Source organism: Streptomyces sp. NPDC004111, from assembly GCF_042874215.1.
Lineage (GTDB): Bacteria > Actinomycetota > Actinomycetes > Streptomycetales > Streptomycetaceae > Streptomyces.
Window position 1 is genome coordinate 1 of record NZ_JBIAMU010000012.1, and the last position, 113,159, is coordinate 113,159.

A 113,159-nucleotide genomic window follows, 5' to 3' on the forward strand; every position below is an offset into this window, starting at 1 on the left:
CCGCCCGCCCGGGGCCGGGGCCGAGCGGGGGGCCCCCGCGCCGCCCGGGGCCCACGCTCGGGGCGCGGGGGGGGGGGGGGGCCCCCCCCGGGGCCCGGGGGGGCGCCCCCGGCCGGGCGGGCCTAGGCGGCGGCCTGGCGCAGTTCCTCGGCCGCGTAGCCGGGGCGGATCCCGAAGTCGTGCAGGATCTCCCGGGCTGCCCGGCGACCCGAGTGCAGGGCGCCCTGCACGGTGCTGGTCTCGCGGTGGTCGCCGCACACGTACAGCCCCGACAGCAGCCGCACCGGGCGGCGCACGTCGTGCGGGGCGGGCATCGCGGGGACGGCCTCCGGGTCGTGGTGCACGGCCAGCAGCCGCCAGTCGTCGGTCGGGGTGCCGTAGAGCCTGGCCAGGTGGGAGCGGACCCCGTCGTCCAGGCCGGGCGGGGGAGTACCCAGGACCGTGGAGGAGATCAGCACCCTGCCGTCGGGTGCGCGCGTGGGGTCGACCGCGCTGACGACGGCAGTGTGCGAGACGGGGCCGCTCCGGTCGGCGTCCAGGACCAGGGCGGAACCGGTCGGGGGCGCCGAGTCTGCGGTGTGGTGCAGCACGGTGACGGGATGGAAGTCCGGCACCCGCAGGCCGGGCAGCAGTTCGGCGGCGGTCCGCGCCCCGGTCGCCACCAGCAGCGAACGGCAGCCCAGCGGGCCGTCCTCCTCGGTGGTCACCGAGGAGATGGACGCGCCGGTGACGTGGACCCCGGTGCGTACCGTGCCGGGCGGCAGCGTCGCCGCCAGCAGTTCCGGCAGGGTCCCCGCCCCGCCCTCGGGCAGGCAGAGCCGGCCGCGTGCGAAGCCGCGCAGGGCGAGGTCGGCGCACCGGCTGGAGGTGGTGAGGCCGGGGTCGGACAGGAGCGCGGAGAGCAGGGGCCGCAGGAAGGCGTTGACGGTACGGGGCGGCAGGCCGCGGCGGAACAGGGCGTCCAGCGCGGGCAGTTCGGGCCGGGCCAGCAGACGCTCGACCGGGGTGGCGGCGATCCGGGCCAGGGCGGCCGTCAGCCGCGCCTGGTCGAGGGTGCCGCCCAGCGGCCGGGCCGCGGCAGCGGGTGCGGCCGGGGCGCCGGGGTGGGGCGACGCACGGACGAGGGAGGGGGCGGCGGCGCGTCCCGCCGCACCGCGGGGGGCGCTCGCGAGGGCGCGTGCCGCGGTCAGTGCGCCCCGTGCGCTCCGTACCCCGCCGTTCTCGCCCGCCCGGTAGCGGCGGCCCTCGCTGTGGACCAGTACTCCCGGGGCGAACGGACGCAGGACGAGGCCCTCCAGACCGGGCGTGCGGGACAGCTCCGGATACGCGGTGCTGAGCACCTGGCCGATCCGGTCGAGCCGGAATCCGTCGATCCGCTCGGTGGACATCCGCCCCCCGACGTAAGGGGCGGCCTCCAGGACCCTGACCGTTACACCGGCGTCGATGAGCTGGTGGGCCGCGCAGAGTCCGGCGACCCCGGCCCCCACGATGATGACGTCCGCATGGTGTGCTGTGGTGAGCACGTGCCCCTCCCCGAGGTCTGCCCGGCTGTGGTGCGGGGCTTGTGCCCCGACAGCCCTGCGGGATACCCGCGCCGGAGGTGCAGCGTAGAAGTCCGCACACTCTCTCCGGCAGGCGCGCACCTCCCGTGCACCGATGCACGGCGGTCGCACAGGAGTTCCCGTGCCCGGCCGCGCGCCGGTCGCACGCCGTCACCGGGGAGCCCGTGCCCCGTCCCCCGCGTCACCCGGCCACCGCCCGCGCGCCGGTCACTCGCCGCCGAGGGCCGCCCCGATCGCGTCGTCGATCGTCGGGAACGCGAACGAGAAGCCCGAGTCGAGCAGCTTCCGCGGCACCACCCGCTGGCTGCCCAGGACGTCCCCCGCCAGTTCGCCCAGGGCGATCCGCAGTGCGGCCTCCGGTACCGGGAAGAGGGTGGGCCGGTGGAGCACCCGGCCCATGGCGGCGGTCACCTCCCGGTTGGTGACCGGCTCCGGGGCGGTCAGGTTCACCGGGCCGGACAGCGACTCGGTGTCGACGAGGTGCCGCAGGGCCGCCACCTCGTCGTGCAGGGCGATGAAGCTCCAGTACTGCCTGCCGTCCCCGAGCCGCCCGCCCAGGCCCGCCCGGAAGATCGGGAAGAGCCGGCCCCAGGCGCCGCCGCCGCGCGCCACGACCAGGCCCGTGCGGGGGAACACCGTGCGGATGCCCGCCTCCTCGGCCGGGGCCGCGGCCTCCTCCCAGTCCACGCACAGCGACGGCAGGAACCCGTCGCCGGGCGGCGCCCCCTCGTCCACCTTCCGCTCGCCGGTGTCCCCGTAGAAGCCGAGCGCCGAACCGCTGACGAACACCCGCGGCGGCACGTCGAGCGAGGCGACGGCCTCCGCGAGGGCGGACGTGCCCAGCAGCCTGCTCTCCCGCAGCTCCCGCTTGTAGGCGTCCGTCCAGCGGTGGTCGCCGATGCCCGCCCCGGCCAGGTGCACCACCGCCTCGCACCCCGCCAGCCCGCCGGTGTCGACGTAACTGCGCCGTGGGTCCCACGTCACCTCGTCCGCGGCCCTGGCCGGGCGCCGCACGAGGCGGACCACCTCGTGCCCGTCCGCGCGCAGGGAGTGTGTCAGTGCCGTACCGATGAGGCCCGTGGAGCCGGAGACCGCGATGCGCATGGGGTCATCCTGCCCCGGATCCGGGCATCCGTGCGCGCCGTGGCACAGTGGCGCCATGTCCGATCCCGCGCGCCCCGCCGCCCCCTCGATACGCCCCGCCGTCCTCGCCGACGACGAGGCGCTCGGCCGGCTCGACCGGGACACCTGGTCGCCCCTGCACGCGGTGACGCCGATGCCGGAGCCGCCGTACGAGGCGTACTTCGACGTCAACCACCGGCCCGAGGACGTACTGGTCGCCCAGGACGCGGCGGGCGGCGCCCTGTGCGGATACGTGCGGCTGGTGCACCCCACCCCGCTCGCCAGCAACGCGCACGTCCTGCAGATCAACGGACTCGCGGTCGCCGAGCACGCCCGGGGCCGGGGCGTGGCCCGGCTGCTGCTGCGGGCCGCCCGCGCGGAGGCGGACCGGCGCGGCGCCCGGCGGATCACGCTCCGGGTGCTCGGCCACAACGCGCCCGCGCGCGCGTTGTACGCCTCGGAGGGGTTCGCCGTGGAGGGCGTACTGCCCGGCGAGTTCTTCCTGGACGGGCGGTACGTGGACGACGTGCTCATGGGGCGCCCGGTCGACGGCTGACGGCGCACCCGGACCGTAATACCGGCATAGTGGATCAAACCGGCGCGAGGCAGGTGCGCCGGAGAAGTCCCGAACGCCCGGAACAGCGGTCGCAGAGGAGCCCGTGTCCCATGAGCTCGGTCCGAGCCCGCCGCGGCGAGGCGGTCCCCGGGTGGCTGCGCGGCGAGCCCGCGCCGCGCTGGGCGCGAGCCCTGCCGCTGGGACTGCTGGTGGTCCTCGCGGTGGCCGACGTGTTCAGCGACGCCGTCGAGCTGGACCATCTGCTGGCCGTGCTGCCACCGCTGGCCGCCGTCGTCTACGGGCCGCTGAACACGGCCCTGCTGAGCCTGGCCGTGCTCCTGCTGGTGCACCCCTTCACCCCCGGCTCGCGGGCCGACGCGGGCTCCCTGCTCTCCTTCACCGTCGCCTCGCTGCTGAGCGTGGCCTTCGCCCGGATCCGCAGCCGCCGCGACGCCCAGCTCGTCGGCATCAACGCGGTGGCCGAGGCGGCCCAGCTCGCCGTACTGCCCCCACTGGCCGAACGCGTCGGCACGGTGCGCTGCGCCGGGCTGTACCGGGCGGCCCTGCGCGGTGCGCTGGTGAGCGGCGACCTGTACGACGTGCGCGCCGGGCCCTGGGGCGTACGCGCGGTGGTGGCCGACGTGAAGGGGCACGACCTGTCCGCGCTGTCGACCGTCTCGGCGCTGCTCGGCGCCTTCCGCGAGGCGGCGCTCGACGACGCGGACCTCGCGGCGGTCGCCCTGCGGATGGACCGCCGCCTGACCGTCGACTCGGCGGCCGTCGAGCACGCGGAACTGTTCGCGACGGCCGTGCTCCTGGAGTTCCCGCCCGGCGAGCGGGTCGTACGGGTGGTGTGCTGCGGGCACCCGCCGCCCCTGCTGCTGCGCGGCGGGCAGGCCGCCGAGATCCGCCTCGACCACGCCCCGCCGCTCGGGCTCGGCCTCGCGGAGCTGGGGGCGCCCGCGGTCGCCTCGGTGCCGCTGCGCCCCGGCGACCGCCTGCTCGCCCACACCGACGGCGTCACCGAGGCCCGCGACGCGGCGGGCGACTTCTACCCGCTGGCCCGCAGGCTGCCGGGCCTGGCCGCGGAGGCGGCGGAACCGGGGGAGCTGACCGAGGCGGTGCTGGCCGACCTGGTCTCCTTCACCGGCGGGGGCGGCCGGTGGCGCGGCGAGCGCACCGGGGACGACGTGGCGCTCCTGCTGCTCCAGCCGGAAGCCCCCTGAACCCTCCCCGGTGTGCCGGGAGCCCCTCGGCGGGGCGTGCCCCGCCCCCGCGTGGCTCAGTAGTGCGTGCCCCCGTCGATCCGGATCTCCGTGCCCGTGATGAACGCCCCGTCCTCGGAGCCGAGCATGGCCACCACGCCGGCCACCGTCTCCGGCCCGGCGAAGCCCTGGCCGAGCGCCGGGGCCAGCTTCGCGAAGAGCGTCATGTCGGCGTCCGCGGGCAGGCCGGGGCCCTTGCCGCTGGTCATGTCGGAGGCTATCGAGCCCGGCGCCACGGACACCGCGCGCAGCCCCTGCTTGCCGTACTCGGCGGCGATGGCGTGCGTCATCGACTGGATGCCGCCCTTGCTGGCCGCGTACGCCGACATGTACGGGTGGGCGAACGACGCCGACGTCGACGAGAAGTTGACGACGACCGGCCGCTCGCCCGCCAGGAGCGACGGCAGGGACTCGCGGATCATCAGGAAGGTGCCGGTCAGGTTGACCGCGAGCACCTTGTTGAAGAAGTCCAGCGTGGTCTCGTGGGTGTGCGACGAGCGCAGGATCCCGGCCGCGTTCACCAGGACGTCCAGACCGCCGAGGGTCTCCACGGCGGCGGCCACGCCGGCCCGCACCGCGGCCTCGTCGGAGATGTCGAGCACCGCGGTGGTCAGCCGCCCGGCCACCTCGGCGGAAGCGGCGGCGGCCTGCTCGGCGGTCTCCTTGAGACCGGCCTCGTTGACGTCGACGGCGACGACCAGGCCGCCCTCGGCGAGCACCCGGTGCACGGTGGCCCGGCCGATGCCGGAACCCGCACCGCTGATCAGGACGCGGCGGCCTTCGTAACGCTTCATTTCTTCCACTCCAGGTTCCGGTTGCTGCGAGGGCCTCGGAAAGGGGCCCACATGCAACACGTTACGCCCAAGTGGCACGATTTGCCACTACGTCATCCCGTGCAGATCTGCCGGTCCCCGGCGTACCCTGCTCTGGTGAGCACCCAGCCATCCCCCGCCGCCCAGCCGTCCCTCACCGAGCGACGCAAGGCCGCCACCCAGCTCGACATCGCGCGGGCCGCCGCGGAACTCTTCGCGGAGCACGGCCCGGACGGCACCACCGCCGAGGCCATCGCCAACCGCGCCGGGGTCGCCCTGCGCACCTTCTACCGCTACTTCCGCAGCAAGCAGGACGCGGTCGCCCCGCTGCTGGCCGCGGGCGGCGACCAGTGGCGCGGACTGCTCGCCGCGGCCGAGCCGGGGTCCGGGGTGCTCACCGCGCTGGAGCGGGCGGTGGCCCAGGCGCTGGCCGCCCCCGACGCGCACGCCGTCGAGCAGCTGGGCTGGACCCGCGGACTGCTGCGGGCGGCCGAGCAGGACCCGGCGCTGCGGGCCGTCTGGTACCGGGTGAACCAGGAGTCGGAGGAGCGCCTGACGCCCGTCCTGGGCACGCTCGCCGGGCCGGACGCCGACCCGCTGGAGGTGCGGCTCGCCTCGGCCGCCGCCACCGCGGCCATCCGTACGGCGCTGGAGGCGTGGGCGCGTACCGAAGCGGGAACCGACGGCCCCGGCTCGCCCGCCGAACTTGCCGCCCGCTGCCTCAGGGAACTGACGGGCGGCATGAGCCTGGCCTGAGTGCACCCGGGCCCGGGTGTCCGCGTGCCCGAGCGGCCGCGGAACCGGGATCGCCGCGTGCGCGGTCAGTCGCCGAAGCGCTCCCACAGCTGCGGGTAGCGATCCGCCAGCACCGCCTCGTCGTCCAGGTCGACCGGGGTGCCGACCGGCTCCGCGGGCTGGGCCGGGACGCCCAGGTCCGGTGCCACCGCCCCGGTCAGCTGTTCGTACGCCTCGTCCGCCGCGTACCCCAGCTCCTCGCCGTCGCCGTCCAGTTCGTCGTCGAAGTCGTCGAGCAGTCCGGCCAGGTCGTCCGGCTCGTGCAGCGCCCCCTCGAAGACCTCCCGGCCCTGTCCGATCAGCCAGCAGCGGAAGTAGTCGAAGGCGTCGTCGCTCGCCGCGCCCAGCAGGACCGCCGCGGCCCCCCACAAGTCCCAGCGGTAGGCGCGGTTGTAGCGCACCTCGAAGTGTCTGGCGAAGTCGAGCACGGCCTCGGGGTCCGACTGGAGCAACCGCTCGACCAGCAGGTCGGCGTGGTCCTCGGGGTCGCCGTCGGCGGCCACGCGGGTGCTGTCGACCATCTCCCAGAATTCCGTCTCGTCCATCACGAGGTACAGCATCGGGCTTGAGCGGGTGCCGCGCACGCGGAGCGCACGGATGTCGGCCGTCTCGTTACTCACGCCCGTCCGTGCGGCCGGGTGTTCGGGAGGCCCCACTTCCGGGGTGGGTCCCGTGTGACCGTCCCATGATTCACTCGTTTGAAGGGCAAGCGAAGCACGCACTCTCACCCTCAAAGGGGTTGCCCTCGCCATGGACATCGAAGACCGTACGACGCCTCCCGGCGGGATCGGCACCCCACCGTCCCCGCTCAGCGTGGAACAGGCCGAGGCGGCGCTCGTCGAGCACTATCCGCGCCTGGTCAGGCTCGCCTTTATCACCCTGGCACCCGCCCTCGGCAGGCACCGCCGGGTCCTGGCGGCCCACGGAATCGTCCAGCGCGCCCTCCCGGCCCGCCGGACCCGCAAGAGCACGGACATCCCCGGCCGGCGCACCGCCCCCGCGTCGCCCCCCGGCGGACCCGCCGGTGCCGCCTACGTCACCCTGCGCGCCCGGGTCCTGCGGGACGCCATGGCCTACGGCAGGCGCCCCGGCTGGTGGCCGAAGCGGGGGCCGGGGCCCGAGCGGCTGCGCCACCCGCTGCCCGCCGTGTGGGGGCTGAGGGTCTTCCCCGCCGCGGGCGGCGCCGACGAACTCGCCCTGGAACAGGCCCTGTCCGGGGCCGACGCCGCCACCCGCGCCGCCCTCGCGCTGCGCCGGGCCGAGGGCCTGGACGAGCGGGCGACCGCCGTCCTGCTCGCCGAGGCGGGCGCCACCGAACCCGCCCTCGCCGTCCGCACCGCCGAACGGCTCGGCAGGCAGGCCCTGGGCGAGCCGCCGGTGGACGAGGACGGCCGGGAGACCCCGCACCCGCTGCTCTCCGGCGAGTTCGACCCCTGCTTCGTGCACACCCGCCCCACCGACCTGCTGCGCCGCAGGCACCGCACCAGGGCCGCGGGAGCGGTCGTCGTGGTGGCCGCGGTGGCCGCCGCGGCCCTGCCGCTGGTCCTGCGCGGCGCCGACCCCTCCCCGGAGCGGGTCGCGGCCACCGGCACCGTCAACGCCTCCATAAGCCAACGGATCCTGGACCCGGGGCATCTCGTGCGGGCCGGCAGGGACGAATGGGCCGACACCTCGCGCGTCGACTTCACCGTCTGGCCCGCCCGCGGCGACCGGCTCGACGACACCGCCCTGCTGGGCCGCGCCCTCCAGGTGTGGGCCTCGCCGGCCCGCGAGGTACGGATCACCAGCACGCCCGGCACCGGCACGGAGCCGCCCACCCGGCCGCCCCGGCTGCTGTACGCGGGCGACGTGGACGGCACCGCGGTCGTCCTGCTGAACGACGGCGACCGCACCGTCCGCTACGCCGAGAGCGCCGACGCGAAGGCGGCCCCGGCGCTGGACTTCGTGCGCACCGACGACGCCGACGTGGTCACCGGCGCCGCCCTCGTCGTCACCCGCGAGGGGCCCGGCTCGCGATTCCTGCTGGCGCCCTGGATCGACGAGACCACCACCCGCGACCTGCTCAGGCCCAACCTGCCGGGCAAGGACCTCGACGTGCGCGCCGACGGGGTCACGGCGCCGGTGCCCCGCCCTGGAGCGAGCGGAACCTGCGACTCCTGGCCGGCGCTCCAGCTCCGTTCCTCCGAACTGATCGTCGAGAAGCACGCCTTCCTGCTCACCGACCTCGGCGACCTGGCGCCCGTGCACCTCACCTACACCCCGCCCCCGGGCAGCGGGGCGCCCGCCCGGCAGCCGCGCGAGGCGACCAGCGCCACCGCCCTGCAGAGCTGGGCGCACACCGCCTGCCACCTGCCGTCGATGCGCGGCGCCGGGGTGCGGGCCGTCAACAACTGGGTGTACGCCCAGCAGACCCTCCCCGAGGCGGCCGGCCGGGCCGACTGGGTGTGCACCCGCGCCGACACCTGGCGGGGCCCCGGCCGGGTACTGGTCCAGCTCCAGCTGCCCGGCGCCGCGCCCACCGCGCTCGGCGTGCCGGTCGCGACGGCGACCGACACCGCGTCGTGCAGCCGCTTCGGCCAGCACGTGGTCGCCGGGGCTGCCTGGCGGGCACCGAAGTCGGGCGACTGGTACCTGCTCGCGGCCGGCAGCAGGAAGGTCACCCGGATCCAGGCGAGCGGCGGCGTGAAGGCCGCCGGTTCCGGGCCGTTCCTGGCGGTCCGGGCCCCGAAGGGGGTGAAGGCGGAACTTCGGGCGCGGATGGCGGACGGATCGGAGCTGGCGGGACTCCACTGAAATCCGGACAGCAGCTGTCTGGATTGGCGGGCATGCTCGGTCGTGCCGGACGAGGACGCGTCCGGCGGGACGAGACGAAGGAGTACGCCATGGGTGATCTGACCGGCCGCATCGTGCTGGTGGCGGGCGCGACCCGGGGCGCCGGGCGCGCCATCGCGGTCCAGTTCGGCGCGCGGGGCGCGACGGTGTACGTGACCGGCCGCACCACCCGCGAGCGGGCGAGCGAGGTCGGCCGTACGACGGAGACCATCGAGGAGAGCGCAGAGCTGGTCACGGCGGCGGGCGGCGAGGGCATCGCCGTCCCCACCGACCACCTGGAGCCCGGCCAGGTCCGCGCGCTGGTCGCGCGCATCGACCGCGAGCAGGGCAGGCTCGACGTCCTGGTGAACGACATCTGGGGCGGCGAGCACCTGGTCGAGTTCGGCAAGAAGATGTGGGAGACCGGACTCGACCAGGGCCTCAGGATGCTGGAACTCGGCGTCAGGAGCCACATCGTCACCAGCAGTTGCGCCCTTCCGCTGCTGGTGCGCCACGAGGGCGGCCTCGTGGTCGAGATCACCGACGGCACGGCCGAGACGAACAGGGCGTTCCGCGAGAACTTCTACTACGACCTCGCGAAGAACGCACCGATCCGGATGGCCTCCAACCTCGCGCACGACCTGGAGTCGGTGGGCGGCACCGCGGTCTCCGTCACCCCCGGATTCCTCCGCTCCGAGCAGATGCTCGACCACTTCGGGGTGAGCGAGGAGAACTGGCGCGACGCCGTCGCCAAGGACCCGGCCTTCGCCATCGCGGAGTCCCCGGTGTTCGTGGGCCGGGGCATCGCGGCCCTGGCCGCCGACCCGGAGCGGGCCCGGTGGAACGGGCAGTCGCTGTCCAGCGCCCAGCTCGGCAAGGAGTACGGGGTGCGCGACGCGGACGGCTCGCAGCCGGACGCGTGGGGCTTCCTGCGCAGGTTCACCGCGGGGGAGAAGGTGTCGGCGGAGGACTACCGCTGAGACGCGGGTCCGTCGGGCGCCCCGTACAGCTCCGACATCCGGTGTGCCGTCCCCGCCAGCATTTCGCGCAGCTCGGGCGGGGACAGCACCTCCACCTCCGCACCCATGCCCAGCAGCTGGGTGTACGCGACCTCCACCGACTCCATCGGCAGCGTCAGCGTCACCCGCTCCCGCGCGTCCGGTCCGGCCGCCCGGGCCAGCGCCTCCCGGGCGGCGGCCGGGTCGGTGACCCGGGGGAGTTGGCGGACGCCCGCCGGGGTCAGCCGCAGCACCGCCTCCATGCGCAGCAGCGACCGGGCGAACCCTGCGGCCCGGTCCGCCCAGAAGCCCGGGAGGTCGAACTCCTCGTCCCGTACGAAGGGTTCGCCGGTGACCGTCACCTCCTGGAAGCGGTCCAGCCGGTAGACCCGTACGTCACCGGACTGTGCCCGTGCGCACACGTACCAGATGCCGCCCTTGAGGACGAGGCCGTAGGGCTCCAGCCGGCGTTCCACCTCGCGGTCGGGCCGGCCGTAGCGGGTCTCGGCCACCCGGTCGCCCCACACCGCCTCCGCCATCGCGGGCAGCAGCCGGGGCGTCCGCGGTTCCTGGTACCAGCCGGGGGCGTCCAGGTGGAAGCGCTGGGCGGCGTTCGCGGAGGCGTCCCGCAGTGAGGGCAGCAGCGCGGCCGACACCTTCAGCCGGGCCGCCGACGCCGCGTCCTGAAGCCCCATCTCCCGCAGCGCGCCCGGCAGTCCGGACAGGAACAGGGCCTCCGCCTCGCTGCGGGCCAGGCCCGTCAGCCGGGTCCGGTACCCGCCGATCAGCCGGTAGCCGCCCGCCCTGCCCCGGTCCGCGTACACCGGCACGCCCGCCTCGGAGAGCGCCTGGGCGTCCCGGGTGACGGTCCGCTCGGAGACCTCCAGCTCCCGGGCCAGCTCGGCGGCGGTCATCATCGGCCGGGACTGGAGGAGGAGCACCATCTTGATGAGGCGGGCAGCACGCATGGGCAACATTGTGGGGGCGGGGTGCGGGCGCGTCCCCACGAGGGACCCGTCCGCACCCCGCCCCCGTCCGGGCGCCGGGCCCTACAGCCCGTACTTCTCCCGCGCGTCCTTCACCAGCGAGGCCGCAACGCCGCCCCGCTTCGCCAGCTGCGCCAGGGTCGCCACGACCACCGACTGGGCGTCCACGCCGAAGTGGCGGCGGGCCGCCTCACGGGTGTCGGAGAGACCGAAGCCGTCCGTGCCCAGTGAGGTGTAGTCCTGCTCGACCCACTGGCTGATCTGGTCGGGGACCTGACGCATCCAGTCGCTGACCGCGACGACCGGGCCGGGCGCGTCCGCGAGGGCCTGCGTCACGTACGGGATGCGCTGCTCGCCGCGCAGGAGCGCCTCGTCGGCCTCCAGCGCGTCGCGGCGCAGCTCGCCCCACGAGGTGGCGGACCACACGTCGGCGTGCACGTTCCAGTCGGCGGCCAGCAGCTCCTGGGCCTCCAGGGCCCAGTGGATCGCCGTGCCGGAGGCGAGCAGCTGGGCGCGCGCCGCGTTCGCGGGCACGTCGGCCGCCTCCTTGAAGCGGTAGAGACCGCGGACGATGCCCTCCTCGACGCCCTCGGGCATCGCGGGCTGCGGCATCGGCTCGTTGTAGACGGTGAGGTAGTAGAAGACGTCCTCCGGCTTCTCGCCGTACATCCGCTTCAGACCGTCCTGGACGATCACCGCGACCTCGTAGGCGAACGCCGGGTCGTAGTTGAGCGACGCCGGGTTGGTGGAGGCGATCAGGTGCGAGTGGCCGTCCGCGTGCTGCAGGCCCTCACCGGTGAGCGTGGTGCGGCCGGCGGTGGCGCCGACGATGAAGCCCTTGCCGAGCTGGTCGGCGAGCTGCCACATCTGGTCGCCGGTCCGCTGCCAGCCGAACATCGAGTAGAAGATGTAGAACGGGATCATCGTCTCGCCGTGCGTGGAGTACGCGGTCGACGCGGCGATGAAGTCCGCCATGGCCCCGGCTTCGGTGATGCCCTCGTTGAGGACCTGACCGTCCTTGGCCTCCTTGTAGTACATCAGCTGGTCGCGGTCGACCGGGTCGTAGGTCTGGCCGAGCGGGGAGTAGATGCCGGCGGAGGGGAACAGCGCCTCCATGCCGAAGGTGCGCGCCTCGTCGGGGACGATCGGCACCCAGCGCCTGCCGGTCTCCTTGTCCCGCATCAGGTCCTTCACCAGGCGGACGAACGCCATGGTGGTGGCCATGCCCTGCTTGGAGCCCTTCTTCAGCGCGGCGAAGGACTTCTCCTGCGGCTGGGGCAGCGGCGCGACGGGGTGCACCCGGCGGGCCGGGGCGGGACCGCCCAGGGCCGCGCGGCGCTCCTGGAGGTAGCGGACCTCGGGGGAGTCGGCGCCCGGGTGGCCGTACGGGACGAGGGAGTCGTCCAGCTTCGCGTCCGGGATCGGAAGCTCCAGCAGGTCGCGCATCGCGCGGAACTCCTTGCCGGTGAGCTTCTTCATCTGGTGGTTGGCGTTGCGCGACTCGAAGGTCGGGCCGAGCGTGTAGCCCTTGACCGTCTGGGCCAGGATCACGGTCGGCTGGCCCTTGTGCTCGACGGCCGCCTTGTACGCCGCGTACACCTTGCGGGCCTCGTGGCCGCCGCGCGAGGTGTGGAAGCACTCGGCGATCTTCGCGTCGGTGAGGACGTCGGCGAGCTGCTTGAGCGCGGGCTCCGCGCCGAAGAAGTGCTCGCGGATGTAGGCGACGTCACGGGTGGCGTACGTCTGGAACTGGGCGTCCGGGACGGCCCGCAGTCGGCGCACCAGCGCGCCCGTGGTGTCCAGCTGGAACAGCTCGTCCCAGGCGGAGCCCCACAGCGACTTGACGACGTTCCAGCCGGCGCCGCGGAAGGCGCCCTCCAGCTCCTGCACGACGCGGAAGTTGGCGCGGACCGGGCCGTCGAGGCGCTGCAGGTTGCAGTTGATGACGAAGGTCAGGTTGTCGAGACCCTCGCGGGCGGCCAGCGTGAGCGCCGCGGTCGCCTCGGGCTCGTCCATCTCGCCGTCACCGAGGAACGCCCACACGTGGGAGTTCGAGGTGTCCTTGATGTTGCGGTTCTCCAGGTAGCGGTTGAACCGCGCCTGGTAGATCGCCGACAGCGGGCCCAGGCCCATGGAGACGGTGGGGAACTCCCACAGCCAGGGCAGCCGGCGCGGGTGCGGGTAGGAGGGCAGGCCGTTGCCGCCCGCCTCCTGGCGGAAGTTGTCGAGCTGCTGCTCGTCGAGGCGGCCGTCGAGGAAGGCGCGCGCGTAGATGCCGGGGGAGGCGTGGCCCTGGATGTAGAGCTGGTCGCCGGAGCCGTCCCCCTCCTTGCCGCGGAAGAAGTGGTTGAAGCCCGTCTCGTACAGCCAGGCGGCCGACGCGAAGGTCGCTATGTGGCCGCCCACGCCGAAGCGGGAGCCGCGGGTCACCATGGCCGCCGCGTTCCAGCGGTTCCAGGCGGTGATCCGGCTCTCCATCTCCAGGTCGCCGTCGAAGGCGGGCTCGGAGGAGGTCGGGATGGTGTTGACGTAGTCCGTCTCCAGCAGCTTGGGCAGCGCCAGTCCGGCGGCCTCGGCGTGGTGGAGGGTGCGGCGCATCAGGTATTCGGCACGGTGCGAACCGGCGGCCTTGGCGACGGCGTCGAGCGAGGCCGCCCATTCGGCGGTCTCTTCGGTGTCGCGGTCCGGGAGCTGGTCGAGCTCGCTCGGACGGTTGCGTACGGAGTCGTTCATGACGCCGCCTTCCGGTAAAGGAGGGGGTGGGGGTGGAGAGAGTGGTGCGGGGGTCTGTGTCTGGCAGGACGGGACCCGGAAATGCGGACCGGATGAGGTCCGCCGTCGACTGTAAGCAACTGATCGATGATCGATCAAAGTTTGGGAGCAAAAAATTCTCCCGCGGACCGAAATAGGCATTCCGTGCCATGAAAAGGGGCACGAAGTGTCACCAGCAATGGGTGCAATTCGGTCATACGGGATCGGTGTTGCTCAGGTCTCCCTCCGCGACGGATCCCCCGGAGAGCGGCCGTTCAGGCCCGCGGCGCGCACCCCAGCACATGCGCCTTCACCCGTTCGCCGATCCGCGGATCGCGCCGCCTGAAGGCGTCCACCAGTTCCTCGTGCTCCTCCGCGTACGACTTCTGCACCGTCCCCAGCCACCGGATCGACAGCGCCGTGAACACCTCGATGCCCAGCCCCTCCCAGGTGTGCAGCAGCACCCCGTTGCCCGCCGCCCGCACCAGCTCCCGGTGGAAGCCCACCGTGTGCCGCACCTGCGCGGTCCCGTCCACCGCCCGGTCCGCCGCGTACAGCGCCACCACGTGCGGCTCCAGCGCCGACACGTCCTCGGCCAGCGCGTCCGCGGCCAGTTCGGCGGCGATCTGCTCCAGGCCCGCCCGCACCGGGTAGCTCTCCTCCAGATCGGCGGCGGTCAGATTCCGCACCCGTACGCCCTTGTTGGGCGCCGACTCGATCAGCCGCAGCGTCTCCAGCTCGCGCAGCGCCTCACGGACCGGCGTCTGGCTCACCTGGAGCTCGGTGGCGATCCGCCGCTCCACGATCCGCTCGCCCGGCTTCCAGCGCCCGCTGACGATCCCCTCCACGATGTGCTCGCGGATCTGCTCGCGCAGCGAGTGGACGACGGGCGGGTTCATGCGGTGCTCCTTCACGCGGGCACGCACCTTCGCGACGGGAGGGCGGCGGCGACTGTGGCTGTGTGGGGATGACGATACGGGTCGCGCACCGGCCGCAGAGCCCCGCGACTAGGAGTCCTTGGACACCTTTGACGCATTGCGGGCCACCGCGTCGTAATGGGCCTTGACCGAGGTGAGGGTGGCCCCGTGGTCCCGCACCGCCCGCTTCTCGTAGGCGAGATGGACGGCTTCGGAGACCCCCAGGTAGTTCACCCGGGTGCGGCAGCGGAGGTCGGTGGTGGCCGCGGCCCGCTCCCTGGCCCCGGCCTTCGCGGTACGGGTCCAGGCCGGGTCCTCGGCGGCGGCGTCGAAGGAGGCGTAGGAGAAGCCCGCCTCGCGCATGCAGGCCGACCAGGCGCCGGTCATCGCGACGTACGCCGGGTCCTTCGCCCCCTCGGCCCAGGCCGCGGAGCGCAGCCTCAGCAGGGTGTTGAGCGCGCTGTTGCCGGGGTGCTCGGCCCGCTCGGCCGGGCTGCCCTTCGCCAGCGTGCGCTCGGTGCGCCCCGCGCAGCCGCCGCGCGGCACGGCCCTGCCGTTGACCTCGCGGTCGGGGCCCGCGGCGGGGGCGCCGCTGGGTGCCGGGCGCGGGTCGGGGCCGTTGAGCACCAGCAGACGGTCGCGCTGTTCGGGCCCGTCGGCCGCTCTCCCGGCGGGGGCGGCGCCGTCGGCAGGCCGCGGCACGTTGTGGAAGCCGTGGGCGGCGGCCTCCGCCAGGGTGCGGGGGAGCGTCGTGCCCCGCCGGAGGTCGGCGAGCAGCGCGGCGTCGGAGTGGGCGGTGATCCGGGCGGTGAGACCGTACTCGGCCAGGCAGGCGTTGAGCAGCGCGGACTCGGCGCGCTGCACGGCCGCCAGCTCCCGGTCGCCCGGCACGAAGGCGGCGAAGGGCATCTCGGTGGCGGTGGGGCCGGACGGCGTCGCCACGGGGCCCACGGCGACCGCCCCGGCCGCCGGATCGGGGCCGCCGCTGCCGGTGCAGCCCGCCAGCAGGCCCAGGGCGGCGGCGACGAGGGACGCCCTGCGGTACCGCAAGCCGCTCAGGCCTTCCCGTACACCCAGGGCCCGCAGGCGCTGAACGCGCCGGTCCCGGCCTCGCCGACACAGGTCTGGTAGGAGAGGACGGAGTCCTCGGCGAGGTTGAAGTTGAAGTCGGCGCGGTGGTTCAGGCCGCCGGTCACCCAGTTGTTGTAGACCTTGTTCCGGTAGGGCACGTACAGCCTGCCCACCGCCGAGTGGCCGTCCTTCGCGAGGTCCTGCACCACGTGGTGGTCGCCCTCGGCCACCCACCAGGAGGCGCCGCCGGCCCCGTTGCTCCAGGCGACGGGGCCGTCCTCGGCGGTCGCGGAATCCGCCATGACCCCCGACAGCGCACCGGCCACGACCAGGGCGCCCGTCAGGGCCAGGGCGACGCGCCGCCCCCCGCTCTTGCCGCCGGGCTGCATCGCCGGCTCCCTCCCACGACTGGATCCACGCTCGACTCACGGCCGGACCCGGGCCCGGACACGCGCCCGATTCACGACCGGGAACGACCCTAACCCGCGGCGGCCCCTCCGGAAAATGTCCGGAGGGGCCGCTGAGGTGGAGAGGTTGGGTACGTACGGAACGCACCCGGGCACTGCTCGCGGGCCGAGTTCGACCTCGTCCCGACGCGCGGCCCCGCGAGGGGCCGACGGATCAGAGGCCGAGCTCGACCTCGAACTCGCCGGCCTCCAGGATCGCCTTGACCGCGGTCAGGTAACGGGCCGCGTCGGCGCCGTCCACCAGACGGTGGTCGTAGGAGAGGGCCAGGTACGTCATGTCGCGGACCGCGATGGTCTCGCCGAGGTCCGGGTGGTTGATGACCACGGGACGCTTGACGGTGGCACCGATGCCCAGGATGCCGACCTGGTTCGGGGGCACGATGACCGTGTCGAACAGCGCACCGCGCGAGCCGGTGTTGCTGATCGTGAAGGTCGCGCCGGACAGCTCGTCCGGGGTGATCTTGTTCCCGCGGACCTTGCCCGCGAGCTCCGCGGTCTTCTTGGAGATGCCGGCGAGGTTGAGGTCGCCCGCCCCCTTGATGACCGGGGTCATCAGACCCTTCTCGGAGTCCACCGCGATACCGATGTTCTCGGTGTCGAAGTAGGTGATCGTGCCCTCGTCCTCGTTGATCCGGGCGTTGACGACCGGGAAGGCCTTCAGCGCCTGGGCCGCGGCCTTGACGAAGAACGGCATCGGGGACAGCTTGACGCCCTCACGGGCGGCGAAGGAGTCCTTGGCGGCCGCACGAAGCCTCATCAGCTTGGTGACGTCCACCTCGACGACCGTGGTGAGCTGCGCCTGGCCGTGCAGCGCCTTCATCATGTTGTCGCCGATGACCTTGCGCATGCGGGTCATCTTGACCGTCTGGCCGCGCAGCGGGGAGACCTCCAGGCGGGGGGCCTTCGACGCGGCGGGCGCGGCGGCGGCGGCCGGAGCCGGGGCGGCGGCCTTGGCGGCCTCCGCGGCGGCGACGACATCCTGCTTGCGGATGCGGCCACCGACGCCCGTGCCCTTGACCTGGCCCAGGTCGACGCCGTTCTCGGCGGCGAGCTTGCGGACCAGCGGGGTCACGTACGCGCCGTCGTCCGACGAGGTCGCGGCCGGAGCCGGTGCCGGGGCGGCGGGGGCGGCCGGAGCCGGAGCGGGGGCGGCCGGAGCTGCCTGCACCGGAGCCGGAGCGGCCGGGGCGGGCTGGGCCGGTGCGGCCGGAGCCGGTGCCGGAGCGGCCGGAGCCGGGGCCGGAGCGGCGGCGGGGGCCGGAGCGGCAGCGGCCGGAGCGGCGGCCGGAGCGGCGCCCTTCGCACCGATGACGGCGAGCTTGGCGCCGACCTCGGCGGTCTCGTCCTCGCCGACGACGATCTCCAGGAGAACGCCGGAGACGGGCGCCGGGATCTCGGTGTCGACCTTGTCGGTGGAGACCTCCAGGAGCGGCTCGTCCTCGGAGACCTCCTCGCCGACCTCCTTCAGCCAGCGGGTGACGGTGCCCTCGGTGACGCTCTCGCCGAGCGCCGGGAGGGTGACGTCGGTGCCCTCGGCGGAGCCGGCGGCGGGAGCGGCCTGGGGGGCCTCCTCCTGCTTCGGCGCCTCCTGGGCGGGGGCCTCGGCCGGAGCCGGGGCGGCCTCGGCGGCCGGAGCGGCCGGGGCCTCGGCGGCGGCCGGAGCGGCGGCGGCCTCGCCACCGCCCGTGCCGTCGTCGATGATCGCGAGCTCGGCGCCGATCTCGACGGTCTCGTCCTCGGCGACCTTGATGGAGGCCAGAATGCCCGCGGCCGGGGCCGGGATCTCGGTGTCGACCTTGTCGGTCGAGACCTCGAGCAACGGCTCGTCGGCCTCGACGCGCTCGCCCTCGGCCTTGAGCCAGCGGGTGACGGTGCCCTCGGTGACGCTCTCGCCGAGCGCCGGCAGGGTTACGGAAACCGACATGGTTTCAGTTGCTCCTAACGGAAGATGTGGTGGTCGTCGCGCCCAGCGGACTGACCGGTCAAGTCGTGAACCGACCGTATTAGTCGTGGGAGTGAAGCGGCTTGCCGGCGAGGGCCAGGTGGGCCTCTCCGAGCGCCTCGTTCTGCGTCGGGTGCGCGTGGATGAGCTGCGCGACCTCGGCCGGGAGCGCTTCCCAGTTGTAGATGAGCTGCGCTTCGCCGACCTGCTCGCCCATCCGGTCACCGACCATGTGGACGCCGACCACGGCACCGTCCTTGACCTGGACGAGCTTGATCTCGCCCGCGGTCTTCAGGATCTTGCTCTTGCCGTTGCCGGCCAGGTTGTACTTCAGAGCGACGACCTTGTCCGCACCGTAGATCTCCTTGGCCTTGGCCTCGGTGATGCCCACGGAGGCGACCTCGGGGTGGCAGTACGTCACCTTCGGGACGCCGTCGTAGTCGATCGGCACGGTCTTGAGACCGGCGAGACGCTCCGCCACCAGGATGCCCTCGGCGAAGCCGACGTGCGCGAGCTGGAGGGTCGGGACGAGGTCGCCGACCGCGGAGATGGTCTCGACGTTGGTGCGCATGTACTCGTCGACCAGGACGTAGCCGCGGTCCATGGCGACGCCCTGCTCCTCGTAACCGAGGCCCTGCGAGACCGGGCCGCGGCCGATTGCGACCAGCAGCACCTCCGCCTCGAAGGTCTTGCCGTCGGCCAGCGTGACCTTGACACCGTTCTCGGTGTACTCGGCGCTCTGGAAGAAGGTGCCCAGGTTGAACTTGATGCCGCGCTTGCGGAACGCGCGCTCCAGGAGCTTGGAGCTGTTCTCGTCCTCGACCGGCACGAGGTGCTTGAGGCCCTCGACGACGGTGATGTCGGAGCCGAAGGACTTCCACGCCGAGGCGAACTCGACGCCGATGACGCCGCCGCCCAGGATGATCGCCGACTCCGGGACGCGGTCGAGCACGAGCGCGTGGTCCGAGGAGAGGATGCGGTTGCCGTCGATCTCCAGGCCCGGCAGCGACTTCGGCACGGAGCCGGTCGCCAGGAGCACGTGGCGGCCCTGGACGCGCTGGCCGTTCACGTCGACGGAGGTCGGGGAGGACAGCCGGCCCTCACCCTCGATGTACGTCACCTTGCGGGAGGCGACCAGGCCCTGAAGGCCCTTGTACAGGCCCGAGATGACCTCGTCCTTGTACTTGTGCACGCCCGCGATGTCGATGCCCTCGAAGGTCGCCTTCACGCCGAACTGCGCGGACTCGCGCGCCTGGTCGGCGATCTCGCCCGCGTGCAGCAGGGCCTTCGTCGGGATGCAGCCGTTGTGCAGGCAGGTGCCGCCCAGCTTGTTCTTCTCGATCAGTGCGACGTCGAGGCCCAGCTGGGCTCCGCGCAGCGCCGCGGCGTAACCGCCACTGCCACCGCCGAGGATCACTAGGTCGAAAACGGTGCTGGCGTCGTTCGCCACGTCACGTCCTCCATGCATGTGCGCCGGTCGCCGGTCATCGCCTGACCGGTCGGCGGGGGTGTACGGCCGCTTGTTGTTCGGCCCTGTGGTGGGGGCCCTGTCCTGCCGGTAAACCATCTTCGCACTTGTTGACGGGTGGCGGGACGCCGGGCCGGGTTCCGGGACGGGGGGTGGCCCGTCGAGCCGGAGGTGCCTCGGGGGTTACCAACGCGTACGTACGTGCAAATATTTCGTTTAGGGCGAAACGGTACGAACGCGTACGTACGGCCCCGGGCGGGCAGCCCGGGGCCGTGACGGGTACGGCTAGCCGAGGTCGCCGGCGGCGGTGCGCTCCGCCAGCTTGACCAGGGTGCGGATCGAGGAGCCGGTGCCGCCCTTGGGGGTGTAGCCGAACGGGGCGGCCTCGTGGAAGGCCGGGCCCGCGATGTCCAGGTGCGCCCAGGCGATGTCCTCGCCGACGAACTCCTGGAGGAACAGACCGGCGACCAGGCCGCCGCCCATCCGCTCGCCCATGTTGGCGATGTCGGCCGTCTCGGAGTTCATGCCCTTGCGCAGCTCGGCCGGCATCGGCATCGGCCAGGACTGCTCGCCGACCTCCTCCGCGATCTCGTGGATGGCGGTGCGGAACGACTCGTCGTTGCCCATGATGCCGAAGGTGCGGCTGCCGAGCGCCACCATCATGGCGCCGGTCAGGGTCGCCACGTCGACGATCGCGTCCGGGTTCTCCTCCGAGGCGCGGGCCAGCGCGTCGGCCAGGACCAGGCGGCCCTCGGCGTCCGTGTTGAGGACCTCGACGGTCTTGCCGCTGTACATGCGCAGCACGTCGCCGGGGCGGGTGGCGGTGCCCGACGGCATGTTCTCGGCGAGCGCCAGCCAGCCGGTGACGTTGACCTTCAGGCCCAGGCGGGCCACCGCGACGACGGCGGCGAACACGGCGGCGGCGCCGGCCATGTCGCACTTCATCGTCTCGTTGTGGCCGGCCGGCTTGAGCGAGATGCCGCCCGAGTCGTAGGTGATGCCCTTGCCGACGAAGGCGAGCGACTTGGCGCCCTTGCCCGCGGTGTAGGAGATCTTCACCAGGCGGGGGCCGTGCGCGGAGCCCGCGCCGACGCCCAGGATGCCGCCGTAGTTGCCCTTGACCAGGGCCTTCTCGTCGAGGACCTGGATCTTGAGGCCGTGCTCCTTGGCGGCGGCCTGGGCCACGGCGGCGAACGACTCGGGGTAGAGGTCGTTCGGCGGGGTGTTCACCAGGTCGCGCGCCCGGTTGATCTCCTCGGCGACGGCGACCGCGCGCTCGGCGGCGGCCTTGAACGCCTTGTCGCGCGGCTTCGCACCGAGCACGGCGACCTCGGCGAGCGGCAGCTTGGCGTCGCCCTTGTCGTCCTGGTAGGCGGTGAAGGCGTACGCGCCGAGCAGCGCGCCCTCGGCGATGGCCTCCGCGTCCTCGACCGACTCGATCGGCAGGGCGAAGCCGGCCTTCTTGGTGCCCGACAGCGCGCGGGCGGCGGCACCGGCGGCGCGGCGCAGCGACTCGGCGGCGTGCACCTCGTCCTTCTCGGGCAGCGCGCCGAGGCCGACGGCGAGCACGAGCGGGGTCTTGACGCCGGCGGGCGCGGGCAGCTTGGTCACTTCACCCTCGGCACCCGAGGCACCCAGGGTCTCCAGGACGGAGGCCAGCTTTCCGTCGAACGCCTTGTCCACGGCCTCCGCGCCGGCGGCGACGACGGGACCCTTGGGGCCCTTGGCGATACCGACGACGAGCGCGTCGGCGCGCAGCGTCGCGGCACCGGAGGTGCTGAGAGTGAGAGCAGTCACGGTGGTGAAATCTCGCTTCCTGGTTTCCTGGTGATGGCGGGAATGTGCGCCTATCGGTCGAGACTACGCGCGTGGGGGCGCTTCGATCACGCCAGCAACCAGTTCACTCATCCGTGGTGTCTCTCCGAGGTTTCGGGAGCGCGGAGCGTGAGCGATGCGTCACACTCGCCGGAGTTCGTGCAAGGGATCAGGGGATTGCTTTGCATGATTTCCACAGTTCTTCCCGGAAGCGTCCGCAAGGATGACGTACGGGAGGCCTTCGAGGGGGAGGGGAGTACGGGATGCCGTACGGAAAAGCAGCGGAGCAGGGGAGCGCGTCGGGGGCGATGCGCGCGGGCAGAGCGGGGGCGGCTCTGCTGACCGCCGGAGTGCTCGGTGTGGTGCTGGCACTGCCGCCGACCGGCGCGAGCGCCGCGGAAGTGGCCCCGCGCATCGATCTGAAGGTGCTCGTGGTCGACGACGGCGGGGAGGCCGTCTCGGCCATCGCCGACGAACTCCGCGGCAGCGGAGTGCCGTTCACCACGCTGAAGCTCGACGCCCCGGGGCGCCCGGTGATCGACGCGGCGTTCCTCAGCGACACCGTGGACGGCCGCCCGCGCGCCAAGTTCCAGGGCGTGGTGCTGCCCAACGAGGCGCCGTTCGGCGCGGACTCGGCGGAGTCGGCCGCCCTCGTCGCGTACGAGAAGACCTTCGGCATCCGTCAGGTCGACGCCTACACCTGGGCCCACCCGGGCGTCGGCCTCGACTACACCGACCAGCAGGGCTACGCCGGCCCGATGGACGGCGTCGACGCCACCGTCACCGCCGCGGGCCGGTCCGGCCCGTTCGGCTACCTCGACGGCCCGCTGAAGTTCGAGGACAACTCGCCCTCCGTGATGGAGAGCTACGGCTACGCCGCCCGCCCGCGCGAGGGCTTCACCTCGTACGTCGACATGCCCACCTCCGCCGCCACCCGCGGCAGCCTGGTCGGCGAGTACGCCCACGACGGGCGGCGCGAACTGGTGGTGACCTTCGCCTACAACAAGTACCAGCGGCAGTTCCGGGTGCTGGCGCGCGGCGTCGTCGAGTGGCTGACCCAGGGCGTACACCTCGGACAGAACCGGAACTACTTCTCCGTTCACGTCGACGACGTCTTCGCCCCGGACGCTCGCTGGAACAGCGAGCTCAACTGCACCCCGGGCGACTTCGACTGCAAGGGCGGTGAAGGGGAAGGTGCCAACCCGGTCCGGATGACGGCGGCCGACGCGAGTTACGCGGCGCAGTGGCAGCGGGAGAAGAAGTTCACCCTCGACATGGTCTTCAACGCCGGCGCGGGCGAGGAGTGGAAGGCGGAGCACGGCAACACCGACGCGCTCACCGCACAGCTGGTGGCCGACCGGGCCCAGTACCGCTGGATCAACCACACCTACACCCACCCCTTCCTGGGCTGCACCCAGGACAACACCGTCGTGCCGTGGAAGTGCGCCACCGACGCCACGGGCAAGACCCTGTGGATGAGCCGCGCCGAGATCTCCCGGCAGATCTCCGACAACCACAAGTGGGCCACCGGCAAGGGCATCGCCGTCGACCGGACCGAGCTGGTCACCGGTGAGCACTCCGGGCTCAAGACCCTGCCGCAGCAGCCCGTCGACAACCCGAACCTCGCCGGGGCGCTCGCCGACAACGGGGTCAAGTGGATCGCCGGCGACGCCTCGCGCGAACCCCAGCAGCGGGCCGCCGGCGCCGCACTCACCGTGCCCCGCCACCCGATGAACGTGTACTACAACGTGGGCACCGCCGCCGAGATGACCGACGAGTACAACTGGCTCTACACCTCCCGCGCGGACGGCGGCAGCGGCGCCTGCGAGGACAACCCGGCCTCCACCTGCATGGCGGGCCCGCTCGACGTCCGCACCGGCTACCAGGACCACATCGTCCCCCAGGAGGCCCGCACCGCGCTGAGCCACGTGATCGGCAACGACCCGCGCCCGCACTACGTCCACCAGTCCAACCTCGCGGAGGAACGGCTGCTGTACCCGGTCCTCGACAGGACCCTCGGCGACTACCGCGCCCTGTTCGCGGACAACACGCCCGTGGTCAACCCGTCGCAGCGCGAGACCGGCGTCGAGTTCACCCGGCGCGCCGCCTGGGACAAGGCGCTCGCCGCGGGCACGGTCACCGCGTACCGCATCGGCGACACCGTGACCGTCAAGGCGCCCTCCGGCGTCCTCGCACCGGTCACCGCCCCGGAGGGCACCACGAAGCAACAGCTCCTGGGCACCGCCGCGTTCGGGACGCCGTACGCGGGGGCACGTTCCGCGTGGACCGGGCCCGAGGCACTGCGCACCACCGTCACACTGAAGCTGCCGGCCGCTCCGTAACCGCACACCCGAACCACCGGCAGCGGCGCGCGGCACGACCACCGCACCAGCACAGCAGCACCGCAACAGCCGTCGGCAACTCGTCCTGGGGGGACACGAACATGAGCCGTGGGCGTCATGTCAGCATGCTCACCGAAGGCACCTATCCGCACGTCCAGGGGGGTGTCAGCACCTGGTGCGACCAACTGGTGCGGGGCATGCCCGACGTCGACTTCCATGTCGTGTCCCTCACGGGCAGCGGGCGCGAACCCGTCACCTGGGAACTGCCCGCCAACGTCTACCGGCACAGCGTGGTCCCGCTGTGGGGCGCGGCCGACACCTCCCGCTCCGCCCGCCCCAGGGGACGGGCGAAGCGGGACTTCCTCGCCACCTACGAACGCTTCCTGCTCTCGATCCTGGACCCCTCCGCGGGCTGCGACTTCGGCCGCGAGCTGTACGCACTGGCCGAACTCGCCCGGCAGGGCAGACTCACCGCGGCCCTGGCCGGCGAGGAGGTGCTGCGCGCCCTGACCTGGATCTGGACCATGCCGCACCTGGACACCGCCCGCGCCAGGCCCACCCTGCACGACGCACTCATAGCCACCGACCTCCTCGACCACCTGCTGCGCCCGCTGGGCGCCAGGATCCCGGACGGCAGCATCGCCCACGCGGTCAGCAGCGGGCTGGCCACCCTGCCCGCCCTCACCGCCAAGCACTTCGACGGGGCGCCCTTCCTCCTCACCGAACACGGCATCTACCTGCGCGAGCGCTACCTCGGCTACCGCTCGGCCGCCCAGCGCTGGCCGGTCAAGGCACTGCTCCTCGGCTTCTACCGGGAGCTCAACTCCCTCGGCTACCGCGAGGCCGACCTGATCACCCCCTGCAACCAGTACAACCGCAGGTGGGAGGAGCGCGGCGGCGCCGACCCCGGCCGCATCCGCACCGTCTACAACGGCGTCGACCCCCAGCTCTTCCCGCACGCGGGCCCCGAGCCCGAGGTCCCCACCCTCAGCTGGGCGGGCCGGATCGACCCGATCAAGGACCTGGAGACCCTGGTACGGGCGTACGCGATCTGCCGCACCGCACTCCCGGCCCTGCGGCTGCGGCTCTTCGGCGGTGTGCCCGAGGGCGGCGAACCGTACCGCACCAAGCTGGAGAAGCTCGCCGCCGAACTCGGCGTGAGCGACGGCATCAGCTACGAGGGACGGGTCTCGGACGTCGCGCGGGCCTACGCCGCGGGCAGCGTCGTGATGCTCTCCAGCATCAGCGAGGGCTTCCCGTTCAGCATCATCGAGGCCATGTCCTGCGGGCGCACCACCGTCTCCACCGACGTCGGCGGCGTCCGCGAGGCGGTCGGCGACACCGGACTCGTCGTCCCGCCGCGCGAACCGGAGGCGATGGCCCGCGCCACCCTGGAACTCCTGCGGGACGACGAACGGCGCGCCCGGCTCGGCGCGGCCTCCCGCCAGCGCGTCATCGACCAGTTCACCCTGCGCCGCTCCATCGAGGGCTTCCGCGGCATCTACCAGGAACTGGACGGCGTGCCCGAGCCGGTCGCCCACGAACTGCCCGGCGAGTGGACCACCCGGCTGCGGCTGCCCGACCCGTGGCGGGCGATGACGGCGGACGGCTCCACCTGGTGACCGTCCGCCAGGGGGCCGCCCGCCCGGCCCCCGCCCGCCCGGGGCCGGCCCCCGGCAGCGACCGCGACACGGCAGGCGGCGCCGACGCGCCCACCGCGAAAGGGACTTCATGAGCGGCCCGATGTGGCTGACGCCCGACGACCGGCAGGACACCCTGCCGGCCATACCGCGACCGCGGCCCGCCTGGGCCACCGCCGCGGACCCCATGGACGAGCTCGCCCGACGGCTGCACGACCTGATAGAGGCCGCCGTCCACCCCGACGAGATCGCCGCCATCCTGGAGTCCGACGGGATGAACGACGAGCACATCCGGCTCACCTACGGCCGGGCCAACTCCTTCGAACTCGCCGAGGACCTCTACGCGCGCGTGCCCCGCGCCTACCCCGAACCGGAGATGTCGCCCGGCGACCCCTGGCACATCAGCCTGCTCCCGTGCCTGCTGCGCGGCCTGGTCTTCGCCCTGCCCGGACTCGCGTACGTACTGGGCGCGCCCTTCGCCACCGGCGCCACCCCGATCACCGTCCTCGTCGCCGGCGCGCTGACCGGCTGGGCCTGGAACCAGGCGCTGGCCCACCGCGCGTACACCTGGCTCGGCCTGGGCGACCGGCGCGCCGCCACCCGCGCCCTGCTCACCGGGGCACCGCTCGGCGCCCTGCTCGGCACGGCCGTGGCACTCGCCTTCGCCGGCAGCGGGCAGGGCGCGGCCGTCGCCTTCGCCTCCGTACAGGCCCTCTACCAGGCGGCGGCCACCGTCCTGCTGGTCCTCGGCCGGGAGCGGCTGCTGCTCGTCGCGCTCGCCCCGATGTCCGCGGGCGCCGTCCTCGCCCTGGTGTACGACGTCCCCGACCCGGTCCGCATCGCCCTGCTCGCCCTCTCGCCGCTGGCCGTGCTCGCGCTGGCGGCGGCGGAACTGCTGCGCGGGAGCGGCGGCCGGGGCCGCGAGGCGGCCGTCACCGTGCGCGGGCCCGCCGGGCCCAAGGTGCTGGGGTCCGTGCCGTACGGGGTGTTCGGCCTGGCCACCGGCGTGCTGGTGCTGCACGCGGCGCTCGGGGACGTCCTCGCGGGCGGCGCCGCCGGAGCCGCCGCCGCGCCCGGCGCGGTCGCCCTGACGCTCAGCATGGGCCCGGCGGAGTGGCTGCTGCACAAGTTCCGCAGCGGCACCCTGGCCGGGCTGCGGGCCGCCACCACGCCGAAGGAGTTCCGGTGGGCGACCGCCCTGACCCTGCTGCGCTGCCTGGGGGTCTACCTGCTGGTCCTGGCGGGCCTGGCCGCGGCCGGGACGCTGGTGTGGCCGCAGGCGGAGGGCTTCGACGGGCCGCGCGCGGCGGGGCTGCTGCTCATCGGCACCCTGATGTGGACCGGACTGCTGCTCCAGGCGTTCGGCGCGGTGCTCGTGGCGGCCTCGGTGTGCGGGGCGGCGGCCCTCGTGCAGACCCTGGCCGTGCTCGGCGGGGCGCCGCAGGGCACCTCGCTGGCGGCGCCGGGGCTGGCCGCCGTGCTGCTGACCGCACTGGTGTGCCTCACGCTGGGAAGGGCCGCGGCACACCGGCCGTGACCCGGCGCACCACGACCGGCCGCGCCGCGGCCCCGCACTCGCGGTGAGGACGCCCCGCGGCCCCGCTCCCGCGGTGGGGCCGCGCCGCACTCCGCTCCCGCCGCGGGGCCGGGGCACCACCCACGACGACCGAGGACCCCGAGGAACCGCTCCGTGACCCAACTGCTCGTCCCGCTCTACGAACACCCCGCCGACCGCCCCGAGGCCTGGGCGGCGGTCCTGCGTGCGCCGGAGCGGCTCTACGGGGTGATCCTCAACCCGGCCAGCGGCCCCGGCACCGCGAGCGACCCGGCGTTCGCCGAGGTCGCGGGCCTGCTGCGGGCGGCCGGGGTGCGCGTCCTCGGGTACGTCGACACCGACTACGCACGCCGTCCGCACGCCGCCGTGGTGGCGGACCTGCTCCGGCACCGCGACTGGTACGGCACCGACGGCGTCTTCCTCGACCAGGTCTCCTCCGGCCCCGACGCCCTCGCCCACTACCGCAGGCTGGCGGTGGCCGCCCGGGAGACCGGTGCGAGGTCGCTGGTGCTCAACCACGGGGTGCACCCCGACCCCGCCTACCTCCCGCTCGCCGACGTCCTGGTGACGTTCGAGGGGAACTGGCGGAGCTACCAGGCGCAGGACCCGGTCCCCGGGTGGACCAGGGCCCACCCGGCGGACCGTTTCTGCCATCTGGTGTACGAGGCCCCCACCGACATCTCCGCGCTGGCCGCCATAAGGGGCGCCGCGGTCCACTGCGCGGTGCCGGGCGGCGGCGCCCACCCGTGGGGCACCCTGCCGCACGGGCTCGGCGACCAGGGGCCGGGGGCACGGGGATGAGGCGCGCCGTACGCCGCCGCCCGGCCCGGACCGCGGGACTGCTGGTGCTCCTGCTGCTCCTGGTGGCGGGGTGCTCCGCAGAGCCCGATCCCGGCCCGTCGCCCGTACCGGGCCCGAGCACCTCCACCGGCCCCCGCTGGCAGCCGCGCCCCGGCGTGGCCTGGCAGTGGCAGCTCAGCGGCAGGGTCGACCTGTCGGTCGACGTACCGGTGTACGACGTCGACGGGCACACCACGTCCGCCGCGACGGTCGCCGCGCTGCACGCCAGGGGCCGCAAGGTCATCTGCTACCTGTCGACCGGGGCGTGGGAGGACTTCCGCCCGGACTCCGCCCGGTTCCCCGCCGAGGTCCTGGGCAGGGGCAACGGCTGGAAGGGCGAGCGCTGGCTCGACATCCGCCGCACCGACGTCCTGGAACCGCTGATGGCCGCGCGCCTGGACATGTGCCGCGACAAGGGCTTCGACGCGGTCGAGCCGGACAACATGGACGGCCACCTCAACCGGACCGGCTTCCCGCTCACCGCCGCCGACCAGCTCCGCTACAACCGGCTGATCGCCCGCCTCGCCCACCGGCGCGGCATGGCGGTCGGTCTGAAGAACGACCTGGAGCAGATCCCCCAGCTGGTGAAGGACTTCGACTTCGCGGTCAACGAGCAGTGCGCCGAGTTCGACGAGTGCGCGCGGCTGACCCCGTTCGTCAGGGCGGGCAAGGCGGTCTTCCACGTGGAGTACGAACTCGCGAACGGGGAGTTCTGCGCGCAGGCGAGGCAGCTGGGGCTCAGCTCCATGCGCAAGCGCTACGAACTGGGCGTCTGGCGGAGCGCCTGCTGAGCGCTCAGCCCAGGGCCAGTACGACGAGCGCCGTCGTCGCCGCGGTCTCCGCGAGCGCGCCGAAGACGTCACCCGTCACCCCGCCGAAGCGGCGCACGCAGTGGGCCAGCAGCAACTGGGCCGAGCCCAGTGCGGCCAGCACCGCCAACCCGTGGTGCAGGGCCCCGGACGGGCCGAGGGCCAGCCCCGCCGCCGCGCACAGCAGCGTGCCGGTCAGGGCCGCGAGGAGGGCGCCGCGCACCGGGAGCACGCCCGCCACCGCCGCCCCCAGGCCGCCGGGGCGGGCGGCGGGGACACCGGCGCGCGAGGCCAGGGTGAGCGCGAGCCTGGCCGCGACGGCCGAGACCAGCGCGGCCAGCGCACCGTGCGCCCATCCGGCCGCGTACAGCTGCGCGTACACCGCCACCTGCGCCAGCAGGACGAACAGCAGCGTGATGACGCCGAACGGGCCGATGTCCGACTGCTTCATGATGTCCAGGGCCGTCGCTGCGGGCTTCGCGCTGCCGAGCCCGTCGGCGGTGTCCGCGAGCCCGTCCAGGTGCAGCCCCCGGGTGAGGGCGGCGGGTACGGCGGCGGAGCCGACGGCGGCGAGCAGCGGGCCCGAGCCGAGCAGGAGGAGCAGTGCGCCCAGCGCCGCCGCGCACAGTCCCACCACGGCGCCCGCCACCGGCGCGCTCCGCATGCCCGCACGCGCCGCCTGCCGGTCCCAGCGGGTGACGTGCACGGGCAGAACGGTGAGGGTGCCGAAGGCGAACCGCAGGCCGTCCTGGAGGGTGGGGCGTGCCGAGGACGGCGGGGGAGGAGTGCTCACCGGCCGCAGGCTATCGGGCGGCTCCACCCGATAGGTTTCGCATTGCGTACAAAACAGACAGAGTGAAGTGAGTGGCATGGGTCACTGGATGGACCGCAACATCGTCGAGCCGGGAAAGCTCCCGCTCTTCCTCGCGCTGCTCTCCTTCGTGCTGTCCTTCCTGGTCACCCGCACCATCACCCGTCTGATCCGGGCGGGCAAGGGGCCGTTCCGCAACGTCACGCCGGGCGGCATGCACATCCACCACGTGGTGCCCGGGGTCGTCCTCACCACCATCGGCGGCTTCGGAGCGGTGGCCAGCGGGCGGCACGGGGTGGGCTCCGCGGTGTGCGCGGTCATCTTCGGGGTGGGCGCGGGACTGGTGCTGGACGAGTTCGCGCTGATCCTTCACCTCGACGACGTCTACTGGACCGAGCAGGGCCGCACCAGCGTCGAGATCGTCGTGCTCACCGCGGCACTGGTGCTGCTGGTGCTGACCGGGTCGCTCCCCTTCGGGGTGAACGACCTGACGGAGGAGGAGACGCAGAGCAGAGGGCTGTTCATCCTCAACATCGCCATCAACGCGATGTGGTCGGTGGTCGCCCTCTTCAAGGGCAAGGTGCGCACCGCCCTGTTCGGCATCGTCGTGCCGATGGTCGGGCTCGTCGGCGCCGTCCGGCTGGCCCGCCCCAACTCGCCGTGGGCGCGGCGCTTCTACCGCAACCGCCCCCGGGCGCGGGCCAGGGCGATGCGCCGCGTCTACCGCCACGACCGCCGCTGGACCCGCCGGGTGCGGGCCTTCCAGGACTGGCTGGGCGGGGCACCGGACAAGGGAACGCCCGGCAGCTGACCGACGGGGTCGGCGGACTGCCGGGCTCGTGCAGCCGGAACGCCGGAACGCCGGAACGCCGGAACGCCGGAACGCAGGGCTCCGGGCGCGGCCGGGCGTCAGCCGCCGGCCGCCGGCCGTTCCGGTGCGCCCCGCCGCCTGCGCAGCGCCGCCTCCACCAGCATCAGTACGAAGATCCCCAGCAGCGCCGCGATGTGCTCCTTGCCCGCCAGGTTCGACTTGACGATCACCTCGACGACCATGGCCAGGACCACCGCCCCCGCCGTCCAGCGCGCGCCGTACCGCCAGCAGACGTACAGCGCCAGGCCCACCACCGCGGCCGAGGGGCCGGTGTCGACCACGGCCTTGTCGACCTCCGGCAGCCCCGCCGGGTTGTCCGGTCCCAGGGCCACGCCCACACGCGCGTAGAGCGTCCCCGAGAGGGTGGCCACGTACGCCAGGAACAGGGTCTTCCAGCGCCCCAGGCAGATCTCCGCGATGCCGAACACCAGCAGCACCTGGGCCAGCGCCCCCCACACCGGCAGGTCGAGCGCGGGCACGAACAGCGACAGCGGGGTGCGCAGGAGGGACACCAGCAGCGGGTCCTCGGCGCGCACCGCGCCGATGTTCTGGACGGCCTGGTAGCCCCAGTCCTGGTTCTGCACGACCTGGAACAGCGAGGTCAGGCAGACCGCCGCCAGGGTCATCGGGATCGCCCGCCAGGTGCGGGTGACCAGCGCCGCGCGCACCCGCGCGTACAGCGGCCCCCACTCGCGCCGGGCGAACCGGCGCAGCGAGGAGTCGGGGACGACTGTGGCGGTCACGTTCTCTTCCCCGTCTCCAGGTGCTTGCGGTGCAGCCACTTGGGCAGTCCCGGGGCCTCCAGGAACCCCTCGGCGCGCCCGGCGGCGATGCCGATGCGCAGCAGGTCGGCACTCTTCTCGAAGAGCATGAAGCGAGGCTCCCAGATCGGTCGGTACTTGGCATTGGCCCGGTACAACGATTCGATCTGCCACCAGCGCGAGAAGAAGCTCAGCAGCGAGCGCCACAGCCTCAGCACCGGTCCCGCACCGAGGCGTGCACCACGCTCGAAGACCGACCGGAACATCGCGAAGTTCAGTGACACCTGAGTGATCCTGATCTCGGCGGCCCGCTGGAGCAGCTCGATGACCATGAACTCCATCAGCCCGTTCTCGGAGTCCCGGTCGCGGCGCATCAGGTCCAGCGAGAGCCCCTTGGGCCCCCACGGAACGAAGCTGAGGACCGCCCGCAGCTCGCCCTCGCCGTCCGTGCACTCCAGCATCACGCAGCGCCCGTCGCCCGGGTCGCCGAGCCGCCCCAGCGCCATCGAGAAGCCGCGCTCGGTGGCCCCGTCCCGCCAGTCGTCGGCCTTGCGCAGCAGCTCGGCCATCTCGTCCTCGGGGATCTCCTCGTGCCGGCGGATGCGCACCTGGTACCCGGCCCGCTTCACCCGGTTGTACGCCTGGCGCACGGTCCGCATCGCGCGGCCCTCCAGGGTGAACTCGGCGGTCTCCACGATCGCCTCGTCACCCAGCTCCAGCGCGTCGAGACCGTGCCGGGCGTAGATCGTGCCCGCCTCCTCGCTCGCGCCCATCACGGCGGGCACCCAGCCGTGCTCGCGGGCCTCCGCCAGCCACGGCTCGATCGCACCGGGCCAGGCCTCCGGGTCGCCGATCGGGTCGCCCGAGGCGAGCGAGACCCCGCCGACCACCCGGTAGGTGACCGCGGCCTTGCCGGTCGGCGACCAGATGGCGCTCTTCTCGCGGCGCAGCGCGAAGTAGCCGAGGGAGTCGCGCTCGCCCTGCTTGGCCAGCAGCGCCCGCAGCTTCTCCTCGTCCTCGTCCGACAGCGGGTCGACGGCCCGCCGGGCGCGGAAGGCGGCCAGCATGACACCGATCAGCAGGGCGGTGCTCATGATGTTGATCGTGACGTTGACCCAGCCCGGGGTCATGATCCCGGCGAACTGGTCGTCCGGCGCCGCCAGCGAGATCAGCCGGGCCACCCCGTAGCGCCAGCGCTCCAGGAACGTCGAGGAGCCGGCCCCGTGCGAGGCGGTGTTGGTGACGGTCACCAGCAGCGCCGCCAGCAGCGAGGTGACCATGAGCCCGCCCACCGCGACGGCGGCGGCCAGCTTCGGATTGGACCGGTCGCCCTTCGCGTAGAACTCGCGGCGGCCCAGCAGCAGCGACACGAAGAACAGCCCGGTCAGCACCAGCGAGACCCAGTTGTGCGGGTACTGCCGGACCTCGGGGAAGGCCATCACCAGCGCGAACAGCAGGAAGAACAGCCCGCTGAGCACCGTGTTGGCGATCCACGCGGCCCGCTTGCGGCGCCGCATGGTGACCGCCATGACCAGCGCGAACAGCCCCGCGGAGAAGCCCGCCGTCAGCAGGTACGGGGTGAAGTAGTCGCCCTCGTTGTGCCGCCGCAGGTCCTGGCCGAGGGAGACCCACACGGCGCTCAGGAAGCAGATGAACGTCACGACCCGCAGGTACCAGACCGCGAACGCCGCGCTGCGCCGGGAAAGCGGCGTACTGCGGCGCGCCGCGGACGCGGGCGGTGCTGTTTTGGGTGTTCCTTCGGTGGCCAAGCGGACATCTCCCATAAAACGCGATGATATGGGTCATTGCGTTCTGTGAGACACCACGCCGGTGCCGGTCGGCGCCCCGGCGACGGACGACGCACCACCGGCCGGCGACCGCGCCCGCCAGGGGCCCGGCGCCCCTGGGAACTCAGCCCTCCGCTGCCGCTTCGGCGTCCTTCGCGTCGTCGGCAGCCCCGTCCCGTACGGGCAGCTCCGCGGCGAGCGCGGAAGCGGCCTGTACCAGCGGAAGTGCCAGCAATGCCCCCGTTCCTTCGCCCACAGTGACGCCTTGATCGAGCAGAGGGTTGAGCGCCATCCGGTCAAGGGCCTTGTCCTGGGCCGGCTCGCCGCTGACCTGCCCGGCCAGCCACCAGTCCGGCGCCCGGAACGCGGCCCGCTGGGCCACCAGCGCGCACGCCGCCGAGACCACCCCGTCCAGGATCACGGGCGTGCGGCGCACCGCGCACTGGAGCAGGAACCCGGTCATCGCGGCGACGTCCGCCCCGCCCACGGCGGCCAGCAGCTCCAGCTGGTCGCCCAGCACCGGCCGGGCCCGCCGCAGCGAGTCGCGCACCGCCGCGCACTTGCGCATCCACGCCAGGTCGTCGATGTGCGCGCCGCCGCGCCCGGTGACCACCGAGGCGTCGGTGCCGCAGAGCGCGGCGACCAGAGTGGCGGCGACGGTGGTGCCGCCCACGCTCAGGTCCCCGAGCACCACCAGGTCGGTCCCGGCGTCCGCCTCCTCGTCGGCGATCGCCATGCCCATCCGTACGGCCGTCTCGGCCTCCAGGGGGGTCAGCGCGTCCTCGATGTCGATACGGCCCGAGCCGCGCCGCACCCGGTGCCGCACGACCTCCTCGGGCAACAGGGCGGGGTCGCAGTCGAGCGAGGCGTCGACGACCCGCACCGGCACGTCCACGCTCCGCGCCAGCACCGCCACCGGGCTCGTCCCGTCCAGCACCGCCCGCACCAGCCGGTGGGCCGAACCGGCCTCGCGCGCCGACACGTCGAGCCCGGCGATCCCGTGGTCCCCGGCGAACAGCACCACCTTGGCCCGCTCCAGGGGCCGCACCGGTACGGACCCCTGGGCCGCCGCCAGCCACTCGCCCAGCTCGTCCAGCCGGCCCAGCGTTCCGGGCGCCACGGCGAAACGTTCCCGCCGCTCCTCGGCGTCCCGGCGCACACCGCTGTCCGGACGCTCGATCAGATCGGAGAAATCATCAAGATTCAACACGCTCATTCGCCGAACAGTACCGGCCCCCCGGGCCTTTACCGCAGTCTCAGCACCTGCCCGGCCACCACCAGCAGGACCTCCTCGCACTCCGCCGCGAACCGTGCGTTCAACCGGCCGAGTTCGTCCCGGAAACGCCGTCCGGCGGCCGTCGCGGGCACCACCCCCGACCCCACCTCGTTGCTCACCGCGACGACGGTCCTGCCGGTCTCCCGCACCGCCCGCACCAGCTCGTCCACCCGCTCGGCCAGCGCGGCCCGGCCGCCCGCCGCCCACTTCTCCTCGTCCCACGCCCCGACCCGGTCCATCGCGTCGGTGAGCCACAGCGCCAGACAGTCGACCAGCAGCGGCGGCCCGTCCTGCGCCAGCAGCTCCGCCACGTCGCAGGTCTCCGCGGTGTGCCAGCCGGCCGGGCGCCGCTGCCGGTGCAGCCCGATCCGCTCGGCCCACTCCGCGTCGCCGTCCCGGCGTCCGCCGGTCGCCACGTACACCACGCCGGGGAAGCCCTCCAGCCGCCGCTCGGCCTCCACCGACTTGCCCGACCTGGCCCCGCCCAGCACCAGGGTGCGCCGCGGCACGTCCGGCACCGCCCCGTACTCCCCGGCCTCCAGGGTGGTCCCGTCCGGTACGGCGCGGGCCCCCAGCGCCGCCAGCCGCCGGTCCGTCTCAACGCCCGGCGGCACGTCGTGGTCCAGGTGCACGGCGACGACGTCGGTGGACGGCAGTACGGCCCCCCAGTCCCGCAGCCGGGCCAGCGCGTCCGGCCGGCCCAGCACGTCCAGCACGACCACGTCGTACGGCCGCATGCCGCCCTCCCCGGCGGGCGCGCCGCCCGGCGGCAGGTACAGCAGCCGGTCGCCCTCCACGGAGGTCACCTCGTACCCCGTACCGGGGGAGTCCATCGGCACCGCCCGCACCCGGTGCCCGCTGATCAGCGTCAACTCCTGGCCGTCCGGCACCCGTCCGGCGCGCGGCAGCCCCGGCGGCAGTTCGACCGGCGGCCCGTCGTGCGGATGCGTGAGCAGTACCTGCCGTACGCCGCCCAGCGACTGCCCCGCCCGCGCGGCGGCCAGCGCCGCCCCCGGGGTCAGGTCGAGCAGCAGGGCCCCGTCCACCAGCAGCGCGGTGGCGCCGCGGGTACGGGTGCCCCGGGCGGTCGCGCAGCTCGCGCAGGGGCAGTCGGGGCGGGGCAGGCCGGTGGGTGCGCCGGTTCCGAGGAGAGTCAGTTCCACGGGACGATCCTCCCGTGTCCTTGTGCGGACTGCGCGCCCGGCTACGCTGCGAGCAGCATCGATCGACCCGGGAGGCGTACATGGCGTGGACGTGGCGGTTCGAAACGGCAGACGGAACGGAGACCCAACCGGCCGTCGAGCCGGAGGAGTTCACCACGCAGGGCGACGCGGAGTCCTGGCTGGGCGAGGTCTGGAAGGACCTGCTGGAGGGCGGGGCGGCGCAGGTGACGCTGTCGGAGGACGGCAAGAAGGTCTACGGGCCGATGAGCCTGAACGCGGACAGCTGAGTCCCTGGGGGAGCGGGGGCGAGCATCCGTCGCCCCCCTTCCCGGGGCTTCCCCGGCCCGGATCGGTCCGATCCTGCCCGGTCAGGTCAGGTCAGGTCAGGTCCGGCCGGCCGGGGTCGCCCCTGCGGAGGCGGGCCGGGGAGGGGGCTACATCTCGCCCAGTGTCGCCTCGACCGTCTTCTCCGCCCCGTCCCGCACGAACCGCACCTTCATCCGCTGTCCCGGCTTCGCCGAAGCCAGCGTCTCGGTCAGGGCGGTGATCGTCGTCACCTCCGTACTGTCGAGCCCGACGATCACGTCCCCGGGTTCGATGCCCGCGCCCGCCGCGGCCCCGTCCTTGGCCACGGCCACCACCGCGACCCCGGTCGGGCGGAAGTCGTCGTCGAGCACCGTGCGGCCGGAGACGCCCAGGGCGGCCCGGCCGGAGTCCGTCACCTTGCCCGTCCGGATGATCTGGTCGGCCACCGTGCGCACCATCGAGACCGGGATCGCGAATCCGATGCCGGGTGCCGCCCCGCCGCCCATCTGCGGGTCGCTGGCGGCCAGCGTGGGGATGCCGACGACCTGACCGTCCAGGTTCACCAGGGCGCCCCCGCTGTTGCCCGGGTTGATCGCCGCCGAGGTCTGCACCATGTTGCCGATGGTGGCCCCGGTCCCGCCGCCGCTCCGCGGCTCGCTCACCGTACGGCCGACCGCCGAGACGATGCCCTGGGTGACGCTGCTGGACAGGCCCAGCGGGCTGCCCATGGCCAGGACGATCTGCCCGACCGCCACCTTCTCCGAGTCCCCGAACCGGGCCGCCTTCACCCCGGCCGGGACCTTGTCCAGCTTGATGACGGCCAGGTCCTGCTCCGGGTACGCGGCCACCAGTCTGGCGCTCATCTTGTCGCCGCCGGTGGCGACGGTGACCTTGAACGTCTTCTCCTCGCCCACCACATGGGCGTTGGTCACGACGTGGCCCTTGTCGTCGTACACCACCCCGGAACCCAGCCCCTCGCTCGCGTCGATCTGCACGACCGACGGCAGGGCCTGCTGGATCACCTGCTGGTAGTCCTCCTCCAGCTCCCGCGTCCCGCCGGTGCCGGAGGACGCGCGGGCCGCGGCGGCCGTCGCGGTGGCGGCGGAGGCCGCCGAGCCCGGTGGGGCCGGCTCCGAGCAGCCGGAGAGCAGGGACACGGCACAGCTTCCCGCGACGATCGGGAGCAGAAGGCGGCGTGCGGGGGCGCGTCGAAGCGTTCCATCCATGTCTGGAGTGTCGCTTCTGTCCCCACCCGGCGGCCTCCCGGCGGGGGCCGAACAGGGGGCGGGCCGCCCAGAGCCCGTGTCTCGGCCCCGGCCCCGCGCGGCCCCGGCCCCGGCACCGGGCCCCGGCCCGCGGGCCCGCGGTCAGCCCCGTACGCCGCACAGGTGCAGCAGTGCCGCCACCCGCCGGTAGGGGTCCGTCCGGCCCGCCCGGTCCTCCAGCGCCAGCACCTCGGCCAGTTCCTCCTCGGACAGGGCGGGCGCGTCGTTGGGCACGTTGTCGGTGAAGATCCGCACCCCGTACCAGGCGCGCAGCGGTGCGGCGATCCCCGCGAGGGTCGCCTCCAGCGCCTCCAGCCGGTCCGCCCGCACCGCCAGGCCCAGCCGGTTCGTGTACGCGTCGGTGTCCAGCGCGGCCAGCGCCCCGGCCCAGTCGCCGGCCAGTCCGGGCCGCATCGCCAGCGCGTCCGCGTTCCGCACCAGCAGCGACAGCAGCCCGCCGGGCGCCAGCATCCGGCCGAGCCCGGCCACCATGGCGTCCGGCTCGGCGACGTACATCAGCACCCCGTGGCACAGCACCACGTCGAAGCTGCCCGGCAGGAAGTGGACGCCGGTGTCGTACCCGTTGCCCTCGATCAGCCGGACCCGTTCGCGGATGCCCTCGGGCTCGCCGCGGAGGGCGTCGCGGGCCGTGGCGAGCATGTCGGGGTCGGCCTCCAGCCCGGTCACCCGGTGCCCGGCACGGGCCAGCCGCAGCGCCTGGGTGCCCTGGCCCATGCCGACGTCCAGCACCCGCAGCCGCTGCCCCACCGGGAAGCGGCCCGATATCTGTTCTTCGAGCTGGCGGGCCACCAGTTCCTGCCTGACCTTGTTCCGCAGTCCCCCCAGACCGGCCAGCCATGCGGCGGAAGCCCCGTCGAAACCCGCCGGTGCGGCGGTCGACGGGGCTCCCGGAGCCTGGGGGGAAATCCCGCTCAGGGCCGTTCCCCGCGCTTGACCTGCGGCTTGGGCAGACGCAGCCGGCGCATCTGGAGCGAGCGCATCAGGCCGTACGCGGTGGCCCCGCGCAGCGACTCGTTCGGGAAGCGGGCCTTGAGCTGCTTCTTCAGCCGGATGGCCAGGCCGATCGAGTCGATCACGATCAGCACGATGACGATCATCCACAGCAGCAGCGCGATGGTCTGGAGGTTGCCCACCTGGACCATGCTCAGCACCAGGATGATCACTGCCATCGGCAGGAAGAACTCCGCGACGAAGAAGCGCGAGTCGACGAAGTCACGGGTGAACTTTCGCACCGGACCCTTGTCGCGGACCGGCAGGTACCGCTCGTCGCCGCTGGCGAGCGCCTCCCGCTGCTTGGCGAGGTCGGCACGGCGGGCCTCCCGCTGGCGCTTCATCGCCTCCTTGCGGTTCGCCGGAGCGGTCACGGCGCTGCGGCGCTGCGACTGCGCGACGGCGCGCTTGGGGGTGGGGCGCCCCTTGGGCGCCTGCGGGTCACGGGGCGTCTTGGAGAGATCGGCGGTCACCTTGTCGGTGGCGGCGGTCTTCTCGGCGCTGGAGTTGGCACGGCTACGGAACACAAAACCCAAGGGTACGGGGTGCCGGGCATGGACCCCAGTCCGGAGGGGAACGATCCGGCAACGGCTCTGCCCGGATCCGGCCGCCCGCGGCGACCGGACCGGGCGCGGAACCAGGGTCGCCTCTACTCCCTACGCGTGAGCCCGCTCCCGCACAGTCGTCCTGGAGGAGGAGCACATCGACGCCGGAACAGTGCGGTAATAGAGACAGGGCCCGTACTGTGGGTTCTGTTGGAGTGGCCAGGAGCCGGAGTCCGTCAGAAGGGGGCGCGCGAAGCCCATGAGCGGTGTCATGAAGCGTATGGGGATGATCTTCCGCGCGAAGGCGAACAAGGCCCTTGACCGGGCCGAAGACCCGCGGGAGACGCTCGACTACTCGTACCAGAAGCAGCTCGAACTGCTGCAGAAGGTACGCCGCGGGGTCGCCGACGTCGCAACGTCGCGCAAGCGGCTCGAACTGCAGCTCAACACGCTGCAGAACAATTCCTCCAAGCTGGAGGACCAGGGCCGCAAGGCGCTCGCGCTGGGCCGGGAGGACCTCGCCCGCGAGGCGCTGTCCCGCCGCGCCGCCCTGCAGCAGCAGGTCTCCGACCTGGAGGTGCAGCACCAGACCCTGCAGGGCGAGGAGGAGAAGCTGACCCTCGCCGCGCAGCGCCTGCAGGCCAAGGTGGACGCCTTCCGCACCAAGAAGGAGACCATCAAGGCCACCTACACGGCGGCGCAGGCACAGACCCGGATCGCGGAGTCCTTCTCCGGGATCTCCGAGGAGATGAGCGACGTCGGCGTCGCGATCCAGCGCGCCGAGGACAAGACGGCCCAGCTCCAGGCGCGGGCCGGCGCGATCGACGAACTGCTCGCCTCCGGTGCGCTGGACGACCAGTCCGGGCTCGCCAAGGACGACATCCAGGCCGAGCTGGACCGCCTCTCCGGCGGTACGGACGTCGAGCTGGAGCTCCAGCGGATGAAGGCGGAACTGTCCGGCGGTCCCTCGCAGCAGGCGATCGAGGGCGGCCAGGGCCAGCAGGGCTCCGCGCAGCAGGGGCAGAACCAGTCCCACCCGAAGTTCGACAAGCAGTAGGCGGGAGCACCATGATCATCCGCATCATGGGGGAGGGTCAGCTCGATCTGGCCGACAGTCACTTCGTCGAGCTGAACAAGCTCGACGACGAGCTGCTGGCCGAGATGGAGAACGGCGACGGGCCGGGGTTCCGGCGCACGCTGGAGGCGTTGCTGGAGGCGGTCCGCAGGCTGGGCACACCTCTCGCGGACGACTCCCTGGAGCCTTCCGAGCTCATTCTTCCGGCCCCGGACTCCACGCTGGAGGAAGTGCGCGCCATGCTCACCGAAGACGGCCTCATCCCCGGCTGACCCCACCCAACAGGCCCACGCCCCCACCCCGCCGCCCTCCCCTCGGACGGCGGGGCCCGCCGCCGTCCCCTTGGGCGGCGGGGCCGCCCCCCGGGGGCGGAACGGGCGGGCAAGGGGGCGGTCCCCGGCGGAGCCGAACCCACCCGGCCCGGACCCCCGCCCCCCCGCGGACCCGCGCCCCCCAGCACCGCCCCCGTACGCCCCGTACGGTAAATCCATGACCCCCCTAGGCCTCGGCACCGGCCTCACCCGCCCCCGCTCCTGGCTGCGGGCCCACCCCCTCGCGTTCGACGCCGGGCTCGCCGCGGTCGTCCTGGGGTGCATGATCAGCGGGTCCTTCGTCGACCCGCACGGCGGACTGCACGGGCCCTCCTTCGGCGCCCGCGCCCCCGGGGCACGCAGCATCGTCCTGATGACCCTGGCCGCCGCCGCCCTCGTCCTGCGCCGCCGCAAACCGCTCGCGGTCCTCGGCGCGACCTGCGCCCTCACGGTCGTGGAGCTGGTGTTCGCGGCCCAGGAGCGCCCCGCGCCCGTCTCGATGAGCGCCGTCGTCGCCCTGTACACCGTCGCCTCCCGCACCGACCGGCCCACCACCTGGCGCATAGGGCTGTCCACCATGGTCGGGCTGACCGCCGCCGCGATGTGCTTCAACGAGGGCCCCTGGTACGCCCAGGAGAACATCGGCCTGTTCGCCTGGACGGGCATCGGGGCCAGCGTCGGCGACGCGGTCCGCAGCCGCCGGGCCTTCGTCGACGCCATCCGGGAGCGGGCCGAGCGGGCGGAGCGCACCCGCGAGGAGGAGGCCCGCCGCAGGGTGGCGGAGGAGCGGCTGCGCATCGCCCGCGACCTGCACGACGTCGTCGCGCACCACATCGCCCTGGTGAACGTGCAGGCCGGAGTCGCCGCGCACGTCATGGACAAGCGCCCCGACCAGGCCAAGGAGGCCCTCGCGCACGTGCGCGAGGCCAGCCGCTCCGCGCTCAACGAGCTGCGGGCCACCGTCGGCCTGCTGCGCCAGTCGGGGGAGTCCCAGGCGCCCACCGAGCCGGCCCCGGGCCTCGCCGTCCTCGACGGCCTGCTGGACACCTTCCGCAACGCCGGACTGCCGGTGGCCCTCGCCCGTACCGACGACGAGGGCCTGCCGCCGTCCGTCGACCTGGCCGCGTACCGGATCATCCAGGAGGCCCTCACCAACGTCCGCAAGCACGCGGGCCCGGACGCGAAGGCCGAGGTCAGCGTGGTCCGCGTCGGTACGTCGGTGGAGGTCACGGTCCTCGACAACGGCACGGCCGGCACCGGCGCGGGCAGCGGCTCCGGCACCGGGAGCCGGGGCGGCGCGGACGGCCCCGAGCCCGGCTCCGGCGGCCACGGCCTCGTCGGCATGCGCGAGCGCGTCACCGCCCTCGGCGGCTCCCTCACCGCGGCCCCCCGGCCCGGCGGCGGCTTCCGCGTCCATGCGATCCTGCCCGACAAGGCCCGTACGGCCGGCCGGGCACGTACGGCCGCGCAGGCCGTCCCCGGGACCGGCCAGGGGGAGGACCAGCAGGTATGAGCACGGAGTTCCCGGCGCCCGGCGCCCCCGACCAGCTGCCCCCGATCAAGGTCCTGCTCGCCGACGACCAGGCCCTGCTGCGCAGCGCCTTTCGCGTACTGGTGGACTCCGAGGCGGACATGACCGTCGTCGGTGAGGCCGCCGACGGGGCGCAGGCCCTGGAACTGACCCGTCGCACACGCCCCGACGTCGTCCTGATGGACATCCGGATGCCCGGCACCGACGGCCTCACCGCCACCCGGGCGATCGGCGCCGACCCCGAACTCGCCGGTGTGCACGTGGTGATGCTGACGACCTTCGAGGTCGACGAGTACGTGGTGGAGTCGATCAGGGCGGGCGCCTCCGGTTTCCTCGGCAAGGGCGCCGAGCCCGACGAACTCCTCAACGCCATCCGGATCGCCGCCCAGGGCGAGGCCCTGCTGTCGCCCGCGGCCACCAAGGGGCTGATCGCCACCTTCCTCAAGCAGGGCGAACCGGCCGAGCAGGAGCCCGCCGCCGACGGCGAGCACGCCGCCCGGCTCGCCACCCTGACCGTCCGCGAGCGCGAGGTGCTGGTCCAGGTGGCCGGCGGCAACTCCAACGACGAGATCGCCGAGCTGCTCGTGGTCAGCCCGCTCACCGTGAAGACCCATGTCAACCGGGCGATGGCGAAACTCGGCGCCCGCGACCGTGCGCAACTGGTGGTATTCGCGTACGAATCGGGCCTGGTACGTCCAAGGGTGGAGTGACGGCACACCTCCACGTACTCCAGCTGCGGTACGTGCCCGGCGGAAAGGGGACCTGGGAGCGAGGAATCGGCCCCGTGCGATGGCCGATCGTATGAGAGGACGTCCGCCCCTGCCGCACAAGGGGCTTTTCCCCATGGATCCCCACGGACGGGGACTCTTCGCGTCCGCCTGCCTCGCTCGCCACAGAAGAGAGACTCATCCCATGTCCTGGCTGTCCAGATTCAGCCTTGCCCAGCGGGCCCTGATCGGGCTGATATCGATCGTCGCGCTGGTCTTCGGCGCGATAGCGATCCCGCAGCTCAAGCAGCAGCTGCTGCCCACCATCGAACTCCCGATGGTCTCCGTGATCGCCCCGTACCAGGGTGCGTCCCCGGACGTGGTCGAGAAGCAGGTCGTCGAACCGCTGGAGTCCACCCTCAAGGCGGTCGACGGCATCGAGTCCGTCAATTCGACCGCCAGCGAGGGCAGCGCCGTGATCATGGCGCAGTTCGACTACGGCGACGAGGGCTCCAAGCAGCTCGTGGCCGATGTCCAGCAGACCGTGAACCGGGCCCGCGCGATGCTGCCCAAGGACGTCGACCCGCAGGTGGTGGCCGGTTCCACCGACGACATCCCGACCGTCGTGCTCGCGGTCACCTCGCCCAAGGACCAGCAGGCGCTCGCCGACCAGCTGGACCGCAGCGTGGTGCCCGAGCTGGAGAAGATCGAGGGCGTCGGCACGGTCACCGTGGCCGGCGTCCGCGACCTCCAGGTCGCCGTCACCCCCGACGACGCCAAGCTGGCCGCCGCCGGGCTCAACGCGATGACCCTCGCGCAGGCGCTCCAGGCGGCGGGCGTCTCCGTCCCGGCGGGTTCGTTCGCCGAGGGCGGCCAGAGCCGCACGGTGCAGGTCGGCGGCGCCTTCACCTCGCTGAAGCAGATCGAGGACCTGCGCGTGACGGCCCAGCCGGCGCCGGGCGCCCAGACCCCGCCGAAGCCGGTACGGCTCGGCGACGTGGCCAAGGTCGAGGAGAAGCCCGCGACCGCGACCTCGCTGACCCGCACCAACGGCGAGCCCAGCCTCTCCCTGTCGATCACCATGGACAAGGACGGCAGCGCCGTCGCCATCTCCGACGGGGTCAAGGAGAAGATCGACGACCTGAGCGCCGGACTCGGCGCGGGCGCCAAGATCACCACGGTCTTCGACCAGGGCCCCGGCGTCTCCAAGTCCATCTCCGGCCTGACCACCGAGGGTGCCCTCGGCCTGGTCTTCGCCGTGGTGATCATCCTGGTGTTCCTGGCGTCGATCCGCTCGACGCTGGTCACCGCGATCTCCATCCCGCTCTCGGTCGTCCTCGCGCTGATCGTGCTGTGGACCCGGGACCTGTCGCTCAACGTGCTGACCCTGGGCGCGCTGACCATCGCCATCGGCCGGGTCGTCGACGACTCGATCGTGGTCCTGGAGAACATCAAGCGCCACCTCGGCTACGGCGAGGAGCGGCACTCCGCGATCGTCACCGCGGTCAAGGAAGTGGCCGGCGCGGTCACCTCCTCGACCCTCACCACCGTCGCCGTCTTCCTGCCGATCGGCCTGGTCGGCGGCATGGTGGGCCAGCTCTTCGGCTCGTTCTCGATCACGGTGACGGCCGCCCTGCTGGCGTCGCTGCTGGTCTCGCTGACCGTCGTCCCGGTCTTCTCGTACTGGTTCCTGCGCGCGCCCAAGGGCTCCGAGGGCGTCGACCCGGCCGAGCTGCGCCGCAAGGCGGAGGAGAAGGAGGCGCGGAGCAGGCTGCAGAAGATGTACGTCCCGGTGCTGCGCTTCGCCACCCGGCGCCGCTTCACCAGCCTGGTGATCGCCGTCGTCGTCCTGGTCGCCACGTTCGCCATGGCACCGCTGCTCAAGACGAACTTCTTCGACCAGGGCGAGCAGGACACCCTCTCGCTCACCCAGAAGCTGAAGCCGGGCACCAGCCTGGAGGAGTCCGACAAGGCCGCCAGGAAGGTCGAGAAGGTCCTCTCCTCGATCGACACCGTCAAGGACTACCAGGTCACCGTCGGTTCCTCCGGCTTCGCGGCGGCCTTCGGCGGCGGCTCCGGCGCCAACCAGGCGTCGTACCAGCTGACCCTGAAGGACGCCAAGGACGGCGAGCGGACGACCGAGCGCATCGAGTCGGAGCTGAAGAAGCTCGACGGCATCGGCGAGACCAAGGTCGGCGCCGGTGGCGGCATGGGCGGCCAGGACCTGTCCGTGGTCGTCAAGGCGGGTGACGCGGACGTCCTGAAGGCCGCGTCCGAGCAGGTCCGTACCGCCGTCGCGGGCATCAAGAACGTCACCGACGTACAGAGCGACCTCGCCCAGTCGGTGCCCCGCATCTCGGTCAAGGCGACCCCGAAGGCCGCCGAGGCCGGCTTCAACGACGCGGCGCTGGGCGGCGCCGTCGCCCAGGCGGTGCGCGGCACCAACGCGGGCAAGGCGATGCTCGACTCCACCGAGCGCGACATCGTCATCACCTCGGCCCGCCCGGCCACCACCCTCGCCGAGCTGAAGAACCTGCCGCTCGGCCCGGTCAGGCTCGGCCAGATCGCCGACGTGAAGCTGGTGGACGGCCCGGTCTCGATGACCCGGATCGACGGCGCCCGCGCCGCCACCGTCACCGCCAAGCCGGTCGGCGAGGACACCGGTGCGGTCACCACCGCGCTCAACTCGAAGATCAACGAGCTGAAGGACAAGCTGCCCAAGGGTGCCTCGGTCGAGATCGGCGGCGTCTCCTCGGACATGGACGAGACGTTCGTGAAGCTCTTCCTGGCGATGTTCGCGGCCGTCGCGATCGTCTTCCTGCTGCTGGTCGCCACCTTCCGCTCGCTGATCCAGCCGCTGATCCTGCTGGTGTCGATCCCGTTCGCGGCGACCGGCGCGATCGGCCTGCTGCTCGCCACCGGCACCCCGATGGGCGTCCCGGCGATGATCGGCATGCTGATGCTCATCGGCATCGTGGTCACCAACGCGATCGTGCTGATCGACCTGATCAACCAGTACCGGGCGCAGGGCATGGGCGTCGTCGAGGCGGTCGTCGAGGGCGGCCGGCACCGACTGCGGCCGATCCTGATGACCGCACTGGCGACGATCTTCGCGCTGCTGCCGATGGCGCTGGGCATCACCGGCGAGGGCGGCTTCATCTCCAAGCCGCTCGCCATCGTGGTGATCGGCGGTCTGATCACCTCGACGCTGCTGACGCTCCTGCTGGTGCCGACGCTGTACGCGATGGTGGAGCTCCGCAAGGAGCGCAGGGCGGCCAGGAAGGCCGCGAAGCGGGAGGCCAAGGCGGCTCCCGCGCCGCAGAGCGACGACCGCGAGCCCGCGGGCGTCTGATCCCTTCCGGGCGTACGGCCCGCTGAGGACACCTCGGCACACAGGTAAGGGGCACCCTCCAGGAGGGTGCCCCTTACTCGTTCCGTCGTGTCCGCGGTACGGGCGGCGCCGTCAGACCTCGGGGTCCTCGGGCAGCGCGTGCACCTCGACCGGGTCGTCGCCCGGCTTGCCGCCGGGGCCGGGACAGGCGGAGGCGCGCGCCGCGATCTCGTACGCCCGCTCCTGGCTCTTCACGTCGACCACCCAGTAGCCGGCGAGGATCGGGCCCCGCACGGCCGGGCCGTCGGTGATCCGCGGCTTCCCGTCGGAGCCCGCCCGGACCGTCCTGGCCAGGGAGGGGCCGCCGAGCCCGCGTGCCTCCACCATCTCGCCCGCCGACGTCAGCTCGTTGTTGAGGGCTTCCATGTGGGCGAACATCGCCTGCATGTCGTCCTGCGAGTAGGACGCCATGACGGAGTCCCAGCTGTCGGCGTCCACGTTCATCTGGATCATGTACAGCATCTGTCCGCGCTCCTCGGGCCGAACGGTTTCCTGTACTGCTGACAGGTGGACTGTCCGTGCCAGCCAAACTCATCGGTCCGAGGAGCGCCACAGGAACTGCGCGGTCCGCTACGGCGGCGGCCGGCGCCCGCTACGGCAGCGCCAGCATCCGCTCCAGCGCCAGCTTCGCGAAGCTCTCCGTCTCCCGGTCGACCTCGATCCGGTTGACCAGGTTGCCCTCGGCCAGCGACTCCAGGGTCCACACCAGGTGGGGGAGGTCGATGCGGTTCATGGTCGAGCAGAAGCAGACCGTCTTGTCGAGGAAGACGATCTCCTTGTCGGGGTGCGCGTTCGCCAGCCGGCGCACGAGGTTCAGCTCGGTGCCGATCGCCCACTTCGAACCGGCCGGGGCCGCGTCCAGCGCCTTGATGATGTACTCCGTCGAACCGACCTCGTCGGCCGCCGCGACCACCTCGTGCTTGCACTCCGGGTGCACCAGGACGCGGACGCCGGGGATCCGGGCCCGTACGTCCTCCACCGACTCCAGCGAGAACCGGCCGTGCACCGAGCAGTGCCCGCGCCACAGGATCATCTTCGCGCCGCGCAGCTGCTCGACGGTGAGCCCGCCGTTCGGCTTGTGCGGGTTGTAGAGGACGCAGTCGTCCAGCGACATGCCCATGTCCCGCACCGCGGTGTTGCGGCCCAGGTGCTGGTCGGGCAGGAACAGCACCTGCTCGCCCTGCTCGAAGGCCCAGTCCAGGGCGCGCTTGGCGTTGGAGGAGGTGCAGATGGTGCCGCCGTGCTTGCCGGTGAAGGCCTTGATGTCGGCGGAGGAGTTCATGTACGAGACCGGAACCACGCGGTCCGCGATCCCGGCCTCGGTCAGCACGTCCCAGCACTCCGCGACCTGCTCGGCGGTGGCCATGTCGGCCATCGAGCAGCCCGCCGCGAGGTCCGGCAGCACGACCTTCTGGTCGTCCTTGGTGAGGATGTCGGCCGACTCGGCCATGAAGTGCACGCCGCAGAAGACGATGTACTCCGCCTCCGGCCTGGCGGCGGCGTCGCGCGCGAGCTTGAAGGAGTCGCCGGTCACGTCCGCGAACTGGATGACCTCGTCGCGCTGGTAGTGGTGGCCGAGCACGAAGACCTTGTCCCCGAGCTTCTCCTTGGCCGCGCGGGCGCGCTCCACCAGGTCCGGGTCGGACGGCGAGGGGAGGTCACCGGGACACTCGACGCCCCGCTCGCTCCTGGGGTCGGCCTCGCGGCCGAGCAGCAGCAGAGCGAGGGGCGACGGCTGGACGTCGAGGTCGACCTGACGGGGCTGGGCGGTGGTCACGACACGCACCCTTTCTGTTCTGCGAGATGCGAGTGGGGCCCGGGAGAAAGGAATATGGGGCCTTTTCGTCGAAATGACGCTATCTATCATAGCCGCTTCGCGTCAGTTTGACGATGCCGATCTCGTCGATGTGACGCATTCCTGGGCGGGGCTCGGGCGCGCTCCGGGTGGTGCCGGGGCGCGCAGGCGGGGCGCGGCTGCCGGGCGCCGGGGTCCGGCCGCCGCACCCGGCTTCTCCCGGGCGGGTGTTCGGCGGACACTGGCCCGTGCCCGCTCCCCGGGCGGTGTGCGAGCATGAAAGAACAAGGCAGAACCAGACAGACGCTCCGGCCCGGAATGAATCCGCGGCCCCGCCGGTTGCAACCGTCGGCAAGCAGTCCGTACAACCCGGGAGAGATGTAGATGTCCGTTCAGGACGACAAGACCACCGTGAGCGACGGCATTCTCCTGTCCGACGCCGCCGCGGCCAAGGTGAAGGCCCTGCTCGACCAGGAAGGCCGCGACGACCTCGCGCTCCGCGTCGCCGTGCAGCCCGGTGGCTGCTCGGGCCTGCGGTACCAGCTCTTCTTCGACGAGCGCTCGCTCGACGGCGACGTCATCAAGGACTTCGACGGTGTGAAGGTCGTCACCGACCGCATGAGCGCCCCGTACCTGGGCGGCGCCTCCATCGACTTCGTCGACACCATCGAGAAGCAGGGCTTCACGATCGACAACCCGAACGCCACCGGCTCCTGCGCCTGCGGCGACTCCTTCAGCTAGTCGCCCCGGCCGGCCCCCGGCGTCGGCAGCACCACCGAGGCGGTTGCCCCGGACCTCGTGTCCGGGGCAACCGCCTTCGCCGTGGGCCCGCTTCCGGCCCGTTCCGCCCCCGGGCCTTCCATCCGCCCGCTCAGCCCCGGGGGACCGCCCTGCCGCTCTCGTCGAGCACCTGCCGTCCGTCCAGCGGCCTGTCCAGCGTGACGCTCGCGGTCAGCTTCTTCGCCAGTGCGATGCAGACCCGCTTCGGATCGGGGTTGCTCTCCACGACCCGCACCGTCACGGTGCCGCCCTTCTCGGCCGCCTTCAGGGCGTACTCGCTGCACACCCCGCCCCAGAAGGTGACCGTCAGCTTCCGGCCGTCCGTCCGGTAGGAGTCGACGTGCCGGTCCGGCGTCGTCGCCGGGTCCTGCGGCGGCGCGCTCACCGGCGGCTTCGGTGCCGCCAGGAACTTCGGGTCCACCGCCGGGTACGTCACCGTGTACGGCTTCTCGTCACCCGTCGGCCGCACCCCGAACAGCCAGGACGGCACCAGCATCTGCTGCCCGTCCGCGTAGGTCGTGGCCAGCCCGAGGACCGCCGAGCCCACCGTCACCGTCCTCGGCGGCACCTGCCGCGGCTCGCACGGCGCGATCCGGCCCAGCGGCGGCGCCGGCTCGGTGCCGTCCACCGACGTCCCCTGCTTCTGCTCCTTCGCCGGTACCGGAGTCGCGCAGCCGCCGACGTCCGGCAGCCGCGGCTTGCGCCCCGCCCCGTTGAGCAGGTCCAGCGCCCGCGCCGCGTCGACGACCGGGTAGTCGGCCCCCTTGGTGAGGCCCTTCAGCTGCCCGCTGCCGCCCACCACCCGTCCGTCGGGCCCCACCGGGAGCCCGGTCGTCCAGCCGTACGTCGGCAGCCCGCCGACCACCGGATCCGCGTTGACCACCCGTGCCCCGCCCAGCACCTGGCTCGTGTCCAGCCGCGCGTCCCGCAGCCCCAGCGCCTCCAGCACCGGCGCCGCGGCCTTCCGCGCGGCCTCCTCGCCCACCGGCTCGCCCGTGGTGCACGGCTTGCCCCGCAGGCAGTCGACACTGCCGCGCGGCCCCGGAGCGCGGGAGAACGTCCAGGTGCCCGGCGCCCGCTCGGCCACCCGCAACTGCGCACCGGAGCCGTCCGCCAGCGCTCCCACCAGCCAGGAGCCGCCCTCGCGCTTCGGTGTGCCCTCCACCCCGAGCGCCCGCGCCAGCCGGCTCACCTCGTCGGCGCCCACCGAACCCTGCGCCCGGTACACCGGGGCCGACCCCGGCCCCTTCGGCAGGTCGCCGGAGGCCCGGTAGACCACCGGACCCCAGGGGCCGCCGCCGTGCGGGTCCGGCTCGCCCGGCGCGATGCCGGCCGGGCCGCTGCCGGTGGGCGCGGGCGCCGCGCCGCCCAGGTCCGTACCACCGGAGCCGCCGTCCGTGGCGCCGCCGAGGGTGAGCACCGGGGGAGTGCCGCCGACGGCTCCGGGGCCCGCCGCCGCGCCGTCGCCACCCGCCGAGGCCGCCCAGTACGCGCCCCCGCCCCCCACCAGCAGCACCGCTGCCGCCACCGAGGCGGCGGCCAGCGGGGAGTGCCGCCGACGGGGGGTGCGTTGCGTCTGCTGCTCGCTGCTCACCGGATCGCTCCTTCGCCTGCGCCGGGCGGGCGCCTGATGCGGATGCCCCTTTACGGAAGACACCTGTGGGACGGAGCGAGCGGGATTCCGGTTCCCCGCGGGACCCGCGGGGAAGCGGCTCAGGCCCCGTACTCGGGCATCGCGCCCACCAGCCGCGCCGACGCCGAGGGGACCACCACACCGTGGATGAGCGAGGCCGGAACGCGCTCGGCGACCGTCGCGGGCACCGCCCAGTGCGGCACCATCCGGGCGCAGTCCCCCTGCAACTGCGCCCAGTCGCCGTCGGCCTCGGGTCCTGCGGAAGTGAGCGGTCCGGTCGTGACGCTGTGCTTGGGCATGTGTGGAGCTCCCGTGCTCAAGGGGCCGCCGAAGATGCGGAACCCCGGTCTCATCGCACCGTATGCACCTGCGACCTCAAGGAAAAAGCCCTACTATCGGGTAGTTTTGCCGCTTCAGCCGTGGGGACTCGAACAGGTAGCTTGAGCTGTCATCGTCTTCCCGTCATTCCCACAGGGAGCAGCCCCGCCGTGCGTATCGCAGTCACCGGCTCCATCGCCACCGACCACCTCATGACCTTCCCCGGCCGTTTCGCCGACCAGCTGGTCGCGGATCAGCTGCATACGGTCTCCCTCTCCTTCCTGGTCGACAACCTCGACGTCCGCCGCGGAGGTGTCGGCGCGAACATCTGCTTCGGCATGGGACAGCTCGGCACCCGCCCGATCCTGGTGGGCGCGGCCGGCTCCGACTTCGACGAGTACCGCGCCTGGCTCGACCGGCACGGCGTGGACACCGAGTCGGTCCGGATCTCCGAGGTCCTGCACACCGCGCGCTTCGTGTGCACCACCGACTCCGACCACAACCAGATCGGCTCCTTCTACACGGGCGCGATGAGCGAGGCCCGCCAGATCGAGCTGAAGGCCGTCGCCGACCGCGTCGGCGGTCTGGACCTCGTCCTGATCGGCGCGGACGACCCGGAGGCGATGCTCCGCCACACCGAGGAGTGCCGCTCCCGCACCATCCCCTTCGCCGCCGACTTCTCGCAGCAGATCGCCCGGATGTCCGGCGACGACATCCGCACGCTGCTCGAAGGCGCCACGTACCTCTTCTCCAACGAGTACGAGAAGGGCCTCATCGAGTCGAAGACCGGCTGGAGCGACGAGGAGATCCTCGCCAAGGTCGGCCACCGCGTCACCACCCTCGGCTCGCGCGGCGTGCGCATCGAGAAGCTCGGCCTGGAGCCGATCGAGGTCGGCTGCCCGGAGGAGGAGGCCAAGGTCGACCCGACGGGTGTGGGCGACGCGTTCCGCGCGGGCTTCCTGTCCGGTCTGGCGTGGGGCGTCAACCACGAGCGTGCCGCGCAGATCGGCTGCATGCTGGCGACGCTGGTCATCGAGACGCTGGGCACGCAGGAGTACACGCTGAGCCGGGCGCACTTCATGGACCGCTTCACCAAGGCGTACGGGCACGAGGCGGCGACGGAGGTCCAGGGGCACCTGGGCTGAGGCGTCACGGGAGCAAGCGGGGGTGAGGGGGCGGGTCCGGTGGGCGGGGCCGGGTGGGTTCGGCTCCGCCGGGGGCCGCCCCCTTGCCCGCCCGTTCCGCCCCCTTGGGGCGGCCCCGTCGCCCAAGAGGGCTCGGGCGGGGGCGGGAGGGTGCGCGGCCCCGTCGCCCAAGGGGGCTCGGCGGGCGGCCCCGCCGCCCAAGGGGCGGGGCGGGGTGCTACTTCGCGCGGCGGACCACGTAGGCGGATCCCTGGGCGCGTTCCTCCTCGCCCACGTACTCCTGGCCCCGCATCTCGCACCACGCCGGGATGTCGAGCCGGGCGGCGACGTCGTCGGCCAGGACCGTGACCGTCCCGCCGGGCGCGACGTCACCGATCACCTTCGCCAGCTCGATCACCGGGAGCGGGCACCGCTTGCCGAGCGCGTCGACCGTCAGCGACGCCGGGGCGGCCGACGGCGCGGCGGGCACCGCACCCGGCGCCCCGAGCCGCTCGCGCACCCCGGCCACGGCCCCCGGCAGGGCGGCCAGGAAGTCCGCCACCTCCGCCTCCCGCGTCCCGCGCGGCAGCGACACCCGCACATTGCCCTCCGAGAGCACCCCCATCGCCCGCAGCACATGGCTCGGCGTCAGCGTGCTGCTCGTGCACGAGGAACCCGACGACACCGAGAAGCCCGCCCCGTCCAGCGCGTGCAGCAGGCTCTCCCCGTCCACGTAGAGACAGGAGAAGGTCACCAGGTGCGGCAGCCGGTCCACCGGGTCCCCGACCACCTCCACGTCCGGCACGTCCGCCGCCACCCGCGCCCGGATCCGCTCCACCAGCTCCCGCAGCCGCGCCGCCTCCTCGTCGGCCTCCGCCCGCACCGCCCGCAGCGAGGCCGCCGCCGCGACGACCGCCGGGAGGTTCACGAAGCCGGGGGAGCGCCCCGCCTCCCGCTCGTCCGCCGGGCCCTGCGGCGCGTACCGCACGCCCTTCCTGACCACGAGCAGTCCGACCCCGGCCGGACCGCCCCACTTGTGCGCGCTGGCGGTCAGCAGCGACCAGTCGCCGTCCACCGGCCCCCAGCCCAGCGACTGGGCCGCGTCCACCAGCAGCGGCACACCCACCTCCCGGCACTGCTGTGCGACTTCGGCCACCGGCTGGAGGGTGCCGACCTCGTGGTTGGCGGACTGCAGGCAGGCCAGAGCGGTGTCCGGCCGCAGCGCCGCCGCGAAGTCCCGGGCCGCGACCGCGCCGGTGCGCCCCACCGGAACCTCGGTCGCCGACCCGCCGTCCGCCTCGTGGGCGGCGGCCGAATGGAGTACCGAGGAGTGCTCGACGGCGGAGGTGACCAGGTGGCGGCCGACACGCCGACGCGCCGCGAGGGCCCCGGCAATTCCGGTGTGCACCGCGTGCGTTCCCGAAGGGGTGAAAACCAGCTCGTCGGGGCGGCAGCCGACCGCCTCCGCGGCGGCCTCCCGCGCCGCGTCCAGCAGCATCCTGGCCCGGCGGCCCTCCCGGTACAGCCGGGCCGGATCGGCCCACCCCTCGTCCAGCGAGGCAAGCAGCGCCTGGTGGGCGACGGGGTGCAGGGGGGCGGCGGAGGCGGCGTCGAAGTAGGGCACCCGGCCACGCTAGCCGCCGGACCCCGTCCGCTCCGTACCCCCATCGGGGGAGGGGTCGTCAGATGCCGGGCGGAGGCCGGGGTTCCGCCCGTCACCGGCGGCGGCGCCACCCCTTCGGGGAGCGCTGCGGCGCGTTGGGCACCCTCCCCGCGCGACCCCAAATAGCGTCCAGTAGGGTTTGGTCCGCATAAACATCCAAACCCCTGCCCGCGTCAGGGCCGGCGACCGACCAGTCAGACGGCCGCAGCCACTACACGCGCGGGCGAGACTCTCGGGAAGGCGCTACGTGAGTCCCAACGGCTCCGACCGCTCGTCGCGGCGCCCGATGCGGCGGAAGCTGCTCCAGGTGCTGACCGCGGGCGTGGTCCTGGCGACCGCCTCTGGTTGCTCGTACACATGGGAGGACTTCCCGCGACTGGGAATGCCCACCCCGGTGACGGAAGAGGCGCCGCGAATCCTCTCCCTCTGGCAGGGCTCGTGGGCGGCAGCGCTCGTCACGGGCGTGCTGGTGTGGGGTCTGATCCTGTGGAGTGTCATCTTCCACCGGCGCAGCCGCACCAAGGTCGAGGTACCTCCGCAGACCCGGTACAACATGCCCATCGAGGCCCTGTACACGGTCGCCCCGCTCATCATCGTCTCGGTGCTGTTCTACTTCACCGCCCGTGACGAATCGAAGCTCCTGCATCTCGACGACAAGCCGAAGCACACGATCAACGTGGTCGGCTACCAGTGGAGCTGGGGCTTCAACTACGTCGAGGACGTGGACGGCAACCCCGCCACCGGTCCTCAGACGGACCCCAAAACCAAGCTGAAGACCGGTGTTCCCAAGGAACTCAACGCGATTCCGGACAAGTTCACCAAGCAGTTCCCGGACGGCGCAGAGGGCGTCTACGAGTACGGCATCCCCGGTGTCCGCAATCCGGAGAACGGCAACCCCGGCCCCACGCTGTGGCTGCCGAAGGGCGAGAAGGTCCGGTTCGTACTGACGTCGCGCGAGGTCATCCACTCCTTCTGGGTGGTTCCCTTCCTCATGAAGCAGGACGTCGTCCCGGGCCACACCAACGCCTTCGAGGTGACCCCCACCAAGGAGGGCATCTTCATGGGCAAGTGCGCCGAGCTCTGCGGCGTCGACCACTCCCGGATGCTCTTCAACGTCAAGGTCGTCTCCCCTGAGGAGTACAAGCAGCACCTCAAGGACCTGAAGGAGAAGGGCCAGACCGGATACATCCCGGCCGGCATCGAGCTGACCGAACCGGCTCGGAATGCGGAGAAGAACACACTGTGAGCATCCTCAATGAACCCAAGGGTGCCGCTGCAGCAGTCGACTCGTACGAGAACGAGCTGCCCGTGCGGCGCAAGGAGCCGGGAAACATTGTGATCAAGTGGCTCACCACCACTGACCACAAGACGATCGGCTCGATGTACCTCATCACGTCGTTCGTGTTCTTCATCATCGGCGGTCTGATGGCGCTCTTCATGCGCGCCGAGCTCGCTCGTCCCGGCACGCAGATCATGTCGAACGAGCAGTTCAACCAGGCCTTCACGATGCACGGCACGATCATGCTGCTGATGTTCGCGACGCCGCTGTTCGCCGGATTCGCGAACTGGATCATGCCGCTGCAGATCGGCGCGCCCGACGTGGCGTTCCCGCGGCTGAACATGTTCGCGTACTGGCTGTACCTCTTCGGCTCGATCATCGCGGTGGCCGGCTTCCTCACCCCGCAGGGTGCGGCCGACTTCGGCTGGTTCGCCTACTCCCCGCTGTCGGACGCGGTCCGTTCGCCGGGCGTCGGCGCCGACATGTGGATCATGGGTCTGGCCTTCTCCGGCTTCGGCACGATCCTCGGCTCGGTCAACTTCATCACCACGATCATCTGCATGCGCGCTCCCGGCATGACGATGTTCCGCATGCCGATCTTCACCTGGAACGTGCTGCTGACCGGTGTGCTGGTCCTGCTCGCCTTCCCGGTGCTGGCCGCCGCGCTGTTCGCCCTGGAGGCGGACCGTAAATTCGGTGCCCATATCTTCGACGCCGCAAATGGCGGTGCGCTTCTGTGGCAACACCTCTTCTGGTTCTTCGGCCATCCAGAGGTGTACATCATCGCGCTGCCATTCTTCGGAATCATTTCCGAAGTGATCCCGGTCTTCAGCCGCAAGCCGATGTTCGGCTACATCGGTCTGATCGCCGCGACCATCGCGATCGCCGGCCTTTCGGTCACCGTCTGGGCCCACCACATGTACGTGACGGGCGGCGTGCTGTTGCCGTTCTTCTCGTTCATGACGTTCCTCATCGCAGTACCGACCGGTGTGAAGTTCTTCAACTGGATCGGCACGATGTGGAAGGGCTCACTGTCCTTCGAGACACCGATGCTCTGGGCCGTCGGCTTCCTGATCACCTTCACCTTCGGTGGTCTGACCGGCGTCATCCTGGCCTCGCCCCCGATGGACTTCCACGTCTCCGACTCGTACTTCGTCGTCGCGCACTTCCACTACGTCATCTTCGGCACCGTGGTCTTCGCGATGTTCTCCGGCTTCCACTTCTGGTGGCCGAAGTTCACCGGCAAGATGCTGGACGAGCGGCTCGGCAAGATCACCTTCTGGACGCTGTTCGTGGGCTTCCACGGCACGTTCCTGGTGCAGCACTGGCTGGGTGCCGAGGGCATGCCGCGTCGTTACGCGGACTACCTCGCGGCCGACGGCTTCACCGCGCTGAACACGATCTCGACCATCAGCTCCTTCCTGCTGGGTCTGTCGATGCTCCCGTTCTTCTACAACGTGTGGAAGACCGCGAAGTACGGCAAGAAGATCGAGGTCGACGACCCCTGGGGCTACGGCCGCTCCCTTGAGTGGGCGACCTCCTGCCCGCCGCCGCGGCACAACTTCCTCACGCTGCCGCGCATCCGGTCGGAATCCCCGGCGTTCGACCTGCACCACCCGGAGATCTCCGCGATCGACCAGTTGGAGAACCACCGGGACAACGGCATCGAGTCGCTCGCTCTCGGCGCGAAGGAGTCGGGCAAGTGAAGATCCAAGGCTGGCTGTTCATCTGGCTGAGCGTGTTCGTCGGGATCATGGCCGTCGTGTACGGCGTGTGGTCCAAGGAGCCCGCGGGCACCACGGCGCTCGTCCTGGCCTTCGGACTGAGCCTCATGATCGGCTTCTACCTGGCCTTCACGGCCAAGCGGGTCGACTCCATGGCCCAGGACAACAAGCAGGCCGACGTCGCGGACGAGGCCGGCGAGCTGGGCTTCTTCGCCCCGCACAGCTGGCAGCCGCTGTCCCTGGGCATCGGCGGCGCGTTCGCCTTCCTCGCGGTCGCGATGGGCTGGTGGCTGCTGTTCTTCTCGCTGCCGCTGATCCTGGTCGGCCTGTTCGGCTGGGTCTTCGAGTTCTACCGCGGTGAGAACCGCACCCAGTAGCACCGGGAAACCCGGGGAATCAGCCGTACGGCGGTACCTCGACGAGGGGCCCGTCCACCTGACGACGTTCAGGCGGACGGGCCCCTCATTCGTTTGCAGTCACTTGCCGATGTCCAACGCGCTCAATCTGACGATGCTTCATATCGTGTGATCATGAGCTACGCACCCCGAAGCCGGACGGTCCTGAGCTGCGCACTGCTGGTCGCCACCCTCGGGGCGGGGCTGACCGCCTGCGGCCAGCCCCAGGCCAACCCGCTCTCCTCCAAGCCGTACGACGCGGCGCGGCAGATCACCTTCAACGGCCGGCCCGGCAGCACCGACGCCGACCCGGAGAAGCCCCTCGAAGTGCGGGCCACCGGGAAGGAGGGCCGGATCACCGACGTCATCGCCGCGGACGCCGCAGGGCGCCAGGTGGCGGGCGAACTCTCCGCCGACGGGTCCCGCTGGCACTCCACCTCTCCGCTGGCCGCAGGAGCCGACTACACGGTCCGCATCGCCACCGAGGACACCACCGGCGCCCCCGGGGTGCGCAGGCTCAACTTCCGCACCGCGGTCGGCAAGAAGAAGCTGAAGGTCACCTTCGGCCCCGACGCGGGCACCTACGGCGTCGGCCAGCCGATCACCGCCGAACTCAGCCAGAAGGTCAAGGACCCGCGCGCCAGGGCCGTCGTGGAGCGCGCCCTCAAGGTCGAGTCCAAGCCCGCGGTGGAGGGCTCCTGGTACTGGGTGGACGACGACATGCTGCACTTCCGCCCGCGCGAGTACTGGCCCTCACGGGCCACCATCAAGGCGTACAGCACCCTGGAGGGCATCAAGGTCGCCAAGGACCTCTACGGGGCCCCCACGGCGCCCCTGCAGCTGCGCACGGGCGACCGGATCGAGGCCATCACCGACGCCTCGTCGCACTACATGACGGTCAAGCGCAACGGAGAAGTGATCAACACCATTCCGGTGACCACCGGCAAGCCCGGCTACTCCACCCGCAACGGCGTCAAGGTCGTACTGGGCAAGGAGTACTTCGTACGGATGCGCGGCACCAGCATCGGAATCCCGACCGGTACGAGCGACTCCTACGACCTGCCGGTGTACTACGCGACCCGGGTGACCTGGAGCGGCGAGTACGTGCACGCCGCGCCCTGGTCCACCGGCTCGCAGGGGTACGCGAACGTCAGCCACGGCTGCACGGGCATGTCCACCGGCGACGCCAGCTGGTTCTTCGACACCGTCCGCGAGGGCGACATCGTCAAGGTCGTCGGCAGCTGGGGGGACACCATGGACCCCTTCGGCAACGGCTTCGGCGACTGGAACCTGCCCTGGAAGAAGTGGCGCAAGGGCAGTGCCCTGCTCGCCTCCACCGAGCAGCAGCGCGACCGGGTGTACACCCCGCGCCTGCGCCCCCAGGTCTGACACGGCGGGCCCGGGGGAGCGAGGAGGAGGCGGAGCGTGACGTCAGCCCTGTACGGCCGGGGAGCGGTCGCCCAGCCGGGCGCGCAGCAGCGCGGCCAGCGAGGCGGCGAACTCCACCGGCTCGACAGGCAGCGTCACGGCCGCCTCCGCGCGGCTCCAGGTGGCCAGCCAGGCGTCCTGCGGGCGGCCCATCAGCAGCAGTACCGGCGGGCACTCGAAGATCTCGTCCTTGATCTGCCGGCAGACGCCCATGCCGCCCGCCGGGACGGTCTCGCCGTCCAGCACGCACACATCCACGCCGCCCGCGTCCAGCGCCTTCAGGACGGCGGGCAGGGTGGCGCACTCCAGGAACTCGACCGGCGGTACGTCGGCGGCCGGCCTGCGTCCGGCCGCGAGGCGCACCTGCTCGCGGGTGTTGGCGTCGTCGCTGTAGACCAGCACCGTTGCGGTCGGCTGCTGCATTGTTCCTCCGTGACGTCCGGTTGCGCGGTGTTCTCGGGGTTCTCAGGGCTCTGCAGCGGGCTCCACTGGCTCGCTCCGATGCGCGGATGCTACTCCGTCAAACACCCCGTCAACACCGGTTCGCACGGTCCTTCGATGGGCCGTTCGGGCAGGACACACCCTCTTGACACTCCGAACGGCACCCCCCGGGGTGAGGGCGGGATAAGCGACCGACATAATGTCGGTCGTGGCGACAGCAACGACAGTAGATACCGGGCACGCGCACCCGTCGGTCAATCGACCGAACCTCACCAGCGTCGGAACCATCATCTGGCTGAGTTCCGAGCTGATGTTCTTCGCGGCCCTCTTCGCGATGTACTTCACCCTGCGATCGGTGACGGGTCCCGAGTTCTGGGCGGAAAAGGCCTCGGCCTTGAACTTCCCGTTCTCGCTGACCAATACCTCGATCCTGGTGCTCTCCTCCCTCACCTGCCAGCTCGGCGTTTTCGCGGCCGAGCGGGGCGATGTGAAGAAGCTCAGGACGTGGTTCATCATCACGTTCGTGATGGGTGCGATCTTCATTGGCGGCCAGGTGTACGAGTACACCGAGCTGGTCAAGCACGAGGGCCTCTCGCTCTCGTCGGACCCGTACGGCTCGGTGTTCTACCTGACGACCGGCTTCCACGGACTGCACGTGACAGGCGGTCTCATCGCCTTCCTGCTGGTCCTGGGCCGGACGTACGCGGCCAAGCGATTCACCCACGAGCAGGCGACAGCCGCCATCGTCGTGTCCTACTACTGGCACTTCGTCGATGTCGTCTGGATCGGCCTGTTCGCCACGATCTACATGATCAAGTAATCCGGGCTCACCAGAACAGGGCCCGAGCCCGCAACACTTCCCGCATCGACGCAGAAGATCCTGACACCGGGGTAATCCGTGAAAAAGCTCTCCGCACGACGACGCCATCCGCTGGCGGCGCTCGTCGTCCTACTCTTCGCGCTGGCGGCCACTGGGGGGCTGTACGCCGCGTTTGCGCCTGCGGGCAAGGCGCAGGCCGACGAGACCGCCCAGTCCCTCGCCATCGAGGAGGGCAAGAAGCTCTACGCCGTCGGCTGCGCAAGCTGCCACGGAACCGGCGGTCAGGGCACCACTGACGGCCCCTCCCTCGTGGGCGTGGGCTCCGCCGCAGTGGACTTCCAGGTCGGCACCGGCCGTATGCCGGCGCAGCAGCCCGGCGCGCAGGTGCCCAAGAAGAAGGTCATCTACACGCAGGCGCAGACCGACCAGCTTGCCGCGTACGTGGCCTCTCTGGGCGCCGGTCCCATCACGCCGACCGAAAGCCAGACCAACCCTGAAGGCGCCGACATCGGCAAGGGTGGCGAACTGTTCCGCACCAACTGCGCGCAGTGCCACAACTTCACCGGTGAGGGCGGTGCCCTGACGAACGGCAAGTACGCTCCGCCCCTGACGGACGTCTCGCCGAAGCACATCTACGAGGCCATGCAGACCGGCCCGCAGAACATGCCCTCCTTCCCGGACAGCACCATGCCGGAGAAGCAGAAGAAGGAAATCATCGCGTACGTCAAGGCCGTGAACGGCGAAGAGACCCCGAGCCCCGGCGGCTTCGGACTGGGCGGCCTCGGGCCGGTCAGTGAGGGTCTGTTCGCCTGGATCTTCGGTCTGGGTGCGCTCATCGCAGTTGCCGTCTGGGTCGCGGCCCACACCGCTAAGGCCAAGAAGTCATGAGTAGCCAAGAGAATCCAGAAGAGGCCCTGCCGGCTGAGCAGGGCGACGCGCACGGCGAGGTGGCGCGCAAGGACGATCCGTTCGCGGACCCGGGCCTGCCGCCGCACAAGCCGCGTATCCAGGACATCGACGAGCGGGCCGCCAACCGGTCCGAGCGCGTCGTCGCGTTCCTGTTCACGCTGTCCATGCTGGCCACGGTCGGCTTCATCGCCTCCTTCGTGGCGTTCCCGATCGACAAGATCGTGTACGTCTGGCCGCTGGGCCACGTGAGCGCGCTGAACCTCTCCCTCGGTCTGACGCTCGGCATCGCCCTCTTCTGCATCGGCGCGGGCGCGGTCCACTGGGCCCGCACCCTGATGTCCGACGTGGAGGTCGCCGACGAGCGCCACGCGATCGCGGCCACGCCCGAGGTCAAGGCCAAGGTCATGGCCGACTTCAAGGCCGGCGCCCAGGAGTCCGCGATCGGCCGTCGCAAGCTGATCCGCACCACGATGTTCGGCGCGCTGGCCCTGGTGCCGCTGTCCGGCGTCGTGCTGCTGCGCGACCTCGGTCCGCTGCCGGAGAAGAAGCTCCGCGAGACGCTCTGGGGCAAGGGCAAGCTGCTCATCAACCAGAACACGATGGAGCCGCTGCGCGCCGAGGACGTCGCCGTGGGTTCGCTCACCTTCGCCATGCCGGAAGGCCTGAAGGAGGACGATCACGAGTTCAACACCGAGATCGCCAAGGCCGCGCTGATGATCGTCCGTATCCAGCCGGACGAGATCAAGGACAAGCAGCAGCGCGAGTGGGCGCACGAGGGCATCGTGGCGTACTCCAAGATCTGCACCCACGTCGGCTGCCCGATCAGCCTGTACGAGCAGCAGACGCACCACGTGCTGTGCCCGTGCCACCAGTCCACCTTCGACCTCTCCGACGGCGCCCGTGTCATCTTCGGCCCGGCCGGTCACGCGCTGCCGCAGCTGCGGATCGGTGTGAATGACGAGGGTTACCTCGAAGCGCTGGGCGACTTCGAAGAGCCCGTCGGTCCTTCCTTCTGGGAGCGCGGATGAGTACTGCAACCGAGACCAAGCCGCAGCAGAAGGCGCCCGCCGGTGAGCGGGTCGCGGACTGGGCGGACGGCCGGCTGGGGATCTACTCCCTGGCCAAGGCCAACATGCGCAAGATCTTCCCGGACCACTGGTCCTTCATGCTCGGCGAGATCTGCATGTACAGCTTCATCATCATCATCCTCACGGGTGTGTACCTGACGCTGTTCTTCCACCCGTCGATGAACGAGATCGTGTACCACGGCTCGTACGCGCCGATGCACGGCATCCGCATGACGGAGGCCTACGCGTCGACCCTGGACATCAGCTTCGACGTCCGCGGCGGTCTGCTGATCCGGCAGATCCACCACTGGGGCGCGCTGATCTTCCTCGCGGCGATGTTCGTGCACATGATGCGCGTCTTCTTCACGGGTGCCTTCCGCAAGCCGCGCGAGGTCAACTGGCTGTTCGGCTTCCTGCTGTTCGTCCTCGGCATGTTCACCGGCTTCACCGGTTACTCGCTGCCGGACGACCTGCTGTCGGGCACCGGTGTCCGCTTCACCCAGGGCGCGATCCTGTCCGTGCCGGTCGTCGGCACGTACATCTCGATGTTCCTGTTCGGCGGAGAGTTCCCCGGCCACGACATGGTCGCCAGGTTCTACTCGATCCACATCCTGCTGCTGCCGGGCATCATGCTCGGCCTGATGGTGGCTCACCTGATCCTGGTCTTCTACCACAAGCACACCCAGTTCGCGGGCCCCGGCCGGACGAACAAGAACGTCGTCGGCATGCCGCTGCTGCCGGTCTACATGGCCAAGGCCGGAGGCTTCTTCTTCCTGGTCTTCGGCATCATCGCGATCATCGCGGCGGCGTTCACGATCAACCCGGTGTGGGCGCTCGGCCCCTACCGTCCGGACCAGGTGTCCACCGGCGCCCAGCCCGACTGGTACATGGGCTTCGCCGAGGGTCTGGTGCGTGTCATGCCGGGCTGGGAGATCAACCTCTGGGGCCACACGCTGGTCCTGGGTGTCTTCATCCCGCTGGTGCTGTTCGGTGTGATCCTCGGTGTCATCGCGGTGTGGCCGTTCCTGGAGTCCTGGGTCACCGGGGACAAGCGCGAGCACCACATCGCGCAGCGTCCGCGCAACAGCCCGACCCGCACCGCGTTCGGCGTCGCCTGGATCACGGTCTACTTCATCGGCCTCGTCGGCGGTGGAAACGACCTGTGGGCCACGCACTTCCACCTGTCGATCAACTCGATCACCTGGTTCGTGCGCATCGGCTTCTTCGCCGGTCCGGTCCTGGCGTTCATCATCACCAAGCGGATCTGCCTGGGCCTCCAGCGCAGGGACGCCGAGAAGGTGCTGCACGGACGCGAGTCCGGCATCATCAAGCGGCTGCCGCACGGTGAGTTCATCGAGGTGCACGAGCCGCTCAACCAGCACCAGCTGCACTCGCTCACGGCGCACGAGCAGTACGCGCCGGCCGAGATCGGTCCCGAGGTGGACGAGAACGGCGTCGAGCGCAAGGTGGGCGCCACCGAGAAGCTGCGCGTCAAGCTCAGCAAGGGCATGTACGGCGAGGGCAACCAGATCGCCAAGCCCACCGCCGAGGAGTACAAGGAGATCACCAGCGGCCACGGCCACCACTGATCACCTCAAGCCGGCCCGGTAGCCCCGGACCGGGGTGACCCCCCGGGCCGCACTGTCCGCCACAGCGAGAGCCCCGTCCATTCGTCGGACGGGGCTCTTCGCCGTCCCCGGGCCTGGATAGGGTGAGGGCACCCCCTGGAGGGGGCATCCCTTTTTCGGCTGTGGACCCTGGAGCGGACCATGAACGTTGTGACCCCGGTAGGCGGCGACAGCGTGGCGGCCCGTAGCTGGCCGGGCATCCTCAACCCCCTGCTGCGCGGCGAGCACCTCGGCGCGGACGACACCGCCTGGGCCATGGACCGCATCATGAGCGGCGAGGCGACCGACGCCCAGATCGCCGGCTTCGCGGTCGCCCTGCGCGCCAAGGGCGAGACGGTGGAGGAAGTGACCGGCCTGGTGCGGGCGATGTACACGCACGCACGCACCATCGAGGTGCCCGGCCCCAGCGTCGACATCGTCGGCACCGGCGGCGACCTCGCCAAGACCGTCAACATCTCCACCATGTCCGCGGTCGTCATCGCGGGCACCGGCGCCAAGGTCGTCAAGCACGGCAACCGGGCCGCGTCCTCCGCGAGCGGCTCCTCGGACGTCCTGGAGAAGCTCGGCGTCAATCTGGACCTGACGCCGCGGCGGGTGGCGGAGGTCGCCGAGGAGGCGGGCATCACCTTCTGCTTCGCGGTGAAGTTCCACCCGGCGCTGCGGTACGCCGCCAAGGCCCGCAAGGAGCTCGGCGCGCAGACCACCTTCAACATCCTGGGCCCGCTCACCAACCCGGCCCAGGTGCGCGCGCAGGCCGTCGGGGTCGCCGACGCGCGGATGGCGCCGATCGTGGCCGGCGTGCTGGCCGAGCGGGGGAACTCCGCGCTGGTCTTCCGCGGCGACGACGGTCTCGACGAGCTGACCACCACCGCGACCTCACGGGTGTGGATCGTGCGCGGGGGCACCGTGCGCGAGGAGGCCTTCGACCCGCGGGACGTGGGCCTGGACATCGTCCCCGTCGAGGCGCTGCGGGGCGCCGACGCCTCGTACAACGCGGAGGTGGCCCGCAGGCTGCTGGCCGGTGAGGAGGGGCCCGTGCGCGACGCCGTCCTGCTCAACACGGCAGCCGCCCTCGTCGCCCTCAATCCCGGTGGAGGATCGTTGAACGAGGAGATCGCCGCCGGGATCGAACGGGCCCGCGAGTCCCTCGACTCCGGGAGCGCGCTCAAGGCGCTGGAGCGCTGGGTGGCGGCCAGCAACTCCTGAAACCCCTTCGACGTGTGACGCAGAGCGCAGTCCGGATGTCTCGATACGCGGACTGCGCTCTTGCGCGTCGTTGATCGTGTGGCAAGATGCTGCACAGGTCATGAGTGACAGCGACTACGGCCCCGGCCCGCTGTCCGGCAACCCTCCGTCCGTGGCGGGGTGCCCCGGGTGAAGACCAGGTCGTAGGCAGCGAGGTCTACGGCAAGCGCGGACCCCTGCGCACTCCTGTCGGAGTGGCGCGCCCCTGGGGTCCTGGTCCTCAAGGGAGCAGTCTCGTGAGCAAGCGAATGCGATAGGGCCGCTCGGCCCCGTTCCACCTTCACCTCCGCACCGGACCCGTGTGTCCGGAGCGTCGAGGCAACTCCCGTACCCGGCAAGGCATCTGAGCTTTCGTCAGCATTGGTACGGGCACCACTGAAGCCATTCCGCCTCACCAGGAGTTTCGTCATGCCCGCATCGCCCGTCGCCACCACCGCCACTGCCGCCACCGCCTCCTCCGCCGCGCCGGCCCCCGCCCCGGCCGCCGTTTCCGGTGAGTCCGCCGACCCCTGCTGCGCGGCGCCGCTGCCCGTCCTCGGGCGGGACGTGGCCGTGCCGCTGGTGACCGGTGGCGAGGTCACCTACGCGGCCCTCGACTACGCGGCCAGCGCCCCGGCGCTCCAGCGGGTGTGGGACGACGTGGCGGCGTACGCCCCGTACTACGGCAGCGTGCACCGCGGCGCCGGGTACCTCTCGCAGCTCTCCACGGACCTGTTCGAGAACAGCCGCACCACCGTCCACGAGTTCCTGGACTGCCGGGACGACGACCAGGTCGTCTTCACCCGCTCCACCACCGACTCGCTGAACCTGCTCTCGGCCGTACTGCCCGCCGGCTGCCAGGTGTTCGTCTTCGAGACCGAGCACCACGCCTCGCTGCTGCCCTGGCAGGACGCCGACGTCCACTACCTCAACGCGCCGCGCACCCCCGCCCAGGCCGTCGCGATCCTGGAGCGCGCCCTCGCCGACCGCGATCCTTCCTCAAGCTCTCGGCTTCGTTCGAGCACGGGAGGCCCCACCGGTCCGGCCCTCGTCTGCGTGACCGGTGCCTCCAACGTCACCGGGGAGATCTGGCCGGTGAAGGAGCTGGCCGCCGTCGCGCACGCCCACGGGGCGCGGATCGTCCTCGACGCCGCCCAGCTGGCCCCCCACCACCCCGTCTCCGTCAAGGAGCTGGACGTGGACTGGGTCGCCTTCTCGGGCCACAAGCTGTACGCGCCCTTCGGCTCCGGCGTGCTCGCCGGACGCGCCGACTGGCTCCAGGAAGCCGAGCCGTACCTGGCCGGCGGCGGCGCCTCCAAGAAGGTCGCCCGGCGCACCGACGGCGGGGTGGACGTCGAGTGGCACACCACCGCCGCCCGCCACGAGGCCGGATCGCCCAACGTCATCGGCGTCTACTCCATCGCCTCCGCCTGCCGGGCGCTCACCGAGGCGGGCTTCGACTCCCTGGTGGAGCGGGAGCAGTCCCTGGTGCGCCGGGTGCGGGAGGGGCTCGCCCGGGTGCCCGCCGTCAAGGTGCTCTCGCTGTTCGGCGACGAAGCGCCCCGGGTCGGCGTCATCTCCTTCGTGGTGGAGGGCTGGAACAGCTCGCACTTCGCCGCCGCCCTCTCCGCCGAGTACGGGATCGGCGTCCGCGACGGCCTCTTCTGCGCCCACCCGCTGGTGCGCACCCTGCTCGGCAGCGACCCGCAGGAGGTGGGCGAGTGCGGCGCCCCGGAGGCCGAGCCGGGCGAGCGCTCGCTCAACGCGATCCGGGTCAGCTTCGGCGCGGGCACCCCCGACGAGCACGTCGAGCGGTTCGTGACGGCGGTGGGGGAACTCGTCGCCAACGGCGCGCAGTGGAACTACCGCACCGAGGGCGGGCGTTGCGTCCCGGCGGTCTGAGGTGCCCGGGACACCGGGTGCGGCGGCCGGAGCGGTGAGGTACGGGCGGTGCGCGCCCCCAGCTGGATCATCCGCAGGGCCCGCTCGGTCGCGTCCGTGAGGAACTCGCCGCCGCGGCCCAGCGCCTCGGCCAGCGCGATCGGGGCGGGCAGGATCCCGCTGTAGGCGTCCGCGCCCACGGCCCTGATCTCGTGCGCGCCGTCGCCCAGGGTGCCCGCCAGGACGAGCACCGGCCGGTTCAGCAGCTTGGCCCGGCGCGCCACTTCGGCCGGGACCTTGCCGCGCGGTGTCTGCCGGTCCAGGGCGCCCTCCGCGGTGACCACCAGATCGGCGCGGGCCAGCCGGGCGTCCAGGTCGAGGTGGTCCAGCAGCACGTCGAAGCGGGGGAGCAGCCGGGCGCCCAGCGCGGCGAGCCCCGCGCCCAGACCGCCGGACGCGCCGGTGCCAAGACCACGGCGCAGATCGGTGCCCGCGGGGGTGGTGCGGGCGAGGTCGCGGTCGAGGACGCGGGCCCAGCGGTCGAGCGCGGCGGAGAGCTCCTCGACCTGGGCAGGGGTCGCCCCCTTCTGCGGGCCGAAGATTCGGGCGACGCCCTGCGGGCCGCACAGGACGTTGTGCGGATTGCAGGCGACGCGCAGCTCGGTACGGGCCAGCCGGGGGTCCAGGCCCGACGGGTCCACCCTGTCGAGAGCCGTCAAGTGCCTCCCACCGTAGGGGAGTTCGCGTCCTTCGGAGTCCAGCAGCCGGGCGCCGAGGGCCTGGAGCGCCCCCGCGCCGCCGTCGGACGTGCCGGAGTCCCCGCAGCCGACCAGGATGCGGCGCGCACCCGCGTCGAGGGCGGCGCGGACCAGTTCGCCCACACCGTACGTCGTGGTGGCACCGGGGTCGCGCCGGGTGCGCGGCACCAGCGACAGGCCCGCGACGGCGGCCATCTCGACCACGGCGGTGCCCGGGTCCAGGAGGGCGAAGTGGGCCGGCACGCGGCGGCCCGTGGGACCGGTGGCGCTCAGGTTCACCACCCGGGCCCCCGGTGTGGCCGCCGCGAGGGTGCGGGCGGTGCCCTCGCCGCCGTCGACCAGCGGGATCAGATCGAGCACGGCTGCGGGCAGGACCCTGCGGACCCCGGCGGCGATGGCCTCCGCGGCGGCCTCGGCGGACAGCGACTCCTTGAAACCGCTGGGGGCGATGGCGACATGACGTACCGGCACGAGAACTCCTGGGACTGGCGGGGCGGTCAGCGGGGCAGCAGGACGGGCACGCCGAGCAGCGGCCACACGGCGAGGGCGAAGAACAGGACCGTCAGGGCGGTCAACGGCGCCAGCACTGCGGACAGCCGCAGCAGGTCGCGCGGGGTGTACGTCGGGGTGTCCGGCAGGTCGGCGTAGAGCGTCACCGGCTTCGCGGACGCCGGAAGGGTGTGGCAGAACCCGGCCGCGGCGGTGGACGCGAGGGCGGCGGCCACCGGGTTCACCCCGACGCCGGCCGCCGCCGCCACCACGAGCGGCACGAGCACGCTGGAGCGCGCCGAACGGGACTGGAGGATCAGGTGCGCCACCGTACTGACGGCGACCACGGCGCCCAGGAACGCCCACGGCGGGACCCCGGTCAGCGGCAGCCGCGCCATCAGCCAGCGGGCCGCCCCCGATTCGGCGAGCGCCACGCCCATCGCCGTCGTCGCCGCCATGAACAGCAGCAGCGACCACGGCACGGTGCCCAGCGCCTCCTTCAGCCGTACGGTGCCCAGTGCGGGCGACGCGGCCACCACCGCACCGATCAGCGCGACCACCGCGGGCGGCACCTGGTGCAGCGGCTCGCTGCACCAGAGCAGCACCACCGTCCCCAGCAGCGCGGCGCAGCGCGCCTCGGCGGAGGTCAGGGCGCCGGTCACGGGGCGGTCGCTGTGCCGCTGGACCTGCGCGGCGGTGATCCGCACGGGCCCGGCGCGGTCGGCGCGGCGGGTGGTGGTGAGCAGGACGGCCTCGGCGGCGAGGTGGCTGGAGACGGCCGCCAGGGGCAGGCCGAGCAGCAGCCACTGGGTGAAGCCGATGCGCTGCCCGGTCGCCTCGAAGAGGACCGACACGGTGATCAGGTGCGCGCCCGCGCCGATCAGGGTGGCCACGGCGGACAGCAGGATCACCGTGGGGAAGAGCAGGGCCAGCATGACGACCACCCGGCGCCGGTCCGCCAGCGCCCTGGCCAGCGCGAGGAACACGGGGAGCGCGAGCGCGGCCCGGCCCGAGGTCGCGGGGACGGCGAACGCGGTGACGACCAGGGCGGCGGTGGACAGATGGACGAGCTGACGCACCGTACGGGCCCCGCTGACCAGGAAGGCGGCGGCCCGCCCCGCCAGGCCGGTCCTGGCCACCGCGGCGGCCAGGACGAAGGCGCAGATCAGCAGCCACACCGTCGCGTCGCCGAGCGTCCCGAACAGGGTCTCGCTGCCGATCACCCCGGTCACGGTCAGCGCGAGCCCCGCCCCGAGCGCGATGTACGTGTCGTCGACCGGGGTGGCGATCCACGCGGCGGTGGCGAGGGTGAACACCAGGAGGGTGATCCGCGCGTCGGTGGACAGCGGCGGGAGGAGATCCGGCAGGAGCAGCAGCGTGCAGAGCGCGAGGGCGAGGCCGAGCACGGCGTACTGGTGGGGCCTCGGGGCGAACCGGGGCCGGGCGGGCGGCGGGGCGGGGGCCCGGTCGGGGACGCGGGCGGTCGGGGTCACGTGGTCGAGCGTGACCGGGCGGGGTGAGCGGGGCGTGAGGCACGGATGAAGGGGGCTTCATCCGGCGTGCGGCGAGGGGCGGTTTGCGAGCCCGGGGGAGCCAGGGCGGGTCCGGAGGGGGAGCTAGGGGAGGCGGTAGCCCATGCCGCGGACCGTTTCGACCAGTCCGGGGCCCAGCTTCTTGCGGAGGGCGCGGACGTAGACGTCCACGATGTTCGAGCCGGGGTCGAAGTCGTAGCCCCAGACGTGGGAGAGGATCTGTTCGCGCGAGAGGACCTGTCCGGGGTGGCGCAGGAAGAGTTCCAGGAGCACGAACTCACGGGCCGTCAGATCCACCGTCCGGTCCGCCGACCGTGCCCGGCGGGTGCGCAGGTCCAGCGAGAGGTCGCCGCTGCGCAGCACCGTGACCTCCGGGACGCGGGCCGCCGTGCGCAGCCGGAGCCGGACCCGGGCCAGCAGTTCCTCGAAGCGGAACGGCTTGGTCATCCAGTCGTCGGCCCCGCCCTCCAGCCCGGCCACCGTGTCCCGTACCGAGTCGCGGGCCGTGAGCACGATGACCGGTGCGCTCACCCGGGCCTCGCGCAGCGCGCGCAGGACCGTGAAGCCGTCCCGGCCCGGCAGACCGATGTCGAGCAGCACCAGGTCGAAGCCGCCCGTGCAGGCGTAGTCGTACGCGGTGTCGCCGTCGCAGGCGACCGTCGTCGTGAAGCCGTTGGCGCGCAGGCCCTTCTCGACGAAGGACGCGATGCGCTCCTCGTCCTCGACGATGAGGATGCGGTTCATGAGGCGGGAGGTGTCCCTTCCGGTACGGCCGTCGCGGGCCCTGGATCCAGTACGAGGGTGAAGGTGGCGCCGGGACCCGCGACGGGTGAGCCGCCGTACTCCGGGCCCGCGGCGCCCCCGTACTCCGGTCCCGCGGTGCCAGCGCTCAGCTCGACGCGCCCCCGGTGGCCCTCCGCGATGGCCTTCACGATGGCGAGGCCGAGGCCCGCCCCCGTGCTGCGGGAGCCGCGCCGAGCGCTGCCGCGGCGGAAGCGTTCGAAGATAACGGCGGCGTCCCGGGGCGGCACCCCGGGCCCGCTGTCGGAGACGTACAGCTCGATCGGGGCGGCCTGCTCCTGGCCGCCGGGCGGCGTCCGTGTCCGGGAGCCGATCGCCACGCGGCTGCCGCGCGCGGTGTGCTGCACCGCGTTCTGGGCGAGCTGCACCATGGCCTGGGTGATCCGCTGCGGGTCCAGGCGGACCTCCCGGTCGGCGACCTCGGCCAGGACCCAGTCGCGGTCGCCGAGCGTGCGCGCCTTCACGAACACGTCGGCCGTCAGCTCCGCGAGCTGGACCGGCTCGGGGGTGACGAAGTCGGGCCGCTCCGCCTTGGCGAGCAGCAGCAGGTCCTCCACCATGCGGCTCATCCGGTCGAGTTCGTCGGTGACCAGCCGGAGAGTCTCCTCGCGTTCCGCGGGGTCCTCGCCCATCAGCTCCAGGTGGCCGCGCACGATCGTGATGGGGGTGCGCAGTTCGTGGCCCGCGTCGTCCACGAACTCGCGCTGCGCGGCGAACGCCCGCTCCAGCCGGTCCAGCATCGCGTTGAACGTCGCGGCGAGGGCGGCGATGTCGTCCCTGCCCTCGACCGGGATGCGCCGGGTGAGGTCCTGCTCGGTGAGCTGCGCCGCGGTGGTGCGCACCAGCCGGACCGGGGCGAGTATCCGGCCCGCGACCGCCCAGCCGATGCCGGTCGACATCAGCAGCGCCACCCCGGAGATGGCCAGCAGGATGCGGAACGTCTTGTCGGCGACGGCCCGTTCGCGCTCGGTGTGCACGACGACCACGAAGGCGCCCTGGGTGGGCCCGGCGATCGGCACCTTCGCCCAGGCCACCGCTCCGCCGGAGCGCCCCGCCCCGTCGCCCCGCTCCAGGGTGCCGCTGGCCGCCCCGGAGCCGAAGATCTCGATCAGGGCCCCGGAGTCCTGGTGCAGCGCGGTGCCCGGCGGGAAGTCGCGGGGCTGGCGCACGACGCGCGGGCGGGGCCCGTCGGTGCGCAGCAGACCGAGGAGTTCCTCGTCCGGGTCGGAGTACTGGCGTTGCAGGAAGACTTCCAGGAGGCGGTGGGTGTCGGTGAAGCGTCCGCCGGTGTCCGGGTCGACGCCCTGGGCCACGAAGTTGGCGAACTCCCGGGTCTCCTGGGTCAGCAACTGCCCGATCCGGCTGTCCACGTCGCGCAGCAGCAGAGACCGGGTGGTCGTCGCGACGGCGGCCAGCGCCACCGCCATCACCAGCAGCAGCCACAGCAGGATGCGGACCCGGGCCGAGATCCGCGGGCCGCGCGGCCCGCCGCCCGGGGCGCCGGGCGCCGCGGCGTCAGTGGGCGTCGTCACCGGGGGAGTTCCCCGGGGGGCCGGGCCGCTCGTCCGGGTCGTCATCGTCGTCGTCGCCCCGCGGGCTGGGCCCCGGTACGACCGAGTCGCCGGTCGGCGCACCCGAGGGCGCGGCGGAGGGGGAGTCGGGCGCGGGAGAGGAGGGCGGAGCGGCGGGGCGGTCCGTCGTCCTGCCGGGCCCGCCGGTGAGTTCGACCCTGGGCGGCACCTCGGGAGCGTGGGGGGCGTCGGTCAGCGCGTAGCTCGTCGCCGCGATGCCCAGCGGTATCGCGACGACGGCCGCGAGGGTCGCCAAGCGGTGGGAGAAGGCCATGCGGCCAGCCTGGCAGCCGCCCCGCGCCCCGCACATGAGGGCCGCATGAAGAACCCTTCATGGACGGCACCGGGCGCGCGGGCGGGGCGGCCGGTGCCGCGGGCGCCGTTCTCAGCCGTCGAGGCCGATGGCGAAGGCCGCTTCCAGGTCGTGCTGCGAGTAGGTGCGGAAGGCGACGTGCGTGTCCGTGCCCTCGACGCCGGGGATCTTGCTGATGGAGCCCGGAATGATGTCCGCCAGGTCGTCGTGCCGGCCGACCCGCACCATGGCGATCAGGTCGTACGTACCGGTGACCGAGAAGACCTCGCTGACGCTGTCCAGCGCGGCGATCGACTCGGCGATCTCGGGGATCCGGTCCACGCTGGTCTTGATGAGCACGATCGCGGTGATCACGGCTGGCTTTCTCCCTCGGTGGCCGGTGGCGCTGCTGCGGCCCTCACTCTAGTCGTACGGGGGTAGCGCGCCCACGCGTAGAGGAAGCCGCCCGCGAAGCCCACCACGTGCGCCAGGTACGCGACCCCGGCCCCGGTGCCCAGCCCCTGCGCGGCCAGCCACTGGAGCACGAACCAGAAGATCAGCACGATCCACGCCGGGAAGCGCAGCGGCAGGAACAGCAGGAAGGGGAAGAGGCTGGTCACCCGCGCGTGCGGGAAGAGCCGCAGGAACGCGCCGAGCACCGCCGAGATCGCCCCCGAGGCCCCGACCAGGGTCTCCTGGGAGGAGGAGTGGGCCAGGGCGTACACGACGAGCGCGAGGTAGCCGGTGACGAGGTAGAAGAGCAGGAAGTGCAGCCGGCCCAGCCGCTCCTCGGTCATCGCCCCGAACACGTACAGGAAGAGCATGTTGCCCAGCAGGTGAAGCCAGTTGCCGTGCACGAACAGGGCGGTGAGCGGGGTGAGCAGGGAGTGCGGGGCGAAGCCGGTCAGTTCCTCGGGGACCACGCCCCAGCGCTCGAAGTAGTCGTTCTGCGCGGCGAGCAGGGCGTCGCCGGTGCCGTACGCGGGGACGAAGCCGGAGGCGGGGCCGAGCAGGAAGGCCACGCAGCACAGGGCGATCAGGGCGTACGTCACGACCGGGGCGTGCCCGAGGGACTGCCACCGGGCCGCCAAGTCCTTGGCCGTGACCTTGATCATGGGTTCGAGCATGACGCAAGGGGTGCGACGGGGGAGGCCGCCTCGCCGTACCGGGTCTCAAGGGTCGGCCGCCCCCGGCACGGGGTAGCGGTAAGGCCGTAGGGTTGCGCGCAGGGTATCCGCAGTTCGACGGCGCACCGCGGCAACGACGTACGACACCCGTGCGACACGCACGGATACGACGAAGAGGACGGTACGCATGACGACGACGGTTCCCCTGCCCACGGCCGGTACCCGGTGGCGCTGCACGCTCTGTGGCAACCTCACACGCTTCGACGTGACCCGCTCGTCGAAGGTCGTGGAGTACGTCCACCTCGACCTGGCCGGGGAATCGAAGGTCGAGGAACGCGAGGTGGTCAGTGAGACCATCGAGTCGGTGCGTTGCCGCTGGTGCAACGCGGTGGATCAGATCGAACTGGTGGACAGGCCGGACGCCGAGTCCTGAGGGCCCCGACGGGGCCCGGGACAGCGGCCCGGCAGGGCAGTGCCCATGAGGGCACGAAGGTAGTGGGGTGACGGATTGTGGAGCCTGCGAGCGGCGCGGAACCGGCCGGCTCGGCCGACGACGCCGCAGAGGTGCTCGACCGCCCGTTGCCCGAAGGGGTGCGGCGCCGGGTCGTGACGCTGGTCTCGGACGCGTTCGGCGGCCTCACGGTCGCCGAACTTCCGGCCCAGCTGAGGCAGTACGCCCGGTTCACCCCGACCAGACGCGCCAAGTTCGCGGGCAACGCGATGGCCGCCGCGCTGGAGAGCGACCCGGTCTTCCGGCAGCGCATCGGTGAGCGGCTGCGCGAGGCGCAGCCCGAGCTGGCCGGCGCGCTGGAGGCCGGGTCGCCGCCCGCCGCCGCCGATCCCGTCGACGTGGCGGCGGCGGCCTACGTGCTGCGCCCGGTCGGCTGGGTGAAGCTGGTGGCCGCCGCGGGCGAGGAGGCCGAGCGGGCCGGCGCGGAGCGCGCCGACGAGGCCGTCCAGCGCGAACTGGAGCAGCTGCGGGCCGAGTTGGCGGAGGCCAAGGAGCGCACCAAGGCGGAGACCGAGCGGCTGCGCGGCGAGCTGGACACCGTCCGCAGGGAGTCCGACGCCGCCCAGCGCAAGCTGCGCGGCGCGCTCAGCGACGTCAAGCGCGGGGAGGCCGCGCTGCGCAGGACGCAGGCCGAGATCGACGGCATCAGGTCCGAGGCGGCTGCCCAGGTGGCGTCCGCGGAGGCCGAGTCGCGGCGGCTGCGGGCCCGGCTGGGCGAGGCCGAGGCGTCCGTCGAGGCGGGGCGCAGGGCGGTGCGCGAGGGGCGCAGTGTCGAGGACATGCGCCTGCGCCTGCTTCTGGACACCGTGCTCGAAGCGGCCCAGGGGCTGCGCAGGGAACTCGCGCTGCCGCCGTCGGCGGGGCGGCCCGCGGACAGCGTGGACGCGGTCGAGCCGGGGCGGATGTCGCCCAAGGACATCGCGGCCAGGGCCCTGTCCGACACCGATCCGGCCGTCCTTGACCAGCTGCTCGCGCTGCCCCAGGCGCACTTGGTGGTCGACGGCTACAACGTCACCAAGACCGGCTATCCGACGATGCCGCTGGAGAAGCAGCGGCTGCGGCTGCTCGGCGGGCTCTCCATGCTGGCCGCCGCCTCGGGGGCCGAGGTGACCTGCGTCTTCGACGGTGCGGAGCTGGCCGCTCCGGTGCTGCTCGCGCCGCCGCGCGGGGTGCGGGTGCTGTTCAGCAAGGCGGGGGTGACGGCCGACGAGCTGATCCGTCAGCTGGTCCGGGCGGAGCCGCCGGGGCGGCCGGTGGTGGTGGTCTCCACGGACCGCGAGGTCGCGGACGGAGTCGCGAAGTCCGGCGCCAGACCGGTCGCTTCGGCGATGCTGCTGAAGCGGCTTTCGCGCGCCTGACGGAGAAGACGGGGCGATATCCAACTGATGCGGCTATTGCCCGGATTGGGACTAAATCCGTATGGCGCTCCGTCAACTCCCGGTGACGCGCTGTGTGACGCGTGGAAATTATGTGTCCCACGGGCGAGATTTTTCCTGTGAGGATTTGAACTGATCACAGGAAGGTCACTAGGGTCTGGGCTCGAACCTTCGCACGGTTGATCACTCACCCGGAGTATCGGCGAGGTCGCCGCCAACCGCTGACCGGTAGGTGGTTCGAGGAAGAAGGAGCTCGCCTCCGTGGCGTCCCACCGTCGTCCCAAGAACCCGAGCCGCACGCGTGTGACCGTGCTCTCCCTCGCCGCCACCGCAGCCGTGGCCCTCAGCTCGCAGGCGGCCAACGCCGCGCCCAAGCCGGACAAGAAGGAAGTCAAGGCGAAGGTCGACGCGCTGCACGAGGACGCGGAGGGCGCGACCGAGAAGTACAACGCGGCGAAGGAGAAGCAGGAGACCCTGGAGAAGCAGGTCAAGGGCCTCCAGGACAAGGCCGCACGGGGTCAGGGCGAGCTCAACCAGATGCGCAAGGGGCTCGGTGCGCTGGCCACCGCCCAGTACCGCACCGGCGCCGTCGACCCCTCGCTGCAGCTCTTCCTCTCCTCCGAGCCGGACCAGTTCCTGGACCGCGCCGCCGCGATGAACCAGCTGACCGCCAAGCAGGCCGAGTCGCTGCGCAAGATCCAGGCCAAGCAGCGCACCCTCGCCCAGCAGCGCGAGGAGGCCACCGGCAAGCTCGCCGACCTGGCCGCCGTGCGCAAGGAGCTGGGCGAGAAGAAGAAGTTCGTCCAGGGCAAGCTCGCCGAGGCGCAGACCCTGCTCAACACCCTCACCAAGGCCGAGCGCGACGCGATGGCCGCCGAGGAGGAGCGGGCCAACCGGGCCGGCGGCGGCGACGGCGGACGCGTCGACCTCGGCAACGAGACCCCCGCCTCCGGCATCGGCGCCGCCGCCATGGCCGCGGCCCGGACGAAGATAGGCGCGCCGTACGACTGGGGCAACAAGGGTCCCAACGCGTTCGACTGCTCCGGCCTCGTCTACTGGGCGTTCCAGCAGGTCAACGTGACCGTCGGCGGCAGCACGTACACGCAGGAGAGCGCCGGCCGGAAGATCTACAACCGGAGCGAACTGCGCCCCGGCGACCTGGTCTTCTTCAACAACCTCCAGCACGTCGGCTTCTACGCGGGCAACGGCATGTCGCTGCACGCCCCCAAGCCGGGTGCCAACGTGCGCATCGAGGACATGAAGTACCTCGGCCCGTTCCAGTTCGGCGTGCGTGTCGGCGGCTGACCCCGGCCCTCCGAGGCGCGCCGACGGCTGAGCGGCGCGCCCCCGATACCCGGACGCCGCCACTGAACACACCGCCCGATCGGGCGAATCGCGGCGCCCCGCACTGACTTCACGCCCCGCCGGTGACCTGGTCACCGGCGGGGCTTCGTGCTGTTCACACGGTGTTCGAGTGCCCGGGTCTTTGGCCGGTGCGTGACCGTCCCGCTACTGTCTGGCGCGCAGCTCCCGTCCGGCAGTCCGCCCGCCCCGGGCGGCAGGGTGCTGCCTACCCAGCAGTGGAAGGAGTGCGGCTACCCGTGGCGTCACACCGTCGTCCCTCGCAGTCCGGGCTCACACAGAGCACCCGGGTCACCGTCCTGTCCGCAGCCGCGGCGACCGCCGCGGCGGCCCTCGGGGCCACGCCGGCCAGCGCCGACCCGGCGGGCACGCCCACGGCGACCAAGGCCACCGTCGACCGGCTCTTCGAACAGGCCGAGCAGGCCACCGAGCAGTTCAACCGGGCCAACGAACGCGCCGCGACACTGCGCAAGGAGGTCGGCCAGGCCCGCGACCGCACCGCCAGGGGCCAGGAGCGGATCAACCGGATGCGCGGCGTCCTCGGACAGCTGGCGGGTGCCCAGTACCGGTCGGGCGGCATGGATCCCGCCATGTCGCTGCTGCTGTCGGAGGACCCGGACAGCTACCTCGACAAGGCCGCCGCCCTCGGCCGGGTCAGCGCCCTGCACACCGGCCGGCTGCACGAACTCACCGAGGCCCTGCGGAAACTGGGCCAGGAGCGGGTCGAGGCCGGCCGCAAGCTGACGGAGCTGGAGCGCAACCGGGTCGTCGTCTCGCGCCACAAGCGCACCGTCGAGGGCAAGCTCGCCGAGGCCCGCCGGATGCTCAACGCGCTCTCCACCCGCGAGCGCGCCGAGTTCGACCGCGGCTCGCGCAGCGGACGCGAGGACATGCCGGAGATGTCCGGGGCCATGCCCTCCTCCTCGCGCGCCGCGGCCGCGGTCCTCGCCGCCAGGAACGCCGTCGGCAAGCCCTACGTCTGGGGTGCCAGCGGCCCGTCCTCCTTCGACTGCTCCGGCCTGATGCAGTGGAGCTACGGCCAGGCCGGAGTCTCCCTGCCGCGCACCTCGCAGGCCCAGCGCTACGCGGGCCGCCAGGTCGCGCTGGACCAGGCGCAGCCCGGCGACCTGGTCGCCTACCGCGACGACGCCAGCCACATCGGGATGTACATGGGCAACGGGCAGGTCGTGCACGCCCCCTACCCGGGCGCGCCGGTGCGCTACGACCCGGTCGGGATGATGCCCATCTCGTCCGTCACCCGGGTCTGAACCCGGCCGCGCGCCCCGGCCCCGGCGTGCCCGAGTCGGGTACGGAGCTGATCACGCCGCCGTACGATCGCCGGATGGAAGGTCGTGACGGCGGTGCGCGGTACGGGCGGCGGGCGGTGCTCGGACTCGGCCTGGGGCTGGGACTGGGCGGGCTGCCCGGTCTGTCCTGCACGGTCCCGGCCAAGCCGTCCGACACCGCCGCCCGTGATGTGCGGCGGCTCCTGGAGCGGCGGGCCACCGCCCTGCTCGGCCGGGACCTGGAGGGCTTCCTGGCGGTGCTGGAACCCGGCGCGCAGGGCCTGCGGACCGCCCAGGAGCAGGAGTTCGACAACCTCGCGGGAGTCGAGCTGAAGTCCTGGGAGTACCGGGTGCGCGGGCTCGACCGGACCGGGGACGCCGCGGCCACCGCTCGCGTGGACCTGGCACTGCGGGTCGAGGGCTACGACACGGTGCCCGCCGTCACCGCCCGCCGCGTCGACCTGCGCCGGCACGAGGGGCGCTGGTACGTCGCCGGGGACCGGCCCGCCAGGAGCGGCGCGCAGGAGATCTGGCAGCAGGGCCCGGTGACCGCGGTGCGCGGGCGGCGCTCCCTCGTCCTGGGGGCGGGCCAGGACCGGGCGCGGCTGCGCGGCATCGGGGAGCTGGCCGACACCGCGGTGGCCGCCGTCGCGCGCGCGTGGCCCGCCGAACCGGGGCTGCGCGTGGTGCTCCTGGTGCCGCCCTCGCTGAGCGGGATGGGCGCGCTGCTCGGCGAACCGGCCGCCGGCTACCGGGGCATCGCCGCCGTCACCACCGGTGCGAGCGCCGCCGGGAAACGGACCTCGGCGGACCGGGTGATCGTCAACCCCGAGGCGTACGACGTGCTCGGGGCGGCCGGGCAGCAGGTGGTGCTCACCCACGAGACGACCCATGTGGCGACCCGGACCGGAACCACCGCGGCCACTCCGATGTGGCTGTCCGAGGGCTTCGCCGACTGGGTGGCCTACCGGGAGAGCGACCGCGCCGCCGCCAGGATCGCACCCGAACTGCGGGCCACCGTCCGCAAGGAGGGCGTGCCCGACGAGCTGCCCGCCGACGAGGACTTCCGCTTCGCCGGGGACGCGGACCGGCTGGCCGGGGCGTACGAGGGCGGCTGGCTGGCCTGCCGGATGATTGTTGAACGATGGGACGAAAGGACGCTCCTCGCGTTCTATCGTGCCGTCGGCGCCCATCCGCAGCGCGAGGGGGCGGTGGAGAGCGCGCTGAACGACACGCTCGGTACCACCCCCGCGGACTTCACCGCGCGGTGGCGCGGTTACGTGCGGGACGAACTCGGCTGACCCGGCCCGGCGGCCCCGGCCGCGTCGCCGGCCTGCGCCTCCGTGCCGCGCGCGGGCACGTGCCGCTGCGCGGGCAGCGAGCCCAGGGTGGCCGCGGCGGCGCCGGCCGTGCTCCGCCACAGGGTGCGGCACGCCACCACCGTCGCCGCGACCAGCAGTCCGTTCCGTACGAACAGCAGGCTCAGCCCGAGCGCGTCGCCGGCCACCACGTGCGAGAACCACAGCGGGAATTCGAGACAGGTGACGAACGTCGCGGCCAGCACCAGGTGCGCGGCCCGGTCCATCCGGCTGCCCCGGAACACCAGGCAGACCGCCGCGAGCCCGACCAGCCACAGCATGTACTGCGGGCTGATCACCCGGCTCGTCGTGGTGAACAGCAGCACCGCCGTGAACGCCGCGTCGCCCGCCGTCGACGCGGTGAACACCCGGGCCCGCAGCCGCCACACCAGCAGCCACCCGAAGGCCAGCACCGTGAGTCCCATCGCCAGCGCGCTCACCAGCGGCACGTACGGGCCGAGGAACTCCACCGAGCCGTAGTTCAGCAGCACCTCGCCCTCCCAGCCGAAGTGCCGGGCCACGTGGAAGACCAGCGCGCCCAGCGACTCCACCTCGGTGCCCCGGTCCCGCTGGAAGGTCAGGAACGCGAACGCCCCCGGCATCGACGCCGCGAACAGCACCGCGAGCCCGAGCGCCGTCAGCACGAACGCCGACCACGCGCCGCGCGTCGTGCGCCCGCGTGCCGTCCCCGCGAGCAGCAGCCCCGGCCAGACCTTCAGCATCGCCCCCAGGGCTGCCAGCGCCCCCATCACGCGCGGCCTGCGGGCCCCCGCCAGCAGCGCCGCGACCGCGACACCGGTCACCATCACGTCGTAGCGGGCGTACGACGTCGGGCCGAGCAGCGCGAGCCCGGCGATCCAGACCCAGGCCCCGGCCGGCCGCTTGCCCGGCCGCCGCCCCGCGTACAGCAGCAGCCCCGTGACCACAGCGTCGGCCAGGAACGCCAGGACGAAGAAGGCGGCCGGGTACTCCAGGAACGGCAGCAGGCCGGGGGAGAGCACCGCGAGAGCGGCGGCCGGCGGGTACTGCCAGGTGATGTCGTCGAGTGGGAAGGTGCCGGTCCGCAGGACCTCGTACCAGCCCTGGTAGATGACCGAGACGTCGCTGGTGACGTCCGGGCCGGGGAAGGCCAGCACCCGCAGGACGCACAGCAGCAGCAGGGTGCGGGTCAGCACCCACACCGCGACGGGCAGGGCCGGGACGCGCATCGGGTGTCCGGGGCCGCTCGCTCGTGTCATGACCATCCTCGTTCGGTTCCCCACAGTCCTGTCCGGGCCCTCGCGGCGCCGTCCGCACGCGCCGGTGCGACGGTGCCGTCCTCATGGTGCGGCCCCGACGGCCGAAGGGACATGATGCAGTGCCCGGACGCGCCACGGCGACGGCGCGGGGCCGCCCGGTACTGTCGGTCGCGATGGACAAGACCTTGATCGTGACCAATGACTTCCCGCCCCGCCCCGGCGGCATCCAGGCGTTCCTGCACAACATGGCGCTGCGGCTGGACCCCGAGCGGATCGTCGTCTACGCCTCCACCTGGAAGCGCGGGCGGGAAGGGGCCGAGGCCACCGCCGCGTTCGACGCCGAGCAGCCCTTTCGCGTGGTGCGCGACCGCACGACGATGCTGCTGCCGACGCCCCGGGTCACCCGCAGGGCCACCGGGCTGCTGCGCGAGCACGGCTGCACCTCGGTGTGGTTCGGGGCCGCCGCGCCGCTCGGGCTGATGGCCCCGGCGCTGCGCCGCGCGGGCGCCCGCAGGCTGGTCGCCACCACCCACGGGCACGAGGCGGGCTGGGCCCAGCTCCCCGCCGCCCGGCAGCTGCTGGGCCGGATCGGCGAGGGCACCGACACGATCACCTACCTGGGCGAGTACACCCGCTCCCGGATCGCCACCGCTCTGGGCCCCGGGGCGGCGGGGCGGATGGTCCAGCTGCCGCCCGGCGTCGACGAGAAGACCTTCCACCCCGGCTCCGGCGGCGAGGAGGTGCGGGCCCGGCTCGGGCTGAGCGAGCGGCCCGTGGTGGTGTGCGTGTCCCGGCTGGTGCCGCGCAAGGGGCAGGACACCCTGATCGAGGCGATGCCGCGGATCCTGCGCGAGGTGCCGGACGCGGTGCTGCTGATCGTGGGCGGCGGACCGTACGAGAAGGACCTGCGCGCACTGGCCGCGACCACCGGCGTCGCGGACTCGGTGCGCTTCACCGGGGCGGTGCCCTGGGCGGAGCTGCCCGCGCACTACGGGGCGGGCGACGTCTTCGCCATGCCGTGCCGCACCCGCCGGGGCGGACTCGACGTGGAGGGGCTCGGCATCGTCTACCTGGAGGCGTCCGCGACCGGACTGCCCGTGGTGGCCGGCGACTCCGGGGGCGCGCCCGACGCGGTCCTGGACGGGGAGACCGGATGGGTGGTGCGCGGCGGCAGTCCGGTGGAGGCCGCGGACCGGATCGTCACCTTGTTGAACGATCCCGAGCTGCGTGCGCGAATGGGTGCACGGGGGCGCGAGTGGGTCGAGGAGAAGTGGCGCTGGGACCTGCTCGCGGAGAAGCTCGAAGCGCTGCTCTAGGCCGAAGAGACGTACGGGTGCGGGGCGGTCTCCCGGAGACCGCCCCGCACCCGTACGTCCTCACACCCGCGCGCCTACCGGCCGCTCAGCCGCCGTAGATCGCCTCGATCTCGTCCGCGAAGTCCTTCGCCACCACGTTGCGCTTCAGCTTCAGCGACGGCGTGATGTGCCCGGCCTCCTCGGTGAACTGGGCGGGCAGGATCCGGAACTTGCGCACCGACTCCGCCTTGGAGACCGCCGAGTTCCCGTCGTCCACCGCGCTCTGCACCGTGGCCAGCAGGTCCGCGTCGTCCCGCAGCGAGACCGCCGTGGAGCCGGCCGGCTTGCCGTGCTCCTCGGCCCAGCGGCCCAGGAACTCCTCGTCGATCGTGATCAGCGCGCCCACGAACGGCCGCCCGTCGCCGACCACCATGCACTCCGCGACCAGCGCGTGCGCCCGGATGCGGTCCTCGATCACGGCCGGGGCGACGTTCTTGCCGCCCGCCGTGACGATGATCTCCTTCTTGCGGCCGGTGATCGCCAGGTAGCCGTCCTGGTCGAGGGTGCCGATGTCACCGGTGTGGAACCAGCCGTCGGTCAGCGCCTCCGCGGTGGCCGACGGGTTGTTCCAGTACCCGGTGAAGATGTGCTCGCCGTGCAGCAGCACCTCGCCGTCGTCCGCGATGCGCACCACGGAGCCGGGCAGCGGCTGGCCGACCGTGCCGATCTTCGGGCGGTCCCACGGGTTGAACGCGGTCGCCGCACAGGACTCGGTGAGCCCGTAGCCCTCCAGCACCCGGAACCCTATGCCGCTGAAGAAGTGCCCGAGCCGCTCGCCCAGCGGGGCGCCGCCGGAGATCGCGAACTCGCAGCGCCCGCCGAGCACCGCGCGCAGCTTGCTGTAGACCAGCTTGTCGAAGACCTTGTGCTTGAGCTTGAGGCCCAGCGTCGGGCCCTCGGGGGTGCCCAGCGCGCGGCTGTAGGCGATGGCCGTGTCGGCCGCCTTGTCGAAGATCTTGCCCTTGCCGTCCGCCTGCGCCTTCGCACGGGCGGAGTTGTAGACCTTCTCGAAGACCCGGGGCACGCCCAGGATCAGCGTCGGCCGGAAGGACGCCAGTTCGTCGGTGAGGTTCTTGATGTCCGGTACGCAGCCGAGCTTGATCGGCGCCATCACGGAGGCGACCTCGACCAGCCGCCCGAAGACGTGCGCGGCGGGCAGGAACAGCAGCACCGAGCACTCGCCCGTACGGAACAGCGGCTTCAGCCGCTCCACCACGTTCCCGCACTCCGCGAAGAAGCTGCGGTGCGTCAGCACACAGCCCTTGGGGCGGCCCGTGGTGCCCGAGGTGTAGACGATGGTGGCCGGGTCGTCGGCGTTGGCCGAGGACATCCGCTCGTCGAGCAGCTCGTCGGAGACCTGCGCGCCCTCCGCGGTGAGCTGCGCGACGGCGTCGGCGTCGATCTGCCGGATGCCGGTGAGCGCGGGCAGGCTCGCCTGCACGGAGGCGACGGCGGCCCGGTGGGCGTCGGACTCGACCAGGACCAGCTTGGCGCCGGAGTCCCCCAGGATCCACTGCACCTGCTCGGCGGAGCTGGTCTCGTACACCGGCACGGTCACCGCGCCCGCGCTCCAGATCGCGAAGTCCAGCAGCACCCACTCGTAGCGGGTGCGCGACATCAGCGCGACCCGGTCGCCCGGCTCCACGCCGGCGGCGATCAGACCCTTGGCGGCGGCCCGTACCTCGGCCAGGAACTGGGTGGCGGTGACGTCGGTCCATGCCCCGGCGACCTTGCGGCCCATGACCGCGGTGTGGGGGTGCTGAGCGGCATTGCGGCGGATGAGATCCGTCAGATTGCCGTCCGAAGGGACCTCGTACAGGGCCGGAAGGCTGAACTCGCGCAAGACTGCTGCTCCTCATCAGGCACCGGACGCCACTTCAGTGTGTGCCGGCTGCGGTCCAAGGTCGGGCAGGTGCTCAGTGGGGGATGAGCACGACTGGACTGCCCGGACGTTACCCACCAGTACTCGGTTCCCGATAGGGGGTCCCGGGCAGATGTACGCTGCGTCACACTGTTCGGGCGGTGCTTGCCGCAGAGTAGTCGACGCTTCGGGCGACTCGGAAGTAACCGCAGGTCCGACCGCCCCTACTCAGGGATCCGGCGGAGTCCTAGGCTGATCACCATGCGAGTTCATGTGGTGAGTGACGTGCACGGGAACGCGGCGGACCTCGCCCGTGCGGGGGACGGAGCCGACGCGCTGATCTGCCTCGGCGACCTCGTGCTCTTCCTCGACTACGCCGACCACTCGCGCGGCATCTTCCCCGACCTTTTCGGCACCGCCAACGCCGATCTCATCGTCGAGCTGCGCACGGCGCGCCGCTTCGAGGAGGCCCGCGACCTCAGCCGCCGCCTCTGGGCCGGTCTGGACCGCAGGGCCGCCACCGACGCGGCGGTGCGCAAGCAGTACGCCGAGATGTTCGCCGCGTTCCCCAGCCCGACGTACGCCACCTACGGCAATGTCGACATGCCCACCCTGTGGCCCGACTTCGCGGGCCCCGGCACGGTCAGCCCCGGCACCCGCGTGCTGGACGGGGAGCGGGTGGAGATCGGCGGCCTGGTCTTCGGGTTCGTCGGCGGCGGGCTGCGCACCCCGATGAACACGCCCTTCGAGATCGGCGACGAGGAGTACGCGGCCAAGGTCGAGGCGCTCGGCGAGGTCGACGTGCTGTGCACGCACATCCCGCCGGAGGTCCCCGAGCTGGTGTACGACACCGTGGCGCGCCGCTTCGAGCGCGGCAGCCGGGCCCTGCTGGACGCCATCCACCGCACCCGCCCGCGCTACTCCCTCTTCGGCCACGTCCACCAGCCGCTGGCCCGCCGGATGCGCGTCGGCGCCACCGAGTGCGTGAACGTCGGCCACTTCGCGTCCACCGGCCGCCCCTGGGCCCTGGAGTGGTGAGCGGAACGATCGCGATAGCCTTCACACGGCACGCACCCGCCCGCACCTCCCCGGCCCACCGGACCGCCCCCGGCGTCCGCACGCCGCTTCCGTGCACCGGCCCGCAAGCCAGTCAGCCAGTCCCAGTCCGGACGTGAGGAGCCATCGCGATGGCGGAACACACCAGCTCAAGCATCACCATCGAGGCGGCCCCTGCCGACGTCATGGACGTCATCGCGGACTTCGCCCGCTACCCGGACTGGACGGGCGAGGTGAAGGAGGCCGAGGTCCTGGCCACCGACGACCACGGCCGTGCCGAGAAGGTCCGCCTGGTGCTCGACGCCGGTGCGATCAAGGACGACCACACCCTCGCCTACAGCTGGACCGGCGACAACGAGGTCAGCTGGACCCTGGTGAAGTCGCAGATGCTGCGCGCCCTGGACGGCTCCTACCGGCTGGCGCCCGCCGCGGGCGGCGCCACCGAGGTCACCTACCAGCTCACCGTCGACGTCAAGATCCCGATGCTCGGCATGATCAAGCGCAAGGCCGAGAAGGTCATCATCGACCGCGCCCTGGCCGGTCTGAAGAAGCGCGTCGAGTCCGGCCCCAAGGGCTGAGGCGACGGACGGCACGGGGGAGTCGGGCATGAGCGCGGTGCGTACGGTCCTGGTCACCGGCCCCGGGGGAGCGGGCCGCAGCACCGTCGCCGCGGCGACCGCGCTCGCCGCCTCCGGCGCGGGCGCGCGCGTGCTGCTGCTGGGCACCGACCGCGGAGAGGGCCTGGCGACCGCGCTCGGCGCCCCCGCCGGCCCGCTGCCCGCCGCGACGGACCCGCTGGAGGCGGCGCCCGGACTGCGGGCCGCCCGCATCGACACCGCGGCGGACTTCCGCGGCGAACTGCTCTCCCTCCAGGAGCGCGCCGCCACCGCCCTCGACCTGCTGGGCGCGAACGCCCTGGACGCCGACGAGCTCACCGAACTCCCGGGCAGCGAACCGCTCGCCCTGCTGCGCACCCTGCGCACGGTGTGCGCCGCGCCCTCCTCCCCGTACGACCTGGTCGTCGTCGACATGCCGCCGACCCACCAGGCGCTCGCCGCCCTCGCGCTGCCCGGACAGCTGCGGCGCTACCTGCGCAGGCTGCTGCCGCCCGAACGGCAGGCCGCCCGCTCGCTGCGCCCGATGCTCGCCCAGCTCGCCGGGGTGCCGATGCCCGCGCAGTGGCTGTACGAGACGACCGCCCGCTGGGAGGCGGAACTGGCCGCCACCCAGGACGTGGTGGAGAGCCCCGCGCTGTCGGTGCGCCTGGTCGTCGAACCCGGCCCGGCCGCCGCCGACGCGCTGCGCACCGCCCGGCTCGGGCTCGCCCTGCACGGCCTCGCCCTGGACACCGTGGTGGCCAACCGGGTACTGCCCACCGCCTCCCCGGACCCCTGGCTGGCCGGGCTCTCCGCCCAGCAGCAGACGCACCTCAAGGAGGTGCACGAAAGCTCCGGCGCGGTGCGCGAACTGCCGCACCTGGGGCACCAGCCGCGCGGCACCGAGGAGTTGGGGCCGCTCGCGCGGGCCCTGTCGTACGGCGGCGGGGGCGGCGGCACGGCGCGCGCGCCCGAGCCGGTCGTCGAGGACCGGCTCGCCGACGACGGCGTCCTGGTGTGGCACCTGCCGCTGCCCGGCGCCCGCAAGAGCGAGCTGGGACTGGTGCGGCGCGGGGACGAACTCGTCCTGACGGCCGGTGAGTTCCGGCGGATCCTGTCGCTGCCCTCCGCGCTGCGCAGGTGCACCGTCTCCGGGGCCGGGCTGACCGACGGCGTCCTGCGGGTGCGCTTCGCGCCGGACCCGGGACTGTGGCCGCAGGGACGGTGAGGGCCGGGCGTCCGGCGGGGCGCCGCCGGGGGCCGGGGCACTGAACCGCGTACCGCTGTTCGGGTAACGTCGATGGGGTAGATGCCCCGTTGCCCCATCCATCCCGCGTCGCAGGAGTGCGCCATGAGCGAAGCCACCGACCGCCCCGACGAGTCCGCGGCCCACGACTCGACGGTGCACGGGACGAAGAAGCAGGACACGAAGCCCCGGGACGACCACGGGCCGCAGGCGTACGACGCCGACGCCTGGGCGACCGCGTGCGAGGAGGACCTCGCCGCGGAGCGGGCCCGCCGCCGCGCCCAGTACGGCCCGCAGTCCGGGTCGGCCGCCGAGGAGCTGCGCCGGCTGATGGACGCGGTCGCCGAGAAGGTCTCCTCGCTCCAGTCGCCGCTGCTCGGTATGGCGGCCCAGGGGGTCGCCAAGCAGTTCGTTCAGCAGGCGAAGGCAGTCGTGGAACCCGTCGTGGAGCGCAACCCGCAGGTCTTCGACCACCTCGCGGCGGCGGGAAATGAGCTCCTTGCGGCATATCGGTCCGCGGTCGCCGGGCACGAGCAGCGCTGGACGCAGGATTCCCCGAGTTCCGCGAAAAGCACGGAGGGTACGGCCAAAGCGCCCAAATCATCCGAAGGTGGCCCGGACGATCCCGATGACCGTTCAAAAGGTGAACACATCGACCTCGATTGAGCGGTCTCCTCGGGTACCGTGGCCCTCGGAGTCCGTCCGTGGCTCCGAGCGCGGTTCGACCTAAACCTGAGGGACTCATGGGACTCACCATCGGCGTCGACATCGGCGGCACGAAGATCGCGGCCGGAGTGGTCGACGAAGAGGGACAGATCCTTGAGACGTACAAGGTGAAGACCCCGCAGACCCCCGAGGACATGGTCGACGCGATCTCCGCCGCGGTCTCCGAGGTCGGCAAGGGACAGCAGATCGAGGCCGTGGGCATCGGCGCCGCCGGATACGTGGACGACAAGCGCGCCACGGTGCTCTTCGCCCCCAACATCGCCTGGCGGCACGAGCCGCTCAAGGACAAGGTCGAGCAGCGCGTCGGCCTGCCGGTCGTCGTCGAGAACGACGCCAACGCCGCCGCCTGGGGCGAGTACAAGTTCGGCGCCGGCAAGGGCCACGAGGACGTCATCTGCATCACGCTCGGCACCGGCCTGGGCGGCGGCATCATCATCGGCAACAAGCTGCGCCGCGGACGCTTCGGCGTGGCCGCCGAGTTCGGCCACATCCGGGTCGTCCCCGACGGCCTGCTGTGCGGCTGCGGCAGCCAGGGCTGCTGGGAGCAGTACGCCTCCGGGCGCGCCCTGGTGCGCTACGCCCGCCAGCGCGCCAACGCCACCCCGGAGAACGCGGAGGTCCTGCTCGGCCTCGGCGACGGCACCCCCGACGGCATCGAGGGCAAGCACGTCAGCGCCGCCGCCCGGCAGGGCGACCCGGTCGCCGTCGACTCCTTCCGCGAACTGGCCCGCTGGGCCGGCGCGGGCCTGGCGGACCTCGCCTCGCTCTTCGACCCGTCCGCGTTCATCGTCGGCGGCGGCGTCTCCGACGAGGGCGAGCTGGTGCTCGACCCGATCCGCAAGTCCTTCCGGCGCTGGCTGATCGGCGGCCAGTGGCGGCCGCACGCGCAGGTGCTCGCGGCGCAGCTGGGCGGCAAGGCCGGCCTGGTCGGCGCGGCGGACCTGGCCCGCCAGGGCTGAACACTCCCCGGGGGCTTCACCGGTGCCCGTCGCGTCCCCTGTGGGCGCGGCGGGCACCGGTCTATGTTGGCCCGCATGGCGACCGCTCCCAAGACCCCGTCCCTGCCCGCGTCCGTCACCGAACCCGACGGCTCGGCCGTCGTCCGGGTCCTCAGCTACAACATCCGCTCCATGCGCGACGACCGCGAGGCGCTGGCCCGGGTGGTGCGGGCCTGCGAGCCCGACCTCGTACTGATCCAGGAGGCGCCGCGCTTCTTCCGCTGGCGCAAGAAGGCCGCCTGGCTGGCCGCGCACAGCGACCTGGTGGTGCTGGGCGGCGGGGCGACGGCGGCCGGACCGCTGCTGCTGTGCTCGCTGCGGGCCACGGTCGAACGGACCGAGGACGTCCTGCTGCCGCGCACCCCCGGACTGCACCAGCGGGGCTTCGCCACGGCGGTGGTACGGATCGGGGGCGCCCGGCTCGGGGTGCTCAGCTGCCACCTGAGCCTTCAGGGCGAGGAGCGGTACGCCCAGGCGCGACTGCTCCTGGAGCAGTTGGCCCGGATGGGGGTCGGCCACGCGATCGCCGGCGGCGACCTCAACGACCGGCCGGAGGGCAAGTCGTTCCGGCTGCTGGCGGGGGAGCTCCAGGACTGCTGGGCGGTGGCGCCGTGGGGCGGTGAGTTCACGTCCGTGCCCGCGGACCCGCACCAGCGGATCGACGCGATCTTCGCGACGGAGGGCGTGGAGGTGCTGGGGTGCGGGGTGCCGGAGCTGCCCCGGGCGGACGTGGTGGCGGCGACGGACCACCTGCCGGTACTGGCGGCGGTGCGGGTGCCGGCGGAGCGGTAGGGGCTCGGGCGCGGGTACGAGGTGGCCTGATCCGCGCGGTTCCCCGCGCCCTTGACAAGGGCGCGGGCAACCGCCGACCAGCCGCGGAGAGGCACGCGACCGGGTGAGCGCCACCGTGGTGCAGGTCGCTCTAGACCACCGCTCCGCGGCCCGGGTCCTCGTCCTCGTCGTCGGAGCCGCTGGACATCCGGGCCACCAGCGTGCCGAAGCCGCCCAGGAAGCCGCCGATGCCCAGCACCTGGAGCCACCAGGTCATGTCCCAGCCCAGTACGACCGCCAGGAGCAGCAGCAGCGGGCCGCCCACCACCGCCAGCCAGGCGAACTTGGAGGTGACGTCGGCCTCCGGAAGCTCCGGGTCCGGCGGCACGAAGTGGCCCTCGTCGGAATCGTCGAGGTCCTCGTCCTTGGCCTCGGCGGGCCGGTAGTCCCGGGGGCCCGCCGCGCCGACCCCCGGGGCGAAGACCACCGAGCTGCCGAGCGGCCGGTCCTCCGAGGGGGAGGCGGCGGGGGAGGGCCGGTCGGGTCCGTCCCCGTTGACCTCGCCCTCCATCCGTGCCAGGTCGTCCACCGACTTGAACGGCTTCGCCCCCGGCGGGTCCGGCGGCTCGTCCCCGTACCCCGCGACGATCGCCTCCCAGGCGGCGGCCTCGTCCAGCGGGGTACCGGCCTCGTCCGGGGAGGAGGCCGCGGGCTTCGCGCCGGTGGTCTCCGGCTCCCGCTCCTCCTCGCGGTCCGCGCGCTCCGCGTTGTGCTCAGCCACCGGCAGTGCTCCCCTTCTTCCCGATGCTCGGAGCGAGGCGGCCGATGAACGCGTGGCTCTCGTCGAAAATCCGCTTCGCGTCATGGTCCAACGTCGCCACGTGGTAGCTCTGTTCCAGCAGGATCTCGGTGACGTCCGTCGAGGAGATCCGGCTGAGGATGCGGGCCGAGTCGGCCGGCGGGACCACATGGTCCTGCGGGCTGTGCAGCAGCAGCACCGGCTGCGTCACCTGCGGCAGCTCTCCGTCCACGAGCCGGAAGAAGTTGCGCAGGGAGTGCGCGGCGTGCAGCGGCACCCGGTCGTAGCCGACCTCGTGGGAGCCCTCCAGCGCGATGTCGTCGGCCAGGCCCTTGGTCGTACGGACGAAGTGACGGACGACGGGCAGCGCGTACGCGGCCAGGCCGTGCACCTTGTTGCCCGGGTTGACCAGCACGATGCCGCTGATCGCGTCGCCGTGCTTGGCGGCCAGCCGCAGGGTGAGCGCGCCGCCCATGGACAGGCCGAAGACGAAGACCTGGCTGCAGCGCGCCCGCAGCGCGGTCAGCTCGCGGTCCACCTCGGCGTACCAGTCCTGCCAGCCGGTCAGCTGCATGTCCTCCCAGCGGGTGCCGTGGCCCGGCAGCAGCGGCAGGGACACCGTCAGCCCCCGTTCGGCCAGGTGGTCGGCCCAGGGGCGCAGCGACTGCGGGGAACCGGTGAAACCGTGGCAGAGAAGGACGCCTACCTCTCCGCCCTCGTGGCGGAACGGCTCGGCTCCAGGGAGGACCGGCACCGGGGTCTCCTGTTCGTGAGGATTCGTCGGGAGGTTCCGTCGTGGAGGACGGGGCGGGGAGGGCGCCCCCGAGGGGACGCCGAGGATGCCTTCACCGTACGCGACCGGGCCGACACCGACCAGGTCCGCAGGCCCCCCGGCAAGCGCGGGCGAGAGCGCGCGGTGCCCACGGGTTATGGTCTTTTCGACAGACAAGGGAAGGCACACGTTGATCTACGGCGCAATGAAGTTCTCCATCGGAGGGTCCCTGAAGCTCGCCTTCAGGCCCTGGGTGGAGGGCCTCGAGAACATTCCCGCGGACGGGCCGGCGATCCTCGCGAGCAACCATCTGTCGTTCTCCGACTCCTTCTTCCTGCCGGCCGTACTGGACCGGAAGGTCACCTTCATCGCGAAGTCGGAGTACTTCACCTCGCCCGGAGTCAAGGGCAGGCTGACCGCAGCCTTCTTCAAGGGCGTCGGCCAGCTCCCGGTGGACCGTTCCGGCGCCCGCGGTGCGGGCGAGGCGGCGATCAGGGCGGGCATCGAGGTCGTCGAGGGCGGCGGCCTGTTCGGCATCTACCCGGAGGGCACCCGCTCCCCGGACGGCCGGCTCTACCGGGGCAAGCCCGGCGGCCTCGCGCGCGTGGCGCTGGCGACCGGCGCCCCGGTGATCCCCGTCGCGATGATCGACACCGAGAAGATCCAGCCGCCCGGCAAGGTGGTCCCGAAGCTGATGCGGCCGGGCATCCGGATCGGCAGGCCGCTCGACTTCAGCCGCTACCACGGCATGGACGGCGACCGCTTCATCCTGCGCTCGGTGACCGACGAGGTCATGTACGAGATCATGAAGCTCTCCGGCCAGGAGTACGTCGATATCTACGCGACCGCCGCCAAGCGGCAGATCGCGGACGCGGAGAAGGCGGCCAAGGCGGAGAAGGCCGAGCTGGAGAAGGCCGAGAAGGCCGCCCACGCGGAGCTGGAGAAGGCGGCCAGGGCCGAGCGGACGGAGGCGGAGAAGGCGGAGAAGGCCGACGCCGCGCAGGCGGAGCGGGCCCAGAAGGCGGAGTAGGCGGAACCGTCCGGGGGCGGGCGGCGTCGTCCGTCCCCGAAACGTCGTCCGTCCGGGGGTGGGGGGATATGGCCAAGGCCAGGCGCGAGCGCGTCGTACGGATGTCGGTCGAGCAGCCGCTGTGGCGCGCGCTGACCGGCTACCGGGTGCTCACCATGCTGTACGCGGTGGGCCTGTTCGTCTTTACCAGGCAGGAGTTCGAGCGCGCCTGGGTGGCCATGGGCTACCTGGCGTTCCTCGCCGTGTGGACGCTGGTCACGCTCCCCAAGGTGGCGAACGCGGCCAACTGCACCAAACGCTTCCTGGTCGCCGACCTCACCGTCGCCCTCGTCGGCATCCTGCTGACCCCGCTCGCCAACTTCCAGGCGCAGGAGATCGACGGGCCGACCCTGCCGACCATATGGACGGCCGGGGCCGTGCTGGCGTACGCGATCAAGGGCGGCTGGCGGTGGGCGGCGTTCGCCTCCTCGCTGGTGGCCGCGGCGAACCTGGTCGAGCGCGGCACCCCCAGCCGGGACACCCTGCACAACGTGCTGCTGGTCTGGGTCGCCTCGATCGCGATCGGGTACGTCGTGGAGGTCGCCCGCGCCTCGGAGCGCACCCTGGCCCGCGCCCTGGAGATCGAGGCCGCCACCCGCGAGCGCGAGCGGCTCGCCCGCGACATCCACGACAGCGTGCTCCAGGTGCTCGCCATGGTGCAGCGGCGCGGCAGCGCGCTCGGCGGCGAGGCGGCCGAACTGGGCCGGATGGCCGGGGAGCAGGAGGTCGCCCTGCGCACCCTGGTCTCCAGCGGTCTGGTGCCCACCACCCGGGCCTCCGAGGACGCGTCCCAGGGCGCGGTGGTGCGCTGCGTGGAGGTCGACGAGCCGGACGACGCCGGGTGCGGCGGCCCGGTGGACCTGCGTTCGCTGCTGGCCCCGCACGCCGGGGCCCGCGTCTCGTTCGCGGAACCGGGCACTCCGGTGCTGCTGGAACCGGCGGCGGCCGGGGAACTGGCGGCCGCTGTCAGTGCCGCACTGGACAATGTCCGCAAGCACGCGGGCGAGAACGCCCAGGCCTGGATCCTGGTCGAGGACGAGCCGGACGAGGTGATCGTGACGGTGCGGGACGACGGCCCCGGCATCCCCGACGGCCGGCTCGCGCAGGCCGAGGGGGAGGGCCGGATGGGTGTCGCCCTCTCGATCCGCGGGCGGCTGCGGGACCTGGGCGGGAGCGCCGAACTGCTCTCCGTCCCGGGGCAGGGCACGGAAGTCGAACTGAAGGTTCCACGGGGGAGAACGAAGCGATGAGCGAAGTGAGCGCAGAGGCGGCGACGGGCGTGACGGCGGAAACGGGCGAGGAGCGGCAGGACGGCCTCCGGGCCGGCTCGATCCGGGTGATGGTCGTCGACGACCACCCCATGTGGCGCGACGCGGTGGCCCGCGACCTGGCCGCCGCCGGGTTCGACGTGGTCGCCACCGCCGGGGACGGGCCGCAGGCGGTGCGGCGCGCCCAGGCGGTCGTGCCCGAGGTGCTGGTGCTGGATCTGAACCTGCCGGGCATGCCGGGCGTACAGGTCTGCAAGGAGCTGGTCGGGGCCGACCCCAAGCTGCGGGTGCTGGTGCTGTCCGCGAGCGGCGAGCACGCGGACGTGCTGGAGGCGGTGAAGTCCGGGGCGACCGGCTACCTGCTGAAGTCGGCGTCCACCGAGGAACTGTGCGACGCCGTGCGCCGCACCGCCGTCGGCGACCCCGTCTTCACCCCCGGGCTGGCCGGGCTGGTGCTCGGCGAGTACCGCAGGCTGGCCTCCGACCCGGCGCCCGCGGCCCCCGACGAGCCGAAGGCGCCGCAGCTCACCGACCGCGAGACCGAGGTGCTGCGGCTGGTCGCCAAGGGGCTGTCGTACAAGCAGATCGCCGAGCGCCTGGTCATCTCGCACCGCACCGTCCAGAACCACGTGCAGAACACCCTCGGCAAGCTCCAGCTGCACAACCGGGTCGAGCTGGTGCGGTACGCGATAGAGCGCGGCCTCGACGACGCCTGAGCGGGCGCCGCGCCCGGCGCGCGAACGCCCGCCCGGGGGCGCGGACGCGGTCTCGACGGCGCGTCCGCGGGCGTCCTAGCGTGGTGGGTCCCAGTGCTGGGCACGGCGGAAGGGGCGCACGCCATGCGAGTCGGAGTACTGACCGGGGGCGGTGACTGTCCGGGGCTCAACGCGGTCATCCGCGCCGTGGTCCGCAAGGGAGTGCAGGCTTACGGGCACGAGTTCGTCGGCTTCAGGGACGGCTGGCGCGGTGTCCTCGACGACCACCGCACGGTCGCCCTGACCATCGGGGCGGTCCGCGGCATCCTGCCCCGCGGCGGCACCATCCTCGGCTCCTCGCGCACCAACCCGCTCACCGAGGGCGCGGACGGGGTGCGCCTGATCGGCGAGACCATGGCCAGGAACGGCGTCGAGGCGCTGATCGTGATCGGCGGCGAGGACACCCTCGGCGTCGCGGCGAGACTGTCCGGGGAGTACGGGATCGACTGCGTCGGGGTGCCCAAGACCATCGACAACGACCTCTCCGCCACCGACTACACCTTCGGCTTCGACACCGCCGTCTCCATCGCCACCGAGGCCATCGACCGGCTGCACACCACCGCCGAGTCCCACATGCGGGTGCTGGTCGTCGAGGTGATGGGCCGCCACTCCGGCTGGATAGCCCTGCACTCGGGGCTCGCGGGCGGCGCCAACGTGATCCTGGTGCCGGAACGGCGGTTCGACATCGACCGGGTCTGCGGCTGGATCAGCTCCCGCTTCCGGTCCTCCTACGCGCCGATCGTGGTGGTCGCCGAGGGAGCCATGCCGAAGGACGGCGACATGGTCCTCAAGGACGGCACGCTGGACTCCTTCGGGCACGTGCGGCTGTCCGGAGTGGGGGAGTGGCTGGCCAAGGAGATCGAGAAGCGGACCGGCAAGGAGGCCAGGACGACCGTCCTCGGGCACGTCCAGCGCGGCGGCACCCCCAGCGCCTTCGACCGCTGGCTGGCCACCCGCTTCGGGCTGCACGCCGTCGACGCCGTGCACGAGCGGGACTTCGGCACGATGGTGGCGCTGCGCGGCACGGACATCGTGCGGGTGCCGATCGGGGAGGCGACGGCGACGCTCAAGACGGTGCCGGACGAGCTGTACGAGGAGGCGGAGATCTTCTTCGGCTGACGCGGCCGACACGGCCGCCGCGGCCGAGTCGGCGGGCCGGGGAGCAGGTCCGCCCCCGGCCGCCGGGACGCCCGCGGAGGAGCGGGGCGGTGGGAGCGCCCGTATATTCGTGCCTATTCCGGCATAGCTCCCAAAGTCTTCCGTACGAGGTGAAATCCGTGGACGTCCTGGCATTCGGCGTGCAGGCCGACGAGCAGCCGCTGATCGAGAAGGCCTTCGCGGAGGAGGGCTCGCACGGGGTCCGCTGCCTGAACGTCTTCCTCACCGAGGACACCGTGCCCATCGCGGCGGGCCACGAGATCATCAGCACCAGCGTCAACGCGGACCTCGGAGCCCGGGTGCTGCGCGCGCTCGCCGCCGGCGGCACCCGGATGATCGCCCAGCGCTCCACCGGCTTCAACAACATCGACCTGGAGGTGGCCAGGGAACTCGGCCTCACCGTCGCCCGGGTCTCGTACTACTCCCCGTACTCCGTCGCCGAGTTCGCCTGGACCCTGGCGATGGCGGTCAACCGCCGGGTGGTCCGGGCCGCCGGGCGCACCCGCGACTTCGACTTCCGGCTGGACGGGCTGCTGGGGCGCGACATGCGCGGCCGTACGGTCGGCGTACTCGGCACCGGGAAGATCGGCGAGGCGTTCACCCGGATCGCCCACGGCTTCGGCATGAACCTGCTCGGCTGGGACGTCGCCGAGAACCCCGCGTGCACGGCGCTCGGCATGCGCTACGTGGAGAAGGCCGAACTCTTCGCCGAGTCCGACGTGATCAGCCTGCACGTGCCGCTGCTGCCCTCGACGCACCACCTGATCGACGCGGCGGTGCTGCGGCAGATGAAGGACGACGCGATCCTGGTCAACTCCAGCCGCGGCGGGCTGGTCGACACCGAGGCCCTGGTCAACGAGTTGCGGGCGGGCCGCTTCATGGGGGTGGGCCTGGACGTGTACGAGGCGGAGGCCGGGCTCTTCTTCCTCGACAAGTCCCTGGAGGTCGTCGCGGACGACACCCTGGCCCGGCTGGTGACCTTCCCCAACGTGCTGGTGACCTCGCACCAGGCGTACTACACCCTGGACGCGGTGGGCGAGATCGTCGCCGCCACCGTCCGCAACGTGGCGGACTACGGCGCCGGCCGCCACGGCGAGAACGTGCTGGTCCCCCGGGCGGACTGAGACAGAAGCGGAGCGGCGGGGCTCCCGACGGGCGGGGCGGGGGAGCGGCGGGACGGGCCGCCCGTACGACCTCCGGTCGCACCCCGCCCGGCCGGGCGGCCTCCGCCCCCGCAGCCCCGACGGCAGCCGCCCCCCCCCCGCAGCCCTGACAGCAGCAGCCCCCCCGCTGCCGCGCATCCCGCCCCGCCCCTCCGCCGCATCTTCAGCCGCGCACCCTGCTCCGCAGCCCCGACAGCAGGTCGCGGACCACGTCCACGCCCTCCAGGCTCAGCACCGACTCCGGGTGGAACTGCACCGAGGCGAACCCCGCCCCCCGCAGCCCGTGCACCTCGCCGGTTCCCGGGTCACGGGCCACCTCGATGCCGTGCGCCGCCAGTTCGGCGGCCTCCGGATCCCCGCACACCGCCGTGAAGCTGTTGTAGAAGCCGACCGTCCGCGGGGCCCCGAACAGCTCGATCCGCTCCTGCGCCCCCTGGTGGGGGACCGCCTTGCGCGCGATGCGCAGCCCCAGCTCCGCCGCGATCAGCTCGTGTCCCAGGCACACCCCGAGCACCCCGTGCCGGTGCCCCCGCAGGTCCCGGGTGAGAGCGCGCAGCGCCCGCATCCTCGGATCGAGGGCGTCCGCCGGGTTCCCCGGGCCGGGCCCCAGCACCACGGGCCCCACGTGCGCGAGCACCGCGTCACGGGTGCCCGGTGCGTCGTACCGCCGTACCGTCACCTCCAGCCCCGACGCCCGCAGCACGTGCGCCAGCATCGCCGTGAAGGTGTCCTCCGCGTCCACCACGAACGCGTGCCCCTCCAGCAGAGCGGTCCGCTCCTGCATCCGCAGCCAGAACGGGGCCAGCCGCGCCCGGCGCCCGTCCAGCGCCGTCCGCACCCGCAGGTCGTCCGTCAGCGGCGGGCGCTCCCGCTCCGGCAGCGGCCGGCCGGGGCGCACGCCCAGCGCGGCGAGCACCCCCGCCGCCTTGGCGTGCGTCTCGGCCACCTCGCCCGCCGGATCGGAGTGCCGCACCAGCGTGGCGCCGACCGGTACCCGCAGCCGCCCGTCGGCGGAGATGTCGGCGGTACGGATCAGGATCGGCGAGTCGAGGGTCTGCCCGCCGGAGGAGTCCCGGCCGAGCAGCGCCAGCGCACCGGCGTAGTAGCCGCGCCCGCCCACCTCGTGGCGCTCGACGACCCGGCAGGCGTTCTGCACGGGGGAGCCGGTGACCGTCGCGGCGAACATCGTCTCGCGCAGCACGTCCCGTACGTCCAGCGAACTGCGCCCGCGCAACTCGTACTCGGTGTGCGCCAGGTGGGCCATCTCCTTGAGCCGGGGCCCGACCACCACCCCGCCCATGTCGCCGACCGTGCACATCATCTTCAGCTCCTCGTCGACGACCATCGAGAGCTCCTCGGTCTCCTTGGGGTCGGCGAGGAAGTCCAGCAGGTCCTCGGAGGTCGGGCCGTCGGCCGGGTAGCGGTAGGTGCCGCTGATCGGGTTCATCACGACGGTCCCGCCGGACATCCGCACGTGCACCTCGGGGCTCGCACCGACCAGCACCCGCCCGCCCGTGTCCCGCCCCTCCGGAGCGGCCCCCGCGTCCCCCCGGCCGCTGCCGGTGTGCACGACGTACGTCCAGTAGGCGCCCCGCTCGCCCTCCAGCAGCCGCCGGAAGAGCGCGAGGGCGTCCGCTCTGCCGAAGCCGGGGACCGTACCCGTGTACGTACGCCGGATCACGAAGTTCGCGCCCTCACCGCGTCCGATCTCGGAATCGATGACTCGTTGAACGATTCCCGCGTACTCCTCGTCGGAGACGTCGAAGCCGCCGTCCGTCACCCGGACCTCGTGCCGGGGCAGCACCGCCCGTACGTCCGCCAGCGGCAGCTCGTACACCTCGTCGGCGACCAGCACGCTCAGCGGCGTACCGTCGTCGCGCACCTCGAAGCCGCGCTCGCGGATCTGCCGGAACGGTACGAGGGCGAGCGCCGGACGGCCGTCCGCGCCGTCGGGCAGGTCCGCCAGCCGCTCCACCTCGCGCACCGCCCCGATCAGCACCTCCACCGTGTCGTGGGCACGGCCGGGGGTGCGGCGGCGCAGCAGCGCGAAGGGCGGGCAGTCGGCGTCGAGCAACCGGTCCAGCAAGGTCGGGGCAAGCATCGGGCGGTTCCTTCCGGGGGATGGGGCGGGATCCCGGAGAGCGGCCCGGACACGAAAAAGGCCGCCCTCCCGGGGCGGCCTCCGCGTCAGTGTGGGTACGCGCGATCAGTGGGCCGCCGGATGAGCGGTCCACCACCAGTTCTGGATCTGGGTCTTCTGCGCGAACATGAGCCGGACCCTACCGCACGGCGCGCCGTGCGGCGGAACGTTTGCGCCACAGATGGTGTCCGGCACGTCTCATGTGGTGAGCACGGCACGTAGCACCCTGTAGCACCCCGTAGGCTGACCGCGTGACCGTGAACGCGAAGACCACCCCTGAGGGTGGCAACACCTGGCGCGACCTTCCTGCGGCGCAGCAGCCCGAGTACCCCGATGCTGAGGCGCTGCGCGATGCTGTCGCGGACCTCGAATCGTATCCGCCGCTCGTCTTCGCGGGCGAGTGCGACCAGCTGCGCGCCCGACTGGGAGCCGTCGCCAAGGGCGAGGCGTTCCTGCTCCAGGGAGGTGACTGCGCCGAGGCCTTCGACGCCGTGTCGGCCGACCACATCCGCAACAAGCTGAAGACCCTCCTGCAGATGGGAGCGGTGCTGACGTACGCGGCATCGGTTCCCGTCGTCAAGGTGGGGCGCATCGCGGGGCAGTACAGCAAGCCGCGCTCCAAGGGCACCGAGACCCGCGACGGCGTGACCCTGCCCACCTACCGGGGCGACTCGGTGAACGGCTTCGCCTTCACCGAAGAGGCCCGGGTGCCCGACCCCGAGCGCCTGAAGCGGATGTACAACGCCTCCGCCTCGACGCTCAACCTCGTGCGCGCCTTCACCACCGGCGGCTACGCGGACCTGCGCCAGGTGCACGCCTGGAACCAGGACTTCGTGAAGTCCTCGCCGTCCGGCCAGCGCTACGAGCAGCTCGCCCGCGAGATCGACAACGCGCTGAACTTCATGAAGGCCGCCGGGACCGACCCGGCGGAGTTCCGCACGGTGGAGTTCTACGCCTCCCACGAGGCGCTGCTGCTGGACTACGAGGCCGCGCTGACCCGCGTGGACTCCCGCACCGGCACGCTGTACGACACCTCCGGCCACATGGTCTGGATCGGTGAGCGCACCCGCCAGATGGACGGCGCGCACATCGAGTTCGCGTCGCGCATCCGCAACCCGATCGGCATCAAGCTCGGCCCGACGACCACGGTCGACGAGGCGCTCGGCTACATCGACAAGCTGGACCCGGACCGCGAGCCCGGCCGGCTGACCTTCATCGTCCGCATGGGCGCCGACAAGGTCCGCGACAAGCTGCCCGAGCTGGTCGAGAAGGTCACCGCCTCCGGCGCCACCGTGGCGTGGGTGACCGACCCGATGCACGGCAACACCTTCGAGGCCGCCTCCGGCCACAAGACGCGCCGCTTCGACGACGTGCTGGACGAGGTCAAGGGCTTCTTCGAGGTGCACAAGGGCCTGGGCACCCACCCGGGCGGCATCCACGTCGAGCTGACCGGTGACGACGTCACCGAGTGCGTGGGCGGCGGCGACGAGATCTTCGTCGACGACCTGCACCAGCGCTACGAGACGGCCTGCGACCCGCGGCTCAACCGCAGCCAGTCGCTCGACCTGGCGTTCCTGGTGGCGGAGATGTACCGCGACCAGTAGCAGGACCGGTACGTCCGGGCGACCGCGCCCGTCCGCACCACCGTCGTGACCGTGGGGCACGGATCCATGTGATCCGTGCCCCACAGGCGTACGGGGGGTTTCCCGCGCACAGTGCCACGGGTAAGGTTAGGTTTACCTGAGCAAGGACCTTCCTGGTCCTGGTGTCCTGGCTGTGGGATCGAGGTGTCCGCGTGTTCGTCTGCTCCTGCTTCGGCGTGACCGACCAGCAGATCAAGGCCCACGCCGCCGACGGAGCCTGCACGCCGCGCCAGATAGCCTCCGTCACCAAGGCCGGCACGGACTGCGGCAACTGCGTCCGTACGATCCAGGGCCTGCTGGGCCGCGGTGCCTGCCCCCGCCGGGAGCTCATCGCCCAGCGCGAGATCGTCGCGGTCCCCGCCGAAGAGGCGCTCGGCGAAGCCGCCTGACATGCCCGTCCGAAGCCCCGTGCGCGTGGGCCCGGCCGGAGGCTACGCCTCGCTCGGCTGCTCGATCAGCTGCGCGATGTAGAGCGGCTCACCGAGCTTCTCCACCAGCTCCAGCTGGGTGTCGAGGTAGTCGATGTGGTGCTCCTCGTCCGCCAGGATGTCCTCGAAGATCTTGGCCGAGGTGATGTCGCCCTTGGCCCGCATGACCTCCGCGCCGCGCTTGAGGCGGTCGATCGCCTCGACCTCGATCTGCCGGTCGGCCTGGAACATCTCGGTGACCGTCTGGCCGATCCGCACGTGGAAGAGCCGCTGGTAATTGGGCAGGCCGTCCAGGAAGAGGATCCGGTCGGTCAGGATCTCCGCGTGCTTCATCTCGTCGAAGGACTCCGCCCGCGTGTACTTGGCGAGCTTGGTCCACCCGAAGTTGTCCTGCATCTTGGCGTGGAGGAAGTACTGGTTGATCGCCGTCAGTTCGGCGGTCAGCTGCTCGTTGAGAAATTCAATGACCTCGGGGTCGCCCTGCATCGCTGGGCTCCTTCCAGGGGTGTGGCGGGCAGATTGCGCGCATCCTTGCATCGCACCTCCGAGGCCGTCCAGTAAGTGCACGCTTAGTAGGAGTTGCCCGAATCGGGCCAGACCCGGTCATGACCACCCCTCGCGGTCTGTCACCATGGGAGGCATGGGTCAGCCGGAAAGCCGGGAATACCGCACAATCGAGCACTCCGAGCTTCCGCCCGGACAACGGCTGCAGCGTGGCTGGCCGGTCACGCACTACGGGCCCGTCCCCAAGTTCAAGCCCGACCGCTGGGAGTTCCGCGTCTTCGGCGCGACCGCGGACGGCGAGAAGCACTGCTGGAACCACGAGGAATTCTCCGCGCTGCCCTTCGACACGGTCGTGGCCGATCTGCACTGCGTGACGAAATTCAGCATGCTGGGGGCCGAATGGGGTGGCGTCGCCGCCCGTACGATCCTGGAACTGGCCCCGCCCGCGCCCGGCGTCTCGCACGTCATGGTGTGGGCCGAGTACGGCTACAGCGCCAACGTCCGTATCGAGGACTTCACTTCCGAGCGCACCATCTTCGCCACGCACAAGGGCGACGAGCTGCTCACCGCCGAGCACGGCTTCCCGCTGCGCCTGGTGGTGCCGCACCTGTACGCCTGGAAGGGCCCCAAGTGGGTCCGCGGCATCGAGTACATGACGGCCGACCGCCGCGGCTTCTGGGAGGAGCGCGGCTACCACAACATCGGCGACCCGTGGCGTGAGCAGCGGTACTCCTACCAGGAGGAGCCGGGCGAGGGCCCCGAGCTGTAGGGCGCGCCCGCCGGGTCTCTCGCGCGTATCGCGCGCGGCCCGCGGTCAGTGGTGGTACTGGTGGACCACCGCGTGCCCCTTGCCGCGGCCGATCATCCACCGGTTGACCGGCGTGGTGACCACGAAGGCCAGCGCGAGGGACGCCGCGAGCGCGCCCCAGAACAGGGCGTCCGACAGTTGGGCGTCCATCGCGCCGGGCCACAGGACGATCACTCCGTTGTCGATCAGCTCCATCACGGCGATCGACAGCGTGTCGGCGGCCAGCGCGACCCCGAAGGCGGTCCTGAGGCCGACGCCGGCCCGCAGGATGCCGCGCAGGGTCAGCGCGTAGCCGAAGAAGAAGGCCAGGACGATCGCGAGGACCATCGTGGGGGCGTTGCCCCAGCCGAACGCGGTGCCGATCACCATCCCGAGCACCTCGCCGACGGCGCACCCGGTGAGGCAGTGCAGGGTGGCCTGCGCGGCCGTGCGCCAGGACGCGCCGCCGCGGGGGCCGGTGCCGGAGCCGTGCGGGGGCTGCTCGTGACCGGCGTGCGGTCCGTGCGTTCCGTGTGACGTGTGCTGTTCGCCGTGCTGCATGGTGTGCCCCCAGCCTCGGGCGGCGGTCCTTGCCGAAACCGGAACCGTATACCCCCTAAGGGTATTCCTCAAGGGCGCTCTCGCGGGGGAACGCGGTCACGGCCCCTCGCGCAGCTCCTTCAGCCGGGCCACGTCCGCCGCGTGCCCCTCCTTGCCGCCCGGCGTCTCGATCACCAGCGGCACCCCCGCGGTCGCCGGGTGCGTGAACAGCTCGCGGAACGGCTCGCTGCCGATGTGCCCGGAGCCGATGTTCTCGTGGCGGTCCTTGTGGGCGCCGGTGACGTCCTTGGAGTCGTTGGCGTGGATCAGCTTCAGCCGGTTCTCGCCGACGGTGTCCACCAGCAGGTCGAGGGTCTGCTTCATGCCGCCGGGGCCCGCCAGGTCGTGCCCGGCGGCGAAGATGTGGCAGGTGTCCAGACAGATGCCAAGCTTGGGGTGCGCGTCCAGTGCCTCGAAGTACGGGCCGAAGTCCCAGGTGCGCGAGCAGAGCGAGAAGCCCTGGCCGGCCGTCGACTCCAGCAGGAGGTACGGGTCGTCGTCGTGGGTCAGCTCGTCGAGCAGCGGCAGCATGTGCTCCCTGACCTGCGCGTACGCCTCCTCGCGAGGCCGTCCGCCGGTCGCCGAGCCGGTGTGCACGACCACCCCGAGCGCACCGATGGCACGGGCCCTGCGCAGCGAGTGCCGCAGGGACTCCACGGACTTCTCGACGGTGGCCTCGGTGTGCGAACCGAAGTTGATCAGGTACGGGGCGTGGACGTAGGCCGGGACGCGCTCGGCGGCGCAGGCGTCCCGGAAGGCCTCGTCCTGCGCCGGATTCCCCGCCGGGGTGGCCCAGCCGCGCGGGTTGGCGACGAAGACCTGGACGGTCTCGGCGCCCATCTCGCGGGCGTACGGCAGCCCGGTGGCGGCGAGCCCGCCGGCCACCGGGACGTGCCCGCCGACGGGGTTGCGGGAGGCCGGGGCGGCGGCGGGGAACCGGTCGGCGAATTCTGCGGAAGTCTCTCGGGTGCTCATCGCCCTCCAGGATGCCGCACGGCCGCCGCCCCGCCCGTACGGCCCTCGCTCCCCGGCGGACCCGGAGCCGCCGGGGAATGGCCCGGGAGCGGCCGGACGAGCTAGAGGATCTTCGTCGTGATGGTGATGGTGCTGCCCTCGGCCGCCTGGCCGCCGCCCTCCACCGACTGCTTGTCGATCACCTTGCTGAAGGACAGCAGCGGCCGGTCCACCTGCACCTCGAAGCCCGCCGCCTTGAGGATGCGGGTCGCCTCGTCGGCGTGCTTGCCGAGGACGTCGGGCACCGGGAGCATCCGGGGGCCCTTGGAGACGGTGAGCGTGACGCGCTCGCCCTCGCCGAGCCGGGTGCCCGCGGGCACCGACTGGCGGCCCACCTTGCCCGCCTCCGCGGGGGAGTTGACCTGGTCGGGGGCGACATCGACCTTGAGGCCGAGGCCTTCGAGGGTGCGGGTGGCGTCGTCGACGCTCTGGCCGGTCACCTCGGGGACGTCCACCGGGGAACCCTTGCTGACCACGATCGCGACCGCGGTGTCGGGGGAGCGGCCGGTGCCTGCCCGCGGGTCCGTGCTGATGACGGTGCCCAGCGGGACGTCCTCGCTGAACGCCCTGGTCACCACGCCGGGCGCCAGCCCCGCGTCCTTCAGCGTGCTCTTCGCCTTCTCCAGCGGCATCCGCTTGAGGTCGGGCACCTTCACGATCTCGGGACCGCGCGAGACGACCAGGGTCACCGAGCCGTTGGTGCGGATGCGGGCGCCCGGGGCGGGCTCGCTGTCCATGACGGAGCCGCGCGTGACGGTGTCGCTGAACTTCCGCTCCACCTTCTTCACGTCCAGCCCCGCCGCGTCCAGCTTCTCGCGGGCACCGCTCTCGGACTGGCTGAGCAGCAGCGGGACCTTGGTGAACTGGCCGGAGTTGATGTACCAGACGCCGGTGCCGATGCCCAGGAGCAGCAGTACGCCGACGACGAGGACGAGCAGCCGGCGCCGGTCGCGCGCCGCGCCGCGCCCGGTGCGTCCGGCGCGCCGCCGGGGCTCCTCCGGCTCCTCGGGCAGCGGCATCCGCAGCCGGCTGGTGTGCTGCTCGGTGGGGAGCGTGCGCGGAATCACGCTGGTCCGCTCCTCCGGATCGGATCCCTCCGGCGGGGCCGCGCCCTTCGCCTGCGGGGGTACGAGGTCCAGCTGGTCCTCGGTCAGCGCGGCCCGCGCCTCCTGGGCCTGCCCGAGCAGCGCGACCGCGTCGAACGGGCGGGCCTCGGGGTTGCGGACGGTCGCACCGGCCACCAGCTCGTCCAGTTCGAGGGCGAGCCCGGGGACGACGGCCGAGGGCGGCGGGACGTCCTCGTTGAGGTGCTTGTAGAGGACCTGGGCGGGGGTGCCGCCGGAGTGCGGTTTGGCGCCGGTCAGCATCTCGTACAGGACCACGCCGCACGCGTACACGTCGGCGCGGGTGTCGGCGGTGCCGTGCTCGATCTGCTCGGGGGCCAGGTAGGAGACGGTGCCGAGGACGGAGCCCGTGGTGCTGGTGACCGTGTCCACGGCCCGTACGAGACCGAAGTCGGCGACCTTCACCCGGCCGTCGTCCCCTATCAGGACGTTCTCCGGCTTCATGTCGCGGTGCACGAAACCGGCCCGGTGGGCGGCGCCGAGCGCGGCGAGCACCGGCTCCAGGATGTCGAGGGCGGCCCGGGGCTGGAGGGCGCCGCGCTCGCGCAGCACGTCCCGCAGGGTGCAGCCGGCGATGTACTCCATCGCCAGGTAGACGTAGGACCCGTCGGTGCCCTGGTCGAACACCCCGACCACATTGGGGTGCGCGAGCCGGGCGACGGACTTCGCCTCGCGGATGAAGCGCTCCACGAAGGTGTCGTCCGCCGCGAGGGAGGGGTGCATCACCTTGAGGGCGAGCACGCGGTCGAGGCGGGTGTCGACGGCCCGGTAGACCGTGGCCATCCCGCCGACGGCGATGCGTGCCTCGACGCGATAGCGGCTGTCGAGCAGATGCCCGACGAGGGGGTCCTGAAGGGTCGTGTCCACGGAGGGAGTCTACGAGCCGCAGGTCGTGGGGCGGACTGGGTGAGGGCCCCGCTCCCGTACTGAAGCCGACCTGTAACAGCCCACCCCCGCCCCCTTGGGCGGCGGGGCCGCCCCCGGGGGCGGAACGGGCGGGCAAGGGGGCGGCCCCCGGCGGAGCCGCACCTCTCCCGCCCCGGACGCCCCGGCGAACCCGCCCCTGCCTCCGAGCCCCCAACCCCCTGCCCCACGCGTCCCCTCAGAACGCCGGCCGCTCCGGGTCGAACACCGCCACGCCCCCCTCCGGCGACGAAGCCAGCGCGAAGCGGCGCCGCGGAATCCGCCCCGCCCGGTACGCCAGCCGCCCCGCCTCCACCCCGTGCCGCATCGCCCCCGCCATCAGCTCCGGCTCCTGCGCCCGCGTCACCGCGGAGGCCAGCATCACCCCGGCGCACCCCAGCTCCATCGCCAGCACCGCGTCCGACGCGGTCCCCGCCCCGGCGTCGAGGATCACCGGCACCCCGGCCCGCTCCACGATCAGCTCGAAGTTGTGCGGGTTGCGGATGCCGAGCCCGGAGCCGATCGGCGACCCCAGCGGCATCACCGCCGCGCACCCCGCGTCCTCCAGCTTGCGCGCCAGCACCGGGTCGTCGTTGGTGTACGGCAGGACCGTGAAGCCGTCGTCGACCAGGGTCTCGGCCGCGTCCAGCAGTTCCACCGGGTCCGGCAGCAGGGTCCGCTCGTCCGCGATGACCTCCAGCTTCACCCAGTCCGTCCCCAGCGCCTCGCGGGCCAGGCGGGCCGTCAGCACCGCCTCGCCGGCCGTGAAGCACCCCGCGGTGTTGGGCAGCACACGGATGCCGAGCCGTTCCAGGACGGAGAGGACGGAGCCCTGCACGGACGGGTCCAGCCGCCGCATCGCCACCGTCGTCAGCTCGGTGCCGGAGGCGATCAGCGACCGCTCCAGCACCTCCAGGCTGGGCGCCCCGCCCGTTCCCATGATCAGCCGGGACGAGAAGGTGACGCCGCCCAGTTCGAAGAGATCGTCGGCCATGCCGGTTCAGCCTCCCTGGACCGCGGTGAGTACTTCGACGCGGTCGCCGTCGGCCAGGGCGGTGTCCGCCCACCGGCCGCGCGGGACCACGGTTTCGTTGAGCGCCGCGGCCACGCCCGCGTGCGCGCGGGTGAGCGAGGCGACGACGGTGTCGAGGGTCGTGCCCGCGGCCAGTTCCCGCCGCTCGCCGTTCACGGACACGGCCAGGGCTGTCGTAGGGCTCATGCGGGCTGCTCCTCGGGTACGGGCGAAGGCGACGGGGCCGGGGCGAACCGGCGGGGGGTGAACGGGCGTACCGCGTCGGGCAGTTCGCCCGAGGTCAGCACGTCCGCCATGGCGTCCCCGGTGACCGGCGTCAGCAGCACCCCGTTGCGGTAGTGCCCGGTGGCCAGCAGCAGACCGGGCAGGGCGGTCGGGCCGAGCAGCGGGGCGTTGTCGGGGGAGCCGGGGCGCAGTCCGGCCAGGGTCTCGGTGAGCGGGAGCTCGGTGATGCCGGGGACCAGCTCGTGCGCGTCGCGCAGCAGCTCGTACACGCCGCCCGCGGTGACGGTGGTGTCCCAGCCGAGTTCCTCGGTGGTGGCGCCGACGACCAGTTCGCCGTTCTCGCGCGGCACCAGGTAGACGTGGCTGCCGCGGACCACGGCCCGTACCGTCCGGCTGAGGAACGGCGCGTACGCGGGCGGCACGGTCAGCCGCAGCACCTGGCCCTTGACCGGGCGCACCGGCGGCAGCGCCTCGGCGGGCACCCCGGCGAGCCGCCCGCTGAGGCTCCCGGCGGCCAGTACCACCTGGTCGGCGACGATCTCGGTGCCGTCGGCCAGGACCGCGCCCGTGGCCCGCTCCCGGGCGACGGACAGCCGCTCGGCCGCCAGCCGGTACAGGGCGACCCCGGCGCGTTCGCAGGCCGTCACGAGGGCGTCGGCCAGCCGCCGCGGGTCGATCTGGTGGTCGCCGTCCACCCGCAGCCCGCCGCGCACCCCGGGGGCGAGCATCGGCTCCAGGCGGCGGCACTCGCGCCCGCTCAGCCACTCCGACTCCAGCCCGCACCGCCGTTGCAGCGCGTGCAGTTCGCGCAGGTGGGACCGGTCGTCCGCGTCCAGGGCGACGGCCAGCGTGCCGCAGGTGCGGTAGCCGGTGTCCCGGCCGCTCGCCTCCTCCAGTTCGGCGACGAAGGCCGGATAGCGGCGCGCGGAGGCGAGGTTGAGGCCGAGCAGGGTCTGCTCGCCGTAGTGGAGTTCGGTGACGGCGGCGAGCATTCCGGCCGCCACCCGGGCGGCCCCGCCGCCCGGTTCGGGGTCGGCGAGCGCGGTGCGCAGCCCGCGCTGTGCGGCCCGCCAGGCGGTGACCAGGCCGATGATGCCGCCGCCGACGACCAGGACGTCGTACGGCTGCCTTCCGACAGAGGTGTGCATGGGCGTCCAGCCCCTCCCTTCGCCGGCATGACCCGGATCAGGTTCGTACGGTCGGAGGCGGTGGCAGCCTCCCTCTCAGCCCGGTCCGCCGGGCTCCCGTGAGTGCGGTCTTCTGTTCTGCCGGGGCTACCGCGAAGGGTCCCCCGGGGGTGGTTTACGGTGGCCAGCCTAATCCTTGGCTTCAACAAGCTGTAAGGGAGCGTCCCCCGTGCCCCGTTCGCTCGACGGTCTCCTCCTCGCCCCGGTCGCCGACCAGGCCCCCGGGCAGGTCGGCACCCGTACCCGGTTCACGTACCACGAGCGGGACGGCCTGATCTGGGCCGACTACGCGGGCGGCGACGTCGTGCGGGGACATCTGGTGGGCACGCGCGCGGGGGACCGCCTGGACTTCCGGTACGTACAGCTGAAGACGGACGGCACCACCTCGTCCGGCCACTGCCTTTCCACGGTCGTACTCACGGCCGACGGCAGAGTTCGGCTGGAGGAGAGCTGGGCATGGGAGTCACAGGAGGGCAGTGGGACGAGCACGGTCGAGGAACTCCTGGTCGGGGACGCCCCGGCCGGAGGGGACCCGGCCGGGGGCCCACTGTCCTGACGGAGCGTCAGATAACTAAGGTGGTCGGGTGAGCGAGCAGAAGCGAATCGTCGTCGTCGGCGCGGGCATGGCCGGGGTGCAGACCGCGGTGGCCCTGCGCGAGCAGGGTTTCGACGGAGCCCTCGTGCTGATCGGCGCCGAACGGCACCGGCCCTACGACCGGCCGCCGCTGTCCAAGGCCGTCCTGCTCGGCAAGGCCGACGGCTCGGCCTTCGAGGTCGACTTCGAGGCGCTCGGCGTCGAACTGCGGCTGGGCTGCGAGGTGACCGGCGTGCGCCCGGCGGACCACGAGATCGACACCCTCACCGGCCCCCTCGCGTACGACAGCCTGGTCCTGGCCACCGGCGCCGACCCCATCACCCTGCCGGGCACCGTCGGCGTCCCCGGCGTGCACCTGCTGCGCACCCTGGACGACGCCCAGCGGCTGCGGCCGGTGCTGGACGCGCAGAGCGACGTGGTGGTGGTCGGCGCGGGCTGGATCGGCGCCGAGTTCACCACGGCCGCCCGCGAGGCCGGCTGCCGGGTGACCGTCGTGGAGGCCGCCGACCGGCCGCTCGCCGGGACCATGCCCGCCCGGATCGCCGCCCCGATGGCCGACTGGTACGCCGAGGGCGGGGCCGAGCTGCGCACCCACGCCCGGGTGGCCGCGGTGGAGGACGGCGCCGTGCTGCTCGCCGACGGCAGCCGCCTGCCGGCCGCCGCCGTCGTCGTCGGCATCGGGGCGAGACCCGCCACCGCCTGGCTGGAGGGCTCCGGCGTCGAACTGGGCCCGGACGGCTCCGTCACCGCCGACGCGCACCTGCGCACGAGCGCCCCCGACGTGTACGCGGTCGGCGACTGCGCCTCCTTCCCCTCCCGCCGCTACGGCAGGCGCCTGCTCGTCCACCACTGGGACAACGCCCTCCAGGGGCCCCGCACGGTCGCCGCGAACATCCTCGGCGCAGCCCCCCTGGCCTACGACCCGGTGCCCTACTTCTGGTCCGAGCAGTTCGGCCGCTTCGTGCAGTACGCGGGCCACCACGCGGACGCCGACGACATGGTGTGGCGCGGCGACCCCGCCAGCCCCTCCTGGTCGGTGTGCTGGCTGCGCGAGGGGGCGCTGGTGGCGCTGCTCGCGGTGGGCCGCCCGCGCGACCTCGCACAGGGGCGCAAGCTGATCGAGGCGGGCGCCGCCCTCGACCCGGCGCTGGCCGCCGACCCCTCCGTACCGCTGAAATCGGCCGTCAGGAAGGCGTAGGCGCGGTGGCGGGAAACTGCCGGAACGGACCATTTCGGGCAGACCCGGTTACCGGCTGTCAGTCCTGGATGGCACGCTTGTCCTGTGACCGAGATTGACGCAAAGATCGATGCCCTCGTCCCCGCCTGGCTCCACCTCCCCGACATCGCGGAGATGCTCGACGTGGAGGTGACGAAGGTGCGCCAGCTGGTGAAGGAAGGACAGCTCATCGCCGTCCGGCGCGGAGAGAACCGCGCGCTCCAGGTGCCCGCCGCCTTCATCGACGGCACCAAGATCGTCAAGGGTCTGCCCGGCCTGCTGACGGTCCTGAAGGACGACGGCTTCTCCGACACGGAGATGCTGGAGTGGCTCTTCACCGCCGACCCGACCCTGCCCGGCACCCCCGCGCAGGCCCTGAGCGAGAATCGCGGCACGGAGGTGAAGCGCCGCGCCCAGGCGCTCGCCCTCTGACGCGACCGCACCGCGCCACGGCGGAGCGGCGCACCACGACACCGCTCCGCAGTACGGCGGGGCACGGACCCGGGCCGCCCCGGGCCCGTGCCCCCGCCGCTCACGACGTACGGGGAACACCCGTGCACACACCACGGGGGGACACCGCACCATGCCCACGCCTCGCGAGCAGCTCGCCGACGCCCGGCTCTACCTCTGCACGGACGCCCGCAAGGAGCAGGGGGACCTGCCCGCCTTCCTGGACGCCGTGCTCTCCTCCGGCGTCGACGTCGTCCAGCTCCGTGACAAGGGCATGGAGGCGGGCGAGGAGCTGGAGCACCTCGCGGTGTTCGCCGACGCCTGCCGCCGGCACGGCAAGCTGCTCGCCGTCAACGACCGCGCCGACGTGGCCCACGCCATCGGCAGCGACGTCCTCCACCTCGGCCAGGGCGACCTGCCGGTGCCCGCCGCCCGCGCCATCCTCGGGGCCACCCCCGACCACGTCCTGATCGGCCGCTCCACGCACGCCGAGTCCGAGGTGGACGCCGCCGTCGCCGAGGAGGGCGTCGACTACTTCTGCACCGGACCCTGCTGGCCCACCCCCACCAAGCCCGGCCGGTACGCCCCGGGCCTGGACCTCGTGCGCTACGCCGCCTCCCTCGACCAGCCCCGCCCCTGGTTCGCCATCGGCGGCATCGACGCGGGCAACCTCGACGAGGTGCTCGCGGCGGGCGCGCGCCGGATCGTGGTGGTCAGGGCCCTCACCGAGGCCGCCGACCCGGCCGCGGCCGCGGCCGAACTCGCCCGGCGGATCAGGTCGTAACCCGCCCGGCGGATCAGGGCCACCGTCGACAACCAGCCGCACGTGGCTGAATAACTGTCCGAAGGGTGGACAAGAACCCGGCATAACGGACCTTTGTCGGCCACTTGGTTGGGGGTCCGCCGTGCCGCTGGCTAACCTCTCCGCATGGCCCTTGGCACAGCTTCCACCAGATCAGACCGCGCCCTTACGGTGCGTGAGCTGCTGGAGACCGGAAAGACGTCGATTTCCTTCGAATTCTCGGCCCGCAGGACCGAGAAGGGTGAGCAGAACCTCTGGAACGCCCTGCGCCGGGTCGAGGCGGTGGCCCCCAGTTTCGTCTCCGTGACCTACGGAGCGGGCGGCTCCACCCGCGAGGGAACCGTCAAGGCCACCCAGAAGATCGCCTCCGACTCCACTCTCACGCCGGTCGCGCACCTCACCGCCGTCGACCACTCGGTGGCCGAGCTGCGCAACATGGTCGGGCAGTACGCGGACGCCGGGATCAGGAACATCCTCGCGGTGCGCGGCGACCCGCCCGGCGACCCGATGGGCGAGTGGGTCCGGCACCCCGAAGGGGTGACGTACGCCGCCGAACTCGTCGAACTCATCAAGGAGTCCGGCGACTTCTGCGTCGGCGTCGCCGCATTCCCCGAGATGCACCCGCGCTCGGAGAACTGGGAGTCCGACATCCGCCACTTCGTGGACAAGTGCCGGGCCGGTGCCGATTACGCCATCACCCAGATGTTCTTCGAGCCGGAGAGCTATCTGCGGATGCGCGACCGCGTCCAGGCGGCCGGCTGCGAGACGCCCATCATCCCCGAGGTGATGCCCGTCACGCTGGTCAAACAGCTCGACCGGCTGCCGCAGCTCAGCAACGCGCATTTCCCGGACGCCGTGAAAGAACGGATCCTCGCGGTCAAGGACGATCCGGCCGCTGTACGCTCCATTGGCATCGAGTTCGCCACCGAGTTCTGCGCGACGCTGCTTGCCGAAGGTGTACCGGGAATGCACTTCATCACGCTGAACAACTCGACGGCGACGCTCGAAATCCACGAGAATCTCGGACTGCACGAGCAGGCGTCATCTCCGGCGCAGGCGTAGCAGTCATCACAGCTGTACTCGCGCCGTCGTGTTCCAGCAGGGGAACAGCGGCCGCAGGAGAGGGGCGTACATGGGCTGGACGGTCCTCTACATCGCATTCGGCGTGGTCGCGCTGTGGCTGCTCGGCGAAGTGCTGTTGCAGTACAAGGCGCGGCTGCGCTGGCGGGTGCTCGCCTTCGCGGGCTTCGCCGTCGTCGTGATCGGGGTGCTGCTGCCGTCCGTCCTGGTCATCGGGGCGGGCGCGGTCGCCTTCGCGGTCGGCCAGACGTACGTCACGCTGTCCTTCCGCCGCGGCTTCTCCACGGGCTGGGCGATCGGCGGCAACCCGGGCGCCAGCAAGCGCCGCAAGGGCCGCGGCGAGGCCGCCGAGCAGCAGCCGACGCTCCAGGTCTCCGACCTGGAGTACGGCGCGCAGAGCGAGCCGGCCGGTACCGGGTTCGACGGGACGCACGGCTTCGACACGACCGGACAGGGCCAGCCGCCGGCCTACGCGCCGCAGCAGCAACTGCCGGACGAATCGGGCCAGTACGGCGGCTACGACACCGCGGCGTCCTACGCCCCGGCGCAGTCCGCCGACCACCAGGCACAGGGATACGACGACTTCGCCACCGGCACCTTCCCCGGCTACGGGCCGGGCGGCGGCCAGGGCCAGGACACCGGGTCCTACAGCACGTACGACACCGGGCAGCAGAGCTACGCGGCGTACTCCGACCCGTACATCGGCACCCAGGCGTACGGCGGGGGAGGCGAGTACGACTCGTACGGCGGGCAGCAGCAGATGTACCCGGGCCCGTACGCGGAGAACTACCCGGGCGAGACGCCGCCCGGCGGGGTGTGGGTCCCGCACCAGCGCGACGGCGAACAGCCGCTCGCCCCGGAACCCCCCCAACAACCCGCCGCCCACCCCCACCCCACCTACGACCCCAACACCCAATACCGCTACTGACCCACCCCGGCCCGAGCCCCCTTGGGCGGCGGAGCCGCATGTTTTCCCACCCCGCCCCCGCCCCCGGGGGCGGCGGGGCCGCCCCCGGGGGCGGAACGGGCGGGCAAGGGGGCGGCCCCCGGCGGAGCCGCACACCGGGCCCCGCCCGGCCCCGCCCCCCCGCCGCACACCCTCACCGCCGCGACGCCCCCCCGCACCACCCCTCACCACCGCCCCGCCGCCCGCCCAAGGGCCCCTCACTGCGACCCCCGAAACCCCTCCCCCTCCACGATCAACCCCGCCACCAGCGCCCCCGACATCCCCGCGTGGGCCGCCCCGCCCCCCGGATGCGCCCACCCGCCGGCCACGTACAGCCCGTCCAGCGGCGTCGTGTTGCCCGGGGCGAGGAACCGTCCCTCCCGCCCGGCCAGCGCCGGCGCCGGCACCGCGCCCCCGGCCGCACCGGTCACCTCCGCCGTGTCGGCCGGCGTCCGCACCTCCCGCCACCGGATCCGCTCGCCGAGCCCCGGCACCGCGCGCCCCGCCGCGGCCACCATCCGGTCCGCCCACGCCTCCGCGAGCCCCGGCGCCGCCCAGTCGTACTCCCTGCCGGCCACCGGTGCGGCCGCGGTGAGCACCACCGCCTCGTGACCGTCGTCCGGCCGCAGCGCCGGGTCGTCGGGGCGGTCGACCCACACGGTCGGCGCGAGCCCCTCACCGGAGGACCCGGGCGGCGGGCCGGACCGGCCGAAGACCTCCTGGAGTTCGCCCTCGCGACGCGCCGAGTGCACCACGCTGCGGTGCACGGCCCCGGCCTCCCGCGCCCCGTCGAGCGCCAGGAACACCCGCACCCGGCCCGCCACCACCGGCGCGGGGCCGCCAACGGCCCCACGCGCCGGCTCCTGCCCCGGCCCGGCCCGCCCGCCGAGCAGCGCGGAAAGCCGCTCCGGTGGCACGGCGGCCACCACCGAGTCCGCCTCGGTGACCGTCCCGTCGGCCAGCTCCACACCCGCCGCCCGGCCGTCCTTCTCCACGACCGACACCGCCTCGGCGCCGAACACGAACTCCACCCGCCGCGCCAGGCACCGCTCGTACAGCGCACGGGCCAGCTCCCGGGTGCCCCCGGCCACGTACCAGCTGCCGAAGGTCTGCTCCAGGTAGGGCAGCACGGCGGCCGATGCGGGGGCGTCGCGCGGGTCCAGCCCGTAGGACAGGGCGTAACTCTCCAGCAGGGCCGCCAGCCGCGGATCGGCCAGCTCCCAGGCGGCCACCTCGGCGAGCGTGCCGGCCTGCCGGTCGCGGCGCAGCAGCCGCTTGACGCGCACCGCGGGGTAGGGGTCGCGGCCGAGGACCCGCGGGTCGGCGCGCAGGGGTTCTTCGAGCAGCGGGCGCCGGGTGCGGTCCCAGGCGTCCCGGGCCCGGTTCATGAACTCGCCCCAGCGCTCGCCGAGGCCCGCGCCGAGCGCCTCCTCCAGCGCGGCGACGACGCCGCCGCGCGAGGCGTTGGGCAGCGACACCGCGGTGCCGTCGGGGAAGAAGTGCCGCACGGCCGGGTCCACCTGGGCCATGTCGACGAGGGCTTCGAGGGGTTCCTTGCCGGTCTTCACGAACACGTCGCGATAGACGGCGGGCAGATGCACCAGGCCGGGGCCCGTGTCGAAGCCGAACCCGTCCCGCTCCAGCCGGCCCGTCGCACCGCCGTACGTCCGTCCGCGCTCGTACACCGTCACCCGGTGGCCGGCCACGGCCAGCCGGGCGGCGGTCGCCATCGCGCCGAGCCCGG

The 113,159-nt window shown here is 72.6% G+C and carries 102 protein-coding genes and 2 riboswitches (1 of these 104 running past the window's edge); of the genes, 55 read left to right on the forward strand and 47 right to left on the reverse strand.

The features are described 5' to 3' along the window. Window positions 1-122: 122 nt before the first annotated feature. Complete coding sequence (locus ACFYVL_RS23080) at window positions 123-1,523, reverse strand: NAD(P)/FAD-dependent oxidoreductase (protein ID WP_389247708.1); 1,401 nt, start codon at window positions 1,521-1,523, stop codon at window positions 123-125. A 246-nt stretch (window positions 1,524-1,769) separates the two neighbouring features. Further along, complete coding sequence (locus ACFYVL_RS23085) at window positions 1,770-2,666, reverse strand: TIGR01777 family oxidoreductase (RefSeq protein WP_389247710.1); 897 nt, start codon at window positions 2,664-2,666, stop codon at window positions 1,770-1,772. Between the two features lie 55 nt (window positions 2,667-2,721). On the opposite strand from ACFYVL_RS23085, the gene ACFYVL_RS23090 reads away from it, so the two are divergent. After that, the gene (locus ACFYVL_RS23090) at window positions 2,722-3,240 is read left to right on the forward strand and encodes a GNAT family N-acetyltransferase (protein WP_389247712.1); all 519 of its coding nucleotides are present in this window, start codon (window positions 2,722-2,724) and stop codon (window positions 3,238-3,240) included. 110 nt (window positions 3,241-3,350) lie between these two features. Further along, the gene (locus ACFYVL_RS23095; RefSeq protein WP_389247714.1) at window positions 3,351-4,466 is read left to right on the forward strand and encodes a PP2C family protein-serine/threonine phosphatase; all 1,116 of its coding nucleotides are present in this window, start codon (window positions 3,351-3,353) and stop codon (window positions 4,464-4,466) included. Between the two features lie 56 nt (window positions 4,467-4,522). Here ACFYVL_RS23095 and ACFYVL_RS23100 read toward each other — a convergent pair whose 3' ends face one another. Continuing rightward, window positions 4,523-5,299: an SDR family NAD(P)-dependent oxidoreductase gene (locus ACFYVL_RS23100; protein WP_389247716.1), complete on the reverse strand. Its 777-nt coding sequence runs from the start codon at window positions 5,297-5,299 to the stop codon at window positions 4,523-4,525. 135 nt (window positions 5,300-5,434) lie between these two features. Here ACFYVL_RS23100 and ACFYVL_RS23105 point away from each other — a divergent pair, with 135 nt between their 5' ends. Then, the gene (locus tag ACFYVL_RS23105) at window positions 5,435-6,073 is read left to right on the forward strand and encodes a TetR/AcrR family transcriptional regulator (RefSeq protein WP_389247718.1); all 639 of its coding nucleotides are present in this window, start codon (window positions 5,435-5,437) and stop codon (window positions 6,071-6,073) included. A 65-nt stretch (window positions 6,074-6,138) separates the two neighbouring features. On the opposite strand, the gene ACFYVL_RS23110 is transcribed toward ACFYVL_RS23105, so the two are convergent. Then, window positions 6,139-6,657, reverse strand: coding sequence for a DUF4240 domain-containing protein (locus ACFYVL_RS23110; protein ID WP_389248213.1), 519 nt, complete (start codon window positions 6,655-6,657; stop codon window positions 6,139-6,141). A 205-nt stretch (window positions 6,658-6,862) separates the two neighbouring features. On the opposite strand from ACFYVL_RS23110, the gene ACFYVL_RS23115 reads away from it, so the two are divergent. Beyond that, complete coding sequence (locus ACFYVL_RS23115) at window positions 6,863-8,905, forward strand: hypothetical protein (protein ID WP_389247720.1); 2,043 nt, start codon at window positions 6,863-6,865, stop codon at window positions 8,903-8,905. A gap of 89 nt (window positions 8,906-8,994) precedes the next feature. After that, window positions 8,995-9,903, forward strand: coding sequence for an SDR family oxidoreductase (locus tag ACFYVL_RS23120; RefSeq protein WP_389247722.1), 909 nt, complete (start codon window positions 8,995-8,997; stop codon window positions 9,901-9,903). Here the strand turns inward: ACFYVL_RS23120 and ACFYVL_RS23125 are convergent. The 8 genes from ACFYVL_RS23125 to ACFYVL_RS23160 all read right to left on the reverse strand — a co-directional run bounded on the left by ACFYVL_RS23125 (window position 9,894) and on the right by ACFYVL_RS23160 (window position 21,320). Then, window positions 9,894-10,889, reverse strand: coding sequence for a helix-turn-helix transcriptional regulator (locus ACFYVL_RS23125; RefSeq protein WP_389247724.1), 996 nt, complete (start codon window positions 10,887-10,889; stop codon window positions 9,894-9,896). The genes ACFYVL_RS23120 and ACFYVL_RS23125 overlap by 10 nt on opposite strands. A gap of 81 nt (window positions 10,890-10,970) precedes the next feature. Then, window positions 10,971-13,640 (reverse strand): pyruvate dehydrogenase (acetyl-transferring), homodimeric type, encoded by a 2,670-nt coding sequence (aceE, locus tag ACFYVL_RS23130; RefSeq protein ID WP_389247726.1) that lies wholly within the window; start codon window positions 13,638-13,640, stop codon window positions 10,971-10,973. Between the two features lie 293 nt (window positions 13,641-13,933). After that, the gene (locus tag ACFYVL_RS23135; RefSeq protein ID WP_389247728.1) at window positions 13,934-14,557 is read right to left on the reverse strand and encodes a GntR family transcriptional regulator; all 624 of its coding nucleotides are present in this window, start codon (window positions 14,555-14,557) and stop codon (window positions 13,934-13,936) included. A gap of 108 nt (window positions 14,558-14,665) precedes the next feature. Beyond that, complete coding sequence (locus ACFYVL_RS23140; RefSeq protein WP_389247730.1) at window positions 14,666-15,625, reverse strand: hypothetical protein; 960 nt, start codon at window positions 15,623-15,625, stop codon at window positions 14,666-14,668. Between the two features lie 5 nt (window positions 15,626-15,630). Further along, window positions 15,631-16,035 (reverse strand): hypothetical protein, encoded by a 405-nt coding sequence (locus ACFYVL_RS23145; RefSeq protein WP_389247731.1) that lies wholly within the window; start codon window positions 16,033-16,035, stop codon window positions 15,631-15,633. 232 nt (window positions 16,036-16,267) lie between these two features. After that, a complete protein-coding gene (sucB, locus tag ACFYVL_RS23150; protein ID WP_389247733.1) occupies window positions 16,268-18,037 on the reverse strand; it encodes a 2-oxoglutarate dehydrogenase, E2 component, dihydrolipoamide succinyltransferase in 1,770 nt (589 codons plus the stop codon). Window positions 18,038-18,116: 79 nt separating this feature from the next. Then, entirely contained in the window at window positions 18,117-19,505 is a 1,389-nt protein-coding gene (lpdA, locus tag ACFYVL_RS23155; RefSeq protein WP_389247735.1) for a dihydrolipoyl dehydrogenase, read from the reverse strand. Between the two features lie 303 nt (window positions 19,506-19,808). After that, a complete protein-coding gene (locus tag ACFYVL_RS23160) occupies window positions 19,809-21,320 on the reverse strand; it encodes a leucyl aminopeptidase (protein ID WP_389247737.1) in 1,512 nt (503 codons plus the stop codon). Window positions 21,321-21,601: 281 nt separating this feature from the next. On the opposite strand from ACFYVL_RS23160, the gene ACFYVL_RS23165 reads away from it, so the two are divergent. From ACFYVL_RS23165 to ACFYVL_RS23185, 5 genes are all read left to right on the forward strand, one after another. Next, window positions 21,602-23,680 carry a hypothetical protein gene (locus ACFYVL_RS23165; RefSeq protein ID WP_389247739.1) on the forward strand — a complete coding sequence of 693 codons (2,079 nt, stop codon included), beginning with the start codon at window positions 21,602-21,604 and terminating at the stop codon, window positions 23,678-23,680. A 101-nt stretch (window positions 23,681-23,781) separates the two neighbouring features. Next, window positions 23,782-25,302, forward strand: coding sequence for a GT4 family glycosyltransferase PelF (gene pelF / locus ACFYVL_RS23170; protein ID WP_389247741.1), 1,521 nt, complete (start codon window positions 23,782-23,784; stop codon window positions 25,300-25,302). 109 nt (window positions 25,303-25,411) lie between these two features. Continuing rightward, the gene (locus ACFYVL_RS23175) at window positions 25,412-26,857 is read left to right on the forward strand and encodes a hypothetical protein (RefSeq protein WP_389247743.1); all 1,446 of its coding nucleotides are present in this window, start codon (window positions 25,412-25,414) and stop codon (window positions 26,855-26,857) included. Between the two features lie 153 nt (window positions 26,858-27,010). Next, a complete protein-coding gene (locus ACFYVL_RS23180) occupies window positions 27,011-27,676 on the forward strand; it encodes a spherulation-specific family 4 protein (RefSeq protein ID WP_389247745.1) in 666 nt (221 codons plus the stop codon). Then, window positions 27,673-28,506 carry an endo alpha-1,4 polygalactosaminidase gene (locus ACFYVL_RS23185; RefSeq protein WP_389247747.1) on the forward strand — a complete coding sequence of 278 codons (834 nt, stop codon included), beginning with the start codon at window positions 27,673-27,675 and terminating at the stop codon, window positions 28,504-28,506. Before ACFYVL_RS23180 ends, ACFYVL_RS23185 begins: the two co-directional genes overlap by 4 nt. Window positions 28,507-28,510: 4 nt before the next feature. Here the strand turns inward: ACFYVL_RS23185 and ACFYVL_RS23190 are convergent, their stop codons facing one another. Next, a complete protein-coding gene (locus ACFYVL_RS23190) occupies window positions 28,511-29,317 on the reverse strand; it encodes an adenosylcobinamide-GDP ribazoletransferase (protein ID WP_389247749.1) in 807 nt (268 codons plus the stop codon). Between the two features lie 76 nt (window positions 29,318-29,393). Between ACFYVL_RS23190 and ACFYVL_RS23195 the strand changes: the two genes are divergently transcribed. Then, on the forward strand, window positions 29,394-30,146 hold the full coding sequence (locus ACFYVL_RS23195) for a hypothetical protein (RefSeq protein WP_389247751.1): 753 nt from the start codon (window positions 29,394-29,396) through the stop codon (window positions 30,144-30,146). 98 nt (window positions 30,147-30,244) lie between these two features. Here the strand turns inward: ACFYVL_RS23195 and ACFYVL_RS23200 are convergent, their stop codons facing one another. From ACFYVL_RS23200 to ACFYVL_RS23215, 4 genes are all read right to left on the reverse strand, one after another. Beyond that, a complete protein-coding gene (locus tag ACFYVL_RS23200; RefSeq protein WP_389247753.1) occupies window positions 30,245-30,949 on the reverse strand; it encodes a hypothetical protein in 705 nt (234 codons plus the stop codon). Continuing rightward, window positions 30,946-32,751 carry a phosphatidylglycerol lysyltransferase domain-containing protein gene (locus tag ACFYVL_RS23205; RefSeq protein ID WP_389247755.1) on the reverse strand — a complete coding sequence of 602 codons (1,806 nt, stop codon included), beginning with the start codon at window positions 32,749-32,751 and terminating at the stop codon, window positions 30,946-30,948. The genes ACFYVL_RS23200 and ACFYVL_RS23205 overlap by 4 nt, the downstream gene beginning before the upstream one ends. Window positions 32,752-32,878: 127 nt before the next feature. Then, window positions 32,879-33,970, reverse strand: coding sequence for a nicotinate-nucleotide--dimethylbenzimidazole phosphoribosyltransferase (locus ACFYVL_RS23210; protein WP_389247757.1), 1,092 nt, complete (start codon window positions 33,968-33,970; stop codon window positions 32,879-32,881). A 29-nt stretch (window positions 33,971-33,999) separates the two neighbouring features. After that, window positions 34,000-35,193 carry a bifunctional adenosylcobinamide kinase/adenosylcobinamide-phosphate guanylyltransferase gene (locus ACFYVL_RS23215; RefSeq protein ID WP_389247759.1) on the reverse strand — a complete coding sequence of 398 codons (1,194 nt, stop codon included), beginning with the start codon at window positions 35,191-35,193 and terminating at the stop codon, window positions 34,000-34,002. Window positions 35,194-35,273: 80 nt separating this feature from the next. Between ACFYVL_RS23215 and ACFYVL_RS23220 the strand changes: the two genes are divergently transcribed. Beyond that, window positions 35,274-35,480: a hypothetical protein gene (locus ACFYVL_RS23220; protein ID WP_389247761.1), complete on the forward strand. Its 207-nt coding sequence runs from the start codon at window positions 35,274-35,276 to the stop codon at window positions 35,478-35,480. A gap of 147 nt (window positions 35,481-35,627) precedes the next feature. On the opposite strand, the gene ACFYVL_RS23225 is transcribed toward ACFYVL_RS23220, so the two are convergent. The 3 genes from ACFYVL_RS23225 to ACFYVL_RS23235 form a co-directional block, all read right to left on the reverse strand. After that, complete coding sequence (locus ACFYVL_RS23225) at window positions 35,628-36,725, reverse strand: S1C family serine protease (RefSeq protein WP_389247763.1); 1,098 nt, start codon at window positions 36,723-36,725, stop codon at window positions 35,628-35,630. Window positions 36,726-36,866: 141 nt separating this feature from the next. Then, entirely contained in the window at window positions 36,867-37,574 is a 708-nt protein-coding gene (locus ACFYVL_RS23230; RefSeq protein WP_389247765.1) for a class I SAM-dependent methyltransferase, read from the reverse strand. Between the two features lie 122 nt (window positions 37,575-37,696). Then, window positions 37,697-38,302 carry a DUF3043 domain-containing protein gene (locus ACFYVL_RS23235; RefSeq protein WP_389247767.1) on the reverse strand — a complete coding sequence of 202 codons (606 nt, stop codon included), beginning with the start codon at window positions 38,300-38,302 and terminating at the stop codon, window positions 37,697-37,699. Window positions 38,303-38,579: 277 nt separating this feature from the next. On the opposite strand from ACFYVL_RS23235, the gene ACFYVL_RS23240 reads away from it, so the two are divergent. The 5 genes from ACFYVL_RS23240 (at window position 38,580) to ACFYVL_RS23260 (ending at window position 45,296) form a co-directional block, all read left to right on the forward strand. Then, window positions 38,580-39,377, forward strand: coding sequence for a PspA/IM30 family protein (locus tag ACFYVL_RS23240; protein ID WP_389247769.1), 798 nt, complete (start codon window positions 38,580-38,582; stop codon window positions 39,375-39,377). A gap of 11 nt (window positions 39,378-39,388) precedes the next feature. Then, entirely contained in the window at window positions 39,389-39,667 is a 279-nt protein-coding gene (locus tag ACFYVL_RS23245) for a hypothetical protein (RefSeq protein WP_389247771.1), read from the forward strand. Window positions 39,668-39,884: 217 nt separating this feature from the next. After that, a complete protein-coding gene (locus ACFYVL_RS23250; RefSeq protein WP_389247772.1) occupies window positions 39,885-41,219 on the forward strand; it encodes a sensor histidine kinase in 1,335 nt (444 codons plus the stop codon). Continuing rightward, window positions 41,216-41,947: a response regulator gene (locus tag ACFYVL_RS23255; RefSeq protein WP_389247774.1), complete on the forward strand. Its 732-nt coding sequence runs from the start codon at window positions 41,216-41,218 to the stop codon at window positions 41,945-41,947. Before ACFYVL_RS23250 ends, ACFYVL_RS23255 begins: the two co-directional genes overlap by 4 nt. A gap of 202 nt (window positions 41,948-42,149) precedes the next feature. Beyond that, window positions 42,150-45,296: an efflux RND transporter permease subunit gene (locus ACFYVL_RS23260; RefSeq protein WP_389247776.1), complete on the forward strand. Its 3,147-nt coding sequence runs from the start codon at window positions 42,150-42,152 to the stop codon at window positions 45,294-45,296. 111 nt (window positions 45,297-45,407) lie between these two features. Here the strand turns inward: ACFYVL_RS23260 and ACFYVL_RS23265 are convergent, their stop codons facing one another. After that, a complete protein-coding gene (locus ACFYVL_RS23265) occupies window positions 45,408-45,797 on the reverse strand; it encodes a YciI family protein (protein ID WP_389247778.1) in 390 nt (129 codons plus the stop codon). A gap of 130 nt (window positions 45,798-45,927) precedes the next feature. Next, a complete protein-coding gene (nadA, locus tag ACFYVL_RS23270; protein WP_389247780.1) occupies window positions 45,928-47,121 on the reverse strand; it encodes a quinolinate synthase NadA in 1,194 nt (397 codons plus the stop codon). Between the two features lie 393 nt (window positions 47,122-47,514). Between nadA and ACFYVL_RS23275 the strand changes: the two genes are divergently transcribed. After that, window positions 47,515-47,871 (forward strand): iron-sulfur cluster assembly accessory protein, encoded by a 357-nt coding sequence (locus ACFYVL_RS23275; protein ID WP_344498376.1) that lies wholly within the window; start codon window positions 47,515-47,517, stop codon window positions 47,869-47,871. A gap of 130 nt (window positions 47,872-48,001) precedes the next feature. Here the strand turns inward: ACFYVL_RS23275 and ACFYVL_RS23280 are convergent, their stop codons facing one another. Beyond that, a complete protein-coding gene (locus ACFYVL_RS23280; protein ID WP_389247782.1) occupies window positions 48,002-49,504 on the reverse strand; it encodes a hypothetical protein in 1,503 nt (500 codons plus the stop codon). A gap of 119 nt (window positions 49,505-49,623) precedes the next feature. After that, on the reverse strand, window positions 49,624-49,842 hold the full coding sequence (locus tag ACFYVL_RS23285; RefSeq protein WP_389247783.1) for a hypothetical protein: 219 nt from the start codon (window positions 49,840-49,842) through the stop codon (window positions 49,624-49,626). A 189-nt stretch (window positions 49,843-50,031) separates the two neighbouring features. Here ACFYVL_RS23285 and ACFYVL_RS23290 point away from each other — a divergent pair, with 189 nt between their 5' ends. Then, window positions 50,032-51,006: a carbohydrate kinase family protein gene (locus ACFYVL_RS23290; RefSeq protein WP_389247785.1), complete on the forward strand. Its 975-nt coding sequence runs from the start codon at window positions 50,032-50,034 to the stop codon at window positions 51,004-51,006. Window positions 51,007-51,223: 217 nt separating this feature from the next. Here ACFYVL_RS23290 and ACFYVL_RS23295 read toward each other — a convergent pair whose 3' ends face one another. Then, window positions 51,224-52,609: a cysteine desulfurase/sulfurtransferase TusA family protein gene (locus ACFYVL_RS23295; protein ID WP_389247787.1), complete on the reverse strand. Its 1,386-nt coding sequence runs from the start codon at window positions 52,607-52,609 to the stop codon at window positions 51,224-51,226. A 286-nt stretch (window positions 52,610-52,895) separates the two neighbouring features. On the opposite strand from ACFYVL_RS23295, the gene coxB reads away from it, so the two are divergent. From coxB to ACFYVL_RS23315, 4 genes are all read left to right on the forward strand, one after another. Continuing rightward, a complete protein-coding gene (coxB, locus tag ACFYVL_RS23300; protein ID WP_389247789.1) occupies window positions 52,896-53,894 on the forward strand; it encodes a cytochrome c oxidase subunit II in 999 nt (332 codons plus the stop codon). Further along, window positions 53,891-55,633 (forward strand): cytochrome c oxidase subunit I, encoded by a 1,743-nt coding sequence (gene ctaD, locus ACFYVL_RS23305; protein WP_389247791.1) that lies wholly within the window; start codon window positions 53,891-53,893, stop codon window positions 55,631-55,633. The genes coxB and ctaD overlap by 4 nt, the downstream gene beginning before the upstream one ends. After that, window positions 55,630-56,028 (forward strand): cytochrome c oxidase subunit 4, encoded by a 399-nt coding sequence (locus ACFYVL_RS23310; protein ID WP_389247793.1) that lies wholly within the window; start codon window positions 55,630-55,632, stop codon window positions 56,026-56,028. The genes ctaD and ACFYVL_RS23310 overlap by 4 nt, the downstream gene beginning before the upstream one ends. A gap of 153 nt (window positions 56,029-56,181) precedes the next feature. After that, complete coding sequence (locus ACFYVL_RS23315; protein ID WP_389247795.1) at window positions 56,182-57,435, forward strand: Ig-like domain-containing protein; 1,254 nt, start codon at window positions 56,182-56,184, stop codon at window positions 57,433-57,435. A 42-nt stretch (window positions 57,436-57,477) separates the two neighbouring features. Here the strand turns inward: ACFYVL_RS23315 and ACFYVL_RS23320 are convergent, their stop codons facing one another. Continuing rightward, window positions 57,478-57,897, reverse strand: a complete 420-nt coding sequence (locus ACFYVL_RS23320) for a hypothetical protein (protein ID WP_389247797.1) — start codon at window positions 57,895-57,897, stop codon at window positions 57,478-57,480. A gap of 217 nt (window positions 57,898-58,114) precedes the next feature. Here ACFYVL_RS23320 and ACFYVL_RS23325 point away from each other — a divergent pair, with 217 nt between their 5' ends. The 6 genes from ACFYVL_RS23325 to ACFYVL_RS23350 all read left to right on the forward strand — a co-directional run bounded on the left by ACFYVL_RS23325 (window position 58,115) and on the right by ACFYVL_RS23350 (window position 65,465). Then, window positions 58,115-58,735, forward strand: a complete 621-nt coding sequence (locus ACFYVL_RS23325) for a heme-copper oxidase subunit III (RefSeq protein WP_189821776.1) — start codon at window positions 58,115-58,117, stop codon at window positions 58,733-58,735. 78 nt (window positions 58,736-58,813) lie between these two features. Beyond that, window positions 58,814-59,623, forward strand: a complete 810-nt coding sequence (locus ACFYVL_RS23330) for a c-type cytochrome (protein WP_389247799.1) — start codon at window positions 58,814-58,816, stop codon at window positions 59,621-59,623. After that, window positions 59,620-60,672: a Rieske 2Fe-2S domain-containing protein gene (locus tag ACFYVL_RS23335; RefSeq protein ID WP_389247801.1), complete on the forward strand. Its 1,053-nt coding sequence runs from the start codon at window positions 59,620-59,622 to the stop codon at window positions 60,670-60,672. The genes ACFYVL_RS23330 and ACFYVL_RS23335 overlap by 4 nt, the downstream gene beginning before the upstream one ends. Beyond that, complete coding sequence (locus ACFYVL_RS23340) at window positions 60,669-62,300, forward strand: cytochrome bc complex cytochrome b subunit (protein ID WP_389247803.1); 1,632 nt, start codon at window positions 60,669-60,671, stop codon at window positions 62,298-62,300. The genes ACFYVL_RS23335 and ACFYVL_RS23340 overlap by 4 nt, the downstream gene beginning before the upstream one ends. A 180-nt stretch (window positions 62,301-62,480) precedes the next feature. Continuing rightward, the gene (gene trpD / locus ACFYVL_RS23345; RefSeq protein ID WP_389247805.1) at window positions 62,481-63,545 is read left to right on the forward strand and encodes an anthranilate phosphoribosyltransferase; all 1,065 of its coding nucleotides are present in this window, start codon (window positions 62,481-62,483) and stop codon (window positions 63,543-63,545) included. Between the two features lie 96 nt (window positions 63,546-63,641). Beyond that, a riboswitch (SAM riboswitch) is annotated at window positions 63,642-63,759 on the forward strand. Window positions 63,760-63,992: 233 nt separating this feature from the next. Further along, window positions 63,993-65,465, forward strand: a complete 1,473-nt coding sequence (locus ACFYVL_RS23350) for an aminotransferase class V-fold PLP-dependent enzyme (protein ID WP_389247807.1) — start codon at window positions 63,993-63,995, stop codon at window positions 65,463-65,465. On the opposite strand, the gene ACFYVL_RS23355 is transcribed toward ACFYVL_RS23350, so the two are convergent. From ACFYVL_RS23355 to ACFYVL_RS23385, 7 genes are all read right to left on the reverse strand, one after another. After that, window positions 65,426-66,673 carry a glycerate kinase gene (locus tag ACFYVL_RS23355; protein ID WP_389247809.1) on the reverse strand — a complete coding sequence of 416 codons (1,248 nt, stop codon included), beginning with the start codon at window positions 66,671-66,673 and terminating at the stop codon, window positions 65,426-65,428. The two genes, ACFYVL_RS23350 and ACFYVL_RS23355, sit on opposite strands and share 40 nt — an antisense overlap. A gap of 26 nt (window positions 66,674-66,699) precedes the next feature. After that, window positions 66,700-68,097, reverse strand: a complete 1,398-nt coding sequence (locus ACFYVL_RS23360; RefSeq protein WP_389248215.1) for an SLC13 family permease — start codon at window positions 68,095-68,097, stop codon at window positions 66,700-66,702. A gap of 210 nt (window positions 68,098-68,307) precedes the next feature. Next, window positions 68,308-68,967 carry a response regulator transcription factor gene (locus tag ACFYVL_RS23365; RefSeq protein ID WP_389247811.1) on the reverse strand — a complete coding sequence of 220 codons (660 nt, stop codon included), beginning with the start codon at window positions 68,965-68,967 and terminating at the stop codon, window positions 68,308-68,310. After that, window positions 68,964-70,451 carry a sensor histidine kinase gene (locus ACFYVL_RS23370; RefSeq protein WP_389248217.1) on the reverse strand — a complete coding sequence of 496 codons (1,488 nt, stop codon included), beginning with the start codon at window positions 70,449-70,451 and terminating at the stop codon, window positions 68,964-68,966. The genes ACFYVL_RS23365 and ACFYVL_RS23370 overlap by 4 nt, the downstream gene beginning before the upstream one ends. Window positions 70,452-70,539: 88 nt before the next feature. Next, window positions 70,540-70,869 (reverse strand): small hydrophilic protein, encoded by a 330-nt coding sequence (locus ACFYVL_RS23375; RefSeq protein ID WP_389247813.1) that lies wholly within the window; start codon window positions 70,867-70,869, stop codon window positions 70,540-70,542. Between the two features lie 111 nt (window positions 70,870-70,980). Continuing rightward, on the reverse strand, window positions 70,981-71,262 hold the full coding sequence (locus tag ACFYVL_RS23380) for an Lrp/AsnC family transcriptional regulator (protein ID WP_189821770.1): 282 nt from the start codon (window positions 71,260-71,262) through the stop codon (window positions 70,981-70,983). Further along, window positions 71,259-72,002 carry a rhomboid family intramembrane serine protease gene (locus tag ACFYVL_RS23385; protein WP_389247815.1) on the reverse strand — a complete coding sequence of 248 codons (744 nt, stop codon included), beginning with the start codon at window positions 72,000-72,002 and terminating at the stop codon, window positions 71,259-71,261. Before ACFYVL_RS23385 ends, ACFYVL_RS23380 begins: the two co-directional genes overlap by 4 nt. Window positions 72,003-72,201: 199 nt before the next feature. Here ACFYVL_RS23385 and ACFYVL_RS23390 point away from each other — a divergent pair, with 199 nt between their 5' ends. The 5 genes from ACFYVL_RS23390 to ACFYVL_RS23410 all read left to right on the forward strand — a co-directional run bounded on the left by ACFYVL_RS23390 (window position 72,202) and on the right by ACFYVL_RS23410 (window position 77,850). Next, complete coding sequence (locus ACFYVL_RS23390; protein WP_389247817.1) at window positions 72,202-72,447, forward strand: hypothetical protein; 246 nt, start codon at window positions 72,202-72,204, stop codon at window positions 72,445-72,447. 74 nt (window positions 72,448-72,521) lie between these two features. Continuing rightward, the gene (locus ACFYVL_RS23395; protein WP_389248219.1) at window positions 72,522-73,883 is read left to right on the forward strand and encodes an NYN domain-containing protein; all 1,362 of its coding nucleotides are present in this window, start codon (window positions 72,522-72,524) and stop codon (window positions 73,881-73,883) included. Window positions 73,884-74,162: 279 nt separating this feature from the next. Then, window positions 74,163-75,206, forward strand: a complete 1,044-nt coding sequence (locus tag ACFYVL_RS23400) for an NlpC/P60 family protein (protein ID WP_389247819.1) — start codon at window positions 74,163-74,165, stop codon at window positions 75,204-75,206. Between the two features lie 296 nt (window positions 75,207-75,502). Continuing rightward, window positions 75,503-76,531: an NlpC/P60 family protein gene (locus tag ACFYVL_RS23405; protein ID WP_389247821.1), complete on the forward strand. Its 1,029-nt coding sequence runs from the start codon at window positions 75,503-75,505 to the stop codon at window positions 76,529-76,531. A 74-nt stretch (window positions 76,532-76,605) separates the two neighbouring features. Beyond that, window positions 76,606-77,850: a hypothetical protein gene (locus tag ACFYVL_RS23410; RefSeq protein WP_389247823.1), complete on the forward strand. Its 1,245-nt coding sequence runs from the start codon at window positions 76,606-76,608 to the stop codon at window positions 77,848-77,850. On the opposite strand, the gene ACFYVL_RS23415 is transcribed toward ACFYVL_RS23410, so the two are convergent. After that, window positions 77,826-79,145, reverse strand: coding sequence for a glycosyltransferase 87 family protein (locus tag ACFYVL_RS23415; protein WP_389247825.1), 1,320 nt, complete (start codon window positions 79,143-79,145; stop codon window positions 77,826-77,828). The two genes, ACFYVL_RS23410 and ACFYVL_RS23415, sit on opposite strands and share 25 nt — an antisense overlap. A gap of 173 nt (window positions 79,146-79,318) precedes the next feature. Between ACFYVL_RS23415 and ACFYVL_RS23420 the strand changes: the two genes are divergently transcribed. Then, window positions 79,319-80,461, forward strand: a complete 1,143-nt coding sequence (locus tag ACFYVL_RS23420) for a glycosyltransferase family 4 protein (protein WP_389247827.1) — start codon at window positions 79,319-79,321, stop codon at window positions 80,459-80,461. 85 nt (window positions 80,462-80,546) lie between these two features. On the opposite strand, the gene ACFYVL_RS23425 is transcribed toward ACFYVL_RS23420, so the two are convergent. Continuing rightward, window positions 80,547-82,343: an AMP-dependent synthetase/ligase gene (locus ACFYVL_RS23425; protein WP_389247829.1), complete on the reverse strand. Its 1,797-nt coding sequence runs from the start codon at window positions 82,341-82,343 to the stop codon at window positions 80,547-80,549. A gap of 291 nt (window positions 82,344-82,634) precedes the next feature. Here ACFYVL_RS23425 and ACFYVL_RS23430 point away from each other — a divergent pair, with 291 nt between their 5' ends. The 6 genes from ACFYVL_RS23430 to ACFYVL_RS23455 all read left to right on the forward strand — a co-directional run bounded on the left by ACFYVL_RS23430 (window position 82,635) and on the right by ACFYVL_RS23455 (window position 87,775). After that, window positions 82,635-83,399: a metallophosphoesterase gene (locus ACFYVL_RS23430; RefSeq protein WP_389248221.1), complete on the forward strand. Its 765-nt coding sequence runs from the start codon at window positions 82,635-82,637 to the stop codon at window positions 83,397-83,399. Window positions 83,400-83,548: 149 nt separating this feature from the next. After that, window positions 83,549-83,995 (forward strand): SRPBCC family protein, encoded by a 447-nt coding sequence (locus tag ACFYVL_RS23435; RefSeq protein WP_389247831.1) that lies wholly within the window; start codon window positions 83,549-83,551, stop codon window positions 83,993-83,995. Between the two features lie 37 nt (window positions 83,996-84,032). Then, the gene (locus ACFYVL_RS23440) at window positions 84,033-85,241 is read left to right on the forward strand and encodes an ArsA family ATPase (RefSeq protein ID WP_389248222.1); all 1,209 of its coding nucleotides are present in this window, start codon (window positions 84,033-84,035) and stop codon (window positions 85,239-85,241) included. A 123-nt stretch (window positions 85,242-85,364) separates the two neighbouring features. After that, window positions 85,365-85,925: a DUF5304 domain-containing protein gene (locus tag ACFYVL_RS23445; protein WP_389247833.1), complete on the forward strand. Its 561-nt coding sequence runs from the start codon at window positions 85,365-85,367 to the stop codon at window positions 85,923-85,925. Window positions 85,926-86,002: 77 nt separating this feature from the next. After that, a complete protein-coding gene (locus ACFYVL_RS23450; RefSeq protein WP_389247835.1) occupies window positions 86,003-86,944 on the forward strand; it encodes an ROK family glucokinase in 942 nt (313 codons plus the stop codon). 75 nt (window positions 86,945-87,019) lie between these two features. Then, a complete protein-coding gene (locus tag ACFYVL_RS23455; RefSeq protein ID WP_389247837.1) occupies window positions 87,020-87,775 on the forward strand; it encodes an endonuclease/exonuclease/phosphatase family protein in 756 nt (251 codons plus the stop codon). A 130-nt stretch (window positions 87,776-87,905) separates the two neighbouring features. Here ACFYVL_RS23455 and ACFYVL_RS23460 read toward each other — a convergent pair whose 3' ends face one another. Both ACFYVL_RS23460 and ACFYVL_RS23465 read right to left on the reverse strand, forming a co-directional pair. Beyond that, complete coding sequence (locus ACFYVL_RS23460) at window positions 87,906-88,535, reverse strand: hypothetical protein (protein ID WP_389247839.1); 630 nt, start codon at window positions 88,533-88,535, stop codon at window positions 87,906-87,908. After that, window positions 88,528-89,307 (reverse strand): alpha/beta hydrolase, encoded by a 780-nt coding sequence (locus ACFYVL_RS23465; protein ID WP_389247841.1) that lies wholly within the window; start codon window positions 89,305-89,307, stop codon window positions 88,528-88,530. Before ACFYVL_RS23465 ends, ACFYVL_RS23460 begins: the two co-directional genes overlap by 8 nt. A gap of 223 nt (window positions 89,308-89,530) precedes the next feature. Here ACFYVL_RS23465 and ACFYVL_RS23470 point away from each other — a divergent pair, with 223 nt between their 5' ends. The 5 genes from ACFYVL_RS23470 to ACFYVL_RS23490 all read left to right on the forward strand — a co-directional run bounded on the left by ACFYVL_RS23470 (window position 89,531) and on the right by ACFYVL_RS23490 (window position 94,699). Next, window positions 89,531-90,355, forward strand: a complete 825-nt coding sequence (locus tag ACFYVL_RS23470) for a lysophospholipid acyltransferase family protein (RefSeq protein WP_389248224.1) — start codon at window positions 89,531-89,533, stop codon at window positions 90,353-90,355. A gap of 68 nt (window positions 90,356-90,423) precedes the next feature. After that, the gene (macS, locus tag ACFYVL_RS23475) at window positions 90,424-91,644 is read left to right on the forward strand and encodes a MacS family sensor histidine kinase (RefSeq protein WP_389247843.1); all 1,221 of its coding nucleotides are present in this window, start codon (window positions 90,424-90,426) and stop codon (window positions 91,642-91,644) included. Between the two features lie 89 nt (window positions 91,645-91,733). Further along, window positions 91,734-92,378, forward strand: coding sequence for a response regulator (locus tag ACFYVL_RS23480; protein ID WP_389248226.1), 645 nt, complete (start codon window positions 91,734-91,736; stop codon window positions 92,376-92,378). 123 nt (window positions 92,379-92,501) lie between these two features. After that, window positions 92,502-93,536, forward strand: coding sequence for a 6-phosphofructokinase (locus ACFYVL_RS23485; protein ID WP_389247845.1), 1,035 nt, complete (start codon window positions 92,502-92,504; stop codon window positions 93,534-93,536). 158 nt (window positions 93,537-93,694) lie between these two features. Further along, window positions 93,695-94,699: a 2-hydroxyacid dehydrogenase gene (locus ACFYVL_RS23490; protein ID WP_389247847.1), complete on the forward strand. Its 1,005-nt coding sequence runs from the start codon at window positions 93,695-93,697 to the stop codon at window positions 94,697-94,699. Window positions 94,700-94,901: 202 nt separating this feature from the next. Here the strand turns inward: ACFYVL_RS23490 and ACFYVL_RS23495 are convergent, their stop codons facing one another. Together ACFYVL_RS23495 and ACFYVL_RS23500 are read right to left on the reverse strand one after the other, a co-directional pair. Further along, on the reverse strand, window positions 94,902-96,839 hold the full coding sequence (locus tag ACFYVL_RS23495) for an anthranilate synthase family protein (RefSeq protein WP_389247849.1): 1,938 nt from the start codon (window positions 96,837-96,839) through the stop codon (window positions 94,902-94,904). Between the two features lie 105 nt (window positions 96,840-96,944). Then, window positions 96,945-97,007 carry a trp operon leader peptide gene (locus ACFYVL_RS23500; protein ID WP_368861143.1) on the reverse strand — a complete coding sequence of 21 codons (63 nt, stop codon included), beginning with the start codon at window positions 97,005-97,007 and terminating at the stop codon, window positions 96,945-96,947. Window positions 97,008-97,129: 122 nt separating this feature from the next. Between ACFYVL_RS23500 and ACFYVL_RS23505 the strand changes: the two genes are divergently transcribed. Both ACFYVL_RS23505 and ACFYVL_RS23510 read left to right on the forward strand, forming a co-directional pair. Then, entirely contained in the window at window positions 97,130-98,482 is a 1,353-nt protein-coding gene (locus ACFYVL_RS23505) for a class II 3-deoxy-7-phosphoheptulonate synthase (RefSeq protein WP_389247851.1), read from the forward strand. Window positions 98,483-98,673: 191 nt separating this feature from the next. Next, window positions 98,674-98,910, forward strand: a complete 237-nt coding sequence (locus ACFYVL_RS23510; RefSeq protein WP_389247853.1) for a bacterioferritin-associated ferredoxin — start codon at window positions 98,674-98,676, stop codon at window positions 98,908-98,910. 42 nt (window positions 98,911-98,952) lie between these two features. Here ACFYVL_RS23510 and bfr read toward each other — a convergent pair whose 3' ends face one another. Beyond that, window positions 98,953-99,435, reverse strand: a complete 483-nt coding sequence (gene bfr / locus ACFYVL_RS23515; RefSeq protein ID WP_389247855.1) for a bacterioferritin — start codon at window positions 99,433-99,435, stop codon at window positions 98,953-98,955. A 154-nt stretch (window positions 99,436-99,589) separates the two neighbouring features. On the opposite strand from bfr, the gene ACFYVL_RS23520 reads away from it, so the two are divergent. After that, window positions 99,590-100,222, forward strand: a complete 633-nt coding sequence (locus ACFYVL_RS23520; RefSeq protein WP_389247857.1) for a sulfite oxidase-like oxidoreductase — start codon at window positions 99,590-99,592, stop codon at window positions 100,220-100,222. Window positions 100,223-100,267: 45 nt separating this feature from the next. Here ACFYVL_RS23520 and ACFYVL_RS23525 read toward each other — a convergent pair whose 3' ends face one another. From ACFYVL_RS23525 to thiO, 6 genes are all read right to left on the reverse strand, one after another. Beyond that, window positions 100,268-100,801 (reverse strand): DUF4396 domain-containing protein, encoded by a 534-nt coding sequence (locus tag ACFYVL_RS23525; RefSeq protein ID WP_389247859.1) that lies wholly within the window; start codon window positions 100,799-100,801, stop codon window positions 100,268-100,270. A 96-nt stretch (window positions 100,802-100,897) separates the two neighbouring features. Beyond that, on the reverse strand, window positions 100,898-101,815 hold the full coding sequence (locus ACFYVL_RS23530) for a deoxyribonuclease IV (RefSeq protein ID WP_389247861.1): 918 nt from the start codon (window positions 101,813-101,815) through the stop codon (window positions 100,898-100,900). Between the two features lie 101 nt (window positions 101,816-101,916). After that, a complete protein-coding gene (gene pknB, locus ACFYVL_RS23535) occupies window positions 101,917-103,845 on the reverse strand; it encodes a Stk1 family PASTA domain-containing Ser/Thr kinase (RefSeq protein WP_389247863.1) in 1,929 nt (642 codons plus the stop codon). 235 nt (window positions 103,846-104,080) lie between these two features. Then, entirely contained in the window at window positions 104,081-104,875 is a 795-nt protein-coding gene (locus ACFYVL_RS23540; RefSeq protein WP_389247865.1) for a thiazole synthase, read from the reverse strand. Between the two features lie 6 nt (window positions 104,876-104,881). Further along, entirely contained in the window at window positions 104,882-105,100 is a 219-nt protein-coding gene (gene thiS / locus ACFYVL_RS23545) for a sulfur carrier protein ThiS (protein ID WP_389247867.1), read from the reverse strand. Then, a complete protein-coding gene (gene thiO, locus ACFYVL_RS23550; RefSeq protein ID WP_389247869.1) occupies window positions 105,097-106,287 on the reverse strand; it encodes a glycine oxidase ThiO in 1,191 nt (396 codons plus the stop codon). Before thiO ends, thiS begins: the two co-directional genes overlap by 4 nt. Further along, window positions 106,285-106,397, reverse strand: a riboswitch (TPP riboswitch). It overlaps the preceding gene by 3 nt. Window positions 106,398-106,495: 98 nt before the next feature. Here thiO and ACFYVL_RS23555 point away from each other — a divergent pair. The 6 genes from ACFYVL_RS23555 to ACFYVL_RS23580 all read left to right on the forward strand — a co-directional run bounded on the left by ACFYVL_RS23555 (window position 106,496) and on the right by ACFYVL_RS23580 (window position 111,397). Beyond that, window positions 106,496-106,882 (forward strand): hypothetical protein, encoded by a 387-nt coding sequence (locus ACFYVL_RS23555; RefSeq protein ID WP_389247871.1) that lies wholly within the window; start codon window positions 106,496-106,498, stop codon window positions 106,880-106,882. Between the two features lie 67 nt (window positions 106,883-106,949). Then, on the forward strand, window positions 106,950-108,119 hold the full coding sequence (locus ACFYVL_RS23560) for an NAD(P)/FAD-dependent oxidoreductase (RefSeq protein ID WP_389248228.1): 1,170 nt from the start codon (window positions 106,950-106,952) through the stop codon (window positions 108,117-108,119). Window positions 108,120-108,203: 84 nt separating this feature from the next. Continuing rightward, window positions 108,204-108,569 carry an Rv2175c family DNA-binding protein gene (locus ACFYVL_RS23565; protein WP_389247873.1) on the forward strand — a complete coding sequence of 122 codons (366 nt, stop codon included), beginning with the start codon at window positions 108,204-108,206 and terminating at the stop codon, window positions 108,567-108,569. A gap of 151 nt (window positions 108,570-108,720) precedes the next feature. Then, entirely contained in the window at window positions 108,721-109,371 is a 651-nt protein-coding gene (gene thiE, locus ACFYVL_RS23570) for a thiamine phosphate synthase (protein ID WP_389247875.1), read from the forward strand. Window positions 109,372-109,515: 144 nt separating this feature from the next. Next, window positions 109,516-110,451: a methylenetetrahydrofolate reductase [NAD(P)H] gene (gene metF, locus ACFYVL_RS23575; RefSeq protein ID WP_389247877.1), complete on the forward strand. Its 936-nt coding sequence runs from the start codon at window positions 109,516-109,518 to the stop codon at window positions 110,449-110,451. A 70-nt stretch (window positions 110,452-110,521) separates the two neighbouring features. Next, a complete protein-coding gene (locus ACFYVL_RS23580) occupies window positions 110,522-111,397 on the forward strand; it encodes a hypothetical protein (protein ID WP_389247879.1) in 876 nt (291 codons plus the stop codon). A gap of 236 nt (window positions 111,398-111,633) precedes the next feature. On the opposite strand, the gene ACFYVL_RS23585 is transcribed toward ACFYVL_RS23580, so the two are convergent. Next, a protein-coding gene (locus ACFYVL_RS23585; RefSeq protein WP_389247881.1) for a phytoene desaturase family protein crosses the window boundary here: on the reverse strand, window positions 111,634-113,159 show its 3' portion. The gene runs 25 nt beyond the window's last position; 1,526 of the gene's 1,551 nt are visible here — the last part of the coding sequence; its start codon lies beyond the right edge, outside the window — the gene reads right to left on this strand; the stop codon is at window positions 111,634-111,636.

Coding starts and splice junctions, on each gene's coding strand:
- ACFYVL_RS23095 (WP_389247714.1), top strand. CDS start 3,351: ATGAGCTCGGTCCGAGCCCGCCGCGGCGAGGCGGTCCCCGGGTGGCTG.
- thiE (WP_389247875.1), top strand. CDS start 108,721: ATGCCCACGCCTCGCGAGCAGCTCGCCGACGCCCGGCTCTACCTCTGC.
- ACFYVL_RS23525 (WP_389247859.1), bottom strand. CDS start 100,801: ATGCAGCACGGCGAACAGCACACGTCACACGGAACGCACGGACCGCAC.
- ACFYVL_RS23495 (WP_389247849.1), bottom strand. CDS start 96,839: ATGCTTGCCCCGACCTTGCTGGACCGGTTGCTCGACGCCGACTGCCCG.
- ACFYVL_RS23370 (WP_389248217.1), bottom strand. CDS start 70,451: ATGGCGGTGGCGCTGGCCGCCGTCGCGACGACCACCCGGTCTCTGCTG.
- ACFYVL_RS23335 (WP_389247801.1), top strand. CDS start 59,620: ATGAGTAGCCAAGAGAATCCAGAAGAGGCCCTGCCGGCTGAGCAGGGC.
- ACFYVL_RS23340 (WP_389247803.1), top strand. CDS start 60,669: ATGAGTACTGCAACCGAGACCAAGCCGCAGCAGAAGGCGCCCGCCGGT.
- ACFYVL_RS23120 (WP_389247722.1), top strand. CDS start 8,995: ATGGGTGATCTGACCGGCCGCATCGTGCTGGTGGCGGGCGCGACCCGG.
- ACFYVL_RS23445 (WP_389247833.1), top strand. CDS start 85,365: ATGAGCGAAGCCACCGACCGCCCCGACGAGTCCGCGGCCCACGACTCG.
- ACFYVL_RS23415 (WP_389247825.1), bottom strand. CDS start 79,145: ATGACACGAGCGAGCGGCCCCGGACACCCGATGCGCGTCCCGGCCCTG.
- ACFYVL_RS23485 (WP_389247845.1), top strand. CDS start 92,502: ATGCGAGTCGGAGTACTGACCGGGGGCGGTGACTGTCCGGGGCTCAAC.
- ACFYVL_RS23470 (WP_389248224.1), top strand. CDS start 89,531: ATGAAGTTCTCCATCGGAGGGTCCCTGAAGCTCGCCTTCAGGCCCTGG.
- ACFYVL_RS23540 (WP_389247865.1), bottom strand. CDS start 104,875: ATGGCCGACGATCTCTTCGAACTGGGCGGCGTCACCTTCTCGTCCCGG.
- ACFYVL_RS23275 (WP_344498376.1), top strand. CDS start 47,515: ATGTCCGTTCAGGACGACAAGACCACCGTGAGCGACGGCATTCTCCTG.
- ACFYVL_RS23435 (WP_389247831.1), top strand. CDS start 83,549: ATGGCGGAACACACCAGCTCAAGCATCACCATCGAGGCGGCCCCTGCC.
- ACFYVL_RS23315 (WP_389247795.1), top strand. CDS start 56,182: ATGAGCTACGCACCCCGAAGCCGGACGGTCCTGAGCTGCGCACTGCTG.
- ACFYVL_RS23450 (WP_389247835.1), top strand. CDS start 86,003: ATGGGACTCACCATCGGCGTCGACATCGGCGGCACGAAGATCGCGGCC.
- thiO (WP_389247869.1), bottom strand. CDS start 106,287: ATGCACACCTCTGTCGGAAGGCAGCCGTACGACGTCCTGGTCGTCGGC.
- thiS (WP_389247867.1), bottom strand. CDS start 105,100: ATGAGCCCTACGACAGCCCTGGCCGTGTCCGTGAACGGCGAGCGGCGG.
- ACFYVL_RS23520 (WP_389247857.1), top strand. CDS start 99,590: ATGGGTCAGCCGGAAAGCCGGGAATACCGCACAATCGAGCACTCCGAG.
- ACFYVL_RS23480 (WP_389248226.1), top strand. CDS start 91,734: ATGGTCGTCGACGACCACCCCATGTGGCGCGACGCGGTGGCCCGCGAC.
- ACFYVL_RS23250 (WP_389247772.1), top strand. CDS start 39,885: ATGACCCCCCTAGGCCTCGGCACCGGCCTCACCCGCCCCCGCTCCTGG.
- ACFYVL_RS23210 (WP_389247757.1), bottom strand. CDS start 33,970: ATGAGCGTGTTGAATCTTGATGATTTCTCCGATCTGATCGAGCGTCCG.
- ACFYVL_RS23125 (WP_389247724.1), bottom strand. CDS start 10,889: ATGCGTGCTGCCCGCCTCATCAAGATGGTGCTCCTCCTCCAGTCCCGG.
- ACFYVL_RS23410 (WP_389247823.1), top strand. CDS start 76,606: ATGGAAGGTCGTGACGGCGGTGCGCGGTACGGGCGGCGGGCGGTGCTC.
- ACFYVL_RS23175 (WP_389247743.1), top strand. CDS start 25,412: ATGAGCGGCCCGATGTGGCTGACGCCCGACGACCGGCAGGACACCCTG.
- ACFYVL_RS23085 (WP_389247710.1), bottom strand. CDS start 2,666: ATGCGCATCGCGGTCTCCGGCTCCACGGGCCTCATCGGTACGGCACTG.
- ACFYVL_RS23245 (WP_389247771.1), top strand. CDS start 39,389: ATGATCATCCGCATCATGGGGGAGGGTCAGCTCGATCTGGCCGACAGT.
- sucB (WP_389247733.1), bottom strand. CDS start 18,037: ATGTCGGTTTCCGTAACCCTGCCGGCGCTCGGCGAGAGCGTCACCGAG.
- ACFYVL_RS23530 (WP_389247861.1), bottom strand. CDS start 101,815: ATGAGCACCCGAGAGACTTCCGCAGAATTCGCCGACCGGTTCCCCGCC.
- ACFYVL_RS23580 (WP_389247879.1), top strand. CDS start 110,522: ATGGGCTGGACGGTCCTCTACATCGCATTCGGCGTGGTCGCGCTGTGG.
- ACFYVL_RS23375 (WP_389247813.1), bottom strand. CDS start 70,869: ATGGCCTTCTCCCACCGCTTGGCGACCCTCGCGGCCGTCGTCGCGATA.
- ACFYVL_RS23455 (WP_389247837.1), top strand. CDS start 87,020: ATGGCGACCGCTCCCAAGACCCCGTCCCTGCCCGCGTCCGTCACCGAA.
- ACFYVL_RS23385 (WP_389247815.1), bottom strand. CDS start 72,002: ATGATCAAGGTCACGGCCAAGGACTTGGCGGCCCGGTGGCAGTCCCTC.
- ACFYVL_RS23320 (WP_389247797.1), bottom strand. CDS start 57,897: ATGCAGCAGCCGACCGCAACGGTGCTGGTCTACAGCGACGACGCCAAC.
- ACFYVL_RS23285 (WP_389247783.1), bottom strand. CDS start 49,842: ATGCCCAAGCACAGCGTCACGACCGGACCGCTCACTTCCGCAGGACCC.
- ACFYVL_RS23240 (WP_389247769.1), top strand. CDS start 38,580: ATGAGCGGTGTCATGAAGCGTATGGGGATGATCTTCCGCGCGAAGGCG.
- ACFYVL_RS23350 (WP_389247807.1), top strand. CDS start 63,993: ATGCCCGCATCGCCCGTCGCCACCACCGCCACTGCCGCCACCGCCTCC.
- ACFYVL_RS23100 (WP_389247716.1), bottom strand. CDS start 5,299: ATGAAGCGTTACGAAGGCCGCCGCGTCCTGATCAGCGGTGCGGGTTCC.
- ACFYVL_RS23365 (WP_389247811.1), bottom strand. CDS start 68,967: ATGAACCGCATCCTCATCGTCGAGGACGAGGAGCGCATCGCGTCCTTC.
- ACFYVL_RS23220 (WP_389247761.1), top strand. CDS start 35,274: ATGGCGTGGACGTGGCGGTTCGAAACGGCAGACGGAACGGAGACCCAA.
- ACFYVL_RS23115 (WP_389247720.1), top strand. CDS start 6,863: ATGGACATCGAAGACCGTACGACGCCTCCCGGCGGGATCGGCACCCCA.
- ACFYVL_RS23255 (WP_389247774.1), top strand. CDS start 41,216: ATGAGCACGGAGTTCCCGGCGCCCGGCGCCCCCGACCAGCTGCCCCCG.
- aceE (WP_389247726.1), bottom strand. CDS start 13,640: ATGAACGACTCCGTACGCAACCGTCCGAGCGAGCTCGACCAGCTCCCG.
- bfr (WP_389247855.1), bottom strand. CDS start 99,435: ATGCAGGGCGACCCCGAGGTCATTGAATTTCTCAACGAGCAGCTGACC.
- ACFYVL_RS23225 (WP_389247763.1), bottom strand. CDS start 36,725: ATGGATGGAACGCTTCGACGCGCCCCCGCACGCCGCCTTCTGCTCCCG.
- ACFYVL_RS23325 (WP_189821776.1), top strand. CDS start 58,115: ATGTCGGTCGTGGCGACAGCAACGACAGTAGATACCGGGCACGCGCAC.
- ACFYVL_RS23195 (WP_389247751.1), top strand. CDS start 29,394: ATGGGTCACTGGATGGACCGCAACATCGTCGAGCCGGGAAAGCTCCCG.
- ACFYVL_RS23135 (WP_389247728.1), bottom strand. CDS start 14,557: ATGAACCCGCCCGTCGTCCACTCGCTGCGCGAGCAGATCCGCGAGCAC.
- ACFYVL_RS23420 (WP_389247827.1), top strand. CDS start 79,319: ATGGACAAGACCTTGATCGTGACCAATGACTTCCCGCCCCGCCCCGGC.
- ACFYVL_RS23205 (WP_389247755.1), bottom strand. CDS start 32,751: ATGGGAGATGTCCGCTTGGCCACCGAAGGAACACCCAAAACAGCACCG.
- ACFYVL_RS23260 (WP_389247776.1), top strand. CDS start 42,150: ATGTCCTGGCTGTCCAGATTCAGCCTTGCCCAGCGGGCCCTGATCGGG.
- pelF (WP_389247741.1), top strand. CDS start 23,782: ATGAGCCGTGGGCGTCATGTCAGCATGCTCACCGAAGGCACCTATCCG.
- macS (WP_389247843.1), top strand. CDS start 90,424: ATGGCCAAGGCCAGGCGCGAGCGCGTCGTACGGATGTCGGTCGAGCAG.
- trpD (WP_389247805.1), top strand. CDS start 62,481: ATGAACGTTGTGACCCCGGTAGGCGGCGACAGCGTGGCGGCCCGTAGC.
- ACFYVL_RS23390 (WP_389247817.1), top strand. CDS start 72,202: ATGACGACGACGGTTCCCCTGCCCACGGCCGGTACCCGGTGGCGCTGC.
- ACFYVL_RS23185 (WP_389247747.1), top strand. CDS start 27,673: ATGAGGCGCGCCGTACGCCGCCGCCCGGCCCGGACCGCGGGACTGCTG.
- ACFYVL_RS23145 (WP_389247731.1), bottom strand. CDS start 16,035: ATGCAGCCCGGCGGCAAGAGCGGGGGGCGGCGCGTCGCCCTGGCCCTG.
- ACFYVL_RS23560 (WP_389248228.1), top strand. CDS start 106,950: ATGGCCGGGGTGCAGACCGCGGTGGCCCTGCGCGAGCAGGGTTTCGAC.
- ACFYVL_RS23265 (WP_389247778.1), bottom strand. CDS start 45,797: ATGCTGTACATGATCCAGATGAACGTGGACGCCGACAGCTGGGACTCC.
- ACFYVL_RS23110 (WP_389248213.1), bottom strand. CDS start 6,657: ATGGACGAGACGGAATTCTGGGAGATGGTCGACAGCACCCGCGTGGCC.
- ACFYVL_RS23090 (WP_389247712.1), top strand. CDS start 2,722: ATGTCCGATCCCGCGCGCCCCGCCGCCCCCTCGATACGCCCCGCCGTC.
- ACFYVL_RS23165 (WP_389247739.1), top strand. CDS start 21,602: ATGCCGTACGGAAAAGCAGCGGAGCAGGGGAGCGCGTCGGGGGCGATG.
- metF (WP_389247877.1), top strand. CDS start 109,516: ATGGCCCTTGGCACAGCTTCCACCAGATCAGACCGCGCCCTTACGGTG.